We start from the raw sequence: 115,343 nt of genomic DNA on the forward strand, positions 1-115,343 counted from the left end.
GTTCGTGGTGGATGCCATGACCGGACAAGATGCGGTAAATACGGCCAAGGAATTTAACGATCGGTTGAATTTTAACGGTGTTGTCCTGACGAAATTGGATGGTGATACGCGCGGTGGTGCTGCATTGTCTATCCGTACGGTGGTGGATAAACCGATTAAATTTGTCGGAACGGGAGAAAAGTTGGAAGCTTTGGATGTATTCCATCCGGAACGTATGGCAGACCGAATCTTGGGAATGGGAGATATCGTTTCCTTGGTAGAGAAGGCTCAAGAACAATTTGATGCGGAAGAAGCCAAGAAATTGCAGAAAAAGATTGCCAAGAATCAATTCAATTTCAATGATTTCCTGAGTCAAATCCAGCAGATAAAAAAAATGGGAAATATAAAAGATTTAGCTTCTATGATTCCCGGTGTAGGGCGTGCTTTGAAAGATGTGGATATCGATGATGATGCTTTTAAAGGAGTGGAGGCTATTATTTTTTCCATGACACCCCAGGAGCGGGAAAACCCGGAATTGATCAACGGTTCTCGCCGTAAACGTATAGCTATGGGAAGCGGAACAACCATTCAGGATGTAAATCGTTTGCTGAAACAATTCGATGAGTCTAAAAAAATGATGCGGATGTTGTCCAAGGGCGGTAAGATGATGGGAAATGCCGCTATGAGAAGAAGATAGTAATTAATTGACGATTGACAATTGTAGATTTTGGATTAAGCGATTATGAGATTGAGTGAGTAACGATGGGGAGATTAGTAAGCTACGATTTACATTAAAAAGATCAGGCAATTGATAATGTACAATTTAAAAATAAAAGATGGAGATTATTGACGGAAAAAAAGTTTCGATGCGGATCAAAGAGGAGATCGCGGAAGAGGTAGTTCACTTGCTTGCCGAGGGAAAGAAGATCCCCCATTTGGCTGCCGTTTTGGTAGGCAATGACGGAGCGAGTGAAACCTATGTGGCCAGTAAAGTGAAAGCATGTCAAGCCGTGGGGATTAAAAGTACCGAACTAAGATACGGTAGTGATATTACCGAAGAACAATTATTGGAGGTAATCCGACAATTGAATGAAGATTCGGATATAGACGGTTTTATCGTGCAACTTCCTTTACCGAAACATATTTCCGAAGAGAGAGTATTAAATACGATTCATCCCGATAAAGATGTGGATGGATTTCACCCGTGCAACGTGGGTAAGATGGTGTTAGGGTTACCGACCTACCTTCCGGCGACTCCCGCCGGGATCATGGAGCTGTTGGCTCGTTACGATATCGATACGGAAGGAAAACATTGTGTCGTGGTGGGACGAAGTAACATCGTCGGGACCCCGATGGCCGTGCTGATGTCCCGTAAGGCAAAGCATGCGAATTGTACGGTGACTATGTGTCACAGCAGAACCTCCAATCTGAAAGAGATTACCCGGCAAGCCGATATTTTGATCGTTGCCATAGGCGTTCCTCATTTTATCACGAAAGATATGGTACGGGAAGGGTGTGTCGTCGTCGACGTGGGAATTCATCGTGTTCCTTCTGAAACGACTAAAAGCGGTTGGAAATTGGTAGGAGACGTCGATTTTGAGCAGGTAGCTCCCTTATGTTCTTACATAACTCCGGTTCCGGGAGGAGTAGGACCAATGACGATCGTTTCTCTTTTGCAGAATACGATCAAAGCCTGTAAAGCGAAACATTAATAATACGGATGAAGAGATTTTGTGATTAGGAGATGAGGGGGTGTTGTAATTCAACCCGATCTTCAATCACCTAATCACTCAATCACCTAATCACTCAATCTCCAATCGCCTATGGTTCTTAACTATATTTGGATTTTTTTCTTCGGGGTAGCTTTTATCGTGGCTCTTTTCAAATTATTGTTTGATGGGGATACGGAGGTTTTTGCGTCCATTGTTAAAGCTACCTTTGATATGTCCAAGACGGGTTTCGAGATATCGTTGGGATTGACGGGGGTATTGACCTTGTGGATGGGGATCATGAAAATCGGAGAGCGAGGTGGGGCGGTAAAGGTCATGTCGTGGATTATCAATCCTTTCTTCCGGCGTTTATTTCCGGAGTTGCCTCCGGATAGTCCGGCTTATGGTTCGATTATGATGAATATCGCTGCTAATATGTTGGGACTGGATAATGCGGCTACTCCGTTGGGACTAAGGGCAATGCAGCAGATGCAGGAGGTGAATTCTCGTAAAGATCGTGCTTCCGATGCTCAAATTATGTTTCTGGTATTAAATACCTCCGGGTTAACTATCATTCCTGTCTCTATCATGGTTTACCGGGCTCAGTTGGGAGCTGCTAATCCGGCGGATATTTTCATCCCGATTCTTTTGGCGACGTATGTTTCGACCTTAGTGGGACTTATAGCCGTTGCCTTGTATCAGCGTATTAATTTATTGGACCGGGTGATTATGGCCTACCTGATCGGTGGTAGTGCTTTGGTAGCAGGTATTATCTGGTATTTTTCAGGGTTGGATAAAGAGACGTTGACCGAAGTCTCTTCCTTGGCAAGTAATGTGATCTTGTTTTCCATTATTGTTGCTTTTATCGCTATGGGAGCCTGGAAACGTATCAATGTTTACGATGCTTTTATCGACGGGGCGAAAGAGGGTTTCTCTATTGCCGTAAAAATAATCCCTTATTTAATTGCTATTTTAGTCGCTATCGGTGTCTTCCGTGCTTCGGGTGCAATGGATGCCGTCATGGACGCCCTGAAATGGGGATGTGAGGCTTGCGGGTTCAATTCTGATTTTGTTCCGGCTTTACCTACGGCTTTGATGAAACCGTTGAGCGGGAGCGGGGCGAGGGGATTGATGATCGATACCATGAATACCTTTGGAGCGGATTCGTTTCCCGGACGATTGGCTTGTGCTTTTCAAGGAGCTACGGATACCACTTTCTATATTATTGCCGTCTATTTTGGGGCCGTCGGTATAAAAAATACCCGTTACGCCATTCCTTGCGGTTTAATTGCTGATTTGGCGGGAGTTATTGCGGCTATCGTAATGGCTTATATTTTCTTTACCTGATTTTTAGAATGTAATTCCGTATTTAAGCTCTGTTCTCTTGTTTTCAACGGGCAAATATTTCCCGTATAACTGATCGGATAACGTTTTTGATCGTTATAATAGAGATAGCAGGTTCCGTCATAACGAATGTCCATGTGCAAAAACAAGATATTGCCTTTGGTCAAAATACTGATCTGGTAAGCGATACTTTTTTTATTTCCGTGTGGAAGTATTTTTACTGTCCTCGAGAAAAGAATATAATTGAATCGAAGAGAGTCTTGCTCCGGCCCCGGAACCCAATGGCTGCCGTTACCGAAATAGGGTAATCGTCCGCTGACCAGCGAATCCTGAATCTCTAAATAGCATTGTTCCGGGTCAATGGCAACGTTAGGGCCTTCCGATGGGGTGGCAACAAAGGTTTGTCCCGTTGGAGTAGCTATAAAAAATCGTATCATGAACCGATCGCTGTTGACTAATTGTAATGTTTTCTGAAACTCCGCTTCAAATCGGGCACTCCTTTTTTGGCCCGAGGAAATGGATGGAAATGAGTAAAGTAGAATGGCGATAAAAATAAATGGTAAATAATTTCTCATGTGCTCTATTTTTGTCGAAATAAGTTGACTTTTTCGTGGTTATGACTATCTTTGAACGAGTTTACGTTTGTAGAAATAAAAAGTTTGATTCAGGATCGTTTTTCATAGCCCGTTCGAATCCTCTGCATATAATTGGCAGGTACTAATGAAAACGATTAGTTTGAGTCGGAACAGGTAACGATTTTGACGTGGCATTTTTGAAAAACGAATGAGAATGGAAAAAAGGATTTTCGGAAAAGGAATAACCGGGTATCTGTTTTTACTTCCGGTAGCTTTCTTGTTGATCTTGCCTGCCGACGTACAGGCCGCACTACATTTAAATAGTAGTTTTATAAGCGGTTTCGTAAACGATACGACGGGACAAATCGTGACAGGTAAAGTAGTGGATAAGAGAGGGAAACCCTTGGAGGGGGCCGTTGTACTGATTAAAGACAGGGGCATAGGGTGCCGGACGGATTTTAAGGGTCGGTTTTCTATCCAAGCAAATTCACATGATATATTGTTATTTTCTTATGTTGGAAAAGAGATACGGAGCATACCCGTTACTCGACGGGAGATCATGAAAGTTCGTTTGCATAATGCCATTTTAGTCCTGGAAGATTCTCATCCGATCTCTTGCTTGAAAGAGGATACGGAAGAGGTATTCGAGCCGATTGAGGTTATGCCGGAGTTTCCCGGTGATTTGTTTCAATGGGTTGCCGAACATATAAAATATCCTGAGAAGGCTTATGAAGAAAGGATAACAGGAGAGGTTCAGGTCTCTTTCGTTGTTGATCAAAAGGGAGAGGTAAAAAGGGTTAAAGTGGTTCAATCCGTAAATGCTCTATTGGACCGGGAGGCCATTCGGGTTGTGAAATCGATGCCCGCATGGAAGCCGGCAAAACAAAATGGGAAAGAGGTGGGGATCGAGTGCTTGATTCCTGTAAGTTTTCTGTTATAATAGGGAGAAAATATTTAAGAAGATATGATTCATTAAAAACGTTGCACGAAATGGCAACGTTTTTTTTTTCGGGCTTTGAATAGAGTATTGCTTGTTGAGGGTTATTCTGAATATAAGGAAAATCTTCACATTTTTTTTTGTCTCATCCCGTATCGTCTAAAATTTTTATTGTGTATTTTATTGGAATGGATGTATTTCTTTATTATGCTATTTGTATGATAATATGATGATATTAAGGTATATAATTGAATGTTTAATCAAAATATACAAAATAGATAATCTGACTATTAAATTTGTTGACTTTGAGTCAATAAAATGGTTTTGCAGGACAAGTAAATATATATGATAAACTATTGAATTATAGATGTATATGTATATATATAAAACCTTCGTTTAATGACATTTTTATAGGGAATACATCATGATTAGCTCATAAAGGCAACAGGTTGAGTACAAGAATCGAAGATTTATCAAAAAACATTTATTTTATTTGTATTTGTGATTTTTTTACTATATTTGTAATGATCAAAAAACGAAGGTTTTTTGATAGGTGTATTAAAAATAGTCGTGAGTATGGTCGGATACAAGCTACGATAATGGACGTAGATGGGATTTGTTTATATTCTAAAGTTAGGTGTCTGCATGCTCTGGGCCTTTAAGGGACGATAGGTTCAGTTTGATGAGAAGATAACTGGTGACTCCGGGGATAAAATCGATTATTCCGAAAAAGCAATAATTTCTTTTTAGGTACGTTACTTGTCGACATGAGTTGTCAATGGTATTTATCGTGGAAAAAAGTTTTTCTCTTTGAATCGGAAAGGCTTTATCGAAATCATTTTTACTATCTCCTCGATGCGTCAAGATCGTGTGGAATTATTGATAGATCCCGATAAGTAAGAGCTGTGCGTTATTGTATTGATTTTTCAATGCGATAATTATTGTTAACTACAAATGATGTCTAATTAAAAACAAGACTATGAAAAAGACGATTCAATTGATTGTTTTCCTGTTATTAACGGGAGTTCAATTAGGTTTGGCTCAAAAGCGGGAGGTCTCGGGTACGGTGACCGATGCTGCTGACGGATCTCCGTTGCCGGGGGTTACGGTTGTTGTAAAAGGAACGAATGCCGGGACATCGACCGATGTTAAGGGACATTACGTTCTAAAAAATGTTGAGAAGGATGCCGTTCTTGTCTTTTCTTTTGTGGGGATGAAAAAACAGGAAATTAATTCCGGAACGCGAAAAGTGATCGATGTGAAGATGGAGCAGGAGACGGAGCGCTTGGAGCAGGTGGTGGTAACCGCTTTAGGTATCAAACGCCAGAAAAGAGACTTGGGATATTCGACGGTAAACGTGAGTAACCGGGAATTGGTTAAGGCAAGGGCACTGAATGTAGCTGTCGGCTTACAGGGAAAAGTGCCCGGATTGAATATCACGGGATTGAACAGCAGCGTCTTCGAGGATGTGAAGATCAATTTGCGGGGAATACGCTCGTTGACCGGAGACAATAACCCGATGTTGTTGCTGGATGGAGTTCCGGTAGCTTTGAGTTTTCTCTCCTCTTTAAATCCGAACGATATAGAGAGTGTAAATGTATTGAAAGGGACCTCTGCAGCAGCTATTTACGGTCCGGATGCCCGTAACGGGGTAATTGTCGTGACCACAAAGGCAGGAATTGCTGTTACTGCAAAAGCGGCGAGCAAAGAAATCAAACCGGAGATTACGATCAGTAATTCGACTCAGTTTAGCAGGGTCGCCATGTTCCCTAAATTTCAAAACATGTTCGGAAGCGGGGGATACGGTGAATATATTCCTTACGAGAATTGGTCTTACGGACCGGCTTACGACGGTTCGGAAGTGGTGTTGGGTGAGGAATTACCGGACGGTAGCGTGCAGAAGGTAAAGTATGCTCCGATAAAAAATAATCGACGGAAATTTTTTAAGACGGGTATGACGATGCAAAACGATGTCTCTTATTTGGCCAAGGACTTTTTCTTGAGTATTCAGGATGCCGTGATTAAAGGTGTTGTACCGGACGACCGGAATCGCAGGACCGGCATCCGTCTGAATGCCTCTAAAGCGTATAAAATATTTACGGTAAACTTTAACTCGAATTACATCCAATCCAATTATGACGTGTTCGACGATCGGGCAATGAGCGATTATTATTCGGCCAATAACGTGGGATTGAATGACGGTTTGATGAACTTGATCTTTTCGACCCAGGCTCATGTTCCTCTAACCTCTTACAAAGATTATAAAAATAATCCGTTCGCTACTTACGATAACTATTACAATCGGTATGGGATTAATCCTTATATTGCCCTGGATACTTGGAGAAGAAAGGGGAAAAAGCAGGACTTGATTACCAGCATCGACTTTAAGTTATCGCCTGTTGGCTGGTGGGAGATCAACTACCGGGCGGCCATGACCTACCGGACGGAACAGTACAAGGTGCAGACTCGATTACGGACCGTGACGGAGTACGGAGAACACCGGGGATTATCGGACATCCCGCAACGGGTAGAGGATTACTCCTACGTTCAAAACAGGCTCTCCTCCGAGTTATATATGAATTTCCACAAAACATTCGGTGATTTCAAGGGAAACTTGTTGGTGGGAACTTACGTCCGCGACGTGGATACGAAAGAGATGCGGCTGACCGGGGATAAGCTGATCATTGAGGATTTGTTCAATGTTTCGGCGCGGCCGGGCGAGTTGGGCGGAGGGTCGAATAAATTCAGAATCCGTATGCTCTCTTTTTACGGTAGCCTCAGCTTGAACTACAAGAATTTCGTTAACTTGGAGGTTACGGGGCGTAATGATAAAACTTCCGTGTTGGATCCTCAAAACAATAGTTTTTTCTATCCGGGTGTTAATCTTTCGGTGGTATTGACCGATGCGATTCCCCTGTTGAAATCGGATATTTTGAACTTCCTGAAATTGAGAGGTTCCTGGAATAAAACCGGTAATGCCGATATAGATCCTTATTCGTTAAGTGCCACTGCGGTTCAGATATTGGGCTTCCCTTATGCCGGGCTTCCCGGGTACTCGATTAATGCCACCTCTTTCGACCCGCTGTTGAAGCCGGAGTTCGTAAAAAGTATTGAGGTGGGGTTTGAGGCCAGTTTTCTCGATAACCGGATTACGTTGGATGCAACTTACTACAATCAGAAGAACTCGAATCAAATCGTGAGAGTGAGGGTTCCCCGTTCTACCGGTTACTCTTTCGCGAATGTGAATGCCGCTTCTTTTAAAAATTTCGGTTTCGAGGCTCAGTTGAAATTGACGCCTCTCGTTCGGTTTCGAGGATGGGATTTTAACCTGGGAACGAATTTTACCTATAACGATAGCAAGGTAACCTCTATTTTCGGAGATCTCGAAGAGTTGGGAGTCGGGGGGTACTATATGGCCAGTAATCAGGCTGTAGTGGGGAAACCCGCTTTCGTCTTCAGTGCGAAAGATTACAAACGGGATCCCGAGGGAAGGGTGATCGTGGATGCGACTACCGGGTTGCCGCAGATCGACGAGACCAATAAAATATTCGGAAGAACGATGCCTAAATACATTTTGGGGCTAAACCCGACAATTACCTGGAGAGGGGTGACGATTGCCGCTACTTTCGAGTATAAAGGAGGGTATTGCGCTTTTAATATGATCGGTGCCGATATGGCGTGGACCGGAGTGTCCGAGCGGACTGCTGCAAACCACCGGGAACGCTTCGTCTTCCCGAATTCGGTATACGAGGATCCTAAGAACCCGGGAAAATATGTTCCGAACGAGAACATAACGATTACCAACGTGAACGATTTTTGGACGGGAGATAACTATCGGAACGTGGGAACAAATTTCCTGACGAGTGCCAATTCCTGGCGTTTCCGGGAGTTCTCGATCTCTTACGATCTGCCGCAGTCGCTTTTGAGGAGGCAAAAGGTGATTCAGGGAATCACGATCGGTTTCACGGGTAGGAACCTGGCTCTTTGGCTACCGAAGTCCAACGTGTACGGAGACCCTGATTTTCAGGGGGACGTGATGACTAACGACTATAATAACGTATCGGGAGTGGGAGATGCCACGGTGAATCCCCCGACCCGGAGTTTTGGCGGAACGATTACGGTTAAATTTTAAATCGAACGGATATGAAAAAGATACACATACTAACGGTAATTTCTTTGGCGATGCTCTTATTTGCGGGGTGTGGCGAGAGCTATTTCGATATCAATCAAAACCCGAACAGGGCGGTAGAGACGAATATGACACCCAACTTGATTTTACCCAGCGCCTTGCACCGGGTAGGAATTTTGACTGCCGCAACTCAGCCGGAGACAGATTTTACCCAAGGAAATGCGGCGAACGGTAATTACCAGCAATGGATGGGGTATTACGCTCGTTGTGCGGGGACCTACGGTCCGAATACGGATCTGGAGGCATTTCAGCTTTCAGCTTCTTTCAACCAGGGAGTGTGGCACGATTGGATGGATGTATTGAAGGATTTGGATGTGATGGAGAAAAGCGCCGTGGCCCGGAAGGAGACGGCTTACGAGGCCATCGCCAAGATTGTGAAAGCCATCGGTTTTATGACGTTGGTCGATCAGTACAACAATATTCCTTATTCCAAATGTTTTGATATAGTTAACTATATGTTGACTCCTTACGACAAGGGCGAGGATATCTATAAGGATTTGTTGGAGCAGCTCGCTAAGGCCGATGAACTGTTGAAGGAGGCGGATCCGGGAAATAATTACGATATTGAGCGGGCTGACGTGGTTTTTAGTGGAGATTTGGGGATGTGGCGGAAGTTAGGGAACACGCAACGTTTGCGGATGCTCATGCATGAGGCCGATTTTCTCGGGGCTGCCGCTTTGAAAACGGAGGTGGACAAAATCGTGGCCAACGGGGCGGGTTTTCTCGAAGAGGGAGAGACTGCGGCCGTTCATTTGACCTATTCGGCGGATAAGGGGAAACAAAATCCGTTCTGGAATACCTATAAAGTTAATGACCAGGGTGTTGCCGATGCTTATTTCCGGGCCAATAATTTTTTCCTGAATCTTTTGCGGGATAACGGAGACATTCGGTATACCTATTTCTATTCGAGAGCTAAAACTCCCACCGGGGGAGAGTATTATGTCGGTTTCGATTTCGGGGCGGTGGACAATACCCTGCCCGACGGAGCCCACTCTTCCATGGTTTCCGGTCCGGGTATCGCCAAATCGGTCGATATGCCGCAATGGTTTTTTCCTTCTTTCGAAAGTCTTTTTTTACAAGCGGAGGCCATTCAACGGGGAGCCCTTGCCGGGGATGCTCAGGCCGTTTACAAAAGGGCCGTGACCGAATCTTTCGTGTGGTTAGGAATAGAAGATGCCGCAGAAGTAGCCGATAAATATTTGCACCCTGCGGAACCGACCGATACCAAGTTTGCGGAGTGGGGCAGCCATCCTGATAAATTGAAATTGATCTATCTGCAAAAATACATTGCCATGTACGGGATCAACGGGGCGGAATCCTGGACGGATTACCGGAGAACAGGGGTTCCCGATATCCCTCGTTCCAAGCATCCGAGTGTGGGGAATAATCGTATTCCCTATCGTTTGATTTACCCGACTACCGAATACCAGTTCAATAACAAGAACGCGACTGCTCAGGGAACTATTAATCCCCAGTCAAACAAGATATTTTGGGATAATAATTAATGTTTAAATATTGGATTATGAAAAAAATACATGTATTGATATGGATGATGTCGGTAATTTCATTGGGATTGACCTCCTGCTTGAAAGACGACAGGATCGATGATCTGGAATATGGCATTAGGCCGGAGGATCTTTCCACGAAAAAGATTATCGAGATACCGGCCGATGCGGACCATACGAAATCTATAGCTATTTTGGCTGTAGGGGCCGAACAGGAGATTACGATCGGGGAAGTGAGATTAGCGGCCGAGAAGCCGGCCGGGGAAGATATCGAAGTGGTGTTGAAAAAATCCGTACAGGGAGATTTGATACCTGAGGGAGAAGAGCTGTTTCCGTTGGATAAGATCACTTTTCCGGCGTCGGTGGTGATTCCGAAAGGAGAACGAGCCGTTCCTCTGACGGCGAAAGTAAGGACGGATGCCTTGAAAGCTCACGGTAGTTATCTGGTTATCGGTGTGGAGTCCGTAAAGAACTCCGGTTATGTGATTAGCGGGAACTTCGGGAGTTTGCTGCTCGCGTTGAAGATTCGCAGCCCATACGAAGGTAAGTATAAATACGAGATGGTGGGTGATTTTGCTCCTCCCGCAAGTACTGAAGTTTATTTGGAGACGGTTAGTCCTACCCGGTTGGCGGCCGGAGGATTGTTCGGCGGTAAGTTCACCAATAGAGTGTTTTACGAGATCGATCCGATAACGAACAAGGTAATTCTTGACGTCGACGGACAGGCCACTTCCGTAATCTCGGGAACTTATGATCCGAACAAAAAGTCGTTCACGATCGAGTGGAATATTTTAGGAGGAAGGTACGTGAAAGAGACTTACACGTTGATACAATAGTAGCAACTTAGCCCCTGTTTGTTAGTAAGAGGCCGTTCCCGTTTGTAGGCGGGGCGGCCTCTTCGTTGTTTTCTCTTTACGGTTTTATCGTGATTGTTAACTTTTGCCCGCTTCGACGAAATACATCTCTTCCATGTTCAGATGTTTCTGCGCTGTTTGCAGGAGATCCTCCGGTGTGCACTCTTTCATACGGTCGATCATTTTCAGGTAAAAAGTGTTATCCGTATCGTAATTTAGTTTGTGTTTTAGGGCGTCGGATTGAGCGAAAACTCCGTCTAATTCCCTAAGCAGCTCACCGTGAAAAAAGCTTTTGACGAGATTCAGTTCTTCCGTTGGAATCGGCTCTTGTTGTAAACGGAGTATCTCTTTACGGATTTCGGAGATTGTGGCCTCCGCGTGATCGGCATTGACATCGGTAGCGATATTCCAGTAAGCGGCGTTTTTCATGCTGACATTGAAAGAACCGATACCGTAGGTAAAGCCTTTTTCTTCCCGGATATTCGACATCAGGCGGGAACCGAAGTACCCCCCTAAGACCATGTTGAGCAACTGAAAATCGGTATAATCTTCTTCCGTGAGCCTGACCCCTTTTTTGCCGACCCGGATACTGGTTTGTACGGCATCCGGTTTATGGATACGGTATAGTCCGGCTGGTTGCCGCTTGATATCATATGTCGGTTCTTCCTCTGGTACGGTAGATTGTAGTGCGGAGAATCGTTTCCCGACCTCTTGTAGGACGGATTCGTTCACATTGCCGGAAAGAAAAATGCGGCAGTTCGGGGCACTTACCCGTTTTTGATAAAAATCCAAGAGCCGGCGGCGGGTCACTTGGTCGAAATCTTCTCGGGTAAAATGATTAGCGTAAGGATGTTGTTCCCCGAAAAACAAGCGAAGAAACTCCATACGAGCCAGATAGGAGGTTTTTTCCAGGTTGACTAAGTATTGTTGCTTTTTGTTGCGAAGGTAGACTTCCAATTCGTGTTCCGGGAAGATACTGTCGGCAATCATCTCGGCTACCATCCCGATGGTCTTGTCCGCGTATTTGTTTAAGGAGATCAGACTGATTTCCGATTTATGCAATCCGCAGTTGTAATCTACGTAAGCCCCGTGATAGTCGAAAAATTCGGCTATCATTTCGGAAGAATGGGAGCGAGTTCCTTCGTTTAACAAATGAAGCATAGTGGAAGCGATGATCGGTCGGGGTTGGTAATAAGCCCCGACAGGAAGAACGACATCCATTTTGAATACCTCTTGTTGAGGGTCATTTATGTAAATGATTTCTATTCCGTTGGAGAGGATTCTTTTTTGATAATTCAGGACGGAAGGTTTGGTCAGAGCTTCCAGTTGGGGAGGTCGGTTGCGGTTCATATGAATTGAATTGTATAGATGATTGTTCTGTATTTTATTTCAGGTACCATAGGGTAGAGCTGTTTTCAGGCGTAAATAGTTGTTGCGCCGTATTTTTTATCATTTCCGGGGTTATTTTTATATACCGGTCGCACTCTGTATTGATCAGGTCGATATCTCCGAGGTACTCGAAAAATGCCAAGTTGGCAGACTTCCCCTGGTAGTTGATTTCGCTGTAAGAGATACGGGCATCGGTCTTATTGATGACTTTTTGAAGCTCTCTTTCCGATACGTTCTCCTGAATAAAACGATCGATCTCGTTTTGGATGGCCTGTTCTCCCTCTTCGATTTTCACGCCCTCCGATAGTTTTCCGGAAAAGATGAAGAGACCGGGGTCCATGTCGCCTGTCACGTAAGCATCTATTTCTGAAAAAAGCTTGCTGTTTTTTATTAAATTGACGTATAGACGGGAGGATTGTCCGTTGGACAGGATATCCGAAATAATATCACAGACGTAAAAATTATCCGAATAGCGGTCGCCCATGTGGAATACCTTATACAGTGCATCCGCGGGAACGTTGTTGTGCTCGCAGATCAATTGCCGGGCTTCCGTCTGTTCGGGTTCCGGAGATAACCTGTTTTTTGCGGTATGGGAGGGAGGGATATCTCCGAACCATTTCTTCACCAACTCCAAAGCTCGAGAGTCTTTTATATTTCCGCTGATACTGATAATGGCATTGTCCGGAGCGTAGAAACGATGGAAAAAATCTTCGACCTCTGCTAAAGTCGCCTCTTCGATGTGTTCGATTTTTTTGCCTATGGTAGGCCATCGGTAAGGATGGAATTTGTAAGCCAACGGTCTCAATTTTAGCCAAATGTCCCCGTAAGGGTTATTCAGGTAACGTTGTTTGAATTCTTCGATTACCACGTTTCGTTGTACGTCGAGGGATTTTTGGGAAAAGTTAAGACTGAGCATCCGGTCCGATTCCAGCCAAAGGGCTGTTTCTATGTTGGCTGCAGGGATGGTGATGTAATAATTGGTATAGTCGTTATTGGTGAATGCGTTACTGTCTCCTCCGGCTTTCTGCACATGATAGTCGTAATCGGGAACGTGAGCGGATCCGCCGAACATCAGGTGTTCGAAAAGATGGGCGAATCCGGTTCTGTTCGGATCTTCATCTTTTGCACCAACTTTATACAGTATGTTTACGGAAACGAAAGGAGTTCCGGTATCCGTGTTGCAGATAACCGTCAGTCCGTTGTCCAATATATGTCGGGAATAGTGAATCATCGTTTTTCTGTCGCGTATTAAATAGATAGTTTTTCTATATTTTTCAATGCTTGTTCGTAGGCGGTAACGATATCGGTAATAATGTTTTCCACACTCTCTTCCCGTTGTAGCATGGAAGAGATTTGACCTATTTCCAGTTCTCCTTCTTCCATATCTCCTTCGAAAATACCTTTTTTAGCCCGGCCTTTTCCTAAAACCGTTTTCAATGTTTCCGCATCGGCTCCTTTATCTTCCAGTTCTTTGATATGTTCGTAAAAAGCATTCTTTATCAGGCGGGTAGGAGCTAATTTTTTTAATGCCAGCATGGTATCGCCTTCTTCGAGTTCGTAAACTTTCTGTTTGAAATTCGCGTGGGCCGAAGATTCTGCAGCCACGGTAAAACGACTGCCTATTTGTACTCCTTCAGCACCTAAAACCATCGCGGCCAGCATAGACTCTCCGGAGGAGATGCCGCCTGCTGCAATGACCGGAAGAGAACAATGTTTAACCACGTTAGGTATTAGGGTCAAAGTGGTAGTCTCTTCCCGTCCGTTATGTCCTCCGGCCTCAAACCCTTCCGCCACGACTGCATCCACTCCGGCCTCTTCGCTTTTCCGGGCGAAAACGGCACTACTGACAACGTGGACAACCGTGATCCCGTGAGATTTCAATAAGGGAGTCCACTTTTTAGGACTTCCGGCAGAGGTAAAAATGATCTTTACCTCTTCCTTAATGATAAGATCGATGAGTTTCTCCATTTCCGGATAGAGTAAAGGGATATTGATACCCCAGGGTTTGTCCGTGGCCTGTTTCATTTTGCGGATGTGTTCCAAAAGAGTTTCCGGATGCATGGAACCCGCTCCGAGCAAACCTAATCCGCCATTGTTACTTACGGCGGAGGCCAGTTTCCATCCGCTGCACCATACCATACCGCCCTGAATGATCGGGTATTTTATATCGAAAAGAGTCGTTATTCTGTTTACCATGTTTTATTTTTAGTTTTATCTATTCATATCGTATGCATGCAAAAATAGTTTTTATTTTGCTATAATACTACCGTATAATACAAACGGGTGTTTCACTTTATCGAAACACCCGTTTGGCGATAATTTGATAAATGATTTTATTTTTCGATATTCGGTAATTCCAAACCGTATCCTTTTTTCTTGTCTTCGGCTTTTAACCATAATCCTAAGAGGAAAGCCAAAACACCCAGACTGGCGAAAATCAACATCGGAACGGTATAGTTATAGCTTACACCTTCGACTCCGGCTTTGATCTGTTCGGAAACACCCGGGTTACTTACTTTTAAAGACCATCCGATAAGGATAGGGAAAGACAACAGACCGATATTCTGAATCCAGAAAATAACGGAATAAGCTGATCCTAAGTATCTGTTTTCTACTAATTTGGGAACGGAGGGCCATAAGGCTGCCGGAACCAAAGAGAAAGAGATTCCTAAAATAACGATGGCCACGTAAGCGATAAAATGATTCAATGGTGCTAATGCGAAGATCAGGTGACAACCGCACATCAAGAGAGCTCCTATGATTAACATGGTTGCTCCTTTACCTTTATGATCCAGATAGGCACCTAACAGGGGAGTCAGAACCATGGCCCCGATCGGGAACCAGGAGAATACGGCTGCCGCATCGGTTGCGCTGAGTCCTAAACGGCTTTCCAACATACCCGTTGCGAATTTCTGGAACGGGAAGATAGCCGAGTAATAGAGCACGCATAAGAAAGCAACGATAAGGAATGTTTTGCTGGTGAATAATTTCCCGATGTCGCTGACATGGAAAGGATCTTCCGGTTCCGTGCTCATCTCACCGATTTGTTTATCCAGTTTTTTATCCATGAATACATAAACCAAGAAGGTCAGCAGACCGATACAAAGTAAGGTACAGCACACGGCAACCGGGGTCACGATGTCCGGATTGATACTTCCTGCCAATAGCGGGGAGATACGGAATACGGCAAATACCCCTAAACGGGCTATGGCCATTTCCAGACCCATGGCTAACGCCAATTCTTTTCCGCTAAACCATTTCACGATCGCTTTTGATACGGTGATACCGGCCATTTCCGTACCGCAACCGAATATGGCGAATCCGATGGAAGCGACCTTGGCACTGGCGGGAACGCTTGTCCAGAAAGAGTTGAAAAATTCATACCCGACACCGCCGTTGTTAAAATATTCGGTAATGGCGTATAGTTTTATGGATCCTCCGATAACCATTAAAGAAGCCGAGAGAAGTCCCGTAAAACGAACACCCATCTTATCGAGGATGATACCCGCGAAAATGAGGAAGAAGAAAAAAACGTTTAAGAAAAATTCGGAACCTTCTTCCATTCCGAATACGTCCGGACTCCATCCGCGTTCCGTCTCCAATAAGGTTTGTAATGGGGATAAAACATCTACAAACATGTACGCGAAAAACATGGTCGATGCAATAAGGATCAAGGCTGTCCATCTGGCAGCTTTGGAGTCCCTAAGGGTTTGTTGAATCTTTTCAGTCATGATATTTTATTTATAAATTAAAATTTGCACATACACCGTCCAAAAGTAGGATAAAATTTGGAATTTCTTTATATTTTTTTTTCTATTCTGTATACATTTCTGTCATTGGCGCTTCTGGAGATCAATTCGGCTAAAAATCCGGCTAAAAACAACTGGGTTCCGAGAATCATACAGGTCAGGGCGATATAAAAATAGGGATTATGGGTAACAAGAGGAGCTTTTATCTCTTTGCTTAATGCTATCAGCTTCTCTATCCCCAACCATCCGGCCGCAAAAAAGCCAATGATAAACAAAACAGTCCCCAATGCCCCGAAGAGGTGCATCGGTTTTTTGGCGAATCGCGTGATGAAGGTTACGGATAATAAGTCTAAGAAGCCGTTGATGAAGCGATTGAGACCGAATTTGGTAACTCCGTATTTTCGCGCCTGATGGTGGACCACTTTTTCTCCGATACGGGTGAAACCGGCTTGTTTCGCTAAAATGGGAATATAACGGTGCATTTCACCGTATACCTCTATGTTTTTTACCACGTTATTTTTATATGCCTTCAGTCCGCAATTGAAATCATGCAGATATATTCCTGAAAATTTTCGGGCTGTTGCATTGTATATCTTTGTCGGTATGGTTTTCGTGATCGGATCGTATCTTTTCTTTTTCCAGCCGGATACCAAATCGAAATCCTCTTCCGTGATCATGCGATAAAGCTCGGGTATTTCATCCGGACTATCCTGAAGATCGGCATCCATGGTAATGACCACATCTCCCCGGGCATCTTCGAAGCCGCAATGCAAAGCGGCGGACTTCCCGTAATTTCTCCTGAATTTGATTCCGTGTACGCGGGAATCTTTCCGGGATAGTTCTTCGATCACCTTCCAGGAACCATCGTTGCTGCCATCGTCGACTAAAATGATTTCATAGCTGAAATGATTCTCTTCCATGACCCGGTTGACCCATGTTATAAGTTCGGGTAATGATTCTTCTTCGTTATATAAAGGAATGACAACAGATAAATCCATGGTTATTGTATTAATGTTAATAGCGAGAAACGCGTTTGCGTAAAATCCCGGCTAAAAATAGCGTGAGAATGATACCGAAAAATAGTTTGTTCAGGAACTCTCCGACAGCGATACTGGCGGGATACAAAAAAGATTGAATACTTTTTTCAAACGTTTCGTAAAGGGGTGTGTTCCCGTATATTTGTTTTAGGATGGAGAGCATTACTTTTTTGAATTGTTCCATCAGATCGGGATCACTCGTGTAAAAAATAAAGATGTATAAGGCATAGAGAAAAGAGGCAATCGTTAGGATATATATTCCGGTCGAGAAGGATTTCCCGTAAGAGATGATTCCTTCTAAATGGTCGTCCCGGTATTTTTTTACTCCTAAAAAAATACCGGCAATCGTTAGCATTAAAATAATGTTGTTCAGTTGTGGGTTCAGTGAGATATTTTTCCCGCTCCAGAAAAACACTAAAGAAGCTACGATATAACTTCCGCCGACAAATAGACCGAAGATACTATTGTAGAGTAAAAATTCACTTGTTGTTTTTTTCATTATGACGATCAATAGAGTTGAGAATAACCTCTTAGGGATATCATTTCTCCGATTTGAGGTTGGCTTCCGTTTTCCATAAAATTATATCGAAGTAACCGACTCAATTTGATGCCGTATATTTGAGAAATCATATACATGCTATCTCCTTTTTTGACTTTATGAAAGGTATAGCCTTTAGGCGCTTTATTTCTCTTGTGCTTTAGAAATACATGCATGCCTGTTCGAATAGAAGTCTCCTTTTTGTCGTTGTAAGACAATAACCGTTTTAACGGGATTCCGAAATATCGGGCAATCGCTTCGAACGTGTCACCTTCCTTAATTTTGATACAGGGTCTGTTGTTGATGTAGACGACTCGTTGTTGATAGTCCGGTCCCCCGTTCAGGGTGTAGTTCATTTCGTGGGGAATCGGTTTTACTCGTTTCCCGGGGCGATCGTAGATGAATAATTTTTCTTCCTCGATGATTCTGATCAGTTTTTGAGCATAATCCGGAGCCGTGGCATATCCTGCTTTTTTCAATCCTTTTGCCCATCCTTTGTAGTCCGTTTTAGAAAGCTCGAAAAGAAAGGAGTATCTCGAGCGTGAAGTCAGGAAGTTACTGTGGTCTACCCATGACTGTTCCGGACTTTTGTATTTACGGAAACATTCGTTTTTCCGGTCATCGTCTTTTTTAAAACTGGGGCCGCTCCAGTCATGGCATTTGATACCGAAATGATTATTGGCATTTATAGAGAGCTCGGATCTGCCGCAACCCGATTCCAATATTCCTTGAGCTAATTTAATACTGGCGGGGATACCGGTACGGTCCATTTCCTGAATCGCGAGATCCTTGTATTTTTTGATATAGTGTTGTCTGCTATCCGGATTTGCCGCGGCTACTTGGCAACAAGCCAAGCAAAAAATGAAAAAAAAGTAAAATTTGTTCATCATCGGATATATTGTTTTATATTAGGCGGTAAAAATAATAAAAAAAACAGAATGGAAAAAGCGGAATTGAAGATAGAATACAAGGTATATAAAGAATCTTGCCCGGAAGAGTATGAGGAGTTATGTCATGCTGCCTCTGAAATGACGCGTAATGCTTATTGTAAATACTCCGAATTTGCGGTAGGAGCAGCTGTTTTGCTGAATAACGGGGAGATCGTGTGCGGTTCGAATCAGGAAAATGCGGCTTTCCCCTCGGGAATCTGCGCCGAGCGTACGGCTTTGTTTTATGCCTGTTCCTCCTTTCCAGAGGTGGGAGTAAAAGCCATGGCTGTTGCGGCCTGTAATAAAGGGGTCCCTTTGGAAGAGTTTATAACTCCCTGCGGAGCCTGCCGGCAAGTGATCTCCGAAGTGATAAAACGATACCGATCTGACTTCGACGTTATTTTAATAGGACGAAAAACGACGATCAGTGTTAAAGCCAGTCAATTACTGCCTTTTGCCTTTGATATGTAATTCCGGGAAGCCGTATTTCATGATGCCCTATTGATTAAACGGCGGAGCATGGAGGTATAAAAGGTGCGGGGTTCAGATTTTGAACGCTACCCGGTTGATGATGGAGCGTCCTAAAGTGAGTTCGTCGGTATATTCGAGATCGTTTCCCACGGCGATTCCTTTGGAAAGGGTGCTGATAATCAATTCTTCCCGTCGGGGTAGCTTTTTGTAGATATAGTAACCGGTCGTATCTCCTTCAATGGTGGCTCGCAAGGCGAAGATGATCTCTTTTACCGGAGAGGTTGATATCCGGGAAATTAACGTGTCAATGTGTAAATCGGCCGGTCCGACGCCGTCCATGGGTGAGATGATTCCTCCCAATACATGGTAAATGCCATGATATTGTCCTGTGGCTTCGATGGACATCAGGTCCTTAATGTCTTCCACGACACAAATCGTGCCGGTGTCCCGTTGCGGATCGGCACAAATCTCGCATGTTTCCTGATCCGTGATGTTATGACATTGGTTGCATTCCCGAATGGATTCTTTTAACTGTAAAATGCTGTTTGTGAACTGTTCGACCTCTTCCTTGTTTCGGTGTAGTATATGAAGGGCGAATCGGAGGGCCGTTTTACGTCCGATGCCCGGTAGGGTGGCAAATTGTTCTACCGCTTTTTCTACTAATTTGGAAGAGAACGATTGCATTTATCTATTATCTTCTTTGAATTTAATATCTCGAATCATCATTTGTATATCGATTTTTCCCATGAAAACGTTTTCTTGCAAGGTGTAACAGATGTCGAAATATTCTCCTTTACTGATGCGGTTAAAGTAATCCCCCATGCTGAAGGCGATGCCGCTCCGGTCATTACAGATACGGGTGTCGTCTACCACCACTAATTTGAGGTGTTCGTTATTACGTCCGACCTGCTTTGATCCGATAAAATTGGTTACGTTTTCCGTCATGAAAACGGGAATGTTGTTATTCGGTCCGAAAGGAGCGAATTTTTGAATCATGTTATAAAGTTCCGGAGTGATATCTCCCAATTTTATTTTAGCATCGATATTGATTTGCGGAATCAACATCTCGTCGGTGATCGTTTCACTGACGATTTGTTGGAATCTTTTACGGAAGGGTTCGATGTTTTCGAGTTTTAACGTTAACCCGGCAGCATATTTGTGTCCCCCGTAATTTTCTAAATATTCACTGCATTGGGAAATGGCGTAATAAAGGTCGAATCCCTCTACCGAACGTGCGGATCCCGTAGCTAAACCGTTAGACTCGGTCAGAATGACGGTCGGCCTGTAATAGTACTCCGTTAAGCGGGATGCCACGATTCCGATAACTCCTTTATGCCAGTTGGGATTAAACAAAACCGTGGCTTTCTGGGATTGATCGTATTGGGCCTGACCGATATACTCCAAGGCTTCTTCCGTGATGTTGTGATCCAGTTTTTTACGTTGGTCGTTAAAGTTATTGATACTTTCGGCAACCTCCATCGCCTTTTGGGCATCGTCTGCGATGAGTAGTTCGACCGATTTATTACCCGATTCGACCCGTCCGGCGGCATTGATCTTGGGACCGATACGGAAAACGATATCGTTGATCGTTAGGGGTTTATTGATGCCGGAAAATTTTAATATGGTGTTCAGCCCCAAGCTGGGGCGTTCGTTGAGTTGCTGTAGTCCGTAGTGAGCCAGTATTCGGTTTTCTCCCGTAATGGGAACGATATCGCTGGCGATGCTGACACATATCAGATCCAATAAACTGTAAAGTTCCGACATCGGAAGATCGTGTTTCAAACTATAAGCTTGGGCCAATTTGAAACTTACGCCGCAACCGCTGAGCCAACGATAGGGATAGTTGCAGTCGCTTCGTTGCGGATCCAATACGGCAACGGCTTCCGGTAGTTGCTCTCCGGGGGTATGATGATCACAAATAATTACATCTACCCCTTTGGTTTGAGCGTAACGGACTTTTTCTACGGCTTTTACTCCGCAATCGGTGACAATCATAAGAGTGATTCCGTGTTGGGCGGCATAATCGATGGCCCGAATAGAAACCCCGTAACCTTCCGTATAACGATCCGGTATATAATACTCCGGTTTTTCACATTTATTTTTAAGGTATTTATACAACAATGCTACGGCCGTTGTGCCGTCTACGTCATAATCTCCGTAGATCATGATTTTCTCTTCCGTTTGAATGGCTTTTTCTAATCGGGCAACCGCTTTGTCCATATCTTTCATCAGGAAGGGATCGTGCAGCATGTTTAAAGTCGGATTGAAGAAAGCGTGGGCCTCGTCTGCAGTTTCTACCCCTCTTTGTATTAAAAGGTTTGCAATGACATGACTGCAGTTAAGTTGTTTTGATAAAGTTTCTATTTTTTCCCACCCCGGTGGGGTATTGACTACCCATCTTTTTTTCATTATACACTTTCTCCTATTCAGCTACAAAGTAGTAGAATTTCCCCGTGATTTCAAAAGATTCGTAGTTATATTTTTTTAACCGATAGAGTATTTTATGCTATCGAATTGTAAATCAGAGTGGGCTAAAAGTTAAAAGATAGAGGATAAACCTAAAAGTTTGAAAAAAGAAGAGAGGTTGAAATAAGGGTGAATAAACTTTTTTCACTTTTCATTTTTCAATGATGGAATCGGTTTGTTATGAATTAGTAAATCTAAAATTATTACTATCTTTGCACTTTATTAAAACTTTCGTTTGCGCGAAGTATGTTCTAAAACCGCTAAAAGTTGATTGAAAATGAGCATAGAATTAAGTGAACAGGAAATAATTCGTCGGAACTCGTTGAATGAGTTGAATAAGATGGGGATAAATGCTTATCCGGCTCCGGAATTTAAGGTTACTCATCTCTCTAAAGAGATTCGGGATAAGTTTGAAACCTCTCCCGAAGAGTTACAGGAGGAGGTGGTGATTGCCGGCAGGATGATGAGTCGGCGAATCATGGGTAAAGCTTCGTTTTTTGAAATACAGGATGCTGCCGGTCGGATACAGGTATACGTGAGTCGAGATGATATTTCGGAGGGAGAGGATAGTACGATGTATAATGTGGTGTTTAAGAAACTGATGGATATCGGAGATATCGTCGGCGTGAAAGGCCATGTATTCCGTACTAATATGGGAGAGATTTCTGTACATGCCAAGGAACTGACCATGTTGTCCAAATCTTTGCGTCCGCTTCCGGTCGTGAAAGAAAAAGACGGAAAAGTATTCGACGCGTTTACGGATCCTGAAATGCGTTATCGTCAACGTTATTTGGATTTGATCGTGAATCCGCAAGTGAAAGAGGTATTCGTGAAGCGTACCAAGATGATCAATGCTATTCGTCAATTCTATAATGAAATGGGGTGTGTGGAAGTGGAGACGCCTGTTTTGCAAGCCATACCGGGAGGAGCTTCGGCCCGTCCTTTTATTACGCATCATAATGCATTGGATATCCCTCTCTATTTGAGGATTGCTAATGAATTGTATTTAAAGCGGTTAATTGTCGGAGGTTTTAACGGAGTTTACGAGTTTTCCCGGAATTTCAGGAACGAAGGAATGGATCGCACCCATAATCCGGAGTTCACTTGTATGGAGGTATACGTGGCTTATAAGGATTATAAGTGGATGATGGATTGTACGGAGCGTATGATAGAGGCGGCGGCATTGGCGGTAAACGGAACGACGAAAGCTCCGTTTGGCGAAAATGAGGTGGACTTTAAGCGTCCTTTTAAAAGAATAAGGATGGCGGATGCCATAAAAGAATATACCGGTTATGATATTACCGGAAAAAGTGAAGAGGAGATTCGGGCGTTTTGTTTATCCATTGGATTGAAGGTAGATGAAACCATGGGGAAAGGGAAACTGATAGACGAGTTGTTTGGAGAGAAGTGTGAAGGTCATTATATTCAACCGACATTTATTTACGATTATCCGGTCGAGATGTCCCCGTTGACCAAAATGCATCGGACGGATCCCGGCGTGACGGAACGTTTCGAATTGTTCGTGAACGGAAAGGAGGTGGCAAACGCTTACTCCGAGTTGAACGATCCGATAGATCAATTGAATCGGTTTAAGGATCAATTGGCTTTACAGGAGAGGGGGGATGATGAGGCTATGTTCATCGACTATGATTTCGTGCGGGCATTGGAGTACGGTATGCCTCCTACCTCAGGAATGGGAATAGGAATCGATCGTTTATGTATGTTTTTGACGAACAGTGCTTCGATCCAAGATGTTTTGCTTTTCCCTCAAATGAAACCGGAAAAGAAAATACCGGTAGATGGTGATGAGAAATTTTTAGAATTGGGGATTGCCGAAGAGTGGATTCCTGTGATTCGGAAGATCGGCCACCAAACCGTGGAGTCTTTGAAGGAAGTTGAGAATCCGAATAAGTTTCACCAGGAATTGTGCGGGATTAATAAAAAAGAAAAATTGGGATTGACGAACCCGACACAGGATGAGGTAAGGGTGTGGTTGAATAAATAAATTTAAAGTTTTATATTGCGATTTACGATTCACAAATGATATTCGTGAATCGTAAATCGTTCATTATTAATAAAAGTATCATGCAAATAAGTGATAAACCCAGGATCGGGATTGTCGGCGGAGGTAGTTGGGCTACTGCCATATCTAAGATGCTGACGGAAAACAATGGTCGTATTAATTGGTTTATGCGCAATATGGAGACCATAAAGGCTTTTAAAGGTTTGAATCACAATCCGCGGTATTTGTGTGAAGTTGAATTTGACCTGGAGAAAATTAATTTTACCGATGATTTGGATAAATTGGTTACTCAATCGGATATTATTGTTTTTGCCATTCCGAGTGCCTTTTTGAAAAATGTGGTATCTCGATTACGGGTTCCGTTGAAAGAGAAAATTGTCGTATCCGCCATAAAAGGATTGATTCCGGACGATAATTTGATTATCGGGGAGTTTTTTCATAAATGTTATGATGTACCTTTCGGGCAGATCGTAATTATTTCCGGCCCCTGCCATGCCGAAGAGATTGCTTTGGAGCGTCTCTCTTATCTTACTTTTTCATGTGAAGATTTGAAATTGGCCCGGGCGATAGCGCAATTGTTTGAGTGCCATTACGTGAAAACGGCGATATCGGATGATATTTACGGGACGGAATACGGAGCCGTATTGAAAAACGTCTTTGCCATTGCGGCCGGAATTTGTCATGGATTAAGATACGGAGATAATTTTCAGGCTGTTTTGATATCCAATGCGATTCAGGAGATGAAGCGTTTCGTGGATGCGGTACATCCGATAGAACGTGATATTAAAAATTCGGCTTATCTGGGAGACCTGTTGGTAACGGCTTATTCACAATTTAGTCGGAATCGGACTTTTGGAACCATGATCGGGAAAGGATATTCCGTGAAGTCGGCTCAATTAGAGATGTTGATGATCGCGGAAGGGTATTTTGGTGTGAAGGGAATTCATGAGATCAATGAACATTATAACGTACATATGCCTATTACCAATGCGGTTTATAATATTTTATACGAGAGAATAAGTCCGACGATGGAGATACGGCTTTTAACGGATGAGTTAAGGTAACATGTTTAAGGGTGATGGTGCCGAAAAAATGATTTTAATTTGGAATTGTAAATTAAGAGTGTGGTGAAAAAGATAGGGAAAAGGATGGGACATTGTGTAAGTAAGGCGTTGCCGGTTGCCTTGCGGACGTCGTTGTGGTTTTTGAAAATCATGTTACCCGTCTCTTTGTTCGTCACGTTGCTTTCTTATTTCGATATTCTGCCTTATATCTCCTCTTTTGCCGCTCCTTTATTTAAATGGGTCGGTTTGCCGGGCGATGCGGCATTGGTTTTTGTCACGAGTATTTTTACGAATATATACACGGTGATCGCTTTGCTTTCGACGCTGGATTTTACCGTACGGGAGTGTGTGATTATGGCGACCATGTGCCTGATTTCTCATAATTTTATCGTGGAGACTTTGGTGTTGCAGAAAACGGGTTCTTCTTTTATAGGTATGATCGTTTTAAGGATCGTTATGAGTTTTGTTGCTGCGTTCGGATTGAATATTTTATTGCCGGAGATGGGAGAAAAAATGATGAAGGAGACTTTAACGGTTTTACCGTTTTGGGCAACGATGCAACATTGGCTGGTTAATGCCCTATTTCTCTCTTTGAAAATCGTGGGGGTGATTTCGGGGTTAATGATTCTGCAACGGGTCTTGGAGGAGTTTGGTATATTAAAAGTATTGTCCGGTTTATTATCGCCCCTGATGCGTATTTTCGGGTTATCTCCCGAGGTCGCTTTTCTTTGGTTGGTAGGTAATACCGTGGGATTGGCATATGGTTCGGCCATCATGTTGGATTGTGCGAAATCGGGTAAGTTGAACCACCGGGAAGCGAATTTACTGAACCATCATTTGGCGATCTCCCATTCTCAATTGGAAGATCCTCTTCTGTTTTGGGTTATGGGTTTACCTTTTTGGTGGTTGATGTTACCGAGAATGGTGTTGGCTTTGATCGTCGTGTGGATAAAAAGAGGGGAGTATTTTATGCGCTCTCGTCATGATCATGAAAAGTGGTTTGCCAAATCTCAGGTATCCAATTCTTTAAATTAGTGTTATGGAATATACAATAGAAGAAGTTAAGAATCAACAGCAGGCAAGAGAGTTTTTATTGTTGCCTGTGACCCTTTATAAAAATGATAAAAATTGGGTACGTCCTTTAGACAATGATATCAATAATGTATTTGATCCTGATAAAAATCCTTATTTTAAACACGGAGAATGTACCCGTTGGTTACTGAGGGATGAAAACGGGGTTTGCGTGGGAAGGGTAGCTTCTTTTATCGATGAACATACTTGTCGTATGGATTCTTATGCTGTGGGGGGAATGGGGTTCTTTGAATGTATCGATGATCGAAAAGCGGCTTTTATGCTTTTTGATCGTTGCCGGGAGTGGTTGGAGGCCAGGGGAATGGAGGCGATGGAGGGACCCGTGAATTTTGGCGAACGCAATGAATGGTGGGGACTCTTGGTAGACGGTTTTGTGCAACCAAACTATGGAATGCCTTACACGCATAAATATTATATAAAATTTTTCGAGGAGTACGGTTTCCTGGATTATTTTAAGCAATATACCTATCGGACCCGGTTGGTTATGGAAAGTCTTTCGAAAGTAGTGGTATGGAAGTCGGATCGTTTATTGAAAAATCCGGATTATTCGATTGTATGTTACTCTCAAATAGATGCCCGGGAGGCGAAAAAAGCCTTTTTAGAGGTATATAATCATGCTTGGAACGAGAATGTACACGGTGTGGGAAAAATGCAAATGGAGCAGGTAGAAGCTCTGTTTAAGACTATTAAGCCGATTTTAGATCCGAATCTCTTGTATTTTGCCTATTATAAGGGACGACCGATTGGTTTTTTTATCATGTTTCCGGAATTGAATTATATTATCAAACACCTCAATGGGAAATTGAACGGAATAGGACTTTTAAAATTTTTATATTACCGTCATATCAAGAAGGGAAATGTGGCGTTGGGACAGATTTTTGGAGTGGTGTCCGAGTTTCAGGGAAAGGGTGTTGAAGCCGCTTTGATCCGGGTATTTTGTAGTAATATAATCGAAAGGCGTAAGAAATATGATTGGTTGGAGATGAACTGGATAGGTGATTTTAATCCGCAGATGATTCATTTGATGGAGTATATAGGGGCAAAGATATCCAAGACGCATATTACATATCGTAAATTGTTTCGGGAGGGTATCCGCTTCTGCCGTTCGATAGATAAAATGAAAGAACGTTCGGAAACGAATTCGTAATTATTAAATAACAGATATTGTATGGCTTGGTTAGACTCCTTATTTTTCGGGCAAGGTATAGCGCACTCCGTTTTGGTGTTCGCTATCGTTATCGCTATCGGAATTGTTTTGGGCAAAGTAAAGATAAAAGGGATTTCCCTGGGTATTACCTGGATACTTTTCGTGGGTATTATCTGTAGTCATTTCGGGATGAGGGTGGATGAACATACGTTGCATTTTGTAAAAGAGTTCGGGTTGATCCTTTTCGTGTATTCCGTGGGAATGCAGGTCGGGCCCGGTTTTTTTTCCTCCTTTAAGAAAGGGGGATTGACCTTGAACGTGTTGGCCTCAATGATTGTCTTTTTGGGTGTGATTACAGCCTACGTGATTCACTTGATAACCGGATTGCCGATAACGACTATGGTAGGAATCCTTTCGGGAGCCGTAACCAATACCCCGGGATTGGGAGCTGCCCAGCAAGCCTATACGGATATGACCGGGGTAGGTGATCCTACGATTCCTTTAGGATATGCGGTTGCCTATCCTTTGGGGGTTATCGGAATCATCGGGTCTATTTTATTGATACGTGTGATTTTCAGGATTAAATTTGAACGCGAGCATGAGGTGTTGGAAAAGCAGGATGAAGATAAGGCCACGAGTGCACAACAATTTTCCGTGAAAGTCACTAATCCGGCTCTGTTTGGCAAGGACGTGATGGAGGTAACCCGTCTTATCAACCGTAAGTTTGTTTTTTCCAGGGTTTGTCACGGAGATGACCGGATTGAAATCGGTTCTTCCGATACCCGATTGAAGGCGGGGGATAAACTATTGGTTGTGGCTGCATCGAAAGATATAGAGGCTATTACAGCCTTTTTGGGAGAACAGGTGGATGTTGCCTGGGAACAATTGGATAAACAGCTGGTTTCAAGACGGGTTGTCATTACCAAATCCGATATAAACGGAAAGTTATTGGGAGATATGAAGTTGCGGAACTGTTTCGGCGTAAACGTGACGCGGGTAAATCGCGCCGGTTTCGATTTGGTCGCTAAGCCGAATTTGCAACTGCAGATGGGAGACCGTTTGACTGTCGTGGGGCCGGAGGCTGCTGTTGATAATGTGGCGAAGGTGTTGGGTAATTCGTTGCGTAGGTTGAGAGAACCCAATCTGGTTCCTATATTCTTAGGTATATTTTTGGGCGTTTTTTTAGGAAGTATTCCTTTTACATTTCCGGGCATTCCTCAACCGGTGAAATTAGGATTGGCAGGAGGTCCTTTAATCGTTTCCATATTGATCAGTCGTTTTGGTCCTCATTATAAATTGGTGACCTATACCACGATGAGTGCGAATCTAATGTTGCGGGAGGTAGGAATTTCTCTGTTCCTGGCCGGTGTCGGGTTGGGAGCCGGAGAAGGATTCGTAGAGACGGTGATCGAAGGTGGCGGATTGAATTGGATCGGATACGGTGTCGTAATTACCGTTTTACCCTTATTGATCGTGGGGATCATTGCCCGGCTTTTCTATAAAATCAATTACTTTACTATGATGGGATTGATCGCCGGCAGCACGACAGACCCGCCCGCTTTAGCTTATTCGAATGGAGTGGTCGGAAACGATATGCCTTCGGTAAGTTATGCAACGGTTTATCCGTTAACCATGTTCCTGCGCGTATTGACAGCACAGCTTTTAATTTTGTTTGTAGCATGAGGGAAAGATGATTTTGTTAATTGTATCTGATTCGAAGAATGCGAAAAATAGTCGTCGGTCTTAGCGGAGGGGTAGATAGTTTTGTGACAGCCTTGTTGTTACGACAACAGGGGTATGAAGTTATAGGGGTAAATTTGGATTTATGGCCGGCGAATGGGCAGGTACACAATCGTGATTTGGAGGAATTTTGTAAACAAATAGAAATTCCCTTGTATCGTATTGAAGGGAGGGAACGTTTTGGACGTGACGTGGTTCGTCCTTTTCTTCAGGGGTATTTGGCGGGTATTACACCGAATCCGTGTGCCGTGTGTAACCGTTTTGTCAAATGGGAATTGTTGAAAGAGTTTGCGGATCGGCAAGGAGTTCAACATATAGCAACAGGACATTATGTGCGTATCGGTAAAGAGAACGGACACTATTACTTGTACAAAGGGGTGGATTCCAATAAAGATCAATCTTATTTTTTGTGGGGAGTGAACGAGATGATTTTGAGCAGGGCCTTGACTCCGTTAGGAATATACAGAAAAGAGGAGGTAAAAGAGATAGCCCGAATGAATGGTTTCCCGCTGCTTGCCAAGCAAAAGGAGAGCTCCGGAATCTGTTTTTTGCAAGGAACGGATTATCGTACGTTTATCTGTCAACATACCGGGTCGTCTTTTGTCTCCTCAACGGGTGAGATATGGGATGAGCAGGGTAATGTATTGGGAAGCCATCATGGAGTTTTGAATTACACGATCGGACAAAAGCGGGATATTCCTTTAAAGGACGGGAATCCTCAATATGTTTCCCGGATAGAGGTGGGTAGTAACCGGATTATCGTGAGTGATAAATCTGCGTTGTTCCGGAAGCGCATAGAGATAGAATCCGTTCATCTTATTGATCCCGAAGAGGTGAATGCTGCAGATATAGAGGTAAAAGTCAGGGGATTGGGGTTAAATCCGTCGGGGTATGTTCAGGTGGAGAAGTTACCCGGGAATCGGTTGATGTTGCATTTGTCCCATCCGGCCTGGGCGGTAGCTCCCGGGCAACCGGTAGTCTTGTATCGTGGCGAACGCCTGATCGGAGGAGGAATTGTTTGATTATAGAATGACGATTGTAAATTTTAGATTAAGAGATTTAGTGATTCGGTGATATAACGATTCTGTGATTAAAGAGATTTACGATTTCGGATTTTAGATTTATGATTTAAAGATGATCAGATCGATAATTGAATCGTAAATTACAATAACCCACAGGGACAGGTGCAATATGCTATTTGATTGCAGATTGATGATTGTAAATTAACAGATTCGATGATATAACGATTCCGTGATTGAGTGATTATTTTTTGATCTTAAGGAAATTATAAACCTACTTCACTTTAACCCACTTTACTGCATCGGCATTTAACACCTCGCCGAGCTGAAGCCCTTTGTCCTGAAGCACTACTTTTACATCGCCCGGGGAAAGTCCGTACTTCCCCGAAAAAACCCATCCTTTTGTAAATTCAGCATCCACATCCCCCTTTCCCAAATCGAATTTAATTTCTTCTTCTCCCTCACCTGCCCGATGTAATTTGACCGTGAATGCAGTTCCGTTTTTGGGTGGAGTAAAAAATATCTTATCTTCCACGCTATCGTGAAAAAAAGAGTATTCGACCGTCGGACCTCCATCCAATACAAATGACGTTCCTCCTGTAGTGACACACTTGATAAACAATTCATACGTACCCGCTTCTTTGATCGTGGCATTCCACTCTACCCGAGATTTACCACTGCCGCTACACTTACTGTAAAAACTTCTCATCACGTCACCGTAAGCGTGATTCGAAACAAAAAGCGTCCAACGCCACTCGGATTTATTCCGGGGATAAAGACTGTATTTTTTATCCTTACTTGATCTTTCAAAATAAGAGGACCGCTCTTCATGAATCACGAAGCCCTCGTCCTCGTTATCCACGATAATCTCATTAGCAGGAGGAGTAAAATACGTCGTGTCGATCTCCCGAATCGTATCCCGATCCACCCAAACCTTGCCCGGGTTCCGAACAACAAATTGCTCCGGTACATTTCTCGAAAAACCGGTACTGACCCAAAAACGACTCAAAGACCCTTTCAGCGGAGATACCAGAGCAACCTCCAGGCATGCTTGAGGAGCTATCGTGATGGACTTTAAAGTGCCCTCTTCCTCTGGCCCAAACAGCGGTGAATGTATGTAATTCACGGAAACGATACCCTCCAGGTTACTTTTATTCCAAACTTTAAAGTAAATCGTTGCTTGTTTTTTTTCCCGATCCTCGTTTATCTCGACATCCCGAACAACGAACGCCGGTACTCCCTTACTCGTGTACCACGCGTTCAATACCGGGTAGACGTTAATAGCAAAACGACGATTCAACTCGTCACAAAACACGTCGAAATCAACTTCTTGATAAGCATAGCGTTCTCTGAAATCATCGACAACCCGAAGCAAGGAGTCCCCTGTCAGATGCTGCAGACGCTTCCACAAATCTCTCCCTTTCACCGCCACGATATTTTTCATTTCAGGAATTTCCTTTCCCGGTTGAAAAGCTTGCTCCAAGCTATTCACCGAAAGATACTCGATAGCTTCTAACTCTTTTTCCATTTTATACCAGATACTACCTGTACCCGTCGATAATTTATCCGGCTTCATCACTTTAAAGATCGAGTTGATCATCGGGTATCGAGAGGAGCTCAACAATAGGGTCCCTTCCTTTCCCAGGAAAGAATATTCATATTTGTTCCATGAATCCTCCGTGGAAGAATTACGCTTCTTATCTTTTTTCACGAAGGGCAACCACGAGAAAAATTCACGCACCGGACCCACATAACGCATGTTAAAATTGGCTTCAATTATATTGGCTTCGACATCAGCCAATGGAGTACTTTTTATCATAGCAATCCGTTCATCTTTTCCAGACAGTTTAGCTATATTGCTCTGTATCATTTTCTCCAAAAGATCCTTAAAATCCGTCAATCTACTTGTTCGCCGTTCCGGCACCAAAAATACTTCCGGGTGAATATAATCAGTCCCTTCTTTCCATGGACGAATAAACGTGTGAAAAGAGACAGGTACTTCCACGAGAGCGACCTTCTTGTAGGGATAACCGTAATAAGTGATAAAACCAAACTTAATTTTTTCGACCGATTGCCTTTTCCCTTCCTCTGATGCCAGAAATGCTCCTTGGCAGGGAACTTCCCCTTCCGGGTAATAATATTCGCTTAAAAATTCAGAATCCCGAAACTGTTCTTTATCCATATCTCCAGCGACTAAAGTTATTCCAAAAAGTTTCTGCTCGTTATCGAAACAAGTCGTGTCCCCTTTCACGGACATCTCTCCCTGTGAAAGTATCGTTTTATGAGTCGGATTTACCATCTTTAACTTGTATGACGTGTAATCCCGACGGGAGATCCAGGGGAAACCAATGTTAACAACCGGAATGGTCGTGGGATACCACATCGACTCGGGGGTCAATAAACTAAAATCATCCGTCAAAAAGAAAAAACGATGCCCCAAACACAACATATTATTAAAATCCATGGTATTAAATTCCTTGTCCCCGATTTCCGGGTAACAAATATTCGCATATAGTTTCCCGGAATAACGCATTGTCACCAGCGAACTTCTACCCGGCTCCATCCTAAAGGGTACAATGATTACCTGGTCCTCTCTATCGAAAGAAAGTGCTTTACCGTCTATTATCAAACTGGAAAGCTCCAAACCCGGGTTCAGGTAAAACAATACCGTGTCTATCGCCGTCACGTTACGATTCTCTATTAAGAGCCTACTACTCGACGACAAACATTCCCCTGCCTGATGAAAGGTGATCTCATGTTCGACTGTGTTTACCTTAGCGGCATTATCGTGATTCCGGTAGACAGACCGATAGTGTTCCCTCAACTCGCTTTGACGTTCAAAGGGAAAAAGATAAATCAAACCGGTCAGTACACCCACCCCGAAACAAGCGGCTATAACCAAACCGGCATATTTCCACCTCGCTGAAAATCGCCTGAAACCGAGAACCGAAAATGCGAATAAGCCCCATGCGATACAAAAAAATACCAGACGCTGTAATAGGTAACTTCCCATCCCGGGATGTCCTGCCAGCGGCGAAAAGATATTCGGTACCCGCGATGCCGTGAAGTCCGCGATGCCGTGAGCGAAAAAAGGAATCAACGTTAAAGAGGCCCACCAGTAGAACAACAACAGTAACAAAGCTAAAACCTGTGAACGAACGAACATTTTCACGCAAATGATCAAGGCCGTGGTGAAAAGGATCGCCGGTAACGTCAAGGTAAAGAAATAAAAAAGATACAATAAAGGAGAGAATACTGCATCCGTCGCTAAGTAATGAAGCATACCGGTTAATATGATTAATACTACATCCAGCATTACTAGGCTTATAGCCATGGCTAAACCTTTCCCCAGCACATATTCCCTATTCCCCACGGGACGGGTCAGCAAGGCCTCGTTCGTGTTTTTTAGTGGTTCGCGTCGTATAAAATCTCCCGCCAGGAAAATAGCGATAAAAAACTGAAACACGCAAAACAAGTAAGCGTTCGTGTAAGGAATAGCCGAGGGGATATCCGACCTGAAAGCATAAGAGGTAATACGCCAATCACTATGAGCAAAAACGTGAAAACCCAAAATACCAGCAACTAACAGAAAAGCCAAGAGAATGAAAACGAAATTTCTCGTGATTATCTTTCGCTCGTATCGAACCACTAGATTTATATCCTTAAAATTCATATTGTGTATGATAATTAACAATTAAACTCCATTATGCTACTTTCAGTACTCGGACTTGGGTAATCCTACTTTTTATCATTTGCGTGAAAACTAGTATTTTAAACTATGCGACAAGATAATGATAATATATATAATACACTATATATTTATATTTTTAATAACAAATTAGACAATATTCTTTCATTATAGGATTATTTTATTTACTTTATTGGAGTTTTGTAGCTCAAAATCACTTAACTATGAAAAAGAAGATTGTATTCATCATAATGCTTATTATAGCTACCACGGGGAGCTATATTAGCATAACTAATGCGGCAAATGCAAGAGACGAAATGCCGAAATTTACCTCAGATCCAAGTTCTCAAGATGTAGAAGAAAGCGCAACACTTCAAATTGATGTAGTCGTTGTAGGAACCCCAACACCTGAAGTTCGTTGGTATAAAGGCGACCGTAGAATTTACGAAGACGAGAGAACTTCTATAAATGTCAACGGGCAGAGGCATACATTAACGATATTAGGTGTAAAGAGAAGTGATGCAGGAACTTATAACGTTATAGCAGAAAATACGATAGGCATGGCCAAGAAAAGTTGTTATATTTTTATTATCTCAAAGCCATACAGTCTCTAATTTACTTTATAGACTTTGTAGACTCATTGTATACAGGTGGAATTACTGGAAAAGTATCCGATTCGGCTTGTTTTTCTCGATAAAAATCCTTTATTTTGCAACGCTAAACACGGGAGTGGCTCAGTTGGTAGAGCATCGGTCTCCAAAACCGAGGGTCGGGAGTTCGAACCTCTCCTCCCGTGCAAAATATTCATCGTCTCGATCAATACAGTTGTGATATCATTTTCTAACCTGTGATCGTTAACATTAAATCTTCACTTGCAACATGAACCGATTAATCATATTCGATTTGGACGGAACGTTATTGAATTCGTTGGATGATTTGGCTATTAGTGCGAACTATGCTTTGCAAAAACACAATTATCCCGTGCACGAGTTGCGTAAATACAAAGAATTCGTGGGGAACGGTATTAATAAGTTGTTAGAACGGGCTTTACCGGAAGGAGAGCGAACGCCGGAAAATGTATTGAAGATTCGGGAAGACTTTATGGATTATTATGCCGTGCATAAAGCAGATTTTACGGCTCCTTATCCGGGGATAATGGATTTATTGAACGAATTAAAAAGGAGAGGTATTCTGTTAGCTGTTGCATCCAACAAGTATCATGCAGCTACACAAGCTTTGATTCCGCATTATTTCGGGGAAGACACTTTTCATTATGTTTACGGACAACGGGAAGGTGTTCCAATAAAACCGGATCCTACGGTTGTTTTTGATATACTAAAGGAGGCAGGCGTCAGTCGGGAAGAGACGCTTTACGTGGGCGATTCCGGTGTGGATATGCAGACGGCATTGAATAGCGGAGTCGTCTCTATCGGGGTAACATGGGGTTTTCGTTCGGCAAAAGAACTAGAGGATAACGGAGCGGTTCATATTGTCGATCATCCTTCGGATATGTTGAAATTGCTGCAATAGCAAAAAAACATAATAAATTCTGTGATAGCGTGATGCTATCCGTGGACATTGTAGATCGCAAATTAGAAAACGAATGTCCATAAGAAAAAAGTGAATTGAAAATGAATCACTTAATTACGGAATCCTTTAATCTAAAATCGTCAATCTGCAATTTGCAATTAAACAATGAGACAAAACCCCCGGCCCCCTGTCTCGTTGGGTCCATAGGGTCAAATAAAATCGCTTTCTAATCACAGAATCTCTTAATCGTCAATATTTGAATGAGCTGCCTCCGAGGAATTCGCGGATAATGGAAGTCGGGGGAATTTCTCTGGTAGGGACGGATTGTACATAGGAGAAGAACTTTAAAAGACGTAAAGCTTTGGAGTGTTCCGGGTATTTGGTCAGTACCTCTTCCAGTAAAGGAACGGCTTGTTGTTTGAGAGCTCCTAATTCGTATACCAATGCCGAATTGAAAATAATATCTGCTTCTTCTTGATAAGGTTCGATGTGTTTTTGTTCTCCAGATAGTACGCTTTCCCATCGTTTAAGGGTGTCCCAAGCCGAGTATCCCCGGTATTTATGATCGCGAACCATTCGTCGGATCAAACGATTGTCCTTAGGGTTTATGATATTGTGGTTGTCAATGGATATTGAAGTTAATGCCGAAATAAAGATTTTGAAAAGATTCTCTTGGGGCAGAAACTCCGTCAAACGAGGATTCAGACCATGTATGCCTTCCACTATAATCACGTTATTCTTTGAGATCCTAAGTTTTTCTCCATCGTAAAAACGTTGTCCCGTTTCAAAGGAGAATTTTGGTATCTCCACCTCATTTCCTTGTAGTAACTGCAGGATATTATCGTTGAACGTGTCGATATCAAGAGCGTCAATGGTTTCGAAATCATATTCTCCTTTTTCGTCTCTGGGGGTATTTTCCCGGTCGACGAAATAGTTGTCTAAGGATAAATTTACGGGCTTGATTCCATTGACCATAAGTTGCACGGCCAATCGTTTGCCGAACGTTGTTTTACCGGAAGATGAAGGACCGGCGATCAGGATTACCTTCACCTTTTTATGTTTCTTTTTGACTAAATCCGCTATTTGGGAGATTTTTTTCTCATGAAGAGCTTCACTTATTTTGATCATGGCTCCCACTTGTTTTTTTTCTATAATTTGGTTCAGATCTCCGATTTGAGAAACTTCCAGGATTTTTCCCCATCGCTTGTATTCACTGAAAATGTTGAACAATTTCTCTTGTGGGATAAAAGGAGAGATTTCCGTCGGATTGTTTCTGTCGGGTAACATCAACAACATACCGTCTTTATAGGAGATCAGATCGAATACTTTCAGACAACCTGTGGTTGGAGCAAGAGTTCCGTAGAAATAATCCGAGGTTCCGTTAATGGAATATACCGAAGTATACATCTTGCCGCGGGTGGAAAGCAGGAGTTTTTTGTCTTTCAATCCTTCCCGTTGAAAAAGTTTTATAGCTTCTTCCGTGGGGGTCTCCCGGCGTATTATCTCCGTGTTTTGTTCAATGATTCTGGTCATTTCTTCTTTCAGACTCAGGATCGTTTCGGGCGTAAGAACCAGGTCCTTATTTGCGATCCGGCAAAACAGACCGTTGGAGATCGAGTATTCGACAATCAACGTCTTTTTCGGGAAAAGCGTTTTTACGGCTTTATAGAGAACGAAAATAAGAGAACGGATATAGATACTATAACCGTCGAGAGAGGTAACGTCTATAAAGTTTATCCATTTGGGATTGTAAATCTCGTAATGTAAATCCTGTAATTCGTTATTGACTAACGCTCCGAGTATATTTTGATGGTTCTGGGGGAATACGGTTTGTTTGAGTTCTTTCAAACTGCATCCTGTGGGTATTATATATTCTTGTTTGTTATTTTCACAATAGATCGTTATTTTATTTTTTTCCATAGCATTGAATATTTTATTTTTTAGGAAACTCATACTTACGAAAACAGTAATGCAAATTGTGTGCCGCTTCGATTATCTGTATTTTTCAGGGTGACGGGGAATCGCGATATAATAACTTTTCTTTCCGGAAGCATGTAACGTGTTTGCCCTGAGCCAAGGATTAAAACGTTTTAAAGTTTTGTAAGATATTCCGCGAGTGTTGGCAAAGTGAGCCAGATCTTTGATGTTTTTATTGACTTTGACCTCTTCGCATTTTTCTACTTCATATTTCTCCGATACGTGAAAATCGTATAGATGGGGGTTCTCTATGATTTGCTTCATCGCCATGATCCGGAAGACATATCTTCCCGTCTCTTCTCCTAAAAGAAGGTCATAATAATTATTCTCTTTTTGAAGATTGATTTGTCTTGTTAACATGTTCATTCCGGCATTGTAGGAAGCAGCGGCCATTACCCAAGAACCGAATTTCTCTTTTGCTTTTTTCAGGTACGCGCACGCTGCCCGCGTTGATTTTTCAATATGATACCGTTCATCTACAATTTTGTTCACTTCCATTCCCAGTTCTTTGGCCGTACCGCTCATGAATTGCCATAAGCCGACGGCTCCGGCGGGAGAGACGGCCAAGGGATTCAGGCTACTTTCGATGACGGCGAGGTATTTGAAGTCATCCGGTATTCCCTCCTCTTCCAATATGGGTTCTATGATGGGAAAATACCGGGAGACATTCTTTAATATCTGAATCGTATGGGAGTGTAAATAGGTGTTGACGATTAGTTCCTTGCGGAATGCTTCTGCAATGTCGGTTCTTTTTAAAGGTACGTACTCGCCTGCTAAATCGAATGTTTCCGGACAATAAATATCCGATGGCTTTAACATAGGAACAACCTTGGATACGTGTTGTATCTCTAACGTGACAGGACGGTAAATAAGGTAAATGACAGCAGCCGTATCGAGTAGTACGATAAGGAACAGGATTTTTATGATGGTTTCTTTCTTCACTTCTTTTCTATTTTAAATTCTCGAATATAATATATTTATACCTATTTTCCTTGCAGATGTAGTCATTGACAGGTACTTTTTAGGTTAATATAAATTCCCTTAATTATAATTTGTGCTTTTGCCAGCGGAAATGTTTCATATAGAGTAACGAGATAAAGCCGATACACAAGCCGTAAGTGACTTCCACCGTCCATACAGATTCGACTGACGTTTGCAGTACGCTTGCCAAAAACCAAATCTGGGCAGTATACAGGATAAGTACGAAGGTCTCGAGGATGAGAGCGTGAGAGGTATTTCCCGTCCCGGAGATGGCTTCGAAAAAGGTGATGCCGAAACAAAGGGCGAGTGCGGCCAATCCAACGACATACAGGGAGTTAACGGATGCTCGTATCAGTTCGCTGCTATCTGAATAGATAGATAATATTTGTTGTGGAAATAGATAACAGATGACTAATACCGGGAGAACACTTAGCATGGAGAGGCGAATAACCTTTGTAAGCATGGGCATAACCTCTTTTTGTCTTTGTTCTCCGATCAGTCTGCTTGTCAATGTATTGGCTGTGGCTCCGAAACCAAATACCGGAATAACGATGAGCATATAGACGCTTCGGACTACGATGGTAATGGCGATGGGCCGTTCGCCCATATGCTCCACCAGGATGAAAAAAATAAACCAGGTCCCGAAAGAGAGAAGTTTTTGTAGCATGGTGGGAAGAGCTGTCTTTAAAATAGTTCCCATAAGCCATCCTTCTATTTTGTGAAAACTGAATAAGGCATATTGTTTGAGAGGGAGTTTAAGTAGGGTATACAGGGTGAAAAAAAGAAAGGCGGAAATTTCTGCCATAACGGAAGCGAGGGCTGCTCCACCGACTCCCAAGTTTGGAAAACCTAATTTTCCGAAGATCAGAAGGTAATTGAATATTACGTTTACGGTAGCCATAACGGCTGTCGAATACCCGATGATCTTGGTATTGGATAATCCGATATATAGGGCCCGGTACAGGAAATTAAAACAAACGAAAATTATACCGTAATGCCGGAATGACATATATTCCATGGCGGCAGCATATATATTGGGTGAGTGGATTGCTGTTTCCAACAGCTCTTTGGTAAAATAATGCTGTACAAGAAAAAGGGACGTACCTAAAAAAGCGACGAAAAATAACCCGTGTTCGAATACGACTCCGATTCGATTAAGTCTTCCTTCTCCGAGACGTCTTGCCACGATAATTTGGATACCGATAGAAAATCCCCAGGCTAAAGTCGAAAAGACGTAATAGTAGATTCCGGCTATGGCTGAAGCTCCGAGAGCTATCTCGCTGACTCTCCCCAGGAAGGCGGTATCAGTAAGTGTAATTAAAGTTTGTGCCAAACTTCCCAATATGATAGGATAGGCGATGTTCCATATGATTTTGTTGCTTATGCTTGTCTTCATTCATGTTTTATTTGAGATACGAAATTACACCTTGTTTACGAAAATTGAAAGCGGGAGATTGAAAATGCGAGAATTTAATAGTAACTTCGTAAATTCAAAATTAAAAAATATCAGATGACAATAGAAGAAAGAGTTAGCAAGGGCATCATGGAAGCCATGAAAGCTAAGAACACGGTACGTTTGGAAGTATTGAGAAATATAAAGAAAGTGTTTATTGAAGCTAAAGCCGTTCCGGGGGCGGGAGATTCGATTCCCGACAGCGAAAGTGTGAAGATTATACAGAAATTGGCCAAGCAAGGTAGGGACGCCGCAGATATTTATAAGCAGCAGGGTAGGGAGGATCTGTTTTCCCATGAAATGGCGCAGGTTGAAGTACTGAATGAGTTTTTGCCCCAACCGTTGACGGAGGAAGAGTTGATAGCTGCACTGAAAGGGATTATAGAGAAGACGGGAGCCACATCGGCTAAAGATATGGGCAAAGTAATGGGAATTGCTACCAAAGAGTTGGCTGGCGTGGCCGAGGGAAAAGTTATTTCGGCAAAAGTCAAAGAGTTGTTGGGTTGATCGCTTACGAGTAAAAAGGCATTGATTTTCTCTATCTCTCCATCGAAAATAAGAATAGGATAATACTGTAATAATATAAAATTAATGCTGATCTTTGTCAACAGAAAAAGAATCTGCGATTTATACTCGTGTGAATCGTAATATAAAAATATAGAGATGGACGTAAAAGATTGGACAAAAAATGTGATTAAACAGGCTGAAATCGATAAATACTTGGTCAATGGAAAAGATTTTATCGATGAAGTCGAGATATTTGAGGAGCTGGAACGCCAAAAAAATCCCGACAGGCAAAAGGTGCGTGATATTATAAAAAAGTCGTTGGAGATTAAGATTCTGACTCCTGCCGAAACGGCTACTTTGTTGAACGTGGAGGATCCGGAGTTATTGCTGGAGATGCAGGAAGCGGCCTTGGAAGTTAAAAGACGGGTATACGATAATCGTATCGTTTTTTTCGCTCCCCTGTATCTGTCGAATCTGTGTGTAAATAGTTGCGTGTATTGTGGTTTCCGTGCAGAGAATAAGGAGGAGAAACGGCATGTTTTGACTATGGATGAGGTACGCGAGGAGACGGCAGCCGTTATTGACGAGGGACATAAGAGGATGATAGCCGTTTACGGAGAACACCCGAAAAATAGTGCCGATTATATGGCTGATTCTATTTCAACGATCTATGCAACTAAACGGACGACTCCTACCGGGAACGGGTTTAATAATATTCGTCGGGTGAATGTGAATGCAGCGCCCATGGAGATAGCGGATTTAAAGAAGTTGTGGCGTGCCGGTATCGGTACCTATCAGGTATTTCAAGAAACTTACCACCGGGGACGTTATGCCGAACTACATCCGGCTCATACGATTAAAGGAAATTACGGGTGGAGGCTTTACGCGATGCACCGGGCTATGGAGGCCGGTATCGATGACGTTGCTATTGGAGCCTTGTTCGGTTTGTACGATTGGCGTTTTGAAGTGATGGGGTTATTGTATCATGCTTTGGATCTGGAACGGCAATTCGGTATAGGACCTCATACGGTTTCCTTCCCTCGAATGCAGCCTGCTCCTGGATCTTTTATCAGTGAGCATTCACCTTATTTGGTAACGGATGAGGCTACAAAGCGATTGGTAACTGTTATACGTTTGGCTATTCCTTACACGGGATTGATCGTGACGGCCAGGGAGAATCCCGAGTTCAGGAGAGAGTTGATTCATATGGGATGTACGCAGACTGATGCTTCATCTAAAATAGGTATTGGAGCCTATTCGAAGAAATTGCGTCAAGAGGAGAATTCGGATAAAGTCCAGTTTATGCTGGGAGACCAGCGAAGCTTGGATGAGGTGATTCGGGAATTGGCTCAGGATGGGATGATTACCTCTTTCTGCACGGCAGGTTATCGTTGCGGACGTACGGGAGACAAGATTATGAATTTGTTGGAAAAAGGTGTGGAGGGAAAATTTTGTAAGCTGAATGCCGTCTTGACGTTCCGGGAATATCTGAATGATTATGCTTCTCCTGAAACCAAAGCGGTCGGAGAACAATTGATTGAAAGGGAATTGCAGGAGATAGAGCACACCTCTTTCTTTACGGACAAGAAGTTATTGCCCACGTTCAAATCCTATTACGATCGTATAGCTAAAGGGGAACGTGACTTATACATGTAGTAAAGGACTCTTTACTATTGAAATTGCCTTTTTGATTCATTCAAAAAGGCAATTTCAATGTAATGCGTTCGGCTTCTTTTTGTCTTTTAATCTTCTCTTTTTCTCCTCGCCGGAAAACATATACTAAACCGTAATATTCACATTTCTTACGACGTTCCTCCTCGTCCTCTATTTCCATGTAATAGTTTTCTATTTCATTCCATAAAGTTAGAATATATTCGTCCGCTTCACTACGGAATTGAGCTACTTCTGCGCAGCAACGAGCCGAGTTCTGTTGGAATTGTTTTTGAGAAGCATATCCCTGTTTAAAGTTTTCATAATTGACTTTTACTAAAGCGATGGAAGGGCTATAGACAGGATTACCTCCTCCGTTACGGGTCCGTTCCTGTTCTCCGTTGATAATCTTGGCTCCCCATTCCAATAAATCCTGTTCGCTGATCAGGGGAGGGAGTTTCGAATTGTTTTCATCTAACCCGTAAAAGGTTCTGGCCGAGGATTTCAATTCTCCGCGGGCAATAGTGAAATTCAATACCTGTAAAAAATGGGATATGTATAATTTTGCTTTTCTGGTATATTCAGCGTATTTTCGGCTGTTAACGTTTTGTTTGTCTCTCGCGACCTGTGAATTGGTAATGGCCGTTTTGAATTTGGGTAAAAAGAACTCTATTTTTTGTTTCAACGAAAGGGAAAAAGGCAAATCGTTGAAATCCGAGGATGCCTCGTTCTTCAATGCTGTTTCCAAAGCGCGTATCCTGGCTGCATCCGTATTGGGTAATCTTCTGTAAGGCATGTTATTCCTATAATTATAAAAAGTATGACAAGTTCTAAATGCGAAGGTATGAAAAAAAGATGTGCGAATCAATAATTCGTACAATGAGTTTTGTTAAATTTGACTGAGTTTCAATTTTATTCCGGAATTGTGTTTTTGTAATGGGAATAATTTTCGAGGATATTATTTACAAAATCATAAGCTTGTTTGCCGTCACAATACCCATGCCGGATTAATGTGTCCCGGTAGAACTCGGGATTAGACTTGTGGAGTAGAAAGTAATCGACATTGTTATTCCATACATAGGGATCCTTATTGTACGCTTCGGCTAATTTCATCGCATCTATGACATGTCCGGGACCGGCATTGTAGGCTGCTAACGTGAATTTGATCAGGTCTTCTTTTTTCAACGGGTATTTGGAAAATATTTTTTCCAAGCGTTTGAGATAAGTTGTTCCTGCGCGGACATTATCCTTCGGATTGGTATAATCTTCGATACCGAGAGTGAGGGCTGTTTCCGGCATGACCTGCATTAGTCCTACAGCTCCTAACCATGAGACGGCTTCCGGATTAAATCCGGATTCTTGGAAAATAATAGCGGCCAATAATCGCCAATCCCATCCCATCGTTTGGGCTGCTTTTTTTATGATGGGATCAAAACTGGATATCTTACCGTTTTTTAATTTGTAGTATTTGGAATTGTGCAGGGAGGTCACGTAGCTACTATTGAAATATCGGTTGTATAGGACATTGAATTTGCCGCTTTTTTTAATGTTGTTTAACCATGCGTTTAGTTCGTCGGTGAGGAGAATGCCGTTTAATGCAGTCCCCCAGGCAATGGGAAATTCGTCAGATAAGCACAGGCTGTAATCCAGATAAGGCATGTAATGTGCGGCTATTTTGGCAATATTATGGTCTGTAACGGTGAATTCCGCTTCCATGTTTTCTATCATGACCAGAATGTCTTCATAGGTCGCCTCCGTTAAAGGAGAGATATTGAATTCCGAATGTAACGAGTCTTTCAACTGTTGTAAAAATTCTTCATAGAAAGTACCTTTTTGAATGTAAATGTCTTTACCCGACAGTTGCGATAGCGAATCGACATGTTCCTTTCGTTTTTTATTTTGTACAAGTACACTATGGGTTTTGAATAGGGGATTCGTGAAAAGGATTCTTTTCTTCCGGTTTTCGGTGACGGAGAGACTCATGGCAATCAGATCGTATTTCCCTTCGTTTAATTCTTGAATGCACTCTTCCATGTCCGAGTTTACCTCGACATGTAGCTTTACTCCGAGGTATTCGGCAAAATCTTTGACAAGTTCGTAATGAAAGCCTTTTGTGACGCCTTTGTAAACATAGTAATCGGTCGTGTTATAGTAAGTACAGACATTCAATACGCCTCGTTTCGTGATTTCTTCCAATAGACCCGACCGGGGAAATACAAAAGGCTCCTCTTGTTTTGCTTTGCAGGCGTTTAAGCAACATAAGAAAAACAAGATGTATGTAATCTTTTTTACAACGTACATACAACAAATATAGGAAATGATCTGTAAATTATCAAATTAGTCAAAGAAATTCCATCGTAAGCCAAATTTTACGGTTGCCGGGCCGATGGCGTAATTGGTGGCCGAAAGGTAATTCCGGTTGCCGAAGAATTCATTGAAATGATCGTATTTGACAAAGATATCCGCCCGTTTTATATTTAACGTGAGGAATACGTCCATCTTGGGATAATTGCCGATTTTCTCTTTCCTTTGGTTATAGAATTGCATAATGGAGGGCATATAGGCGTCTGCATAGAACTTGGTCGTGTAGAAGACATCGATACCGAATTGCAGGCCTAACACCCTTTTGAATAGACGATTTTGATAATAGTTGTGGGAATATAGGGCAATCTGGGGAAGTGCAAGTATATCCTCCTTGTTGCTGACCTGATAGTAGACTTTTTGATCGAAATAAAAATTGCCTAACCTGAAATTTTGTTTTACCCAAGCCGTGAATACCATTAAGTTCCCGTCGTATTGCCGGGGCATGGCAATCGTATCCAGATAGATGTATCCTTTGGTATTGTTTAAGGCGATGCCGACTTCTGTACGGCGACGAATATTCCGGTATTTTCCTTGTAGTTGGTAGGAATGAATTTTTCCGAAGTTATTTTTCCAGATGTTATGATTTCCCATGTAAAGCTCATAAAATGGGTTGGGGGTTTTATTTTCCAATGATGCATTGATCGTTACCGACGAATTTTTTCCCCGGTTCAGGTATTGTGTGATCTCTCCCTGTAAGTTGTAATCCGTATTGTAGTCGCCGAATAAACAGTAGGCGGCCCATATGTCGAAATTAAACAGGGAGTTGGTGTCTACGTTAAAGGTTCCGGCTGTCAAATAAGTCCCCGTGTATTTACTGCTTCCGAAATCGTTCGTTGTCGTATCCTGATCTATATTGATTCGTTGGTGATAATTCAGGTACTTGAAATTTAGTCCGGCGTATATACCCGGTAAGTATTTGTATTTGGGATGTTCATTCACGATGAGTTTGGTCGTGATCTCGAACCGTTTGTTGTTGACGATATCCGCATTGGACATGCTGTCGATATAAGTGTTCGGGAAAAAAGATGTCTCTACGGATTTCTCCTTGAATTTGTACTGGTTATCTTGAACATTAAAGGATAATACCGCTTTCATCGGATAGACGATGGTCGTGTCCGTACGGGCGGAGTCCCGTTGAGTAATGATCTCTTTTCCCTTGCCGATATTGTATTGGCCTAAAGCATAAAGATTGAAATTATAAAAATTGTTTCGAGGTTCACTGACGAGATTTGTCGGGATTAATTGCGAATCCAAGGTCGTATCCCGTAAAAAGTAGAGATCCTGAATTCCTCCGTTTTCAGTATAGTGGCCGACATTTTGGTTGATGAAAAAAGATATGGCTACCCGTTTTAGCTCGTAAGAAGAAAAGAACGAGAGATTATAGGTTTTGGACTTTTGGTAAGAGTAAGCCCCGAGTCCCGATATGATATTGTAGCGGAATCCGGCACTCCAATAAGGACGGATATTTTGGACGTGCCATACGTCTAACAGGTCTTCCGATTTGGTACGGCCTCCTCCGTTGAAGTAGTTGAGTTGGGTGAAAGGGGTTGTCGTGTTGTATTCCAAGGCGTCTTCCGGTTTGAAGATATAAGCTCTTACCCGGTTCAAAGGGAAAAAATCTTCGCTTTCGATCCGATTGATAAAGATATTGGATTCATAGGCCGAAGGTAAATTGCCCAAGTAGGTATTGGAGACGCTTTGTTTAAATATGGGATTGAAGTTTTGGATTCCATCCGTAAGAGTGTCCAAAGGAATGAATTTTTTATAAACACCGTTATGCATCCATCTCCAAGTCATACGATAATGTTTGACATCGGGTTTTTCTACGGAATCTTGTTCCATTCTTCTGTCCCGGGGATCTCTTTCCTCCTCGTTGTCATAGTCATAATCGCTCTGCGCCAGCGATATGATAGAACTCAGGCAAAATATGATGATGTAAAATAATTTTTTCATGGCCTGCAAATATACAGAAACTTTTAAAACTCTCATAAATTAATTACCTTTGCGACTCGTATGTTAAATAATTTTAGTATGGATAAGAATCATCTCGTATCGGAAGAAGAGAATGAAGTGAAATCATTGAATTTCATAGAACAGATCATAGAAGAGGAGCTGGCAGAGGGCAAGAACGGAGGACGGGTGCACACGCGTTTTCCGCCGGAACCTAACGGTTATTTACATATCGGCCACGCGACGTCGATTTGTCTGAACTTCGGTTTGGCGGCCAAATACAACGGGAAATGCAATTTGCGTTTCGATGATACCAACCCGTCGAAGGAGGATGTGGAGTATATTGATTCGATATTGGGGGATATCCGGTGGCTGGGATTTCAATGGGAAGGAGAACCTCATTACGCTTCTGATTATTTCCAACAATTGTATGATTGGGCGGAAAAGATGATTATGGGGGGAAAGGCTTACGTGGACGATCAACCGGCAGAACTAATCAGCGCCCAACGGATGACGCCTACCGAACCGGGAGTAAACAGTCCTTACCGGGACCGGACTCCGGAAGAAAATTTGGATTTGTTCCGGAGAATGAAAAGCGGAGAGTTTCAGGCCGGAGAGAAAGTGTTGCGGGCCAAAATAGATATGGCCTCTTCTAATATGTTGATGCGCGACCCGATCATGTATCGTATTATGCACGTGGCTCACCATCGTACCGGTAATCAATGGTGCATTTATCCCATGTATGATTTTACTCACGGACAAAGCGATTACCTGGAAGGGATCACTCATTCCATATGTACTTTGGAATTTGAAGTGCATCGACCGTTATACAATTGGTTTTTGGATCAGTTGATCGAAACCGAATATCGTCCCCGGCAGATCGAATTCGCTCGTCGCAATCTGAGTTATACGGTGATGAGTAAACGTCGTTTGTTGGAGCTGGTACAGAAGGGAATCGTGGCCGGATGGGACGATCCCCGCATGCCGACTATCTCCGGTTTGCGTCGGGCCGGGTATACTCCCGAATCCATTCGTAATTTTGCCGAAAAAGTGGGGGTCGCCCGCCGGGAAATAGTCGTGGATATGGCCTTGTTGGAGTTTTGTATACGGGAGCATTTGAATAAGGTGGCCCCCCGGGTAATGGCCGTGTTGGACCCCGTGAAGGTAGTTATCGATAATTATCCGCAAGGACAGACTGAATACGTGGAGATCGAAAATAACCCGGAAGACGAGAGTGCCGGAACACGGGCAGTCCCTTTCTCCGGAGAACTCTATATCGAGCGGGATGATTTCATGGAGAATGCTCCGAAGAAGTTTTTCCGTATGACGATCGGAAATGAGGTCCGTTTAAAGGGGGCTTATATCGTAAAATGCGAAAGCGTGGAAAAAGATGAGGAGGGAAACGTGACGACAATCCATTGTACGTATGACCCGGATACGCGGAGTGGTAGCGGGATCAATAGCAACCGGAAAGTAAAGGGGACTTTGCATTGGGTTTCCGCGGCGGACGCTATCGATGCGGAGGTGCGATTGTACGATCGTCTGTTCAAAGATCCGGATCCTGCCGGGCATAAAGATATTGATTTTAAGGAATTTTTGAATGAAAACTCTTTGAAGGTGCTTACTCGTTGCAAGCTGGAACCGAGTTTGAAAGAGGTGAAGGAGGGAGATCGTTTCCAATTCCAGCGACTGGGATATTTTTGTGTGGACAAGGATTCGCGGCCGGGGAAATTGGTGTTTAACCGTACCGTGGGATTGAAGGATACTTGGGCAAAACAGAATAGTTAATTACTTGATATTAATGAAATGTACGATTTGCAATGCCGGCTTTTTCCGGCGATTGTAAATCGTAATTTGTACTTTAAATTTAAACTAAATGTTGTCGAAAAAGAAAGTTGTATCAGAAGTCAGGGCATATGTATTGATTACGATAGGTCTGATGATGTATGCTTTTGCCGTGACCGCCTTTTTGGCTCCTCAAAAGATTGTAGGAGGCGGGGTGACGGGTATAGCTACGATTATTTATTTTTTATCGAATGAGTTGATTCCTATCGGTGTCAGCTATTTCGTCATCAATTTCTTGTTGGTGGCTATCGCCATGAAGATATTGGGTCCCAAGTTCGGAATTAAGACGATTTATGCGATATTCATGAGTTCTTTTCTATTGGGAATACTGCAGAGTTATATCCGGGAACCTCTGTTGGAAGACCGTTTCATGTGTGCCATTATCGCCGGTATTATGTGCGGTGCCGGAATCGGAATTTCTTTGGTAAACGGGGGAAGTACGGCAGGAACGGATATCATAGCCATGATCATAAATAAATACCGGAATATCAGTCCGGGTAAGATTATCATGTATATCGATGTGGTAATCATCGGTTGCAGTTATTTTATCGAAGGGAGTTTTCAGGATATTATGTACGGTTACGTGGTCATGGGAGTGGTTTCTTATACCATCGATATGGTATTTACCGGGCAGATGCAATCCGTGCAATTCCTTATTTTTTCGGATAAATACGAGGAGGTGGCTAATTCCATTACCCATGATCTGAAGCGGGGGGTGACTGTTTTGGATTGTTTGGGCTGGTACACGGGATCGGCTCGGAAAATGTTGGTAGTGGTGGTCCGTAAAAGCGAGATGCAAAATATCATGCGGGTGACCAAACTGGTCGATCCGGAGGCATTTTTAACCATGAACACGGTAATGGGGGTTTACGGTAAGGGATTCGATACATTAAGACCTTGACACTGAAGATTATTTAAAAAATCCTCCCCGGTTTGCAATAACAGATCGGGGAGGATTTTTATGACTGTTTATGTGTGCGGAAGTGGCTATTAGATGTAAAGATTAAAGTAAAAACAGTGTGATGAAATTACTTGTAATGGTTATTTTCTTTTTCCCTTTGCTTTTGCTGCAAAGTAAAGAGGAAGGAAGTATTCCGGTGTATGTTTTAATAGGAAAAGATTCTGAAAAAATACAATACATGAAAGAATGTAGGGAAAATTATGGCTACATAGTTTATAGTTTTACTTTTAGAGATGTATCTGATTTGGAATGTATTTTTATTAGGCATACCAATATGCGGGAAGATTATTTAAATGATACATTAATCAAATCCCGTTCTTTTTTGGATAGTATCTCTTATTATGATGAAAAATGGTTGTTGTCTTCCCCCAAAGTCGATATTTTAGATAATTGGAGGAATCGGATTTATGTGATTGATACAACCAGCTTAGGACGAGACTCGATTGTTTTGCGCCGATTTGATTTTTCGGCAGAAGAACCTACGGATGATGTCATCATGGAGGAAGAATTTAAATTTAATTAGATAATTTATTTTTTCTTTGGATCGTCCTTAGTTGTGCTTAAGCGATGCGGGAAGATTTTTGTTTTATGATTTTTTGATTTTCCTCAAGTCATCCTCCGTTATAAATCGTAAATCGTATTATCTTTGTAAGAGATATAAAATGGAGAGAGATGGAAATAAAGGTATTTGTAAATAATCCGTGGCAAGAGAACACGGTCGTATTGTATGATGAGACGGGTGAGGCCGTGGTAATAGATTGCGGATGTTTTTCGGAAGAAGAACGTCTGCGGGTGAAGGATTTTTTAGCGGATCATCATTTGAAACCGGTTGCGTTGCTGGATACCCACTTGCATATAGATCATATTTTCGGGAACGATTTTATGTTTAATGAATACGGTTTGTCGGCTCGAGCTCATCCCGCGGATGCTTTTTGGGTAGAGGATGCAGAAAAGTATGCGGCTATGTTGGGGGTACGGGGGATTACTCCGCCACCGGCTTTGGGTGATTTTTTGGAAGACGGCCAGATCGTTCGTTTCGGTCATTCGGCGTTGCGTGTAATTCATGTGCCGGGCCATTCCCCCGGTGGTGTTTGCTTTTATAGTGAACAGGATAAATTGTTGATTGCCGGAGATGTATTGTTTGAGGGAAGTGTCGGACGGGCGGATTTACCGGGTGGCAATATGGCGGAACTTTTGGATGGGATACGTGCTAAATTGTTTGTTTTACCCGATGATGTACGGGTTATTCCGGGACATGGAAGGGAGACAACGATCGGAGCGGAAAAGAGATATAACCCTTTTTTTCAGGTGTAATATGAAGACGATAGGAGTCATTGTGGCCATGAGTTCGGAATACGAGCTGGTCAGGTCGCTTTTAACGGGAAAGCAAGAGAAAGAGCATCATGGGATATGTTTTTTGGAAGGACAGGTAGAGGGGTGTCGGGTTGTTTTGGTGAAGTCGGGGATCGGTAAAGTATGCTCGGCCGTGGGAACGGTTCTGTTAATTCGGGATTATGTTCCGGATGTCATTATCAATACCGGGGTGGCCGGGGGAATCGATCCGCTTACTCGGGTGATGGATATTGTGGTCGGAAAGCAGATGGTATATCACGATGTTTGGTGCGGAGAAGGAAATGAATACGGGCAAGTACAAGGATTACCGTCCCGGTTTGTTTCGGATGAGGAGCTTTATCGGGTTGCGTTGGATATTCCTCATGAAGGACAGGTATATGGCGGGTTGATTTGTAGCGGGGATCAGTTTATTACGGATCAGGCGGCTTTAGCTAAAATAAAAAAGAGATTTCCGGAGGGTTTGGCCGTGGATATGGAATCCAGTTCCATCGCTCAGGTCTGTTATTTGATGGATATTCCTTTTTTAAGTTACCGTATCATTAGCGATACCCCGGGAGTAGAGAATCATTCCGGACAATATCGGAATTTTTGGGAAGAAGCTCCCAAGCGCTCTTTTTTGATACTGAAAGAGTTGATTGCGCGTGTCGGAAAAATGAAAGCAAGGATATAAAATGGAAGAATAATGGAAAAGATACCGAGTTTTACTATAGATCATATTCGCCTGTTAAGAGGAATATATGTTTCTCGGAAGGATGCAGTCGGAAACGAGCTGGTTACGACCTTCGATATCCGAATGAAAGAGCCGAACCGGGAACCGGTATTGGGGCAAGGAGAGTTGCATACCATCGAACATTTGGCAGCCACTTATTTGAGAAATGACCCGCAATGGAGAGATAAAATTATTTTCTGGGGTCCGATGGGTTGTTGTACCGGAAACTATTTTTTGGTGAAAGGGGATTTGGAGCCTCGGGATATTGTGGAATTGATGCGTGAGACTTTCCGGTTCATCCGGGATTTTGAGGGAGAGGTTCCGGGAGCGGCCCCTAAGGATTGCGGAAATTATTTGTTACATAATTTACCTATGGCCAAATATGAAGCGGCTAAATACCTGACGGAAGTCTTGGATGTGATTGAAGAAAAAAATATGGTATATCCGGAATAGTATGAAATGGATTTGGGGAATAGTGCTGGTGTTATGTATTGTCGCTTGCGGTACAAAGCAGGATAAATCCAAAAATATCAGTGTGAGCATATTGCCGCAAAAATATTTTGTAGAGCGTATCGCGGGGGATTTCGCACGAGTGAACGTGATGATTCCGCCCGGCGCCAATCCTGCTATAAGCGATTTGACATCCGAGCAGCTGAAAATGCTGAATAATAGTTCTCTCTATTTTGCAATCGGGTATTTGCCGTTCGAGCTTACTCATATTTACTCCTTGTTGAAAAACAGGAGGGATATTCAACTGATAAAACATACTGACGCTATCGAGCTTCCGGAAAAGGAGTTCCCGGCGCATAAACATGGAGACGTGGAAAGTCTGGACCTGCATATTTGGATGTCGCCAACTTACGCCAAACAGATGGCTCGAACCATACGGGACGTTTTGAGTGATAAGTTTCCGGAAAAAAAGAATCTTTTTTCGGAAAATTGCGATCGTTTTATGCAGGAGATAGATAGTGTGGATCGGGAAGCCCGTCGGATTGTTTTATCCAAACGGCATAAATTGTTTTTGATCTATCATCCGGCTTTAACTTACTTTGCCCGGGATTACGGAATGGAACAAATAGCGATAGAAGACGAGGGTAAAGAGCCTAATCCGGTTCATGTGAGGACGATTATTGATCGTAGCCGGGAAAAGGGAGTGCGGGTCGTTTTTATTCAGAGTCAGTTCGATGAGGCTAATGCGCATGCTATCGCCACGGAGATCGGGGGAGAGGTAATCTCTATAGATCCTTTGAATCCGGATTGGAAGGAAGAGATGAATGCTTTATTGAAGATTATTGATCTGAAAATGGATTGATATGGACGATATTATAGAATTGAGAGGAATAAGTGCCGGCTACGAAGGGCGTGTGGTTTTGCAAGGAGTGAATTTAGCCGTTCGTAAAAACGATTTTATCGGTATTATCGGTCCTAACGGAGGGGGTAAAACCACTTTGTTAAAAATTATTTTGGGTTTGATAAAGCCGTTTTCCGGGGAGATTATTTATTATACCTCCAAGCAATCGTTATTTGGTTATCTGCCGCAAAACAGTCGTTTTGACGCCCGTTTTCCCATTCATGTGGAGGAGGTGGTTTTGTCGGGGCTTATGTCGGAAAAAGGAATATGGAAATCTTATTCGAAAGAGGACCGTTTGAAAGTGGATGCATTATTGGAGACCTACGGTATGTCGGCTTACCGGAAAACTCCCATCGGCGATTTGTCGGGCGGACAGATGCAACGTGTTTTTTTATGCCGGGCCATTATTTCGTCACCTAAAATCCTGATATTGGATGAACCTTCAACCTATGTCGATACGAATTTCGAAAAGGAGTTTTACGGATTATTGGAGAAGTTGAATAAAAAGATGAGTATCGTGATGGTTTCCCATGATTTGGGGATGATATGTTCTTACGTGAAAACGATTGCCTGTGTGAATGGGGGCTTACATTATCATGAGTCGAATCTGATTTCTCAGGAACAGTTGAAGATGTATAATTGCCCGATAGAGTTGATCTCTCACGGGACGGTGCCTCATCGGGTGTTATTGAAACACGATAAGGGTGAAATGTAAAGGAGTTGGAAGTTAATATGAAAGATCGAGTGATGATGAAAACGGTGATAATAACAAAAACACTGAATTTTAAATCAACGAGCTGCAATCATAAATCTTAAATTAAATATGTTCGATTTATTGGAGTACGGATTTTTTCAGAATGCCTTAGTCGGAACGATATTAATCGGGATAAGCTGCGGTTTGATAGGAACTTATATCGTGGCTAAGCGAATGGTTTTTATTAGTGGGGGAATCACTCATGCTTCGTTCGGAGGTTTGGGATTAGCTTATTTTTTGGGTATCTCACCCCTTTTCGGCGCTGCTGTGTTTGCTTTAATTGCCGCTTTCTGCATTTTGTATTTATCCGATAACAAGCGTTTCAAAGAAGACTCTTTAATCGGCATATTTTGGTCGGCCGGGATGGCTATCGGGGTACTGTTTATCTACTTGACACCGGGCTATGCTCCGAATCTCCTTTCTTATCTTTTCGGTAATATATTGACTATTACCAGGGATCAACTTATGATGGCATTGTTGCTCTGTGTAATGATTTTTCTTTTTTTTATGAAGTTTTATCGTCCGCTTTTTTATATCGCTTTCGATAAAGAGTACAGTCGGACCCATTATATCGCTCTTTCTTCGATAGAGATCGGAATTACGGCCTTAATTGCTCTTTGTATCGTTCTCTGCATGAAGTTGGCGGGAATCATTCTTGTTATCTCTTACCTGACCATGCCTCAGGCTATCGGAGGTATGTTTTATAAAAATTTCCAACAACAATTGATACTCTCTACCTTAATTAGTTGTTTAGGATCTGTCGTGGGACTTTTTCTTTCCGCTTTTTTGGAGATCCCTTCCGGGGCTGCTATTGTCCTCTGCTTTTTAGTCGTTTTTCTGGTCTGTTATTTGATTAGACGCAAAAAGTGAATCCCGGGCACGGTTCTCAAGCGTACCCGGGGTATTGTTATTTACTTGATGTAGTTTTGTGCGAATTGGCGTCCGGCACGTAAGGCTTTTAGATTCATTTCCACGATGTCGGCTCCTTTCCGTTCGAAGATTGCTGCAATTCCTTTTTCGAGGTATTCGAAAGGAATCTCGATAAAAGGTGATGCGGCTCCTAACATGACAAAATTACTGGCTCTGACATTTCCGGCTGCTTCTTTTGCGATGGTATCGGCATCGATGATTACCTGGTGAGGTAATGCCTTTAATGTTTTCATCAGCTCTTCGGTATCCGGGTAGTTCGGAATATTGATGAATGGCGTGGAGTTGGTTACCACGTATCCGCCTTGTTTCAGGTAAGGCAAATAACGTAGAGCTTCCATGGGTTCAACCGAAAGAATGATGTCGGCTGAACCTTTGGCAATCAGATCGGAGAAGATCGGTTGATCCGATATCCTCATATAGGATTGAACATCCCCGCCTCGTTGGCTCATCCCATGGGTTTCGGCCTGTTTCATGTATAAGTTGTTGGTGAGGGCTGCTGAACCTAAAGCGGCAGCGATAGACAATATACCTTGTCCTCCTACACCGGCTAATATGATATCTGTCTTCATAATTTTTAATTTTAAAGTGGATTTCCAATTGATCCGTTATCTTTTATTTTTTCTTTTTCTTGGCGTCGCGGGAAGCTTTCTGGATACAAACTCTTCTCGGAATGATCACGGATACGCCCTTGTATTCTATCTCGTCGCGGATAATTTTACAAAGTTCATCGTGGTTTTTCGGAACAGGAAGCAAAACCCGGATATGTTCCGGCTCCACTCCAATACCGCGACAGATGGCTTCAAGATGTCCTAAGGCGGAAGATTCCTGTCCTCCTGTCATAGAGATGGATTCGTTATCCGAAATAATGATGGTAATGTTGGATTTTTCATTTACGGCGTCCAAAAGACCCGTCATCCCGGAGTGGGTAAAAGTAGAGTCTCCGATAACAGATACGGCAGGATATAATCCGGCATCCGCTGCACCTTTGGCCATAGTGATAGAGGCTCCCATATCTACGCAGGAGTTAATGGCTTGGAAAGGAGGAAGGGCACCTAAGGTATAACATCCGATGTCCGAGAATACCCGTGCGTTGGGATATTCGGCCACGACGGCATTTAACGCGTTATATACATCCCGATGGCTGCAACCTACGCATAAAGCGGGAGGGCGGGGGGCTACTATTTCCGGTACGGGAGCTCCTTCCGTTACGGATATTCCGAAAGCTTTGGCGATCCAATCCGGATTCAATTCTCCGTCGCGGGGAAGTGTACCGTCCAAGCGTCCGTGTACTTCTTCTTTTTCCAGGTATCCTTTTAACAATTCTTCCATGATGGGATATCCCTCTTCGATGACCAGAAGTTTTTCACAGCTTTCTGCCAATCGGGTAATCATTTTTCTGGGGAGGGGATACTGACTGACCTTAACTACCGGATAAGGGCATTTCCCTTTGAATACTTCCATCAGGTAATTGTAACCGATACCACAGGCAATAATCCCCATGGATTTGTCGGCCCCGTCGATGTAGCGATTGAACGCAGAACGGTCGGATTCTTCTTCAAAAGCAGTTTGTTTTTCTAATAATATCTTGTATCTTTTTTTTGCGATGGCAGGTAATAATACGAATTGGCGTTTGTCTTCCGGCAGGCGCAAGTCGTTTTCCTTGACGGCCTCTCGGATTTCGACTCCGGCACGGGAGTGAGCCAGGCGAGTGGTGATACGCATCATTACGGGGGTTCCCATTTTTTCGGAGAGTTCAAAACCGTAGCGGGTCATTTCGTAAGCTTCTTGTTGGTTGGAGGGTTCTAACATGGGAATGAGAGCGAACTTTCCGTAAGCGCGGGAGTCTTGCTCGTTTTGAGAAGAGTGCATGGACGGATCGTCGGCAGCCGTGACCACCATTCCGCCGTTTGCCCCGGTAATAGCCGAGTTCATGAAACAATCGGCAGCGACGTTCATTCCCACGTGTTTCATACAAACCAATACTCTTTTACCGGCATAAGACATACCCAAAGCAGCCTCCATTGCTGTTTTTTCGTTAGCGGACCACATTCTGTGAACGTTACGGGCGATAGCCTGTTTGGATTCTTGAATGTACTCAGTGATCTCTGTTGATGGGGTTCCGGGGTAAGCATATACTCCGGAGATTCCTCCGTCTATAGCACCTTGTGCAATAGCTTCAACACCTAATAATAGTTGTTTTTGCATAGTGATAAGATTATGATATTAAGTTTTTGTTGATTTTTATAATGGAAAAACGGTTTCACGATCTACAACCGTGAGACAACGGGACGTTCGGTTTATAGTCCTCCGAACAGTTTAAGAACGCCTACAATGTAAGCTAATACGAAATAATACTCTGACGGACGATACATCACGCGTTATTTAAGACGTTTTCAATACTCATTTCGGTGCTAATGTAGCATTATTATTTAACAAGAGCAAATTTTTATATCGTTTTACCTGATAACTCTATTTTAAGCATCCAACGAGTCTGAAAAATAAAAAAATAGAGTCAAATACCTGTTTTTCTTGAGGGAATTCGTTAATTTCGACCAATTAATCACTGAGATTATGTTTAAACGTATAGAGAGGTCATTTTCGGCTAAGTTGAGTTTTTATTTGATAGCCTCTATGACCGTTTGGGCGATTGTTATGTTTAGTGTTTTTTATCACTATGCCGTATTGAAGTTGGAGCGGGATGTAGACGAGCGTATATGGAATATTGCTGAAAAATCAGATTTGCGATTGACCACTCTTTTGCGCGGGGTGGAGAAAATTCCGAAAAATATGGCTTGGATGATATCCAACGGGTTCTTGGATGCGGATTCTATCTTCAGTGTAACTCGCCGGGTGGTGGAAAACAACGATGAAGTTTTTGGTTGTGCCATTGCTTTTGAGCCGAATTATTTCAAGTCTAAAGGATATTATTTTGCTCCTTATTCTTACATGAGCCGGGATTCGGTGATAACCGTTCAGTTGGGAGATGTCGCCTATAACTATTTTGAAAAGAGATGGTATGCCCGTTCCAAGAAATTCGGTATATCTCGATGGAGTCAGCCTTATAGGGAGTTTGGGGATCATGATATAATTACATCCACGTATTCCGTTCCGATGTACGATAAGAAGAGACGTTTTATCGGTATTTTCTCTGTCGATTTGTCGACTAATTGGTTGACCGATCTGGTGGATTCTATTAAGCCGTACCCGAGTAGTTATGCTATTGTTATTGATAGCTTGGGGAATTATATTGTTCATAAGAGGGAGAAAAATATGGTGGAACGGACCATTTTCGACGTGGCCGAGGCGATGTCCGATACGACGGCAATGTTGGTTGCCAAGCGGCTTGCGGCGGGTAAAAAAGGGAAGATGCGGATGTTGGATAACGATGAAGATGCCTATGTATATTATATGCCTTTGAATGCGACCGAATGGTATATGGCAATCGTTTGTCCCTACCAGGAGATCTATCGTGAATTTTTTCAGTTTAATGTTATCTTATGGGTGGCTTTTTTGATTATTATATTGATGCTTTACATCATAAGTTCCGGAACGATTAGGCGTCTGACTGCTCCGTTGAAAGATTTCGCTCAATCGGCCCGGACGATAGCCTTAGGAAGGTTTGATACGCCTTTGCCCGTCATCCATTCGAGGGATGAGATGGCAGAGTTGCGGGATTCGTTTGAATACATGCAGCAACAATTGACGATGTTTATCGAGCGCTTACAGCAGACCACTTCGGCAAAAGAAAAGATAGAGAGTGAATTGCGTATTGCTCACGATATTCAGATGGGGTTACTTCCTAAGCCGGCTGTTGCCTGTCCCAAATGGGAAGGGGTGGAACTTTATGCCGTTCTGAACCCCGCGCGACAGGTCGGGGGTGATTTTTATGATTACTTTGTAATTGGAGACGAACTTTGTTTTGCGATAGGGGATGTGTCGGGAAAAGGAGTTCCGGCTTCTTTATTGATGGCTACGACATTGAGTTTGATGCGTTCCATCTCTTTTTCGAATTTCGAACCTCAATATGTGACGAATTTTATCAATCAGGGGTTATTGCGTTCGGGACAGCCGGATCGGTTTGTCACTTTTTTCGTCGGAATGCTTCATTTGAAGAGCGGGAAGTTTAAATTTTGCAATGCAGGTCACTCTTTACCCGTTATGATCCAACCGGACCGTTCGGTTCGGATTATGGAGATGGAACCGAGTCTTCCTTTAGGCATATTGAAGGAGTACGAGTATAAGGAGTACAATTGTTCATGGGAGCCGGGAGCAAAGATGTTGCTCTATACGGACGGAATTACGGAAGCGGAGAATGTCGGACATAAGCTTTATTCGCGGGAACGACTGTTGGAAACGATTCGAAACCATGCTTCTTCCTCTTCGAAAGGAATGATCGAAGCCATTCTGATCGATGTCAATGAGTTTGTTTCGGGAGCCCTACAATCTGACGACCAGACCTTGTTAAGTATATCTTTTTACCCGGAAACAGAAAAATAGACGACCTTGTTCGTGCATGAATAAGGTCGTCTGTTCCATGTCATTTTTTTAACGCTACGGCCATTCTTTCGATCCCCCAAATCAGTAAGAACCCGAGGACGCACATGAGTATGGCTTGCCATGTATAAGGATCGCTTACCTGCATTTGTTCGAAGGTATGGGGCAGAACATTTTTTTCCGTTTCGAATATCTCTCCGTTGATGAATTCCGGATTGTCGATTTTCCAGGGCCATATTTTATTCAAAGATCCGATCATAAACCCGATCAATAACGCAACCGTCAGTCCGTGATAATTTTTTAATAACCAAGAAAGTAAATGAGAAAATGCGATTAATCCGGAAACGGCTCCTACTAAAAAAATAAGTAGTATACCGATATTGAAATTACTAACGGCGGTGATGATATATTCGTATTTCCCGAGTAAAAGGAGAATAAAAGCTCCGGATATTCCGGGTAGGATCATGGCACAAATGGCGATAGCTCCCGAGAGTAAGATAAACCACCAGGTCTCTGGTGTCGTGGTTGGGGTAAGTACCGTGATCGTATAGGCTATTACACCTCCTGCTAATAACGAAAGTACGGTAAAGGTATTCCAGTTTTTAACTTCTTTAAAAACTAAAAAGGCGGAGGCTATGATTAGTCCGAAGAAAAAAGACCAGACGTGAATAGGATATGTTTCTAACAGGAATTTCATTAGTTTGGCTAAGGAGAATATGGATATCGCTATTCCGGCAACCACGGAAAATAAGAAATTACCGTTTATGTGTTTCCATAATTCTTGCCATCTGAAAGTAAACAGAAGTCGTAAAGCTTGTAAATTAATGGAGCGAATGGAATTGATTAATTCTTCATATATTCCGGTAATAAAAGCAATGGTGCCTCCGGATACTCCCGGTATGACATCGGCCGCACCCATTGCACATCCCCTCAAGACAAGTAATAGATAGTTTCTTTTTTGCATATATTTAAATTAAAAAGTTTTTTCGCTTATGCGCTGAACACGTTGCGATGTTCAAAGCGCAGCAAGTCAAATACGGTTTTTACCGGGGTAAAAGTTGACAAGGGAACTTCGACGAAGAGCGTGTTCCAGTTTGCCATGGCTCCATTCCAAAGTCCGGGTAATTCCTGAACTTCGATTTCCTGGCCTTCATAAGATTTTTTGGAGATGAAACCTTGTGTCGCATCGATAAACTCCTTTAAATCGAATTTTTTTCCGCGATAATTATAAGTACTGCATACGATATCTACCGGGTTGAAATGAGTCGCTTTGGAAAATATTTTTTTCTGTTCCTTATCTTTTAGATCGATTTGGGCACTTTCCAAGATCATTAGGCGGCTTCCCGTATCGTCGCCGACCCAGAAAGGTCCTCCTCCGGGTTCTCCTTCATTTTTAACCATACCACATACGCGAATGGGGCGATCCAGCAAGTGTTTCAGGTATTTGATTCGCTCTTTGGCAGAGGGGAATGTAAATCCTTCCTTTAGTTTATACCCTAAATTCTCGCTTGTGAAGTTTTCGATCTCGTTCAATTTTTCTTCCGTTAGATTATTCCTGTTTTTAGTCAGAATCTTCAGGTAACCGAATACTTTTTCCTGGATATCGAGCAATAGTCCGGCTAAGATCTTTTTGTATTTGATCGTGTCGGCTTTGTTTCTGTCCGGGGTTACGTTGTCGATATTCTTGATAAAGATTAACTCTTCTTTCAAATCGTTCAGGTTGTGGATTAAGGCTCCGTGTCCTCCCGGCCGGAAAACGATGTTTCCTCGGGTATCGCGTAAAATATTTCCATCGGCATCCAGACTAATCGTATCTGTTGAGGGCTTTTGAATGGAAAAAGAGATTTTGTATTTTATGTTGTACTCTTTTTGGTAATCCTTTAGAATGTTTTTTAACAGTAGTTTGAATTTACCGAGGTGCTCTTCGGAAACTGTAAAGTGCAGATTGGCTGTTTTCCCGTTGTTACAATACAATGCAGCTTCCACGAGATGCTCTTCCAATGCGGTTCGGATATGATCCTGATAAATATGAAAATCAATAAGGCCCTTGGGAGTCGAATTGTAATTTAACCCTTTTTCTGTCAACAGATACTCTAAGATTTCAGAGAATTGATTTTTCCACAAAAGCTTATCGACATCTAACATGTCTCTATAAAGGGCTTCCTTCAGATGAGGATAGAAGGGGAATTCTTTTAGTTTCTCGAAGAAGGAGAATATGGTTCCCGGCTCTTTGTTTTGTCGGAAATTCAGGTAATCTTCGTCGCTTCCCGTGTAGGTATTATAGAATGTGTTTAAGGTTTTGAACATTCGCGAAGCGGAACCCGAAGCCGGAACCATTTTAACCATATCGAGAGCGTCTTTTTTATTTTCGAAGATTGAAATATAATTGTTCTCCTCTTCTTCTGTTAAACTTTTTATCCCGTTCCGAAGAGTGGCCGCATCTTGCAGTTTGACAAATCCGAAACCTTTCTTGAAATTTTCGATTTGTTTATCAATTTGTACGAGTTTGATGCCCCGGTGTCTAAATTGTTTAATATCGTTCTTTGTATACATAAATTTCAAATTTGAAAGGTTAGTAATAGTTCCGTAATGTACGAATGAATTGTGAAATAGTATGCGATTAATTGTTAAATTAAACAAAAAGCACGGCGGGGCCGCGCTTTTATTTAATTTTCATCTTCATCGTATAGGTCTTCTTGGTTGTCCAGCTCTTTTTCAAAGAAATCTTCTGCTTCTTCCAATAGACTTTCTACATCATCGATGCAAAGAGGCTCTTCGTCAATCCAGTAAATACGTTGATTACTGTAGAAGCCGTCCATATCGCATTGTATGATACAACGAGGTTTTTCTGTGTGTACAACATACAATAGATCAGATGCTTCCTGTGAATTGTCTGCGATGAGAAACTTCGGTAACATAATGTTTATTGTTTTAAAAATTCAAAGGCAAATATAAAGAATAATTGAAAATTGAAAATTGAAACCCGAAAATTATTTTCGGGTGAACAGGAAGTAGAGAAAAAAGCGTATCTTTAGGGCATAAAAAGAGATAGAATTTAAAGTTCAAGAAGAGAGGAACGGATGCTCTTTTGGGGTAACGTCATATATTCAAGGAGTTAACAATGATTGCATTAAAAATATTATCACAGGTTATTCCTGTATTGAACCGGGAAGATCGTTGTTCTCAAGCATTGGGGTGGATGGAAATTTTTAGAGTTTCTCATTTGCCTGTTGTTGAGGGAGATGAATATCTGGGGTTATTAGAGGATGAGACAATATATGCTCATGGAAATTTGGAAGACCCTATCGCATCTTTGGAGATTCGTAGGGAGTCGACGTTTGTATATGAGGATACTTATATTTATGATATTGTCGGAGTGGCTTCTGCCGGAATGTTGTCCGTTATCCCCGTACTGAGCCGGAGTGGAAAATACAGAGGAGTTATTTTGCCTGCTGATATCTTGTATCAGGTTGATCGCTTGTTAGGTGCTAATTTGCCCGGTGGGATTATTGTTTTGGAGGTAAATAATATTGATTATTCTTTAGCGGAGATCGCTCAAATTGTCGAGTATAATGAAGCGAAAGTCGTCAGTTGCTGTGTAACGGGAGGTGGGGATACCAACAAAGTGTATGTCGTTTTAAAAGTGAATACTTCTAATTTGGAACCTATACTGGAGACTTTCAACCGATACCAGTATTCGATAAAAATTACTTTTGTAAACGGCGAGGAATACGGCGAAGAGTTGAGGGAGCGTTATGGTCAATTGATGAGATACATGGAGATGTGAAGAAGCATCTGATTAAATTTTGTAAGTGATATGAAAATAGCAATATTTGGGAGGGTGGTGGAAACTCATTTTTTCCCTTTTTTGGAGAGCATGTTGAAAGATTTAAGAAGGAGAGGAGCCGTGTTGAGTTGTTACCGTCCTTTTTATTCTTTTTTGGAGCAGCGGAACGGGGATATGGTGAAGTATTTCGACTCCTCTTTCGACGGGGTTTTGTCTAAAGGGGAGGTCGATGTGTTATTTAGCGTGGGAGGAGACGGAACTTTCCTGAACTCCGTTATTTATGTAAGGGATAGCGGTATACCTATTTTAGGCATTAACAGCGGGCGATTGGGTTTTTTGGCCAATATCGCTCAGGAGGAGATTTCTCGGGCCGTGGCGATGCTTTGCGCTGGAGATTTTGAAATCGAGCGGCGGGATCTGATCCACTTGGATGTAGAAGAGAATCCGTTTTCAGATTTCGATTATGCGTTGAACGAGGTTAGCGTGTTGAAAACGGAACGTTCTTCTCTGTTGAAAGTACACGCTTATATTGAAGGTGAATATTTGACCACTTACTGGGCCGATGGTCTGATCGTGGCGACTCCGACCGGTTCTACCGCTTACTCTTTGAGTGGTGGAGGTCCCATCGTGTCTCCTGCCTGCGACAATTTAATTCTGACTCCGGTAAGTCCTCATAATCTGAGCATCCGTCCGTTGATTTTACCGGGAAACGTGAGGGTCAAGTTACAAGTGGAAAGCAGGTCTGCTGACTTCATGCTGAGTTTGGATTCCAGAATGCATAAGATATCGAATATTCGTGAATTGTATATATCTTCAGGGAATTTTAAATTGAATGTGGTTAAAATGCCGGATCACAGTTATTATGAAACACTGAGGAATAAATTACGGTGGGGTGAGGATTTGCGAAACGAAAAGTGAAAAATAGTAAAAAGTGTGAGAGGATATGGAGAACTCTTGTAAATTTGCAATCTCATCTGGTGAAAAATTATGATAGAAGAAATCAAACACAAAAGGAACATGCCGGATCATGTGGCCATTATCATGGATGGTAACGGAAGATGGGCCAAGAGTCGGGGGTTGGAACGATGGCAAGGACATAAAGAGGGGGTGGATACGGTAAAAAGAGTTGTGGAGGCAAGTGGGGAAATCGGACTGAAATACTTGACTCTTTATACCTTTTCGATAGAAAATTGGAATCGGCCTAAGGACGAGATAAGTATGTTGATGGGATTGATGGTTGATGCCATTCTTGCCGAGACGGATAACCTGATGAAGCAACAAGTACGGGTAATGGCTATCGGTAACCTGTCGGATTTGCCTGAAGCGGTATATCGGAAATTGAAAAATTTGATCGCCCTGACGTCGGAAAATACAGGGGTGACTCTGGTATTGGCATTGAGTTACGGAGCCCGATGGGAGCTTTTGGAGGCGGCGAAACAGTTGGCTAAGGATTACAAGAGCGGAAAGATATCTGATTTAGAGAGTGTTAATGATGATGACTTCGCGTCTTATTTGACAACGACCGGGATTCCGGATCCGGATTTGTTAATTCGGACAAGCGGTGAATGTCGGTTAAGTAATTTCCTTTTGTGGCAATTGGCGTACACGGAACTATATTTTATTGACAAATTTTGGCCTGATTTTGAAAAAGAAGATTTATATTTGGCCATTCGTAATTTTCAAAAACGAGAGAGACGCTTCGGAAAAACCGGAGAACAACTAAAAAAGTGAGTCAGATGATAGGAAAAACAGCGTTTGTACTGATATTTATATTTTGTTTTAATTGGGTCGAGGCCCAAGTTGCGGATTCTACAAAAAAAGAAATCGAGATTTATTATTCTGATCCTAAATCGTACGAGTTGGCTGGGGTAGAGATAACCGGTACCGGCGGAGGTTATGATAAGGATATTTTATTACAGATGTCCGGATTGACTGTCGGACATAGAATTACCATACCCGGAGATGCAATAACAAAAGCTATACGGAGATTATATGATCAGGGAATTTTTTCTGATATCTCTGTCTCCGTGGATCGGATCGAAGGAGATAAAGTGTATCTGAATTTATATATTCAAGGAAGTTATAGGCTTTCAAAAGTACTGTATGTCGGTTTAAAAAAATCGGAAGAGACAAAAGTACGGGAAAAATTAGCTCTTATGCCGGGTATTCAGGTAACAGAGAACACGAAAGTCAATATAAAAAGAGGTATTGAGAAATATTTAAAAGAGAAAGGGTATTACAATTCCTCGATCAAGATTATTCAAAGAGATGATCCTGCCGTGGAAGGGAGTGTGATATTGGATGTTATTGTCGAGAAGAATAGCAAAATTAAAATTTCCGATATTATTATTACGGGGAATAAAGAGATTAAAGCCGGGAAATTGAAAGCGGCGATGAAAAAAACAAAAGAAAAATCTTTTGTTAATTTCTTTAAATCTGCTAATTTTATAGAGAAAAATTATGACGAAGATAAATTTAATCTTCTGAGCAGATACAATGAAAAAGGGTATCGAGATGCCGTTATCCTGTCGGACTCGATCGTTCCGGTTTCGCCGAACCGGGTAAAGATTTATATTAATCTGGAAGAAGGGAATAAATATTATTTTAACGATATTACTTGGGTGGGCAATACCAAATACGAATCGTGGCGTTTATCTTCACTCTTGAATATCAAGAAGGGAGATGTATACAATAGCAAGTACCTCCAAGAACGGTTGTATATGGATGAAGATGCTGTAAGTAATATATACCAGAATAACGGTTATCTTTTTTCGAGGCTGGATCCTATTGAAACGATTGTCGGCAATGATTCGATTAACTTGGAAATTCGTGTGATTGAAGGACCTCAGGCCACTATTAACAAGTTAATGATAAGGGGTAATACCCGTACGCATGAACATGTGATTCGACGGGAATTATACACGTATCCGGGTGAGCTATACAGTCGTCAAGATGTTATTCGGAGTATTCGGGAATTGGCCAACATGGGACACTTCGACCCGGAAAAGATCGATCCTAAATTCGAACCGCATCCGGAAGCCGGAACAACGGATATTATTTACAATGTATCAGAAAAACCCAATGATAAGATCGAATTGTCCGGAGGTTGGGGGGCCGGAATGATCATCGGTTCGTTGGGATTGACATTCAACAACTTCTCTATCCGGAATATTTTTAATTGGGATTCCTATCGTCCTTTGCCGCAAGGAGATGGACAAACATTCAGTTTGAAAGCTCAGACGAACGGTAAGTATTATACCTCGTTCAGTATCTCGTTCCGGGAACCGTGGTTAGGAGGGAAGCGTCCGAATTCGCTGAGTGTTTCGGCCTATTTTTCCCGTCAGACAGGTTATTCCCGTAATTATTATAATTCTTATTACGTGAACTCCAATAAATCCAAGGATTTTTATAATTCGAGCGAGCTGATGTTGACTTACGGTATTAGTGTCGGACTGGGACGGAGAATTACCTGGCCGGACGACTGGTTTACAATGTATAACGAGATCTCTTATCAACGTTACGAATTGAAGAATTGGCCCTATTATATTTTTAGTGACGGAAATTCCAATAATCTATCTTTTGCAACCGTGTTGAAGCGGAGTTCTATAGATAACCCTTTGTACACGAAACAGGGGAGTGAATTTACCTTGTCCTTGGCTTTTACTCCTCCTTACTCTTGGTTCGATAATCGTGATTACGCGACGGAGAAGGACCGGATAAGGTATAAATGGATCGAATATCATAAATGGAAGTTTAGCGGGAAAGTTTATGTCCCGTTGACGGATGTGAACAAACCTCGTCCTTTGGTCCTTTATGCATCGGTTCAATACGGTTACCTGGGGCATTACGATAGTGATAAAAAATCCCCGTTCGAAGGATTCGAAATGGGTGGAGACGGAATGTCGGGATATAGCTTGTACGGTCGTGAATATATCGGGTTGAGAGGATACGAGAACGGTTCGTTGACGAATGCGGGGTCGAGCTTCATTGCACCGAACGCCGCGGACGCGAGTCTTTATTCCAAGATTACCATGGAGATCCGTTATCCTATTTCGTTAGCGCAATCGGCTACTATTTACGCGTTAGGATTTTTGGAAGCGGGAAACTCGTGGTATAAATTAAAGGATTTTGAGCCTTTTAACTTGTATCGTTCTGCCGGGGTCGGTTTACGCGTATTTTTGCCTATGTTCGGTTTGTTGGGCATAGACTGGGGGTATGGATTTGATGAAGTGCCCGGTCGATCGGGAGCTGCCGGATCGCAAATACACTTTGTACTCGGTCAGGAATTTTAGTTGACATAATCTTTTTTTTGTAATTTGTTAGGTTAGATTAATAAGATAAAAGAGTAAAAAAGCAATTAATTTATTACTTTTGTAAATCATCAAATAGACAAACATTATGAGGAATACAATGAAATTTTTTGTTTTTGTAGCATTTATTTTTGCTGCATTTACAGCTTCAGCTCAAACGAGTCCTATAAAGTTAGGACATTTAGATACGGATAAGCTGTTAAGTATAATGCCGGAATTTAAGGATGTACAGACGAAAATACAACAAAAATTTGAGGCGGCAAGGAAAGAGTCTGAGGATATGCGTGCGGAATTTGCCAAAAAGTATCAAGAGTATCAGCAAAATGCGAAAACGTGGACTGATATTATCAGAGAAACGAAAGAGCAGGAATTGCAACAAATGGATCAAAGAATACGGGATTTTGATACGAATGCAGGCGAAAGATTGGATAGAGAGAGAAACGAGTTGATGGCTCCGCTTCTTGAAAAGATTAAAAAAGCGATTACCGAAGTGGGAAAAGAGAACGGGTATACCTATATCTTTGCTGCCGGTGCATTGCTGTTTGCAGCTGATAATAGCGATGATGTATTGCCTTTGATTAAGAAGAAACTCGGGATTCTATAACATCGATCCGATATAAAAAGCCGCCGATGGCGGCTTTTTTTTTGTTTAATATCTCGAAAAAGATTATATTAGCACCTATATATAGGAAAGAAGTATGAGTTGTCCAATAGGGGTTTTTGATTCTGGTTATGGAGGGCTTACGATATTGAAAGATATTGTGAAAGAGATGCCTGGATACGATTATATTTATTTGGGCGATAATGCTCGGACACCGTACGGAACCCGTTCCTTTGATGTCGTTTATGAATATACCCGTCAGGCGGTTCTTAAATTATTCGAAATGAATTGCCGATTGGTCATACTTGCCTGTAATACCGCATCGGCCAAGGCTCTGCGTACGATTCAGCAGGTAGATCTACCTTTGATTGACCCGGAAAGAAGAGTGCTGGGGGTTATTCGTCCCAGTGTGGAGGCTGTTTCCCGTTTTACGACGAACGGACATATCGGGGTATTGGGAACCAAAGGAACCGTGGCTTCCGGTTCCTACCTTATGGAAATTGCCAAGATACATTCGGAAAAAGGACTCCGGGTTACGCAACAGGCGTGTCCCATGTGGGTTCCTCTGGTAGAGAATGACGAAATAGATACGCCGGGGACGAATTATTTTGTAAGAAAATATGTTCAGGAGCTGATGGGAAAAGACCCGATGATAGATACGATTATATTGGCCTGTACCCATTATCCGCTGTTAAGAGAGAAAATAGATGAGATTGTACCCGAGGGCGTGACTGTTGTTGAGCAGGGAGGCTTGGTGGCCCGGAGTTTAAAAGATTATTTGAGGCGTCATCCTGAAATTGACGGGCGACTTTCCAAAGAGGGGAAAATCATATATTATACGACTGAAAAAGGGGGTATGTTTGACCGGATGGCGGCTTTATTCCTGCAAGCGGACGTGACTTCCAGGCATATAGAGATATAACTGTGACCTAAATCATGATGGATATGACAGAGCAGGAAATAATAGAGGCAGCTTTCGAGGATTTATTGAATTCCATGCGGAAAGGGACCACTGAAGAGAATAAGAAGTTAATTCGGGTGGCGTTTGAGTTTGCCAACGAGGCGCATCAGGGGGTTCGGAGAAAATCCGGAGAACCTTATATTCTTCATCCGATTGCTGTGGCCAAAATCGCGACGAAAGAGATCGGTTTGGGAACGAAGTCGGTGATCGCCGCTTTGCTGCATGATGTCGTGGAAGATACGGATTACACGGTAGAAGATATATCCAATCTGTTTGGGCCTAAAATCGCTTCTCTCGTGGATGGATTGACGAAAATCAGTGAGGTGATGGGGTCGAATACCACGAAGCAGGCCGAGAGTTTTCGAAAAATGATCCTTACTTTGGCTGATGATGTTCGTGTGATTCTGATTAAGATCGCCGATCGTTTGCATAATATGCGCACGTTAGACTCCATGCCCGAACATAAGCAGGTGAAAATAGCGGGAGAGACGTTGTATATTTATGCTCCTTTGGCTCATCGTATGGGACTGCATGCGATAAAAACCGAGTTGGAGGATTTGAGTTTGAAATATGAGAATCCGGAAGAGTATAAAGCTTTAGAAAAACGGATTCAAGCTTATAAAACCGAAAATACGAATCTTTTTCAGCAGTTTATTATTCCTATACGGGAGCGTTTGGCGGAGAATGGTTATCAGTTTGAGATTACGGCACGTACCAAGAGCGTCTATTCTGTTTGGTCTAAGATGCAACGTCGGCATATCTCGTTTGAGGAGATATACGATTTGCTGGCGGTACGTATTGTTTTCGTTCCCAAAAGTAATCAGCCTGAGAAATGGCAGTGCTGGAACATATACTCCCTGATTACGGATTTGTACAGTCCCAAACCCGAGCGTATACGAGATTGGGTCAGTGTTCCGAAAGCGAATGGATATGAGGCATTGCATTTGACAGTAATGGGGCCGGGAGGACGATGGATTGAGGTTCAGATTCGTTCGGAACGTATGGACGAGATTGCGGAACGAGGATTAGCCGCTCATTGGAAATATAAGGGCGATACGGATGCTAATTCCGAATTGGATAAATGGCTGGCTGGGATCAAAGAGATGCTGGAGCAACCGGGGACGGATGCTTTAGAGTTTCTGGATGAATTCAAAATGAACTTATACGCGAAAGAGATCCGGGTATTTACTCCTAAGGGAGATATGAAAACTCTCCCCAAGGGAGCAACGGCTTTGGATTTTGCTTATGATATCCATACAGAAATCGGAAATTCTTGCATCGGGGCAAAGGTCAATCATAAGTTGGTTCCCATGAGTCATGTTTTACAAAGCGGAGATCAGGTGGAGGTTTTGACGAGTGATAGGCAAAAGCCTCAGAGCGACTGGCTTGATTTCGTGGTTACGGCCAAGGCGAAAACGAATATAAGTGCGGCTTGCAGGAAGGAAAAGAAGGAACAGATCCGGAATGGCGGAACGATTTTTGAGAAATTGCTGGATGATATGCGTCTACCCGATTCGCCTGAGACGATGAGAAAAGCACTCAACCATTTGAAATTGAATGCAAAAGAGGATTTGTTTATTAGCTTGGCTAAAGGGCATCTGGATGTGGAAGAGGTGAAGAGGGCGTTGAAAAGAAAATCGGAAAATAAATTTGTAAAATACTGGAAATTACAGTTTTTCAAAAACGATAAATCAGATGCAGTGAAAGAGGGGGGAGCGGGAGATAAAAAGAAAAAGGATGAAAAGGTCTTTAATGATGTCGTGGAGGATGCTTCCGATTTTATTATTGCCCCTTGCTGTAGTCCTATTCCGGGCGATGATGTCGTCGGAATGAAGATCGACGATAAGATTACCGTGCATAAACGTAAATGTCCCGAAGCCATTCGTTTAATGTCCCGTTACGGGGATCGTATTGTGCCTGTTAAGTGGGTTAGTCATAAGATTATGTCTTTTTTAGCCGTGATTAAATTGAACGGTATTGATAGTATGGGGATCGTGAGTGACATTACAATGATTATTTCTAAGGAGAATAACGTGAATATGCGCACGGTGCATTTTGAGACAAAAGACGGGATATTCGAAGGAATGATTCATTTATACGTACATAATACGGCGGATTTGAACAATCTGATGATGAAAATAGCTTCGTTAAAAGGAGTGGAAAACGTGTCTCGAGTGGAGAATATCGATCTTTAATTAAAATTCTTCTAAATTAGGTGAGCATGTTTTCGAGATTTGTTGTAATTTAGCAAAGTCATAAATCAAGTGCTTTGGATTCAATGGAAAAAATAAAGGAGACGGTAAAAGAGATTTTTACTACTTACCTGCAGCAAAAAGGACATCGTAAAACACCGGAACGATATGCTATTTTAGATGAGATCTATTCTCATACGGGACATTTCGATATCGAATCTTTGTATGTTTTTATGAAGAATAAAAATTACAGGGTAAGTCGGGCAACTTTGTATAATACGATCGATTTGCTGTTGGAGTGCAAACTGGTGATAAAACATCAGTTCGGAAATAATATTGCCCAGTTTGAAAAAGCTTACAACAACAGGAAACACGAGCATATTGTATGTAAAGTATGCGGAAAGGTGGAAGAGTTTGCAGATCCTCGATTGGAGGAGATCGTTGAGCACGTGGAGGATAAATATGATTTTTCGGTTCATCATCATATGCTTTATATATATGGTGTCTGTCACGACTGCAAGTTGGCTGCTTCGAAATAAATATTACCTTTGTACGTTTGTTTTTTTAGTAATTGTTTTATAATCCAAAATTGTTGCGCTTACGTGGCAATTATAATTAAAATAGTATCAAATGAAAGTAGATGTATTGCTGGGGTTACAGTGGGGAGATGAGGGAAAAGGAAAGGTCGTTGATGTTTTGACGCCTCATTACGATGTGATTGCTCGTTTCCAAGGAGGTCCTAACGCGGGACATACGCTGGAATTTAACGGTGAAAAATATATTCTTCGTTCTATCCCTTCCGGAATTTTTCAGGGAGATAAAATAAATATTATCGGGAATGGTGTCGTGTTGGATCCTGCTTTATTTAAAGCGGAAGCAGAGGCACTCGAGGCGTCCGGTCATGATTTGAAGAAGAGGTTGCATATATCTAAGAAAGCCCATTTGATCCTTCCTACACATCGTTTTTTGGATGCTGCCTATGAGGCGGCTAAAGGAGATGCCAAAGTGGGGACGACAGGGAAGGGAATCGGACCGACCTATACGGATAAGATCAGTCGTAATGGCGTTCGCGTAGGGGATATTTTACATGACTTCGATACTAAATACGCGAAAGCAAAGGTTCGTCACGAACAGATATTGAAGAGTTTGAATTTTTCATACGATTTATCTGCCGTAGAAAAAGAGTGGTTTGAGGGAATCGAATATTTGAAACAATTTCAATTGGTAGATAGCGAACAGGAGGTCAATCATTCGTTGAAAGCCGGAAAGTCTGTTTTGGCGGAAGGAGCACAGGGAACGATGTTGGATATCGATTTCGGTTCCTATCCTTTTGTGACCTCGTCCAATACCGTTTGTGCCGGCGCTTGTACCGGGTTGGGGGTGGCCCCGAGCCGTATAGGAGAGGTTTACGGTATTTTTAAAGCCTATTGTACCCGTGTCGGAAGCGGTCCTTTCCCCACGGAGCTGAAAGACGAGGTGGGGGATCGGTTGTGCGACTTGGGACATGAGTTCGGATCCGTTACTGGGAGACGTCGTCGTTGCGGTTGGATTGATTTGGTCGCGTTAAAATATGCCATTATGATAAATGGTGTCACGCAACTCATTATGATGAAAAGTGATGTGCTGGATTCTTTCGATACCGTCAAAGCTTGTGTGGCTTACGAGATTGACGGAAAAGAGGTAGAAGATTTCCCTTTCGAAATCAATGATAGGATCAAACCGGTTTATGTGGAACTTCCCGGTTGGAAAACCGATATGACCCGGGTGAGTTCGGAAGATGAATTTCCGGAAGAGTTTAATAACTATTTGACTTTTCTCGAAGAAGAGACGGGTGTGCCCGTCAAGATCGTCTCCGTCGGGCCGGATCGGGAACAAACGATTATCCGTTATCAGGAGTAATATAAATGGAGTGTCGGAAGACTCTCCATTTATATTTTCTGTAAGATATAAACGGCGATACCTCCGAGATAGCCGAGAAGGGCAATCCAAGTGATGTGTTTGAGGTACCATACGAAGTTGATGCGCTCCAGTCCCATGATAACAACTCCGGCGGCGGAGCCGATGATGAGGATGCTGCCCCCGACTCCCGCACAATAAGCCAGGAGTTCCCAAAAGGTACCGTTCGTGACGAAATTCATTAAATAGGGCGTGAGGGGTTGCGTTTCCGGGGTAACGAGAGGATACATGCCCATGGCGGCAGCCACTAAAGGAACGTTATCGATGATGGAAGACAGTAATCCGATGATACCGTCGATAAGGTAGACATTGTCCAGTTTTTCGTTCAGGAAGGTGGCCATATGATTTAATATTCCTACTGTTTCTATAGCGGCAACGGCCAAAAGGATGCCAAGGAAAAAGAGTAGGGTCGAGTAATCTACTTTGGGGAGTATGGCCGAGACTCGGTAAGGGAAAGTCGTAGCGGGTGTTTTTTTGCGGTTGTAAAGAGTCTCAAGGTATATCCATAACATGCCTAAAGCTAATAGGATGCCGACAAAAGGCGGTAAATGGGTTATGGATTTGAAAACGGGGACAAACAGCAAACCGACGATTCCCAGTAAAAGAATAATAGATTGCTCGCGATGGGAGACGGGTAAATTGTTGCCGGTAGTCGATGGAGCATTGGAAACGGTAGCCGTATCTCCTTTGATTTGAAAAGAGACGATGATCAGGGGTATCACGATAGAGATCAGGCTGGGAAGTAGAAGTTGTTTCATAATGCGAGCGGCGGTTATGTTGTCGTGTATCCAGAGCATAATAGTGGTGACGTCTCCTATGGGAGTCCAGGTTCCGCCCGCGTTAGCGGCGAGGATGACGATGCTTCCGAATATCCATCGTTCCGTTCGATCCGTAATCAGGCGACGTAACAACATGACCATCACCATGGCTGTCGTCAAATTGTCTAATACGGCCGACATGAAAAAAGTAAGAAAGGCGATAAGCCATAATAACTTTCTTTTACTTTTTGTTTTTATCTGTTGGGTAATGATGTCGAAGCCATGATGCGTATCTATGATCTCGACGATTGTCATGGCCCCGAGTAAATAAAATAAAATTTCGGCAATATTCCCTAAGTGGTCTATTATTTGCAGGTTAATAAGATACTGAATGGCTTGTTCCCGGGGAGAGAGAGAATGCAAAGAGGGATTTGCCGTTATGAATTCATGAAAAGAAGTGTTGTTGGCCGAGATAATGATATCCGGGCCTGCGAAGATACAAAGAGTCCAAAGTAGCATTCCTAACACTAAGGCCGTAGCGGTTTTATTAACCCCAATGGAGTGTTCGAGGGCAATAAGCGTATAACCTATGATGAATAGTAAGATAGCAATTGTGATCATATTCTTTTGTTTCTGATAAACATCATACGTTATTTTGCGTAAATTTGTTGGTATTCATAAATAGAAAAGAGAGGATATGATTTGGGATTTTATTTTTAGATTATTCGTCGCGGGTGTTTTAGGTGCGATTATCGGTTTGGATCGGGAATACCGGGCCAAAGAGGCTGGTTTTAGAACACATTTCTTGGTCGCTTGCGGTAGCGCTTTGTTTATGATTGTTTCAAAATATGGTTTTGAAGATGTTTTGGTAGATAAGGGTATAGGGTTGGATCCCAGTCGTATAGCTGCACAGGTGGTGAGCGGGATTGGTTTTCTGGGGGCCGGTACTATTATTATTCAAAAACAGTTTGTACGCGGCTTGACGACGGCGGCAGGGGTGTGGGCAACAGCGGCTATCGGACTTGCCGTGGGGGGCGGAATGTATTGGCTGGGTGTCGGGGCTATGGCTTTGACTTTACTGGGACTTGAAGGGTTGGGGTATTTGTTTAAGAGGATAGGGTTACGGAGTGTATTGTTGGTGTTCACGACAAGCGTACGTGAAAATATTAAATTGGTCACGGACGAGATCGAACGCAAAGGACATACTATCGCGAGTTATTCGACAGAAACCGGACAATTAGGTGATTCTTCGACTTACCGGGTGACTTTAATTATAAAAACGAGAAGGGCAGGGGATGAAAGTTTGTTATTTCAATATATGCAACATCTTCCGGATATGATGATAGACCGTATGGAATGAAAAAAACTGCCTTACAGGGCAGTTTTTTCTATTGGTTTAATTTCCATGTTTGGAATGGAATTTCAAACGCATCAACCTCAGGTCTTCTTCCGCGTAGTCCCCGTCGAATTCATCGTAAGCATCTCCGATATTGTCGCTCTTGGCTTCCATGAAATAGTCGAATATTTCCTGTTGCTGCTCTTCATCGAGGATTTTGTTAATATAGTAGTCGATGTTCAATTTGGTACCTGAAAATACGATAGCCTCCATCTCTTTGATTAATTCTTCAAAAGATAATCCTTCTGCGGATGCGATGTCTTCCAGATCGATTTGGCGGTCGATATTTTGTATGATGTATACCTTAAATTTGGATTTATTGGCGACCGTTTTTACTACCATATCTTGAGCCCGTTCGATTTCGTTGTCGTCCACGTATTGTTTGATCACCTCGACGAACTCCTTACCATATTTTTGAGCCTTTCCTGTTCCAACTCCTTGTATGTTAGCTAACTCTTCGAGGGTGATCGGATAGTTGATACACATGTCTTCCAGTGACGGGTCCTGGAAAATAACATAAGGGGGCAGATTGTTTTTCTTGGCTATCTTTTTTCTTAAATCTTTCAGTATGGCAAATAATGTGCTGTCTAACGCTGAAACACCCCCCTTTTCCTGAAGTTTCTCTTCAGATTCTTCAAAATTATGATCTTCCATCAGCATAAAATCTTTAGGTTCTTTTAAAAATTCGTGTCCTTTTTGAGTTAATTTAATGACACCGTATTGTTCAATATCTTTTTCTATATAACAGCTAACTAAGGCTCTTCTGAAAACCATATTCCAGAATTGGGGAGTTTTTTCAGAACCGATACCGAAAGATTCCAGTTCGTCGTGATGATACGATTTTATAGTAGAATCGGTTTCTCCCATCAGAATATTTACCAGATGCTCGACCTTGAATTTCTCTTTAACTTCCAAAATCGTATTTAAAGCGTCGATCAAATATTCTTTCCCTTCGAATTCTTTTTTGGGGAACAGGCAATTATCGCAGGAACCACAATTTTCTTCTTCGTAGGTTTCACCGAAATAGTGTAACAGGACTTTTCGTCTGCAAAGGGAAGATTCCGCGTAAGAGACGGTTTCCAACAAGAGCTGTTTACCTATCTCCTGCTCCGCAATGGGTTTCCCTTGCATGAATTTTTCTAATTTCTGAATATCTTTGTAACTGTAAAAAGTCAGGCAATAACCTTCCCCTCCGTCTCTTCCCGCGCGTCCGGTTTCCTGGTAGTATCCTTCCAGACTTTTGGGTATATCGTAGTGGATAACGAATCTGACATCCGGTTTGTCAATGCCCATGCCGAAAGCGATCGTTGCGACAATGACGTTTACCTCTTCCATTAAGAATTTGTCCTGATTCATACTTCGAGTCGCCGCATCCATCCCCGCGTGATAAGCGGCTGCTTTGATGCCGTTCACACATAAGACTTCTGTCAGTTCTTCTACTTTTTTTCGACTCAGACAATAAATAATGCCTGATTTGCCCTCGTTGTTTTTAATAAATTTGATGATGTCTTTTGTCGGATCGATCTTCGGTCGTACTTCGTAATATAGATTAGGACGGTTAAAAGAAGATTTGAATACTTGGGCATCCAGCATATCTAAGTTTTTCTGAATATCGTGTTGTACCTTCGGTGTTGCCGTTGCCGTTAAGGCGATTATAGGAGCTTTCCCTATTTGTTCCACGATAGGACGGATTTTCCGGTATTCCGTACGGAAGTCATGCCCCCATTCGGAGATACAATGCGCTTCGTCCACGGCAAAGAAAGAGATATTGATCTTACGAAGAAATTCGATATTGCTTTCTTTGGTTAATGACTCCGGAGCTACATACAATAATTTTGTTTTGCCGTTGAGTACGTCTTCTTTTACGCTTAATATGTCGTTCTTACTGAGAGAAGAGTTCATGAAATGAGCTACGCCTTCAGATTCGCTAAAGGAGCGCATTGCATCCACCTGGTTTTTCATTAAAGCAATCAGCGGAGAGATTACAATCGCTGTCCCTTCCAGAATGAGAGCGGGCAGTTGATAACATAAAGATTTTCCCCCTCCCGTGGGCATTAAAACAAAAGTATTGTTCCCTGCCAGTACATTCTTAATAATCTGCTCCTGATTCCCTTTAAAATTATCAAAACCGAAATACTCTTTTAATTTAGCATGTAAATCAATTTGCAATCCCATGATTTTATTAAAAATTTCTACACACCTCCATAGGAGGGAGTGCAAATTTATAACTTAATTTTTTTGTACAAACAAAATAGGCGATAATAAATCTATTCCTACACATTTTTGGGGCAATCGTAAAAAAATAATACTTTTGCCCTTAGTAAAGTTATAGACAAAAACCGAGTGTGCAATAAATTTTGATTTTTTTTTTTTGCTGAAACTCGCTTTTTTGAAATTAATAAACGAAAAGGAGCATGGTAGACATAAAATCAATCGCCTTGAATGTGATTCGGGATGAGGCCGAAGCTATTCAGAATCTGTCCCGATACATAGATAAAGACTTTGAGGCTGTCGTGAAATTGATTTACGAGAGCAAAGGACGCGTCATTGTTACCGGTATCGGTAAAAGTGCCATCATAGCGACGAAAATTGTAGCGACCCTAAACTCAACGGGAACTCAGGCTATATTTATGCATGCCGCTGATGCTATTCACGGTGATTTGGGAATGATCCGGGAGGAGGATGTGGTTATCTGCGTTTCAAAAAGTGGAAATACTCCGGAGATAAAAGTACTCGTCCCGTTGATACGGAATATAGGTAATCATAATATCATAGCCATGGTCTCTAATACCGATTCTTTTTTGGCGCAAAACGCTATGTATGTTTTGAAGGCAAAGGTGGAAAAAGAGGCCGGTCCTTTAAATTTAGCCCCGACAAATTCAACTACGGCACAATTAGTGTTAGGAGATGCATTAGCAATGTGTCTGATCGGTTGTAGAAGTTTTTCTAGTCGGGATTTTGCTAAATATCATCCGGGAGGTTCTTTGGGGAAACGTTTGTATTTAAGGGTCGCAGATGTTTTTGATAAAAATAATCGTCCTTGTATCAAGAAGGAAGCGGGGATTCGTCCGGTGATTTTGGCGATGTCGAAAGGAAGATTGGGAGCTGTTGCTATTGTGGACGAGAACGAGAAACTAATAGGGATTATTACAGACGGTGATTTACGGAGAATGATGGAGAAATATGAAGATGTCGACGGATTGACGGCAAACGATATTATGTCGAAGTTTCCGAAGACTGTTTTTGAAGAGGAGTTGGCTTATAACGCCTATCGGTTGATGGAAAAAAATAGTATTACTCAACTGGTCGTTGTTGACGAGAAGTTGCGTTATAAGGGAATCGTTCATTTACATGACATATTGCGCGAAGGGGTGGTTTGATGGGATCATGATTTTAAAGGTGGCAATGAAAAATTTAAAAGTGGGAGATTTTGAATATGATGAAACGCGCAAAATTCATTCTATTTTTATTTTTGTCTTTATGGATTACCGAATTATCGGCACAAACAACTAAAGTACGCGGACGGGTGACCGATGCCAAAACGGGAGAGCCTTTACCTTTGGTAAGTATCTCTTTTGTCGGAACTACGATCGGAATTACCACGGATTTTGACGGGTATTATACAATCGAAACCCGCGCTGAAGTGTCGGAGATTATGGCGGCTTATCTTTCTTACGAGCGGCAGGTGGTAAAGATAAAGCCTGGGGCATTCAATACGGTGGACTTTAAATTGGTACCGGTTGTTACGGATTTAGAAGAAGTGATGGTGACTCCAGGGGAGAATCCTGCTCATGCTATTTTGCGTAATATCTCTAAAAATAAGAGACGAAACAACCCGGCCGAGAAGGATTCTTATCATTGTTCCACTTATACCAAAATGGAACTGGACGTGGCCAATATAAAACCGGAATTTAAAAATAAAAAACTACAAAAGAATTTCGGCTTTATATTTCAGTATATCGATACCTCTGTTGTAACGGGTAAAGCTTATCTGCCCGTTATGATTTCGGAAGCTTCAGCTGACTATTATTATCGGAAAAATCCCCGCTTAAGCAGGGAAATTGTAAAAGCCAGCCGTATATCGGGCATAGAAGAAGATTATACCCTGGCCCAATTCACGGGGCATCTGCACGTGAATGTGAACCTGTATGATAATTATATTAATATTTTTGAAGTAAATTTTGCCAGTCCTTTAAGTGAACACGGATTGATGTATTATAAATATTTTTTGGTGGATAGCATCCAGAAGGAAGGGAGAAAAATATATAAGATTCGTTTCCATCCCAAGGGAAAATCGATTCCGGTGTTCGACGGAGAGATCAATATCGATTCTTTGACCTGGGCTTTGGAGTCTGCTACCTTGCGTATGGTAAAGGGGTTAAATGTAAATTGGATTCGAGATTTGGTGATTGAAAATACCAACGAGCTGGTGAATGATTCGACCTGGTTTTTGAAACAGGACAAAATCATGGCGGATTTTACCGTGCAAATGAAAGATTCCTCTAAGTTGATATCTTTTATGGGACACCGGCAAATCGACTATTCTGATGTAAGGATTAACGAGGATATTCCGCCGGAAATTGCCAGGTTGGATAATGATATGATATTGAGTGAGGATGTGTTGAAGAATGATGAAAGTTATTGGCAGTCGGTGCGTCCTTATCAGTTGAGCGAACGGGAACGGAACATCTATAATATGGTAGACTCGATAAAGAATGTGCCCTTGTATCAAAACATATATGATTTGATCAATACGGTGCTGTTCGGTTATTATCCGGTGAAAAAATTGGAGTTGGGACCTTATTATAAGTTATTCAGTTTTAATAAACTGGAAGGTGCGAGATTCCAACTGGGAGCCCGTACCACGAGTGAATTCAGCAAGAAAATACGCCTGAGCGGTTACGGTGCTTACAGTACGAAAGACAATGAATTTAAAGGAGGGGGGAGTGTGGAGATCGTATTCAATACGTTGCCGACTTCCAAAATGACGATCGGGGGTAAACATGATGTGCTTCAATTGGGTGCGAGCGAAAATGCTTTCACTACCGGAAATATTTTAAGTTCTATTTTCTCCCGGGGTAATAATGAAAAATTGACGCTTGTCAATCAATTTGATTTACGGTATGAAAAAGAGTGGTGGTCGTGGTTTACCAATACTTTTGCCTATGAATACAGACAGATGTTTCCTACCCCTTATGTGGATTTTTTCCGTCCGGATAGTATGGAGGTAAGCCAGATCCGTACCTCACAATTCCGCTTGGGATTGCGTTTTTCTAAAAATGAGGTCGTGGTACGCAAGACTTTCGACAAGATGTCTATGGGGTCTAAATACCCTATTGTCGGTATAGATTTGATTGGCGGTGTAAAAGGTGTTTTTAACAGCCAATACAATTATCAACGTTTGGAGCTCTCCGTTAAACATGATTTTACGATTGCTCCGATAGGTTACAGTGACGTTATGTTGTCCGGAGGAAAAATATTCGGAAAAGTTCCCTATCCTTTGTTGAAATTGCATGAAGGAAATGCAACCTATTTCTATGATCCTTATGCTTTTTCTTGTATGAATTTCTATGAGTTTGCCTCGGATTTATGGGGAGCTGTTTTTTGGGAACATCATTTCCGGGGATTTTTCTTGAGTAAAATTCCGTTGATGAAGCGGTTAAAGTGGCGCGAGGTGGCGACGATAAAAGCGTTGTGGGGATCTTTGTCCGATAAAAATAACGGAAGCCGACCCGACACGGAAGCTTTGTTGCTCTTTCCCCAAGGAATGTCTTCGGTTTCGAAACCTTATATAGAGGCTGGGTTCGGTGTCGAGAATATATTTCGATTTATTCGTATCGATGCCATGTGGAGAATAACTCATCGGAAGGATAAAGATAGGCAGGACGTGGATAATTTTGCCATTAATTTTTCCTTGCATTTGAATTTCTGACGGAGTGTTATCGTATAGGCAAATTGTCTCTTTTGATCATTTTTGGGTAACGGCTTTTACTTTTACGTCGAAAAGAATTATCTTAGCGCGATAAAACTGAATAATATGAAATTAAGGGCTGAGGATCTGGTGAAAAAATACAAAAGCAGAACCGTCGTAAAAGGAGTTTCGGTTAACGTGGAGCAAGGGGAGATCGTGGGATTGTTAGGGCCGAACGGGGCAGGAAAGACGACCTCTTTTTACATGATCGTAGGTTTGATCAAACCGAATGGCGGACGTATTTTTTTGGACGATACGGAAATTACGACGGAGCCGGTATACCGGAGAGCTCAATTGGGGGTCGGTTATCTGGCGCAGGAAGCCTCCGTATTCAGACAACTGAGCGTGGAAGATAATATCAAAGCCGTGCTGGAGATGAGTAAGTTCCCGAAAGATTATCAAAAGCAACGTTTGGAAGAGATGTTGGATGAGTTCGGGTTGCAACATATTCGAAAAAGCAAAGGTATCCAGCTGTCGGGGGGAGAACGTCGGCGTACGGAAATTGCGCGGGCTTTATCCATTTCTCCGAAATTTATTTTGTTGGATGAACCGTTTGCCGGTGTCGATCCCATTGCCGTGGAAGACATTCAGAGTATAGTACAGAAATTGAAAGAGAAGAATATCGGTATTTTGATTACGGACCATAATGTACAGGAGACCTTGTGTATTACCGACCGGGCTTACCTGTTATATGACGGACGTATATTGCAATCGGGTTCGGCGGAACAATTGGCGGAAGATCCGGAGGTGAGGCGCGTCTACTTGGGAAAGAATTTTGAACTTAGAAGGAAAAAATAAAAAAAGGTTTAAAAATTTTGGAACTGATAAAAAAGCACTATATTTGCACCGCAAATTAGCAAGCGGGCGTGGCGAAATTGGTAGACGCACTAGACTTAGGATCTAGTGCCGCAAGGCGTGGGGGTTCGAGTCCCTTCGCCCGCACTTGAGAAAGAGCTGGCCGCCTTCATTTAGGTGGCTTTTTTGTTTGTTTTATCATTATTATCATTTATCATAGAGAAGTATGAATATAACACAAACCCAGATCGATGACCTTAACGCAACTCTTAAGGTTCAATTAGATAAGGATGACTACGCTACCCGCGTGAACGATGCATTGAAGGAGTATCAGAAGAAAGCAGTAATTGACGGTTTTCGTAAGGGCAAGACTCCCTTTGGGATCATAAGGAAAATGTACGGTAAGGCCGTGTTGATAGAGGAGATCAATAAATTGATAGGAGAAGGGCTGACCAAATATATTCAAGACAATACACTGAATTTGCTTGGGGAACCGCTTCCTAACGAAACGGAAGGACAGGATTTGAATTTGGATCAGGAGAATTTCGAATTTACTTATGATATTGCATTGGCTCCCGTGATGAATGTGAAGTTGAGCAAGCGTGAGAAAGTACCTTATTATACGATAAAGATTGATGATGAAATGATAGACAAGCAGGTCGAGAGTATCTGTAAAAATAGCGGAAGTCTTGAGGTCGTTGATGTTGTTGAAGGGACAGAGTATTTGAAAGGTGAGCTGATCGAATTGGACGAAAACGGGAAACCGAAAGAGGGAGGAATTCGCAATGAGGATGCTTCTGTTTCCGTGTATCATATGAAGGACGAAGAGGCTCGTAAAGCTTTTATCGGGGCAAAAGCGGGAAGTGAAGTTATTTTCAATCCGGCAAAAGCTTATCCGAATAAGACTGATTTTGCCGCCATGTTGGGAGTAAGTAAGGAGGAGGCTGAGAAGGTTAAGTCTGATTTCTGTTTGATTGTCAGTGAGATAAAAAGATATATCGATGCGGAAGTTAATCAGGCTTTGTTTGATAAGTTATATGGAGAGGGTGCGGTAAAGAGTGTGGAGGAGTTTCGTGCTAAAGTAAAAGAAGATTTAGAAAACCAGTTTAAGGGACATAGTGAATATCGTTTCTCTGTGGATGCTCGCGATAAAATGCTGAAAAAGAATGAGGATGTTGTTTTGCCGGAAGCTTTTTTGAAACGTTGGATGGTAGCTACGAACAGGGAGATGACGCCCGAATCGGTAGAGAAGGATTTCGATTCTTATCGGGAGGAGTTCAAGTGGCAGTTGATTAAGACTGCTATGGTTAAGGAGTACGAAATAAAGGTAGAGGATGAGGATATGAAAGGAATGGCTCGTGAGATTGCAGCAGCTCAATTGCAACAATACGGATTGTACGGTCTGACCAATGAACAGTTGGACGGTTTTGCCGTTCGTTTGTTGGAAGATCAAAAGCAACGTGCCAATATGTACGAGAGAGCTTTGGAGAATAAAATCTTTGCTACGGTGAAAGAAGGTGTAAAATTAGAGGAGCAGTCGGTAACGATGGATGAATTCGGAAAATTGTTTGAAAAGTAATTTTTTTTCCAAAATAGAAGAAACTGCCGGAAATTTTTTTCCGGCAGTTTCTTTATGTTTTCTATTGTTTTTAACATGTTTTGTTTTTAAAATGGAACAGATTGCTCTATTTTTGCTGTATGAATAAAGTCTTGTATCTGATCTTGTTATTGCAATTTGTTTCGTGTTTTACTTTTGCTCAAGCTCGGCATCCCGCTAATATAAGGATAAGTGCAGATTTTAAAGATACCCCCATTTTAAAGGTATTGGAAGAGATAAAGCAAAAGAGCGGAATCAGTTTTTTATGTAATCACGAGCAAGTTCGGGAACTCCCTCCCGTTACCAAACGTTTCCGGTCGGAGACGATAGAAAATATATTGAAATTTTGCTTGAAAGATTCCGGACTTGATTTTCAGTTTGTCAATCGTGTTATTATTATTACTCCCCAAGAGCCTGGAATGATAAATAAAACGGAGATTTCCGGTCGGGTATATGATATCTCCGGACTTCCTTTGCCCGGGGTGACCGTGAAGTTGGATGGAACTGTTGTCGGGGTCTCCACGGACCGGGAGGGGCGATTTCGGTTGGATATTTACCCTCGTGAAGCGGGAGTTCTTCTTTTTTCTTTTGTCGGGATGAAATCGCAAAGGATTCCGATCATTCAGGGGCAGACAACGGGTATAAGTGTCTTTCTGGAAGATGATCCGGAATTGATAGATGAAGTGGTGATTACCGGTTATTCTAATTACGCGAAAGGTAGTTTTACCGGAAACTCGACAACTATTTCCGGAGATAAATTGCTGAGGGTTTCAAAAACCAATCTTTTGAGTGCCATTCAGACGTTTGAACCTTCTTTCCGAATCCATGGGAATAATGAATGGGGATCTGACCCGAATACCTTGCCGGAGCTTTACGTGAGGGGGCGGTCGGGTATAGGAGTGACGGAGTTAAGCAAGGAAGATTTGACGAAGTCTGCCTTAGAAAATAATTCCAATTTGCCGACATTTATTCTGGACGGTTTTCAGATTGATATTCAGAAAGTGTACGATATGGATATGGATCGGGTGGAGAGTATCACGATTTTGAAAGATGCGGCGGCAACGGCAATGTATGGTTCCAGGGCTGCCAATGGCGTTATCGTTATTACCACTCGGGGAATACAGCCGGGGAAATTGCATGTCGGCTATCGTATGAATGGGGAGGTTGCGTTTCCTGATTTGTCGGATTATAATCTGATGCATGCGACAGAAAAAATTGAAACCGAACGGTTGGCAGGTTTGTTCGAACCGAATAATGCCTCTTCTGAGGTAGCGGGACTTGCAGAGTACAATAATAAGTTGAAACAATTGGCTAAAGGAGTCGATACCTATTGGCTGTCGAAACCGGTACGTGCGGTTTTCAATCATAAACACTCGCTGGTTGTGGAGGGAGAGACCGGAAACCTGCGAGTGGGGGTGGACTTTCTTTATTACCGTCAGAACGGTGTTATGAAAGGTTCTTTCCGAAACCGGACCGGTGGAGGTTTAAACTTCGATTTTCGTTATCGTTCTTTACAACTTCGAAACAGGATATCTTATTATGCTGTCCGATCGGAGGATTCCCCTTATGGGGTATTTAGCGATTATACGAAACAGCTGCCTTACGACGAATATCGGGATGATAAAGGAGACGAACTGCCTTATTTACAGAATTGGCATTCCGGCCCCTTGAAACTGAATCCTCTTTATGAAGCCGGTTTAAAGAGTTTTACTTATTCGAATTACGATCAATGGATCAATAATTTCGATATAAACTGGTATGTGAATGATTACCTCTCTTTTAAAGGAGGAATCAGTGTGAGTCTCCGGACCTCGGAGCGGGAGGAGTTCACGGATCCGCGTTCCTTGAAACCGGTAAATCTGGAGAATACATTGAAAGGCTATCTGGACATAAAAAAGGGAAAAGCTCCGGAATGGAATACGAATGCTTTGGTAACCTACGACAGGTCGGTGGGAGTACATTATATTCATATGACGGTAGGAATAAATGTTCGTTCTTCCCGGACTGAGTATATATCTTCTGCTTACCGGGGATTTGCTTCAGGGGATTTACATTCTCCCAATTATGCCATGGAAGTCGTTGTAAAACCGACGTTGGGAGAGGTGACCAAAAGACTTTTGGGTGTATTCGGGAGTTTGAATTATGCTTATCGCTCGATCTATTTGTTTGATGTTGCCGGGCGTGTGGACGGTTCTTCCGAATTCGGAAAAAATAGGCGGTTCGCCCCTTTTTGGTCGTTGGGTGCGGGAATCAATCTGCATCATTGCTCTTTTATGAAAAAATGGTCTGCTGTGGATCGTCTGAAGGTAAGGATGAGTTACGGGCAGACGGGTAAAGTGGATTTTCCTGCCTATTGTGCCATCTCCACTTACGAGGTGACTTTGGATGACCTGTATAAAACGGGTTCCGGGGTTTTGATGAAGACTTTGGGAAACCCTAATTTGAAATGGGAACGGACCAATACGATGGATATCGGGATGGAACTGGAACTGTTTAAGGGGGTGTTGGCTTGTAATTTGAGTTATTACGATAGTCGCACGTGCGATTTGATTACGGATGTGACGATTGCTGCCTCTTCCGGTTTCCCCTCTTACAAAGATAATTTGGGAGAGGTACGGAATCGGGGAATCGAATTGTCATTGAGAGGAAACTTGATAAATAAATCCGATATTTATTTGAATGTGTATGGTAATTTGTCGCATAATCGGAATCGAATAATGAAGATTTCCGATGCCTTAAGAGAGTATAATCGAAAAGTTGACGGGTACTATGGAGACTATCACGAGGGACTGAGTGATTTAAAATATACCCGTCCTTTGTTGAAATACGTGGAGGGGGGATCTTTAACTGCCATTTGGGGAATGCGCTCTTTGGGAATCGATCCTTCCACGGGGAAGGAGCTGTTTCTTGGTCGACGAGGAACGATGACACAAGAGTGGAAGTCCGGAGAACAAGTTGTCATTGGAGATTACGAACCGGATGTTCGCGGAGCTTTCGGATTTAATGTGAAATACAAGGGATGGGCATTATTCGCCTCTTTTCTTTATGAGTTCGGAGGACAGCGATACAACGAGACCTTGGTTCGAAAGGTGGAAAATGTAGATATTGCCGAAGAGAATGCAGATCGTAGGGTTTTGTTGGAAAGATGGCGTAAACCGGGGGATAAAACGTTTTTAAAAGATATTCGGAATAGGGAGTTAACCCGGCCGACTTCCCGTTTCTGTCAGGATTATAATGTACTCTCTTGGGATGCGGTGTCGTTGGGATATGATTTGGATCGAATAGGGACGGAACGTTTGGGGATAGAAACCATGAGACTGGAATGGAGTATGAATGGTGTGTTTCGTTTCTCCTCCATAAAAGAAGAGAGAGGTATCTCTTATCCTTTTGCCCGGAATATGAGTCTTACTTTAAAAATGTCTTTTTAATGAAATCGATGTTGAGGATAATAGCTGTTTTGAGCGTATTTGCGTTTACCTCTTGTGAAAAATGGTTCGAGGTAACTCCGGCCGGAGAGGTGGCGGAGGATGATCTGTTTCGGAATGCAGAAGGATTTCGGAACTCTCTGAACGGAATATATCAGGGTATGAGCAGGGCTTCACTTTACGGCCAGGAGTTGTCCTGGGGTTTCATCGATGTGTTGGCACAGTATTATGACGTGAGAAATTGCGATGATATCGGTTATCGGGTAGTTATTGATGCGGATGATTACAATTATTCTCACGCGACCGTTCGGCCGAGATTGGATACGCTATGGATAAATGCCTTTCATTTGATAGCCAATTGCAATACCCTCCTAAAACGGGTAGAAAGGGCAGATTCATCTTTGTTCAGGGATGGACGCGGGGAGCTGGAGAGGCGATTGATAGAGGGAGAAGCATTGGCTATTCGGGCTTTTCTTCATTTCGATATATTACGGCTTTTTGCTCCGGCTCCTCTCGTTCATAGTGGAGAGAAGCGGGTGCCTTATTGTGATCAGGCCCCCTCTGTTAATTTCCCTCGCTTAACAACGGAGGAGGTGTTGGAGAAGGTCATCCGGGATTTGAAAAAAGCCAAAAGGTTGACAGCACCGTTTGATACCCTTTACCAAACTCAAATTATGTTGGTGGATTGTCGTTTAGGAGATTCGAAATTGGCCGGGGTAAGCGATTTCTTGTCTTTTAGGGGATATCGGTTAAATTATTATGCTATATGCGGTTTATTGGCCCGGGTGTATCTCTATCGGGGGGATAAGGAGTCGGCGATGAGAGAAGCGGAGAAAATAATTTACTCTTCTCTCTTTTATTTTACAGAACCGTCGGAAGCTAAAAAGGGGAATTTAAAACTATATGATGATGTTATTTTCGGACTGTATAATAATAAATTGGTTGATATATACGGAGCTTTGAATGCTGAAGGGCGTACCTCTTACTCCTATCTTTTTTTGAAAGATCGAGAAGAGCTCCGGGATAAGGATCCGAATGACGTGAGGGTGGACGAAAGTTTGGTGGTTAAACGAAAGGATAGGGACGTATGTGGTAAGTATTTTTACGTGGCTCCTCCGGCTTATCGCTTAAACAATAAATTGATACCCGTATTGCGTCTGAGTGAATTGTATCATATCTATATCGAATGTGTATATGATTTGGTCGGAGAAGAGAGAGCGAAGGCGGTGTTCGCCTATTTACGCTTTTGCCGGGGATCCCGACGGGAACTCTCCTTGGGGAGTAAGGAGCGGCTCTATCGTGAACTATTGCGGGATGCCCGCAAGGAGTATACGGCTGAAGGACAGTTGTTCTATATGTATAAAAGACTGAATCGGAATATTACGGTTGATGGTGAGACCTATGGAATGTCGAAGAATTTTGTATTTCCTCTTCCGGAAGTAGAGACTAATATATGATGAAAATGCGGAAAATAGGATGGATCGTTTTGTGGATTCTTGTTTCTTGTTCTTGTGGTAAGTCCGAAATGAAAATGTTCGGCGGAAAGAATTATGTCTATTTTGCCGGACGTTACGATCGGGATAGCGTCGAGGTATCCTTTTATTTTCATCCGAATACGAAAGTGTTGAGTATCCCGGTTCATTTGAAGGTCTCCGGAGATTTGCTGACTGAGGATAAAACATTCGTGATTGAAGCGGACGAGTCTTCGACGGCGGAAATTTCCGATTATACTTTGCCGGAGTGGAAATGGAAGGCGGGGAAAGTTGAAGATTCTTCTTTTCAGGTGATTTTGCACTATTCGCCCAAATTGGAGACCCGAGTTGTCCGTTTGGTTTTGAAAGTCGTGGAGAATGAAAACTTTTTACCGGGGGATATGCCTTACCGGAAAAAGATCATTCGATTTTCTGCTTTAAAATCCAGGCCGTTGTGGTGGAATGATAAGATTACGGACGAATATTTGGGACCTTATACGGAGAAAAAATTGGATGTTTTCATGGAAATTACCGGGGTAGGCGATTTGACAGGACTGGATGAAAACAGAATACGTTCTCTGGCGGTTCAGTTCAAGTATAAACTTATTGAAGAGGCAGAAAAGGGAAATATTATTCAAGATGAAAACGGTCCCATGTATAAAACGGTAAGTGTAAGCGTGTAATGAGAAAAATTGTTTTAGGAATAGGGATATGTTGTCTCTTGTATGGTTGTTACAGGGATAAAGGAAATGATGACTATGTTCCCGTCAACGAAATTGTCATTCGGGGAATCTCGGCCCTTTATCAAAAGAATGCGGGGGAAATATTGGAGATAAAACCGGAAGTTTATTATAGTTACGATACGATGGCTCCGAAACATTGGGCTTATCGATGGAAGATCCAAAGGGGTAAAATAATAGGTAATCAGCAGGATTTGCGTTATCTGGCTGATACGATCGGAGAGTTTGAATGCTATTTTAGCGTTAAGGACAGCGTCAATGGTATTGAGTATGTTAAGGAGTTTATGTTGCGGGTGACGTCCCGTTACAATAAAGGATGGATGATATTATCCGAAAAGGATCAGATTTCCCATCTTTCGTTTATTCAGGAGAGGTGTCGGGGAAAAGAGACGGAGTATACGGCCTATCCGGATGTGTATGAGGTCGAAAACGGAGAGGTGTTGGGAAGTTCCCCGGTAAAATTACGAGAACATTGGCCGGGGAGTGATTATTCGGAGGCCGCCGGGGAAGTGATGGTCATGCAGAAAGGCGGACAGGGGTGTGTGGAATTAAACGACGTCTCTTTCCGGAAGGTGATGCATACGCGGGATGAGTTTCTTGAAAAAAATTATCCGCCGGGTTTTGTCATTAAGGATGCGCTTCACGGGATTTGGTCGGGTTATTTGCTTAGTGAAGATGGCGGTTTGTATTTTCGGAAGTATTTGACAAATGAAATATTGCATAGTGGAGCTTTTATGCAATTTAAAGCGGCTTACGGGGGAGAAGAGCTTCAGGTCGAACGATTGGTGCTTACCGATTATCAAAAGGTCCCTTTCTTTTTGTTGTACGATGAACGGCATAGAAGATTTTTGTGGATTTCTGATGCTGAAAAAGATGCGACTCGTATTGAAAAATTATATTATAGGGAGGAAAGACCGACCGCATTTATGGATATCACGGGATTACCTTCCGGTGTAAACTTGTTGTATATAGGGTATTTGAGCGAGGAGTACAAGAGTTGTGGATTTTTAGTGCTGTTGCGACGGAATGATGAAGTGATTGTCCAAACTTTTTCTGTTACCCTTGATCGGGAAATTATAAATCCCTATGCGGTAAAATTCAAACGTCCGGATCTTTTGGATGGGAGAAACGTAATGGCCCTTTTGCCTAAGCGTGGGTATTTACTTTTTTCGGGTGGTATGGATCGGCGGGGGTTGTATTGTTATGATCCTGTTTCTAATGATATCAGGCAAGTATATCTATTCGATAGTCCGGTATGTTCGATAGCTTATAATTCGGACGTGACAGACCGGACGAATACCCGGATCGGAGTAGGACTGGAAAATGGGACCTTCATTGTTCTGGACGCCTCTTCCGGTTCTATTATGACAGGTCTTGTCCCGTTATATACTTCAGCTACTTCTTTTGGACGAATCGTCGATGTTGTTTATAAAATGCAACTTAAAAGTGCATTGTAAGCTGCTTTCGTCTCGAAAGTAGCACCCTTATTCTTTGGATTACGAGAATTGAAGCAGGATGATAAAGAGAGGAAAAACAGGGAATCGTTTTTAAGTAAATGAGGTATTATTTTTATCTTTGTTCAAAATTATTTGACAGGAGATGGATGAGAAAAATCGGGAAAAAGAGATCTATCGGGTAACAATCATAGGTTCTGTTGTAAATCTTTTATTATTGGCTTTTAAATTTATTGCCGGAATATGGGGGAAGAGTAGTGCTATGATAGCGGATGCCGTACACTCTTTATCTGATTTTGCGACGGATGTGGTTGTTCTCTTTTTCGTGAAGGTCTCCGCAAAACCGAAAGATGAGGGACATGATTACGGACATGGGAAATACGAAACGTTGGCGACAACGATTATCGGGTTGATATTGTTATTGGTCGGGACCGGTATCTTTTGGAACGGGTTGAATCGTATTTTAGCCGTGACGAGGGGAGAGGAGATTGGCAGTCCGGATAGGATCGCTTTAATAGCGGCTATTGTTTCGATTGTTTTAAAGGAGATTTTATATCGTTATACTCTTTCGGTGGGGAAAAAAGTAAATAGTCAGGCTGTCGTCGCTAATGCCTGGCATCATCGTTCGGATGCATTTTCCTCTGTCGGAACGGCTTTGGGCATTGGCGGAGCTATTTTTTTAGGAAAAGAGTGGCATGTTTTAGACCCGGTTGCAGCGGTTGTCGTGAGTATTTTTATAATAAAAGTTTCAATTCAGTTGATGACTCCCGCTTTGAACGATTTATTGGAACGCTCTCTCCCGGAAGAAGTGGAAAAAGAAATTTTGACCGTTATAAGTGAAGATGTGCAGATAAAGGACCCTCATAATTTGCGAACGCGTCGTATAGGAAATGATTTCGCCATAGAGATTCATGTACGTGTCAACGGTGAATTGACGGTGAGGGTGGCTCATATGATTGCAACGGGAATCGAAGAGCGTCTGCGAAAGAAATACGGTCCCCGCACGCATGTTGCGGTGCATGTAGAACCGGAAAAATAACGTGGTGTGATGCAGGTATACAGGTTGTTTATTTTAATGTGTTTCGTTTCGTGCGTGCTCGTTTCGTGCGGAGAGAAAAAAGCGAAAAGGCCTTTTGTATATTTTAGAAATTATTCCCGTACATTCAATGATTTGAATAATAGGCATATCGATGCTGCTAAGCGCTTGGGAATAGAGCCTCTTGCTTCTTCTGGTGAATTTAAAAGAGCAAGTAGAAAGTTGAAAAAGATCTCTTCCTGCGGATTGTATCATGTGGATGAGTTGACCCATTCGATTCCTTATTTGGTTCCGGAGGCTTATGATTTGCTGGAAAAAATTGCAGAGAATTTTAAAGATTCGCTTCGTGCCAAAGAGCTTCCGGGACATAAACTTATTGTTACGAGTGTATTGAGGACAGGAACAAGCGTTAACCGATTGAAGAAGAAGAATCTGAATGCCAGTTCTAATTCGGCTCATATATACGGGACTACCTTTGATATTGCTTATGCTCGTTACAAGCGAAAAGGGTCGAAATCGGAGACCAGGGATAAGTTGAAAACCGTATTGGCCGAAGTACTCCGGGATTTACGTAAGCAAAAAAGATGTTACGTCCGTTACGAGTATAAACAGGGCTGCTTTCATATAACGGTACGGTAAAGGTTTTAATTGTAAATTCAGCAATTCATACCCGTGTACAGACAAGACAGAAAGTATGGTAAGATGCTGCATTAGCTTAAAAATTGATTATCTTTGCGGACTCGCGCGAGCAGAAGGAGAGAAGGATCTTGTTATTGCTCGATAGCTTTAATTTGATGTATAATTAATTGATAATAATATATTATGAGTCTACAATGTGGAATCGTCGGTTTACCGAACGTGGGAAAATCGACCTTGTTCAATTGTTTAAGTAATGCGAAAGCCCAGTCTGCTAATTTCCCTTTCTGTACGATAGAACCGAATGTAGGGGTAATAACTGTGCCGGATAAGCGATTGAATAAATTGGTGGAATTGGTACAACCTCAAAATGTAGTACCAGCTGTGGTCGAGATCGTGGATATTGCCGGATTAGTAAAAGGGGCCAGCAAGGGAGAAGGTTTGGGTAATAAGTTTTTGTCTAATATTCGGGAAACGGATGCTATAATTCATGTATTGCGTTGTTTTGATGACGATAATATTGTCCATGTGGATGGAAGTGTTGATCCGGTAAGAGATAAAGAGATTATAGATACGGAGTTGCAGTTGAAGGATTTGGAGACGGTTGAAAATCGATTGTTGAAAGAGGAGAAAAGGGCGAAAACCGGAGGAGATGCCTACGCGAAAAGACTCGTGGAAGTATTGTATCTTTATAAAGAGGCACTGGAGAGAGGGGAGTCCGCCCGGTCTGTTAAGTTGACCGACTTACAGCAGGAGGTTGCTAAGGAGCTGATGTTATTGACGAATAAACCGATTTTATACGTTTGCAACGTGGATGAAGTATCTGTTGTAAAGGGTAATAAATACGTGGATGCGGTTCGAGAGGCCGTGAAGAACGAGGGTGCAGAGGTTTTGGTGATTGGAGCGGCCATTGAAGCGGATATAGCCGAATTGGAAACGTACGAGGAGAAACAGATGTTCCTTGAAGATTTGGGGTTGGAAGAGGCAGGAGTCAATAAATTGATCCGGACGGCTTATAAGCTGTTGAATCTGAGAACTTATTTTACGGCAGGACCGAAGGAAGTTAGGGCGTGGACGTTTAAGAATGGAATGAAAGCACCCCAAACCGCCGGCATTATTCATACTGATTTTGAAAAAGGATTTATTCGGGCGGAAGTTATTAAATACGAGGATTTTATTGCTTTCGGGTCGGAGGCTAAATGCAAGGAGGCGGGAAAAATGTCCGTGGAGGGAAAAGATTATGTCGTGCAGGATGGCGATATGATGAATTTCCGGTTTAATGTATAATAGGTGGAAGAACGATAATCAAAACGGTTTTGCTTTTTATAAGGCATAACCGTTTTTTAATTGTGCTTATGAAGACGTTGACTCGATTATTCGGTTTTGACCCGCGTACGATGCGTGTAAAGACAGAGGTAATGGCCGGAGTGACCACTTTTTTGACGATGTCGTATATTTTAGCAGTGAATCCAGATATGCTGTCTGCTGCTGCCATGGATAAAGGTGGGGTTTTTACGGCAACGGCATTAGCCGCGGCTGTCGCTACTTTGTTAATGGCCGTATTGGCCAAGTTGCCCTTTGCTTTGGCTCCCGGAATGGGGCTGAATGCTTTTTTTGCTTATACTCTGGTACAGGCCATGGGATTTTCTTGGGAACAAGCGTTAACTGCTGTATTTATCGAGGGGATAGTCTTTATTTTGTTGACTCTTTTTAATGTGCGTGAATGGATAGTGAATGCTATCCCTGCCTGTTTGCGTCAGGCCATTTCCGTGGGCATAGGTTTGTTTATTGCTTTTATCGGGTTAAAAAATGCAGGAATTGTAGTCTCTGATCCGGTTACTTTTCTTGCGTTGGGGAGGTTTACCCCGTCGGTCGTATTGGCCATGACGGGTATCGTTTTGGGAGGTGTATTGTTGGCCAGGCGTGTGAAAGGTGCTCTCTTTTACGTGATATTGGTCTGTACTTTGATCGGAATTCCTTTAGGTATTACTCAGATCCCGGAAAGCTTTTCGCCGGTTTCTTTACCGCATTCTCTTGAGCCCGTGTTTCTTAAGTTTGATTTTCATGCATTGTGGGATCCCGATATGTTGATTGCCATATTCTCTTTGATTTTTATGGATATATTTGATACATTGGGAACTCTTGTAGGGACGGCTAACAAGGTCGGAATGGTGGAACCCGACGGAAAAATTCCCCGGATAAAAAAAGCGTTGTTGGCTGATGCGATAGGAACGACGGCCGGAGCCGTTTTAGGGACATCTACGACGACAACCTATGCCGAGAGTACGGCAGGAATTGCGGAAGGAGGACGTTCCGGACTTGTGGCTTTTACGGTCACCTTGCTTTTTTTAGCCTCTCTCTTTTTTGCACCTCTTTTTTTGTTGGTTCCCAGTGTGGCGACGGCCGGAGTTTTGGTAATAGTAGGCGTATTTATGTTCGATGCCGTGGGAAAGATTAATTTCGAAGATATGACAGAAGTACTTCCTGCTTTTGTAACGATACTTATGATGCCTTTGACTTATTCCATTGCCGAGGGGATCGTTCTGGGAATGTTGTCTTATACTTTTTTGAAAGTGTTGAGCGGAAGGTATCGTGACCTGAATCCGGTCATGTATGTTTTATCCTTATTGTTTATATTGAAATATATATTTGTTTAACAGCGCTTGAGAGAAGGAATACTACTCTTCCGGCTCTCTGTTTATAACGTAGTTTCTCCATTTGGAGATGAGTTGTTGCATGTCGTCCGGAATTTCCGAATCAAAGGCCATGTATTTTTCCGTCGTCGGGTGAATGAACCCCAAGGTTTTGGCATGTAAAGCCTGACGAGGGCAAATGGCAAAACAGTTTTGTACGAATTGTTTGTATTTGCTGAAAGTCGTTCCTTTCAGTATTTCATTGCCGCCGTATTCCGGATCGTTGAATAACGGATGTCTGATATGTTTGAAATGAGCCCGGATTTGATGGGTCCTTCCGGTTTCAAGTACGCATTCAATGACATTTACATATCCGAGACGTTCCAGTACACGGTAGTGGGTGACGGCATGTTTGCCGTATTCACTGCCTTCGGGAAAAACGCCCATGACTTTCCGGTTGGAAAGATTCCTGCCGATATTGCCGATGATCGTACCGTTATCTTCTTCTAAATTGCCCCAACAGACGGCAACGTATTTCCGGTCGGAAGTTTTATTGAAAAACTGTAAAGCAAGTTTTGTTTTGGCTTCTTCTGTCTTGGCAATGACCAATAGTCCGGAAGTATCTTTGTCTATCCGATGAACAAGTCCCGGTCGGGGGTCATTTTCTTTAAAAAGAGGATTGTCTTTTAAATGCCAGGCTAAGGCATTGACCAACGTACCCGTGTAGTGGCCGAAAGAGGGGTGTACCACCATACCGGGCGCTTTATTTATGATTAGCAGGTCATCGTCCTCGTAAACAATATGGAGTGGAATGTTTTCGGGAATGATCGTGATCTCTCTTTTCGGATGAGACATCATCACCGAAACCACCTCTTTGGGTTTTATCTTGTAGTTGGGTTTTACAGGTTTCCCGTTTACCAATATATTACCCGCTTCGGCGGCATCTTGTATTTTAGTACGTGAGGCGTTGGGAATCCGGTCTACCAAGAATTTGTCGATTCGTAAAAGAGCCTGTCCGGAATCCGCTTCCAGACGAAAATGTTCGAATAACCCTTGTGCTTGTTCTTCCTCTTCGTTCAGTTCGTCTATATCTTCTATTTCTTCGATCATTCTTCTTGTGTTTCAATGGAAAGAGAATCCTGTACAGCTAATTTTTCCTGATCTTTTGTCAAATAAACCGTTAGGTAACTTCCTAATGTAGTCTTAGGATGTTCTTCGATATCCGGCGTTTGTTGGTAGATAAAAGCTTCAAGTCGATCTTGTGGAGTACGGATGGTTTCATCTGTAATAACCTCTCCTAAATTTAAGAAAGAGAACAGGATAAGAGTTTTGGCCTCTTCTAAGGTTTTGCCCCGTAAATTCGGGATGAAAATCTGGTTATTACTTGTATTCCCATCCCCTAATACGATATCGATACTCTCTCCTTTTTGGATAATATCTCCGGGTTCGATAGGTTCCTCCTTGTACATGAAACCCAATACCAGATTCTTAAAATTGGAGGAGGTATATTTTAGTCGGCCGATATTAAAACCGATATTTTTTAACTTTTGTATGGTCTGTCTGAATGCCGTGTTTTTTAGATTCGGAAAAATCAACTTTTCCGGAGCGTTGGCATTGATGGTGAGTTGAATGGTCCGGCTGTTTTTTACCTTGGATTCGGGAGACGGAAATTGCTCGACGACAGTTCCCGCTTTCGCGTGATCGTCGTAGATAGAGTCGATAACGACGGCGAATAAATTTTTTTCTTGAAGAAACGGAGTAGCCTCCGAAGGCGTGAGTCCTCGTAGATCAGGTACGGAAATGTATTGACCGTGCAGAGTATAGCTATCTAAACGTTGGAGAACAACGTAACCGATGAGAAAAAGAAGTAACACGGCTACCAGCAGGTTGATGCCCCAGAATATGATTTTTTTTGTATTGAATACACTCATAAAATTTTACGTGTTTGAATATTTCATCTTTCCGATTTTTTTTATTCAGAATGATGGATTGATCTCTTTCCCTGGCAAAAATAGCAGAGATTTTTCAATTATCTATTACTATTTTACTATTTTTGCTATGAAAAGGGATTTTGGTATTTTGTAAAACGAGGATTCCCTTTATGAAATGGATTGTTTATTGTAAATGAAAAATAATATGATCAGAATTGTATTGTTGCTTGTTTTTCTTGGGTGGATAGGAGGTATAAAAGCGCAAGACGTAAAGATTGAGCGCTCTAAAGAGATGGTCGTATGGAAAGGAAAAACATATTACCTGCATACGGTGGAACCCGGCCAGACTTTGTTTTCCATTTGCAAGGCTTATGGGGTTAGCGTGGAAGAAGTAATGGTGCTGAATGAGAAAAAAGACAATAATTTGACTATTCATGAAATATTAAAGATTCCTTACGTGGAGCCTTTTAAACGTTTGGATAACCAATTTTATTATCATAAGATCAAACCCAAAGAGACCCTGTACTCTTTGTCCCGGAAATTTGGGATCCGTTTGAAACGTATACTGAAAGATAATCCGGAATATAACGAAAAAGATCCTATCCCGACGGGTTCAGTCGTTCGTTTGACTTTAAAACAGATAGATAAGGATGTTTTGAATGCTGAATTGGCATGGGAGGACAGGCAGGTCAGGGAGGAAGCGGAGGTGGAAGCCTTACGGGTTGCTGCTCAAACCGTGAAAGATGAGGTCGATCGGGAGATAAAGAGGATAGAAGAGGAGGTACAGCACCCGATATCGACTTATGCGGAACGTCCGGTCTTTTCCTATCGGGTAAGAGTGGCTTTGCTTTTGCCTTTCTATTTGAATAATAATCAATATCCTGAAGAGAAACCTGTTGTATTGGACTCTCTGACGGTCGACCAGCAAGAAGAGAAATGGAATTTATATTCGAAGTCGGAACCTTTTGTACAGTTTTATGAAGGGATATTAATGGCTGTCGATAGTTTAAAAAAAGCGGGATATTCGGTTGATCTTCAGGTGTTCGATACGGAACGGGATCCGGGTAGGGCACGGATGATAGCTAACGAGTTGAATCGGTTCAATCCCCAATTGATATTAGGGCCTGTGTATGCCAATACTTTTCAAGTCGTGGCGGATCAGTTGTATGATAAGACCATACCCATGGTATATCCTTTATCTGCCCGTACGGAGGAATTGGGGCGCTTCCCGAATTTTATTCAGGTGAATACCTCTGCAACGACATTGCTCGAAAATATGGCTGATTGGGTCGTGAAAAATAGTATCGGGGCTAATCTTGTGGTTATTCGTCCGTCCGGGGTTTCCGCCAATTCGGAGGAGAGTCAATTGCCGTATTTGGTAAGATATCGGCTGCAACCGGATATGGAGATGAAAACGATAAATTGGAGTTCGAGTATAACGGTAGATTCGTTGAAAATGCTTTTGAAACCGCATACGGAGAATATTATTTTGTTTCCTACGGTTAATGAAGCTGCGGCGAGCCGGGTATTACCGGTATTATCGGCTTTGCCCGATAGCTATAAGATAACGGTTGTGGGTTTTCCGGATTGGTTGAAATTTACGACATTGGGAGATGACGTGTTCTTTAAACTGAATGTGAAGTTGTTTATGAATAGTTATGTCGATTATCAGTCGGAAGCAGCCCGGAAGTTTGCAGAACAACACCGGAAATATTTTTACTCGGAACCTACCCCGATTGCGAATCGAGCTTTTGATATCGGATTGTTTTTTATGAAACAGGTCGCTGATTACGGCAGGCAGGTATTAGGTCATCTGGGAACGGAGGATGAGGAGGCTTTATTCACGAGGTTTAAGTTCAAAATGTTACCTGGAGGCGGGATGGAGAATTGTGGATTGTATTTGGTCCATTTCCGTTCTAATTACGAGATAAAAATAACACCGGTGAATTAAAAGTTTCTTTAAGAGCATGTTATTATTTTTCTGTGCTTGCCGTAGAAAAATAGTTATGTATCGATGACACGGTCGTCGTGATTATTGTCGTTCGTCAATTGGCTTCCCCTAAATCATGTTAATTGAAAATGGACGGCACTCTTTTTGCAGCGATTAATCAGTTCGTATAAATCACTAAAATTTCGCAGTATGGCAGAAGATATAGCCAAGGAGATTATTTTAAAAAAGTACAGGTTACTTTTGAAATCATGTAAGAATTTGATCTCTAAAGAGGATATTCGTTTGGTCCGTAAGGCATTTAATATGGCTACGAGAGGGAGTAAAAATATGCCCGGGGCAGATAGAGAAGAGATGTTTCGTATGTTGGAAGTGGGGCTTATCATTACTTCCGAAATAGGATTGGGAAGGACCTCGATTATTTGTGCCATGTTACATAAGGTAGCGGAGAGTGACGGTTTGTCAGAGCTGGAGATTCGGGAGTTGTTCGGTGAGAAGGTAGCCCAAATTCTGTCCGGTTTACGCGATATCAGTCGTATCTATGCAACGCATGCGATTGTGGATTCGGATAATTTTCGTAAGCTATTGCTTAGCTTTGCGGAGGATGTACGCGTGCAGTTGATTTTTTTGGCCGAAAAAATTTATGATTTGCGTCGGGCGGATTCGTTTCCCCGTGAAGAACAATTGAGGTTGGCTCGGGAAACGAGGTTTATTTATATACCGTTTGCGCATCGTTTGGGATTGTATAACGTAAAGTCGGAAATGGAGGATCGGGCTTTACGTTACGAGGAGCCTGAGATATACGAGGATATCTCTCGTAAATTGGAGGATTCGAAAGATACCCGTGAGAAATATATCGCGGAATTTATAGCTCCCGTCGTGGAAGAATTGGATCGACGAGGTATAAAGTATAAGGTAAAGTATCGTACGAAAACGATTGCTTCCATTTTGAATAAGATGCGCAAGAAACAGGTAGAGTTCGAGGAGATATACGATATTTTTGCCGTTCGCTTTATTTTGGATAGCCGGGGAGCGGAAGAGAAAGCCGATTGCTGGCGGGTATACTCTATCGTGGCCGATAAATATACTCCTAACCCGCAACGTTTACGAGACTGGCTCTCTGTGCCAAAATCGAACGGATACGAGTCATTGCAGACAACTGTTTTGGGTCCGAACAATCGTTGGGTAGAGGTGCAGATCCGGACCGAACGAATGGACGAAATAGCCGAGCGAGGATTTGCAGCCCATTGGAAATATAAAGGAGGAACGGCAGATAAGGCGATTGAAAACTGGTTAGCCGAGTTGAGGGATATTTTGGAAAGTCCGGAGGTCGGGGCTGTCGACTTGTTGGGGGATATAAAAATTAATTTGCAGGATAAGGAGGTACATGTGTTTACTCCGGCCGGAGATTTGAAAACCTTATCGGCAGGTGCTACTTTGTTGGATTTTGCTTATGCCATTCATACGGATGTCGGATCAAAGTGCGTGGGAGGAAAGGTGAATCAAAGGAATGAAACCCTGCGCTATGTTTTAAAGAACGGGGATCAGGTTTCTATCTTAACATCTAATAATCAGCAACCGAGTGCCGACTGGTTGAATATCGCGGTAACTTCTAAGGCCCGGAATAAGATCCGGCAATACCTGACCGAGCAATCGAGAGCGCAAGCGGAGTTAGGTAAAGAGATGCTGATGCGCCGTTTTAAAAACTGGAAGTTGGAATTGACGGATGAGGTGATAAGACGTTTGCAACAGCATTATAAGTATAAATTTGCCATTGATCTGTATCAGGGAATTGCGGAAGGGAAACACACGATGACCGAAATTAAGGAGTGGGTCACGAAACCGAAAGAGGAAGAAAAACTTGTTGTGCCAGCGAAAGAGGTACAGATCATTCATCCTAAAAAGGTGGATGAAGATGTTTTGTTGATTGACCGGAATGTGGACAATGTCGTTTATAAGTTTGCCCAGTGTTGTAATCCTGTTTTCGGAGATGAGATTTTGGGGTTCGTTTCGATCGGAGAGGGAATTAAAATTCACAGGAAGCAGTGTAAAAATGCCATGGATTTGGAAAAGCGTTATCCTTATCGGATCGTAAAGGCGCAATGGACGAACGGGGGTGCTACTTCTTATCAGACGATCTTAAACATTGTCGGACGGGAAGATGCGGGGATGGTGAATAAAATCACAGAGGTGATTTCGAAAGACCCGCGTGTTACCTTGAAAGGGTTATCCATTAATTCCAGCGAGGGATTATTCGATGGAAAAATTACGGTATTGGTAGGAAATACGGAACATCTTTCCCAATTGATTTCCCGATTGAAACGGATTCAGGGCGTGATGAGAGTCGCCCGGCATGATTCGGTTATTGAAAATTAAAAGAAACTGATTAACAGCATAATATTTAACAGGGTAACAATTCCGCCGATTGCGTAAAGTAAATATTTCGTATAGGTGGAATTTTTATATTTTCCCATGACCTTTTCGGAAGAGGTGAGATGTACTTGTAGAAAAATAGTGATGGGAAGTTGTATGCTAAGTGCCATTTGAGAGTAGATAAGTCCTTGAAATGGGTTGGAAACAATTAAAATCAGTCCGAAAGCCACGATCAAAGAGATGAGTACGCCCCACCGGGAATGGTTGTCTTTGATGTCGTAAGGTTCCTTGAACATACCGGCGAAAATGGAGCCTGCAGCCATGCCTGAGGTAATGGTAGAGGCTACCCCCGCGAAGAGTAGAGCGACAGCGAAGATGATAGCTGCATTGTTTCCCAAAAGAGGCTGGAGCAGGGTATTGGCTTGTTCTAATTCCGTAACGGGAGTTCCGTGTTTAAAAAAGCTGGCCGCGGCTAAAAGAATCATGGCGCTGTTGATCGCCCAACCGATGAACATCGAGAGGATGGTGTCCGCGTATTCGTAACGTAATTGTTTTTTGATCACTTTATCGTCTTGAATATTCCATTGCCTGCTTTGAATGATTTCCGAGTGTAAAAACAGATTGTGCGGCATGACGACAGCTCCCAATACGCTCATGATAATGACCATGGAGCCCTGAGGAAATGAGGGAGTTATCCAGGCTACGGTAGCGGTGTTCCAATCGATATCGACTAAGGATAATTCGTAAATGAAAGATAAGCCGATAATGGACACGAAAGCGATAATCCATTTTTCAATGATCCGGTAGGTATTGGTGAAAAGCATAATCGTAACGAAGAGTAGAACCAACAAGGAACCGGCCTTTATCGGAATATGAAAAAGCATTTCCAGGGCGATAGCTCCGCCTAAGATCTCGGCCAGTGAGGTCGAAACGGAAGCTAATACCGCGGATCCGAGGATTAAGTTGGCCTGTTTAGGTTTGAGGTGGGTTGCCGCTGCCTCCGACAAACAAAGACCGGTGGCTATACCCAAGTGAGCCACGTTATGTTGTAGAATAATTAACATGAGGGTAGACAGGGTAACCATCCAGAGGAGGGTGTAGCCGTATTCGGCACCAGCCGCCAAATTGGAGGCCCAATTTCCCGGATCTATAAAACCGACCGTTACCAGTAAACCGGGACCGATGTATTTCAATATTTCAAGCCCGCCGAAATTCGGATGATGTTTTGCTGTACTGAATGATTGCTTTAAATGTTTAAGCATAAGTTCTTTTGTAAAAATAGATTTATTTTTGAGTGTATAGACTAAATTAGTTTATAATTTTGAAACTTCAAATATATTCTTTACGATTGTAAGAGGAAAAGAGTTTATATAATAGATGAATATGGTACTGAGTGTAGTTTTAGTTGTATTATCCCTGGCGATTCTTTATTTCGGGGCGGATTTTTTAGTAAAAGGAAGTTCATCCATGGCTGTTCGGGCGGGAATCTCCCCTTTGGTGGTCGGCCTGACGGTTGTTGCCCTGGGTACGAGTGCTCCCGAATTGGTGGTTAGTATAAAATCGGCCTTGGAGGGTATCGGTAGTATCGCTGTGGGAAACGTGATCGGTTCCAATATTTTTAATATTTGTGTGATTTTAGGGATTTCCGCCATGATCTGTCCTTTGCAGGTCGATAGACGGTTGATTCGAATCGATGCCCCGATCATGCTTATAGCTTCTCTTCTTTTTGTGCTGTTGTTTAGCGATGGGCATTTCGGACGACTCTCTGGAATTCTGTTTTTGGTGGGGATTGCGGGATATATGTTATTTTGCGTATATAAGGCTAAAAAAGGAGAGGCTATCGAAGGGGAACAGGAGATAAAGCCGACGAAAAGTTGGTTGTTGGATGTAATTCTGGTGATAGGCGGATTGTTGTTATTGGTTTGGGGATCGGATATGTTGGTGAAATATGCCGTGATCATTGCCAAAGCTTTGGGATGGAGTGAAGCCGTAATCGGATTGACCATCGTTGCTGCCGGAACGAGTATGCCGGAATTAGCGACTTCCGTCGTTGCCGCCTTAAAAAAACGGACGGACATAGCTATCGGGAATGTAATAGGTTCCAACATATTTAATTTATTTGCCGTGCTGGGAGCTACGGCAACCATTGCTCCCATCCGGACAGATCAGATTAATGTATTGGATATGGCTGTCATGCTGGGGGCGGCTATCATTGTACTTCCTTTTATGCGTACGGGATTTCGAATTGAACGTTGGGAAGGAATAGTACTATTTATTATTTATTTGGTTTATACGCTCTATTTATTGATATAATTTTCAGTGCCTTCGGATTTCTAAAGCGCCAAAGTGACCTTGATTGACAGGATGGTATCATCACGAGTACTCGTGGCCGATGCGGTGAAATGGGTAAAAGTCAAAGAGTAATGATAAACGTTTTCGCATATGAATGTTACGTGTATTTAATTTGAGATTATTCTTATAAAATATAATCTATCGATAATCTACTGTTTTATAATGCGGTACGAGTGCTCATCGTGTTGTAAAGATCGAATACGATCAATAATTTAATTGTTATTATTGTTGGCGTGTGCAATTATTTTATCTATTTTAGTAAAATATATTAATTAAATCACATAACCATGAAGAAGAAATTGTTATTTGTTTTGGTATTATTTATGAGTTTTACCGGGTTTAAAAACGGAGAGGTAAAGGTATCGGAGGGTTTATATATGACGAAGGGAATCCTTCGGGGTACGGCGATTCAACCCGTAATAACCGAGAAAGTTCCTAAAACTCTTGTTGTTAAGGGTTTTGAAGGCCAGATTATTTCGTTTTATATTGTATATACCTCGCAACCAGAGGCTACCTGCGAGGTGTATAAGGATGGTAATCTGTATAATGGGGATATCGAAGTGCAAAAGAAAAAAGTAACTGTTACTATAAAAGAGGCAAAGACGAGTGATTCTGGCAAATATAAAATAGTACTTAGAAATACGGCAGGAACGACCGATGTATCATTTGATGTGACGATATTGGCTGATCAGTGAAGATAAATTTATAACCTTATTGGGAATGATTGTTCCGAGAAAGGGTTTTGACCGTTTCCGGAACTTTTTTTAGTTGTAATTTTATTTTCCTGACCTGACGATTCTGCTTCTCTCGGTTATGGCGGAACAAGGAGATGTGTAAAGAGTGAGAACGGGTGGGTGTGGTATCGTAATCCTTCAGTCTTGAAGCTTGTGAAGTACGAGTTTAGATGTATTTGTAGAAATATCTTTTTTGCTATATTTACGATTTTATCTCTTGTCGGACTTGTTATTTATCAATTTACCCCGACAGAGGCAAACTCGGTACATGACCTGTTTCATTTTTCAATGGATCGGATTTCGCAAGTGTTTCCTTCCTCCCTCACTTATAAAACGGTTTATTTTTTTTAATTGTTTTTTATTGTCGGCTTCGTTGTTGTCGGTTCAAATATAAACCGGTTGAGAGTAATAGAATCTCTGCATGTACGCCCCTTGGGTAACGTGGAGATCGTGATCGTGAGTTTCTTGGGAAGGTTCTTTTTTTTCATGTTAGTGAATTTTATCGTGTTTTCCGTTTCTATTTTGCTCAATGTTCGTTTTTTCTCGCTCTTTTGATATGTCGGTTTATCTCTTTTACTGAATCACGTTGATTTTGCCGACAGCGGTTTATTTTCTCGGACTTTGTTACCTCGTGGCGGATGCGGTGAAATGGGTGAATATAAAGGAGTGATAAAACAAACGCTATAACGAGGTTCGGTCTATTTTATCCTTTTTAATAATTCGCTTTTTTTATCTGAATCTTTCAATTGATTTACGAAATAAAGGGCATCGTTTCGGTTGGATACTGTTTTGTCGGATTCGTATTTCCTGACATAATGGGTGGCGTGATGCAGTAAAAATTTTCGGCAATCGATGTTTAGCATGAGTCCGTTGTTATCATCCGCGTAGGATAGTCCGCTAACGGTATTTCCCGAGATGATTGATGTGATATGCTGCTTTTGCAAGTGATCCAGCTTAACGGTAATGGAGGGGTAGTAAAAATGGGCTTTGGAGGGTAGCACAACGGTTAATTTCAACGTGTTGCCGATGATTTGTTTTCGAATGATGCTATGGATGCGGTTGTAATTATACTCGTAGTACTCTTCCAGGCTGGGAGACCATACGGAATCGTCTCCGTCTTTTCCGTAAGTATTGTTAAGCCAAAGAAGAAATTGTGCCCAGGCGGGATCGGTTTTGTGAACCCCGATCTGGACGGCGGCTCTCTCCTCTTTGCTTTTTTGTAATTCGGACCGGATATTTTCTTTGGCTTGTTCGGGAGTGTAAAAGTATCTGTTCAGTAGTTGTTTATGTAAGTCATTTGTTGTTTTAAACGGGTACAAGGTGGAGGCTTCGCTTTGTGCCGCCATGATCTGGATCGGGTCATACGCCAATGCCGCTTCCACGTAAGTTTTATTGCCGTTGGGCTCCGTTAAAACCTTGCATACCCGTCCCGATAGTTTGTCTGTAATAATCCTTTGGGATAAAGTATAATGTACTTTTATGCTATCCCGGTTATGGATCATGGACGTTTTTACATCATGGAAGGCTATGCCCACGCCGTAATTGACCATCTCGATAACATTATTCCAAATAAGACCGGATTTCATATAAAAACGATAGTAGTTTTTAGTGAAACCGACTTGTACGGAAGGTTTGGCGTTCATCCACTCCCATTCGGGAGCAAGTGTTGTCGTGAAAGAGAAACGTACCTCGTTGCCGCTCCCGTCTGTGCAGCCTAATGTTTTACCGAGATTGTAATTGTCCGGGGGTAAGTCTCCGGCTTTTAAATGGGCCGCATCGTAATAATATTTCGAGGATAACGGTTTGCCGTGAATGGCAGCCCATGTATTGCAATAGGCTGTTTGACTGCAGTCGTCTTGAGTTAAAAGGAATAGCCAGGATTTGTTATATTTCAAAGGAGGAATTTCTGCTTGGACGGTTTTTAAATCGATTTGACCGTTTGTTTTAAACACGAGTTCGATAATGATGTCGCAAGCTTCATCTTTGAAAGGGTATGTATAAGCAACTTCTTCTTTTTCTTCCTGTTCTTCTTCTTTCTTTTTGGAAAAATCGGTTTTTTTGATACATGAGAGGAATAGGATGGTGATTAAGAGATAGAGTGTTGAGTTGATGGTATATCGATTCATCTAATGAACTATTTGAATTGGAGTATGTGTTGCAAATATAGAAATAATAAATATATTGACAATACAATAAAGTTCTATTTTGTCTTATTATGGGTATAATATTGTATTGTTTCGTTCGAAGATATGAATCGGAATACAGGAGATGATTTTTAATAACGGGCTGCTTTTTAGAGAGTAGATACAAAATTGATCGTTGAGTGGTCGGATGATACGGCCTTGTTTTTGAAAGAAGAGCGATAGATAATTCGCGGGATAGTGAAATTTGAAGGTGTAGATTTTCTAATGCGATAGAATCGACGGTAAATTGTTTGCGATATAAATGAGTTTTACGTTTTTCTATAAAAATATCTCCCGGTTACTCTAATCCGGGAGATATTTTTATTGGTACAAATAACGTTTGATACTACGTTTTGGGGTTTTTTCAAACTCTTCATTGTAGATTTTCATTTTCGTTATTTGGCTGTAAGCCGGAAGTGTTTTATTGACCTCCAGACGATTTTCTTCCATGATTGTGGTAAGACTCTCTTCTGATTCCTTATGGTCTGCGGTTGCGGCTTCAAAATCCGGATAAATCAAAGCGATTAGTTTGCCTTCTTTTTCTATTACGATGGATTCTGCAACGTATGGTAGGTTATTGATTTGATCTTCTATCTCTTCGGGGTATATGTTTTGACCATTCGGGCCCAAGATCATATTTTTGCTGCGTCCCTTGATATAGAGGTAACCGTCGGAGTCTATCAGGCCTAAATCTCCCGTGTGCAACCATCCGTCGGGTGTAAAAGCCGCTTTGGTTGCCGCTTCGTTTTTATAATAGCCGTACATCAGGTTATCCCCTTTGGCTAATATTTCACCTACGATGTGGGCCGGATCGGGAGAGTCGATTTTTAACTGCATGCGCGGGACCGCTTTTCCGCAAGAGCCTTTTTTGAACGTTTCCCACCCGTCGTAAGAAAGAATAGGACCGCATTCTGTCATTCCGTATCCGACTGTATAAGGGAAGTCGATAGAACGTAAAAATTCTTCGACTTCTTTATTTAGAGCTGCTCCTCCGATAATAAGTTCCTTAAAATTGCCCCCAAAAGCGTCAATAACTTTTTGTCGGATGGATTGTTTTACCTTTTTATCTATAAGAGGAAGATTTAATAATAACTTCATAATCGGCTTCTCCAATGTAGGAAAAACCTTTTTGCGAATGATCTTTTCAATAATAAGCGGTACTGAAATAATTAAATTCGGCTTTATCGTGGCGAAAGCTTCCGCGATGATTTTCGGTGAGGGAGTTCGAGTTAAAAAGAAAACATGCGCACCGCTGGCGAATTCGTAAATGAATTCGAAAGCCAAACCGTACATATGAGCCATAGGTAACATGGAGATGACCCGTTCTTCCGGAAGTTTGCCGAAAACACCGAAAGCAAATTTCAAGTTCGACCATAGGCTTCGATACGGAAGCATCACTCCCTTCGAGAAACTGGTTGTCCCAGAGGTATAATTGATGACAGCCAGATCTTTCAAGTTGTCGTATTGATAATTAACGTTCTCCGGTTTAAAGCGTTCCGGATACTTTTTTCCGAAAAATTCGTTCAGTCGATTGCGGGCCTCCGTAAGAGAACGACTGCGAGAAATAAGTAAAGAGTAATCTTCCATGCTGATAATCCCTTCTAAAAGCTCCATGGAATTTTCATTTAATCCTTCCCAAACGACACTTCCCACGAACAATAACTTAGCTTCGGAATGGTTCACGATATTGTGAATGTTATCCGTTTTGAACTCATTTAAAATGGGGACTGCTACCGCTCCATAAGACAGAGTGGCCAAAAAAGCTATTCCCCAATTGGTCGAATTACGACCGCATAAGGCAATTTTATCTCCTCTTTTGATGTCGGCATTTTCAAAAAGAATATGTAGTTTTTCGATTTTTCGAGCTACGTCTTTGTAACTGCAATTTATCCCTTTGTAGTCTGTTAAAGCCGGGCGATCCCAATTTTCTTTGATACTTTGTTCTATATAGAATAAAAAACTTTCTTCCATTGCATTATATGATGATATAAAATTCAAATTTAGGAAATTATTTTCAGATAACGCAAGAGATGAGTTTTTTTAAGAATTGAGAAGAGGGCCTTTAAGCCCTATTCTTATTTCATATAAATAGCCTTTTTATCTTCTGGAATAGAAGATACTTTCCCGCTATAAGAGATCGAAGCTCGCTTGTTACTATTGACTTTTACGCTACAACGCCCGTTGGAATAAATCTCCACGTAAAAGGAGAAGATATCGTTTCGGTTTCTAACCTGAAAAGAGTACATTATAAATTGTTTTTTCCGTTTTTGAATAACCTTTAATGATTCGTTTAGCAACTTTGCCTCTTCGAATTCGATGCCACCCCCCTCACCGTATGGGACAGAGTAGGCTCTGCCAAAGAACGGAAGCTTTCCGGTAGCGATCGTGTCCATTAAAAAGATCTCTCCTTGATTCATTGCTAAAGAAACATGACCATCTCCGCCGATTGTTTTTTTCCCGTATTTGGAATCTATTACGATACTGCTGTTTCCACTCGGGAACGCATCGTCAAGAGTGATGTAAAAAATTTTACTTTTCACGAGTTCCACGATGCGGTTAAAAGCGGCTGTATCCACTTTGGCTTTTTTCTCTCTTGCCGTTACTACAAAAGAGGAAAAAATAAGTATCCCGATAATTAAAATGCTTTTTCTTGTTTTCATAGTTTTTAATTTTAGTTGTTTTTCCCGTTTTTATAACAGACAAATTCTATACCGAAATGAAAAGAACCTGTCATTACGGCAAGATAATAAAAAATAGGTAATTCTCCGTATCTTTGAAATGTATAAATTTTGCAGACGGACTTTTTACTGATACAGGTAACGCTTGATACTTCTTTTCGGTGTTTTTTCGAATTCTTCGTTATGAATCATGATACGGACTATCTGACTATATGACGGAAGCTGTTGATTCACTTGTTTCCGGCTTTCCTCCAAAATCCGGGATAGGTTCTCCTCCGATATTTTATTTTGTTTCATAGCCTCGAAATCCGGGTATATTAATCCGATTAGTTTTCCTTCTCTTTCGATCACTAAAGATTCTGCGATATAAGGCATGACGTTCAGGTAATCTTCAATCTCTTCCGGATAAATATTTTGGCCGCTCGGTCCCAGGATCATGTTTTTGCTACGTCCTTTGATATAGAGATAACCGTCTTTATCTATGATGCCGAGATCGCCCGTATGCAGCCACTTGTCCGAGTCCAATACGGCATTTGTGGCTTCAGGGTTCTCGTAGTAACCGTCCATTACGTTCATTCCGCGGGTAAGAATCTCTCCCACGACGTGTTCAGGATCGGAAGAGGCGATTTTCAATTCCATTCGATCTACGACCTTCCCGCAAGAGGTAGGACGGAAGGTATCCCAATGGTCGAAAGCGATGGCCGGTCCGCATTCGGTCATGCCGTAGCCTACCGTGTAGGGGAATTTGACAGAATGCAAAAAGGCTTCCACTTCTTTGTTTAGGGCGGCTCCTCCGATAGCAAGTAGTTTGAATCGACCTCCGAAGGCATCTAATATTTTTTGTTTGATTTTGTGACGTATCTTTCCGTTTAGAACCGGAATTTTTAGCATGAGTTTAATATGAAATTTATCCAATTGCGATAGGACTCTTTTTTTGATTATCTTTTCAATGATAAGAGGAACGGCCACGATAAGGTGAGGACGTATTTCGGTAAACACTTCGTTGAGTATTTTAGGGGATGGCATTTTCTGCAAAAAATAGATGTGCGTGCCACTGGTAAACGGATAGATGAACTCGAACGCCAGTCCGTACATATGAGCCATGGTTAGGATAGATACCAATTTCTCACCCGGATTATATCCCATCTGATCCAAAGCATACCTTAAATTCGACCACATGCTTCGATACGGGAGCATGACTCCTTTCGGGGAGCTGGTTGTTCCTGACGTGTAATTGATCATGGCTAACTCTTCCGGAGCGTCTACGCGATACAAGACGTCCTCGGCTGTAAAACGTTCCGGATATTTTTGTCCGAATAGTTCGTTTAAACGAGTATTGGTCTCTTCCAGTTTATTATTTCTGGAAAAAATTACCGAATAATCGGACATGGCTAATATACCGTCCAGGTCAGGCATATCTTCGTGATCTATTTCGTCCCATACCGATTTCCCGACAAAAAGTAGACGTGCTCCGGAATGGTTGATGATGTGATGGATGGTATCCGGTTTGAATTCGTTTAAAATGGGGACGGCAACAGCTCCATAAGTTAATGCGGCTAAGAAAGCAATACCCCAATTGGCTGTATTCCGACTGCATAGAGCAATTCTGTCTCCCGGATGGATATCGCTTTCTTTAAACAAGATATGTAATTTCTCCACTCTTCTGGCAACATCTTTATACGTGTGGTTTGCCCCCTGGTAATCGGAAAGAGAGGGTAAATTCCAATGTTCTTTTATACTGTATTCGATGAGCTTTAAAAAACTTTCTTCCATAAAAATGTTTTTTATTTCATTTAGACGATTTCTATGTTTATACTGAAAATCAGGTGGGAAGGTTCCGAAAATACAAAAGTGATCCGTTCCCAGAATTCAGGTTCCTTTTCTCCAAAAGTAAGGCAAGGTTTCTTTAAGCCATTTTTTATTAAAAAAGCATGAGGTAACAAAGCAAAGTGCAAGTGTAGTTAAATATTGTGAGGAGCCGAAACTTTCGATAGGATAACCCGTAACTATTAACGAGCGTCAAGAAATGCCACTCGTTAATTCATTATGTTACATTATATTAAAAACAATTAGTTATGAAAACAGAAAATCCAAACACGCCTATTTTTGGAACATCGGAAGAAGCTCGTGTTGCTCCGAAATACGAGATGCCTAAAACTTCTATGCCCGGAGAGGTCGCTTATCAAATCGTTCACGATGAAGCCATGTTAGACGGGAATTCCCGTTTGAATCTGGCAACCTTCGTTTCTACTTGGATGGATGATTATGCTCGTAGGGTTATGACCGAGAACATGGATAAAAATATGATCGATAAAACGGAATATCCTCAAACGGCAGAGATTGAGCGTCGCTGCGTGAATATTATTGCCAAATTGTGGAATTCACCGGAAAAACCATATTGCACGGGAACCAGTACCGTCGGGTCATCTGAGGCATGTATGTTGGGAGGTATCGCGGCTTTGAAGCGTTGGCAAAAACGTCGGAAAGCGAAAGGGCTTCCTATCGATAAACCGAATTTCATTATCTCAACTTGTATGCAGGTCGTATGGGAGAAATTTGCTATCTATTGGGATGTTGAAATGCGTATGGTACCGGTTACGATGGATAAGATCACGCTTGACCCGCAGGAGGTAGTGAAAATGTGTGATGAGAATACCATCTGTGTGGTTCCCATACAAGGAGTTACGATTACGGGCTTGAACGATAACGTGAAGGAAATCAACGATGCACTTGATAAATTGAATGCAGAAAAAGGTTGGGAGATTTGTATCCATGTGGATGCGGCGACCGGTGGGTTTATACATCCTTTTATCGACCCGGAAACGGTTTGGGATTTCAGATTGAAATGGGTACTTTCTATTAGTGTGTCAGGTCATAAATTTGGTCTGGTATATCCGGGTGTAGGTTGGGTTGTTTGGAAGGATAAGCAATATCTGCCTCAGGAGATGAATTTTGCAGTGAATTATTTGGGTGCTGATATCCCGAGTATTTCAATCAACTTCTCTCGTCCCGGAAATCAAGTATTGGCTCAATATTATCAATTCTTGCGTTTGGGATGGGAAGGTTATCGACAAATACAACAGAATTGTTTGGATGTATGCTTTTATTTGAAAAAACGATTGCAAGATATGGGGATATTCGAATTCTTCAGCAATGAAATGCCGAATCCTCTGTTTATTTGGAGGTTGAAAGATGATCCCAAACGAAAATGGACCTTGTATGATTTGTCCGATGCCCTGCATGTGGAAGGTTGGCAGGTTCCGGCCTATACTATGCCTAAGGATATGGAGGATGTCGTTATCATGCGCGTTGTTGTTCGTCAGGGAACAGGTTTCGATTTGGCGGATTTGTTGATGGAAGATATGAAACGTTGCGTGGATCAGTTGAATAAACTGGAAGAACCCACGAACAGTGCTATTCTCTGGAATAAGAAGATGCCCCAAAAACCAAGAGGCTTTAACCATAGTAGATAAGACCAAATAATTATTCTGCTCTGAAAATGCCCCATCAAGAATCTTTCTCTTCGATGGGGTTTTTACTTTTTATACCCCGGGAACGGTTCTTGGGAGTCAGAATAAACACCGAGAACCGTCCCTATGGGTTATTTGTTAAAACTACAGGTTGCTCGAACAAAATGTTTGCTTGTCCGTTATATATATAAAAAACTAAATACGAAGATTATGGCTAAAGAAAGTGTAAAAATCCTTCAAGGAAAGCTGGATGTAGAATGCTTGATTGCTCAATTGAACGCGGCATTGTCTGAAGAGTGGTTGGCATACTACCAGTATTGGGTAGGTGCGTTAGTTGTAGAAGGTACTATGCGTGCCAATGTGCAGGGGGAGTTTGAAGAGCACGCTGAGGAAGAACGTAAACACGCTCAAATGATAGCTAAACGCATCATGGAGTTGGAAGGAGAGCCTGTTTTAAATCCTGAAAATTGGTTTAAACTGGCAAAATGTAAATATGTTACTCCAAAAGACTTTGATTCTGTCAGTCTGTTAAAAGACAATGTCGCTTCCGAGCGTTGCGCAATTTTGAGGTATCAGGAAATTGCCGAGTTTACGGACGGTAAAGATTTTACAACCTGCGATATCGTGAAAAAAATTCTGGCCGAAGAGGAAGAGCACGAACAGGATCTTCAAGATTACCTGACCGATATTGTCAGAATGAAAAAATCACTCCTTGCGAAGTGATTTGTTAATCGGTAGGGGAGACGGTTCTCGAGGTTTGAAAATGTACCTGGAGAACCGTTTCTGTTTAGTTGGTTAATTATTTTCCACTCCTTTTCGTTTAGCTTGAAACTTAGTAGTGACGTAAGCGGTAAAGATGGGGAAGAAAATCATGCCGGCAGCGGCTAAAATGACGGCGAGAGATTGTCCTATTTTCGTGACACCGAAAATGTTGGAGCCTACGGTAGTGACATTCATAAGCGCCCAGTTGAATGCATCCCAATAGTTTTTAACCATAGGATTGACTCCGTGTTCCATGAAGAAAAAAAGAATGCTGCTGAAATAGATCGTCGTAAATAGGATCGTCAGGTAGGTTGCGAATAAATTGGTGACCTTACTGCGGCTCATCCATCCCACGATAAGCGATACTCCATATATCCCTCTGGCCAACGGTATCAGTCTTAGTGTTAACCACAAGCCGTGAGAGATCGTTGTCGTCAGGGAATGGACAATGTTTAGATAAGGGATGGAAACCAATAAGAAAAACAGGTTGTTGAAAAAGAAACGTTGGCTCCATCCGTCTGTATACCAGCGAACAAAGAAGTCTGCTAAGAATATGGAACAGACCAATAGATGAAAATGAAGTATAAATCGTTCACTTAATACGTTTTGAGTAGATAGCAATTCGATCGAAATCACTACAATAATAGCGATGCTTCCGATTAGGACAAGTGCATTTAGAAACTTCTCTAATGCTTTGCTTTTAGGTATCATGTATAAGATAAGATTTATGGATCAGCTTTGCGACAAGAAAATGAATTCTTACCGCAAAGCTGGTAAATTAATTATTCCGTAATTTCTATACTGTTTCCATTGAATACATTTACTTTTAGTTTTTGAGCGATGTATTTAATGGCAGCCTGAGCTTTTACTGAATTTCCGGCTTCGTCCAATGGCGGGGCAAAAGCGGCAATACCGAATGCACCGGGAAGAACTCCCATAACCCCTCCGCCTACACCGGTCTTGGCTGGGATTCCGCTGGTGTATAGCCAGTCTCCCGTATGCTCGTAGAAGCCGACTGTTGCGATTAGGGAGATAATTTGCGGGGCCAGATTCTCATCGAATACCTGTTTGCCCGTTACCGGATTTTTGCCTTTATTGGCAATGGTGCATCCCGAAATAGCCAATTGTTTGGCCGTTACGCCCATAGAGCACTGACGGGTATAGAGATCAAGAGCCATATCCGGATCGTCATATATTCTATCGTAATTTTTGAGTAACCAGGCAATGGAGCGGTTGTTGAAATTGGTGGCTGTTTCCGATTTGTATAGTTCATCCTGCAGAATGGGTTCGCTGCCGCAAAGATCAGTCATGTTATCGATGATGGCAGACCATTTGGAATTACTGTCTCCTACGGGTTTAACCATGCTATCGGCAGCAATGGCCCCGGAGTTTACCAGGGGAGTGCTCGGATGATCTTTTTCGAGTAGGATTGCCATGATTGAATTAAAAGGTAGTCCGGTGGCATCGGCTCCGATTTTTTCCAATAGGGCTTCAGCTCCGTATTGGCGTAATACCAGAATGGCCGTGTGCACTTTCGAAATGGATTCGATACCGAAAACATAATTGGTATCTCCGGCTTCAATGATTTCTCCGGAGGGGAGAGATATGGCTATTCCGAACAGATTAGGATCGATTTTTGCCAAGAACGGGATGTAGTCTGCGTTGGCTCCTCCCTTCATTCCCTTTAGTTTTTCATGAGCCTCGGCGACAACCGCCTTAAGGTCTGACAATTTGATAGTCTGTTTCATGTGCTTGTTTTTAGTTTGATTTAATTTTTGTCTGTGCTTGGTGTCGTACTATTTGTTTGTGTACTTTGGCTTGTGGTCGGTTGGGGTGAAGTCGCCGCTACGGCAGGAGCTTCTTCCCAATGGAAAGGTTCGATGTCTGCATTCGGATCTTTCCATGACGGTTTTCGTGCCGCGTAAATAATGAACGGGGTCGCAACCACAACAATACACCCGATGATTAGAACGGAGAACCAAACGGTGTTACTACCGGTATTGATCTGGGAAGGCGGAATAAAGCTTAATATAAATGCAAGTAAAGCTCCACAGAATCCGAGTCCGGCGATAATCCATATCAAACCGTTGCTTTTTCTACCGATAGCAAAAGGACGTTCTGCTTTTTTCATTTTGTAGCGCAGTACAATGGCTCCCGAAAACATTAACAGGTACATGATTAGATATAAAAGTACCGTTAATTGGGAAAGGATCTGATAAAAGGATTGAACGGATGGCATAACGACGAATAGTAGGGCCAAGATGGTTACAACTCCTCCCTGTACGAATAGGATGTTTTTCTGTACGCCTATTTTGTTTGTTTTTTGAAAGAAAGGAGGTAGGTATCCGGCTTTACCCACGGTAAAAATACCTTTTGACGGACCGGCAACCCAAGTTAATACTCCTGCTAACACACCGAACATTAAGGCAATGGCGATAATGGGAGAAGCCCAGCTCAAATGAAGGTATCTCAAGTAATTATCAAATCCCACCAATAAACTTTGTGTCAGGTTAATATCTTTTGCTGGAATGATTAGACCCAAAGAGAAGGTTCCTAAAACGAAGATTAAAACGGTAATACCGGCACCGATGAAGATGGCTTTCGGATAATTCTTGGCAGCAGGAGGAGTGACGTCCATGACGTGAATACCCATCATCTCCATACCGGCGTAAAAAAGGAAAATGCCCGAGGCTAATACCAAATTGTCGAAATTTGCCAAATCCGGAAAAAAGCCTTGACTCATATCCATGTAATTATGCCCCCCTGTTGAGAGGTAGATGATTCCGAAAATAATCAATAGGGCGGCAGGAATGATTGTTCCGACCATGGCGCCTATTTTGGAAACTTTACCGACCCATCCTAATCCTTTTAGCGAGATAAAAGTGGCGACCCAATAGATAATTAACACGGTAACCAGGGTGAAAACTTTATTAGAAGCT

General features: G+C 42.3%; 91 protein-coding genes and 2 tRNA genes (2 of these 93 only partly in view). 58 read left to right on the forward strand and 35 right to left on the reverse strand.

Translation table 11 applies throughout. The features are described 5' to 3' along the window. From ffh to NVS78_RS05705, 3 genes are all read left to right on the forward strand, one after another. Positions 1 to 676: the 3' portion of a signal recognition particle protein gene (gene ffh / locus NVS78_RS05695; protein ID WP_286358292.1), read on the forward strand. The gene continues 650 nt to the left of window position 1, outside the view; only the last 676 of its 1,326 coding nucleotides appear in the window; its start codon lies off the left edge, out of view; its stop codon occupies positions 674 to 676. A 139-nt stretch (positions 677 to 815) separates the two neighbouring features. After that, positions 816 to 1,691: a bifunctional methylenetetrahydrofolate dehydrogenase/methenyltetrahydrofolate cyclohydrolase FolD gene (gene folD, locus NVS78_RS05700; RefSeq protein ID WP_286358293.1), complete on the forward strand. Its 876-nt coding sequence runs from the start codon at positions 816 to 818 to the stop codon at positions 1,689 to 1,691. A gap of 111 nt (positions 1,692 to 1,802) precedes the next feature. Continuing rightward, complete coding sequence (locus tag NVS78_RS05705; protein ID WP_286358294.1) at positions 1,803 to 3,035, forward strand: nucleoside recognition domain-containing protein; 1,233 nt, start codon at positions 1,803 to 1,805, stop codon at positions 3,033 to 3,035. On the opposite strand, the gene NVS78_RS05710 is transcribed toward NVS78_RS05705, so the two are convergent. After that, complete coding sequence (locus NVS78_RS05710) at positions 3,017 to 3,607, reverse strand: DUF4251 domain-containing protein (RefSeq protein ID WP_286358295.1); 591 nt, start codon at positions 3,605 to 3,607, stop codon at positions 3,017 to 3,019. The genes NVS78_RS05705 and NVS78_RS05710 overlap by 19 nt on opposite strands. Positions 3,608 to 3,821: 214 nt before the next feature. Here NVS78_RS05710 and NVS78_RS05715 point away from each other — a divergent pair, with 214 nt between their 5' ends. From NVS78_RS05715 to NVS78_RS05730, 4 genes are all read left to right on the forward strand, one after another. Beyond that, positions 3,822 to 4,547, forward strand: coding sequence for an energy transducer TonB (locus tag NVS78_RS05715; RefSeq protein ID WP_286358296.1), 726 nt, complete (start codon positions 3,822 to 3,824; stop codon positions 4,545 to 4,547). A gap of 976 nt (positions 4,548 to 5,523) precedes the next feature. After that, complete coding sequence (locus NVS78_RS05720; RefSeq protein ID WP_286358297.1) at positions 5,524 to 8,676, forward strand: SusC/RagA family TonB-linked outer membrane protein; 3,153 nt, start codon at positions 5,524 to 5,526, stop codon at positions 8,674 to 8,676. 11 nt (positions 8,677 to 8,687) lie between these two features. Next, a complete protein-coding gene (locus tag NVS78_RS05725) occupies positions 8,688 to 10,238 on the forward strand; it encodes a SusD/RagB family nutrient-binding outer membrane lipoprotein (RefSeq protein ID WP_286358298.1) in 1,551 nt (516 codons plus the stop codon). A gap of 17 nt (positions 10,239 to 10,255) precedes the next feature. Next, positions 10,256 to 11,074: a DUF7015 domain-containing protein gene (locus tag NVS78_RS05730; protein WP_286358299.1), complete on the forward strand. Its 819-nt coding sequence runs from the start codon at positions 10,256 to 10,258 to the stop codon at positions 11,072 to 11,074. A gap of 96 nt (positions 11,075 to 11,170) precedes the next feature. Here the strand turns inward: NVS78_RS05730 and NVS78_RS05735 are convergent, their stop codons facing one another. The 7 genes from NVS78_RS05735 to NVS78_RS05765 form a co-directional block, all read right to left on the reverse strand. Beyond that, positions 11,171 to 12,442: a M16 family metallopeptidase gene (locus NVS78_RS05735; protein ID WP_286358300.1), complete on the reverse strand. Its 1,272-nt coding sequence runs from the start codon at positions 12,440 to 12,442 to the stop codon at positions 11,171 to 11,173. A gap of 34 nt (positions 12,443 to 12,476) precedes the next feature. Further along, positions 12,477 to 13,712, reverse strand: a complete 1,236-nt coding sequence (locus NVS78_RS05740; protein WP_289623345.1) for a M16 family metallopeptidase — start codon at positions 13,710 to 13,712, stop codon at positions 12,477 to 12,479. Between the two features lie 17 nt (positions 13,713 to 13,729). Beyond that, positions 13,730 to 14,677, reverse strand: coding sequence for an NAD(P)H-dependent flavin oxidoreductase (locus NVS78_RS05745; RefSeq protein ID WP_286358301.1), 948 nt, complete (start codon positions 14,675 to 14,677; stop codon positions 13,730 to 13,732). Between the two features lie 137 nt (positions 14,678 to 14,814). Beyond that, complete coding sequence (locus NVS78_RS05750; RefSeq protein ID WP_286358302.1) at positions 14,815 to 16,212, reverse strand: MFS transporter; 1,398 nt, start codon at positions 16,210 to 16,212, stop codon at positions 14,815 to 14,817. 68 nt (positions 16,213 to 16,280) lie between these two features. After that, on the reverse strand, positions 16,281 to 17,228 hold the full coding sequence (locus tag NVS78_RS05755) for a glycosyltransferase family 2 protein (RefSeq protein WP_041504301.1): 948 nt from the start codon (positions 17,226 to 17,228) through the stop codon (positions 16,281 to 16,283). A 16-nt stretch (positions 17,229 to 17,244) separates the two neighbouring features. Next, positions 17,245 to 17,766, reverse strand: a complete 522-nt coding sequence (locus tag NVS78_RS05760; protein WP_286358303.1) for a DUF4199 domain-containing protein — start codon at positions 17,764 to 17,766, stop codon at positions 17,245 to 17,247. Positions 17,767 to 17,774: 8 nt separating this feature from the next. Beyond that, on the reverse strand, positions 17,775 to 18,695 hold the full coding sequence (locus NVS78_RS05765; RefSeq protein ID WP_286358304.1) for a glucosaminidase domain-containing protein: 921 nt from the start codon (positions 18,693 to 18,695) through the stop codon (positions 17,775 to 17,777). Positions 18,696 to 18,743: 48 nt separating this feature from the next. Here NVS78_RS05765 and cdd point away from each other — a divergent pair, with 48 nt between their 5' ends. After that, positions 18,744 to 19,205 (forward strand): cytidine deaminase, encoded by a 462-nt coding sequence (gene cdd / locus NVS78_RS05770; RefSeq protein WP_286358305.1) that lies wholly within the window; start codon positions 18,744 to 18,746, stop codon positions 19,203 to 19,205. A 72-nt stretch (positions 19,206 to 19,277) separates the two neighbouring features. Here cdd and recR read toward each other — a convergent pair whose 3' ends face one another. Both recR and recJ read right to left on the reverse strand, forming a co-directional pair. Further along, positions 19,278 to 19,889, reverse strand: a complete 612-nt coding sequence (gene recR / locus NVS78_RS05775) for a recombination mediator RecR (protein ID WP_286358306.1) — start codon at positions 19,887 to 19,889, stop codon at positions 19,278 to 19,280. Beyond that, positions 19,890 to 21,614 (reverse strand): single-stranded-DNA-specific exonuclease RecJ, encoded by a 1,725-nt coding sequence (gene recJ / locus NVS78_RS05780; RefSeq protein WP_286358307.1) that lies wholly within the window; start codon positions 21,612 to 21,614, stop codon positions 19,890 to 19,892. A gap of 334 nt (positions 21,615 to 21,948) precedes the next feature. Between recJ and lysS the strand changes: the two genes are divergently transcribed. From lysS to mnmA, 6 genes are all read left to right on the forward strand, one after another. Next, complete coding sequence (gene lysS / locus NVS78_RS05785) at positions 21,949 to 23,676, forward strand: lysine--tRNA ligase (RefSeq protein ID WP_059026375.1); 1,728 nt, start codon at positions 21,949 to 21,951, stop codon at positions 23,674 to 23,676. 80 nt (positions 23,677 to 23,756) lie between these two features. Beyond that, positions 23,757 to 24,758 carry an NAD(P)H-dependent glycerol-3-phosphate dehydrogenase gene (locus tag NVS78_RS05790; protein WP_286358308.1) on the forward strand — a complete coding sequence of 334 codons (1,002 nt, stop codon included), beginning with the start codon at positions 23,757 to 23,759 and terminating at the stop codon, positions 24,756 to 24,758. A 63-nt stretch (positions 24,759 to 24,821) separates the two neighbouring features. After that, entirely contained in the window at positions 24,822 to 25,793 is a 972-nt protein-coding gene (locus NVS78_RS05795) for a nucleoside recognition domain-containing protein (protein WP_286358309.1), read from the forward strand. 4 nt (positions 25,794 to 25,797) lie between these two features. Then, entirely contained in the window at positions 25,798 to 26,997 is a 1,200-nt protein-coding gene (locus NVS78_RS05800) for a hypothetical protein (protein ID WP_286358310.1), read from the forward strand. A gap of 21 nt (positions 26,998 to 27,018) precedes the next feature. Next, entirely contained in the window at positions 27,019 to 28,680 is a 1,662-nt protein-coding gene (locus tag NVS78_RS05805) for a putative transporter (protein WP_286358311.1), read from the forward strand. Between the two features lie 38 nt (positions 28,681 to 28,718). Beyond that, positions 28,719 to 29,759: a tRNA 2-thiouridine(34) synthase MnmA gene (gene mnmA / locus NVS78_RS05810; protein ID WP_286358312.1), complete on the forward strand. Its 1,041-nt coding sequence runs from the start codon at positions 28,719 to 28,721 to the stop codon at positions 29,757 to 29,759. Between the two features lie 271 nt (positions 29,760 to 30,030). Here the strand turns inward: mnmA and NVS78_RS05815 are convergent, their stop codons facing one another. Further along, entirely contained in the window at positions 30,031 to 33,429 is a 3,399-nt protein-coding gene (locus tag NVS78_RS05815; protein WP_286358313.1) for an ABC transporter permease/M1 family aminopeptidase, read from the reverse strand. Between the two features lie 239 nt (positions 33,430 to 33,668). Here NVS78_RS05815 and NVS78_RS05820 point away from each other — a divergent pair, with 239 nt between their 5' ends. The 3 genes from NVS78_RS05820 (at position 33,669) to NVS78_RS05830 (ending at position 34,974) form a co-directional block, all read left to right on the forward strand. Further along, positions 33,669 to 34,058, forward strand: coding sequence for an immunoglobulin domain-containing protein (locus NVS78_RS05820; RefSeq protein ID WP_286358314.1), 390 nt, complete (start codon positions 33,669 to 33,671; stop codon positions 34,056 to 34,058). Between the two features lie 109 nt (positions 34,059 to 34,167). Beyond that, a tRNA-Trp gene (locus NVS78_RS05825) sits at positions 34,168 to 34,240 on the forward strand. Between the two features lie 83 nt (positions 34,241 to 34,323). Next, positions 34,324 to 34,974 carry an HAD family hydrolase gene (locus NVS78_RS05830; protein ID WP_286358315.1) on the forward strand — a complete coding sequence of 217 codons (651 nt, stop codon included), beginning with the start codon at positions 34,324 to 34,326 and terminating at the stop codon, positions 34,972 to 34,974. Positions 34,975 to 35,223: 249 nt separating this feature from the next. Here NVS78_RS05830 and NVS78_RS05835 read toward each other — a convergent pair whose 3' ends face one another. From NVS78_RS05835 to NVS78_RS05845, 3 genes are all read right to left on the reverse strand, one after another. After that, on the reverse strand, positions 35,224 to 36,894 hold the full coding sequence (locus NVS78_RS05835) for a nucleoside kinase (RefSeq protein WP_286358316.1): 1,671 nt from the start codon (positions 36,892 to 36,894) through the stop codon (positions 35,224 to 35,226). A gap of 72 nt (positions 36,895 to 36,966) precedes the next feature. Beyond that, positions 36,967 to 37,893 (reverse strand): lytic transglycosylase domain-containing protein, encoded by a 927-nt coding sequence (locus NVS78_RS05840; RefSeq protein WP_286358317.1) that lies wholly within the window; start codon positions 37,891 to 37,893, stop codon positions 36,967 to 36,969. A 103-nt stretch (positions 37,894 to 37,996) separates the two neighbouring features. Then, positions 37,997 to 39,328, reverse strand: a complete 1,332-nt coding sequence (locus tag NVS78_RS05845) for an MATE family efflux transporter (RefSeq protein WP_286358318.1) — start codon at positions 39,326 to 39,328, stop codon at positions 37,997 to 37,999. 114 nt (positions 39,329 to 39,442) lie between these two features. Here NVS78_RS05845 and NVS78_RS05850 point away from each other — a divergent pair, with 114 nt between their 5' ends. Both NVS78_RS05850 and hydG read left to right on the forward strand, forming a co-directional pair. Then, on the forward strand, positions 39,443 to 39,892 hold the full coding sequence (locus NVS78_RS05850; RefSeq protein WP_286358319.1) for a GatB/YqeY domain-containing protein: 450 nt from the start codon (positions 39,443 to 39,445) through the stop codon (positions 39,890 to 39,892). Positions 39,893 to 40,048: 156 nt separating this feature from the next. Continuing rightward, entirely contained in the window at positions 40,049 to 41,548 is a 1,500-nt protein-coding gene (hydG, locus tag NVS78_RS05855; RefSeq protein WP_286358320.1) for a [FeFe] hydrogenase H-cluster radical SAM maturase HydG, read from the forward strand. A gap of 40 nt (positions 41,549 to 41,588) precedes the next feature. Here hydG and NVS78_RS05860 read toward each other — a convergent pair whose 3' ends face one another. The 3 genes from NVS78_RS05860 to NVS78_RS05870 form a co-directional block, all read right to left on the reverse strand. Beyond that, a complete protein-coding gene (locus NVS78_RS05860) occupies positions 41,589 to 42,338 on the reverse strand; it encodes a hypothetical protein (RefSeq protein ID WP_286358321.1) in 750 nt (249 codons plus the stop codon). 116 nt (positions 42,339 to 42,454) lie between these two features. Continuing rightward, positions 42,455 to 43,843, reverse strand: coding sequence for an MltF family protein (locus tag NVS78_RS05865; RefSeq protein ID WP_286358322.1), 1,389 nt, complete (start codon positions 43,841 to 43,843; stop codon positions 42,455 to 42,457). A gap of 36 nt (positions 43,844 to 43,879) precedes the next feature. Next, positions 43,880 to 45,859, reverse strand: a complete 1,980-nt coding sequence (locus NVS78_RS05870; RefSeq protein ID WP_286358323.1) for a putative porin — start codon at positions 45,857 to 45,859, stop codon at positions 43,880 to 43,882. A gap of 78 nt (positions 45,860 to 45,937) precedes the next feature. Here NVS78_RS05870 and NVS78_RS05875 point away from each other — a divergent pair, with 78 nt between their 5' ends. From NVS78_RS05875 to NVS78_RS05915, 9 genes are all read left to right on the forward strand, one after another. Next, positions 45,938 to 47,644 (forward strand): glutamine--tRNA ligase/YqeY domain fusion protein, encoded by a 1,707-nt coding sequence (locus tag NVS78_RS05875; RefSeq protein ID WP_286358324.1) that lies wholly within the window; start codon positions 45,938 to 45,940, stop codon positions 47,642 to 47,644. Between the two features lie 88 nt (positions 47,645 to 47,732). Then, positions 47,733 to 48,602: a YitT family protein gene (locus NVS78_RS05880; protein ID WP_041504321.1), complete on the forward strand. Its 870-nt coding sequence runs from the start codon at positions 47,733 to 47,735 to the stop codon at positions 48,600 to 48,602. A 121-nt stretch (positions 48,603 to 48,723) separates the two neighbouring features. Continuing rightward, on the forward strand, positions 48,724 to 49,185 hold the full coding sequence (locus tag NVS78_RS05885) for a hypothetical protein (RefSeq protein WP_286358325.1): 462 nt from the start codon (positions 48,724 to 48,726) through the stop codon (positions 49,183 to 49,185). Positions 49,186 to 49,334: 149 nt separating this feature from the next. Then, positions 49,335 to 49,976: an MBL fold metallo-hydrolase gene (locus tag NVS78_RS05890; protein ID WP_286358326.1), complete on the forward strand. Its 642-nt coding sequence runs from the start codon at positions 49,335 to 49,337 to the stop codon at positions 49,974 to 49,976. A gap of 1 nt (position 49,977) precedes the next feature. After that, a complete protein-coding gene (locus NVS78_RS05895; RefSeq protein WP_286358327.1) occupies positions 49,978 to 50,685 on the forward strand; it encodes a 5'-methylthioadenosine/adenosylhomocysteine nucleosidase in 708 nt (235 codons plus the stop codon). 12 nt (positions 50,686 to 50,697) lie between these two features. Then, positions 50,698 to 51,177 (forward strand): S-ribosylhomocysteine lyase, encoded by a 480-nt coding sequence (locus NVS78_RS05900; RefSeq protein WP_286358328.1) that lies wholly within the window; start codon positions 50,698 to 50,700, stop codon positions 51,175 to 51,177. Between the two features lies 1 nt (position 51,178). Continuing rightward, positions 51,179 to 52,036, forward strand: a complete 858-nt coding sequence (locus NVS78_RS05905) for a metal ABC transporter solute-binding protein, Zn/Mn family (RefSeq protein ID WP_286358329.1) — start codon at positions 51,179 to 51,181, stop codon at positions 52,034 to 52,036. A gap of 1 nt (position 52,037) precedes the next feature. Next, complete coding sequence (locus NVS78_RS05910) at positions 52,038 to 52,790, forward strand: metal ABC transporter ATP-binding protein (protein WP_286358330.1); 753 nt, start codon at positions 52,038 to 52,040, stop codon at positions 52,788 to 52,790. Between the two features lie 108 nt (positions 52,791 to 52,898). Further along, positions 52,899 to 53,699 (forward strand): metal ABC transporter permease, encoded by an 801-nt coding sequence (locus NVS78_RS05915; protein WP_286358331.1) that lies wholly within the window; start codon positions 52,899 to 52,901, stop codon positions 53,697 to 53,699. Between the two features lie 41 nt (positions 53,700 to 53,740). Here NVS78_RS05915 and NVS78_RS05920 read toward each other — a convergent pair whose 3' ends face one another. Together NVS78_RS05920 and NVS78_RS05925 are read right to left on the reverse strand one after the other, a co-directional pair. Further along, the gene (locus NVS78_RS05920; RefSeq protein WP_041504329.1) at positions 53,741 to 54,328 is read right to left on the reverse strand and encodes an indolepyruvate oxidoreductase subunit beta; all 588 of its coding nucleotides are present in this window, start codon (positions 54,326 to 54,328) and stop codon (positions 53,741 to 53,743) included. A gap of 43 nt (positions 54,329 to 54,371) precedes the next feature. Beyond that, positions 54,372 to 55,964, reverse strand: a complete 1,593-nt coding sequence (locus NVS78_RS05925) for a thiamine pyrophosphate-dependent enzyme (RefSeq protein WP_286358332.1) — start codon at positions 55,962 to 55,964, stop codon at positions 54,372 to 54,374. A gap of 366 nt (positions 55,965 to 56,330) precedes the next feature. Here NVS78_RS05925 and NVS78_RS05930 point away from each other — a divergent pair, with 366 nt between their 5' ends. Further along, positions 56,331 to 58,256 carry a SpoIIE family protein phosphatase gene (locus tag NVS78_RS05930; RefSeq protein ID WP_286358333.1) on the forward strand — a complete coding sequence of 642 codons (1,926 nt, stop codon included), beginning with the start codon at positions 56,331 to 56,333 and terminating at the stop codon, positions 58,254 to 58,256. Positions 58,257 to 58,296: 40 nt separating this feature from the next. Here NVS78_RS05930 and NVS78_RS05935 read toward each other — a convergent pair whose 3' ends face one another. The 3 genes from NVS78_RS05935 to NVS78_RS05945 all read right to left on the reverse strand — a co-directional run bounded on the left by NVS78_RS05935 (position 58,297) and on the right by NVS78_RS05945 (position 61,171). Further along, positions 58,297 to 59,217: a DUF368 domain-containing protein gene (locus NVS78_RS05935; RefSeq protein WP_286358334.1), complete on the reverse strand. Its 921-nt coding sequence runs from the start codon at positions 59,215 to 59,217 to the stop codon at positions 58,297 to 58,299. Positions 59,218 to 59,243: 26 nt separating this feature from the next. After that, positions 59,244 to 60,806, reverse strand: coding sequence for a DUF4301 family protein (locus NVS78_RS05940; RefSeq protein WP_286358335.1), 1,563 nt, complete (start codon positions 60,804 to 60,806; stop codon positions 59,244 to 59,246). Between the two features lie 113 nt (positions 60,807 to 60,919). After that, complete coding sequence (locus tag NVS78_RS05945) at positions 60,920 to 61,171, reverse strand: DUF8828 family protein (RefSeq protein ID WP_041504334.1); 252 nt, start codon at positions 61,169 to 61,171, stop codon at positions 60,920 to 60,922. Between the two features lie 203 nt (positions 61,172 to 61,374). Between NVS78_RS05945 and NVS78_RS05950 the strand changes: the two genes are divergently transcribed. The 9 genes from NVS78_RS05950 (at position 61,375) to NVS78_RS05990 (ending at position 72,003) form a co-directional block, all read left to right on the forward strand. Further along, positions 61,375 to 62,040: a CBS domain-containing protein gene (locus NVS78_RS05950; protein ID WP_059026355.1), complete on the forward strand. Its 666-nt coding sequence runs from the start codon at positions 61,375 to 61,377 to the stop codon at positions 62,038 to 62,040. Between the two features lie 30 nt (positions 62,041 to 62,070). Continuing rightward, a complete protein-coding gene (locus NVS78_RS05955; RefSeq protein ID WP_286358336.1) occupies positions 62,071 to 62,958 on the forward strand; it encodes an NAD kinase in 888 nt (295 codons plus the stop codon). A gap of 69 nt (positions 62,959 to 63,027) precedes the next feature. Next, on the forward strand, positions 63,028 to 63,771 hold the full coding sequence (uppS, locus tag NVS78_RS05960; protein WP_286358337.1) for an undecaprenyl pyrophosphate synthase: 744 nt from the start codon (positions 63,028 to 63,030) through the stop codon (positions 63,769 to 63,771). A 5-nt stretch (positions 63,772 to 63,776) separates the two neighbouring features. Continuing rightward, the gene (locus NVS78_RS05965) at positions 63,777 to 66,332 is read left to right on the forward strand and encodes a BamA/OMP85 family outer membrane protein (RefSeq protein ID WP_286358338.1); all 2,556 of its coding nucleotides are present in this window, start codon (positions 63,777 to 63,779) and stop codon (positions 66,330 to 66,332) included. Between the two features lie 106 nt (positions 66,333 to 66,438). Next, entirely contained in the window at positions 66,439 to 66,954 is a 516-nt protein-coding gene (locus tag NVS78_RS05970; protein WP_286358339.1) for an OmpH/Skp family outer membrane protein, read from the forward strand. A 94-nt stretch (positions 66,955 to 67,048) separates the two neighbouring features. Next, positions 67,049 to 67,873, forward strand: a complete 825-nt coding sequence (gene murI / locus NVS78_RS05975) for a glutamate racemase (protein ID WP_286358340.1) — start codon at positions 67,049 to 67,051, stop codon at positions 67,871 to 67,873. A gap of 23 nt (positions 67,874 to 67,896) precedes the next feature. Next, positions 67,897 to 70,107 (forward strand): RelA/SpoT family protein, encoded by a 2,211-nt coding sequence (locus NVS78_RS05980; protein WP_286358341.1) that lies wholly within the window; start codon positions 67,897 to 67,899, stop codon positions 70,105 to 70,107. 83 nt (positions 70,108 to 70,190) lie between these two features. Further along, positions 70,191 to 70,643, forward strand: coding sequence for a Fur family transcriptional regulator (locus NVS78_RS05985; protein ID WP_041504341.1), 453 nt, complete (start codon positions 70,191 to 70,193; stop codon positions 70,641 to 70,643). Between the two features lie 91 nt (positions 70,644 to 70,734). Continuing rightward, positions 70,735 to 72,003 (forward strand): adenylosuccinate synthase, encoded by a 1,269-nt coding sequence (locus tag NVS78_RS05990; protein ID WP_286358342.1) that lies wholly within the window; start codon positions 70,735 to 70,737, stop codon positions 72,001 to 72,003. 29 nt (positions 72,004 to 72,032) lie between these two features. On the opposite strand, the gene nhaD is transcribed toward NVS78_RS05990, so the two are convergent. Further along, on the reverse strand, positions 72,033 to 73,439 hold the full coding sequence (gene nhaD, locus NVS78_RS05995; RefSeq protein WP_286358343.1) for a sodium:proton antiporter NhaD: 1,407 nt from the start codon (positions 73,437 to 73,439) through the stop codon (positions 72,033 to 72,035). Between the two features lie 76 nt (positions 73,440 to 73,515). On the opposite strand from nhaD, the gene NVS78_RS06000 reads away from it, so the two are divergent. Further along, positions 73,516 to 74,178, forward strand: coding sequence for an MgtC/SapB family protein (locus NVS78_RS06000; RefSeq protein ID WP_286358344.1), 663 nt, complete (start codon positions 73,516 to 73,518; stop codon positions 74,176 to 74,178). A 36-nt stretch (positions 74,179 to 74,214) separates the two neighbouring features. Here NVS78_RS06000 and recQ read toward each other — a convergent pair whose 3' ends face one another. After that, on the reverse strand, positions 74,215 to 76,389 hold the full coding sequence (gene recQ, locus NVS78_RS06005; protein ID WP_286358345.1) for a DNA helicase RecQ: 2,175 nt from the start codon (positions 76,387 to 76,389) through the stop codon (positions 74,215 to 74,217). Positions 76,390 to 76,628: 239 nt separating this feature from the next. Between recQ and NVS78_RS06010 the strand changes: the two genes are divergently transcribed. The 13 genes from NVS78_RS06010 to NVS78_RS06070 all read left to right on the forward strand — a co-directional run bounded on the left by NVS78_RS06010 (position 76,629) and on the right by NVS78_RS06070 (position 93,997). After that, positions 76,629 to 77,594, forward strand: a complete 966-nt coding sequence (locus NVS78_RS06010; RefSeq protein ID WP_286358346.1) for a KpsF/GutQ family sugar-phosphate isomerase — start codon at positions 76,629 to 76,631, stop codon at positions 77,592 to 77,594. A gap of 56 nt (positions 77,595 to 77,650) precedes the next feature. After that, positions 77,651 to 80,146 (forward strand): DUF5686 and carboxypeptidase-like regulatory domain-containing protein, encoded by a 2,496-nt coding sequence (locus NVS78_RS06015; protein WP_286358470.1) that lies wholly within the window; start codon positions 77,651 to 77,653, stop codon positions 80,144 to 80,146. A gap of 105 nt (positions 80,147 to 80,251) precedes the next feature. Beyond that, positions 80,252 to 80,983, forward strand: a complete 732-nt coding sequence (lptB, locus tag NVS78_RS06020) for an LPS export ABC transporter ATP-binding protein (RefSeq protein WP_041504347.1) — start codon at positions 80,252 to 80,254, stop codon at positions 80,981 to 80,983. Between the two features lie 62 nt (positions 80,984 to 81,045). Further along, positions 81,046 to 81,127, forward strand: a tRNA-Leu gene (locus tag NVS78_RS06025). A 79-nt stretch (positions 81,128 to 81,206) separates the two neighbouring features. Then, positions 81,207 to 82,559, forward strand: coding sequence for a trigger factor (gene tig / locus NVS78_RS06030; protein ID WP_286358347.1), 1,353 nt, complete (start codon positions 81,207 to 81,209; stop codon positions 82,557 to 82,559). A 119-nt stretch (positions 82,560 to 82,678) separates the two neighbouring features. After that, entirely contained in the window at positions 82,679 to 86,005 is a 3,327-nt protein-coding gene (locus NVS78_RS06035; protein WP_286358348.1) for a SusC/RagA family TonB-linked outer membrane protein, read from the forward strand. Further along, positions 86,005 to 87,459, forward strand: coding sequence for a RagB/SusD family nutrient uptake outer membrane protein (locus tag NVS78_RS06040; protein WP_286358349.1), 1,455 nt, complete (start codon positions 86,005 to 86,007; stop codon positions 87,457 to 87,459). The genes NVS78_RS06035 and NVS78_RS06040 overlap by 1 nt, the downstream gene beginning before the upstream one ends. Positions 87,460 to 87,464: 5 nt before the next feature. Continuing rightward, a complete protein-coding gene (locus NVS78_RS06045) occupies positions 87,465 to 88,157 on the forward strand; it encodes a DUF4843 domain-containing protein (protein WP_286358350.1) in 693 nt (230 codons plus the stop codon). Continuing rightward, positions 88,157 to 89,671 (forward strand): PKD-like family lipoprotein, encoded by a 1,515-nt coding sequence (locus NVS78_RS06050; protein WP_286358351.1) that lies wholly within the window; start codon positions 88,157 to 88,159, stop codon positions 89,669 to 89,671. Before NVS78_RS06045 ends, NVS78_RS06050 begins: the two co-directional genes overlap by 1 nt. 142 nt (positions 89,672 to 89,813) lie before the next feature. Continuing rightward, on the forward strand, positions 89,814 to 90,707 hold the full coding sequence (locus NVS78_RS06055) for a cation diffusion facilitator family transporter (protein ID WP_286358352.1): 894 nt from the start codon (positions 89,814 to 89,816) through the stop codon (positions 90,705 to 90,707). Between the two features lie 9 nt (positions 90,708 to 90,716). After that, positions 90,717 to 91,343: a DUF5715 family protein gene (locus tag NVS78_RS06060; RefSeq protein WP_286358471.1), complete on the forward strand. Its 627-nt coding sequence runs from the start codon at positions 90,717 to 90,719 to the stop codon at positions 91,341 to 91,343. Positions 91,344 to 91,526: 183 nt separating this feature from the next. Next, positions 91,527 to 92,627 (forward strand): redox-regulated ATPase YchF, encoded by a 1,101-nt coding sequence (gene ychF / locus NVS78_RS06065; RefSeq protein ID WP_041504355.1) that lies wholly within the window; start codon positions 91,527 to 91,529, stop codon positions 92,625 to 92,627. A 68-nt stretch (positions 92,628 to 92,695) separates the two neighbouring features. Beyond that, positions 92,696 to 93,997: an NCS2 family permease gene (locus NVS78_RS06070; protein WP_286358353.1), complete on the forward strand. Its 1,302-nt coding sequence runs from the start codon at positions 92,696 to 92,698 to the stop codon at positions 93,995 to 93,997. 21 nt (positions 93,998 to 94,018) lie between these two features. On the opposite strand, the gene NVS78_RS06075 is transcribed toward NVS78_RS06070, so the two are convergent. Together NVS78_RS06075 and NVS78_RS06080 are read right to left on the reverse strand one after the other, a co-directional pair. Continuing rightward, on the reverse strand, positions 94,019 to 95,083 hold the full coding sequence (locus tag NVS78_RS06075; RefSeq protein ID WP_286358354.1) for an RluA family pseudouridine synthase: 1,065 nt from the start codon (positions 95,081 to 95,083) through the stop codon (positions 94,019 to 94,021). Continuing rightward, positions 95,080 to 95,904: a PASTA domain-containing protein gene (locus tag NVS78_RS06080; protein ID WP_286358355.1), complete on the reverse strand. Its 825-nt coding sequence runs from the start codon at positions 95,902 to 95,904 to the stop codon at positions 95,080 to 95,082. The genes NVS78_RS06075 and NVS78_RS06080 overlap by 4 nt, the downstream gene beginning before the upstream one ends. Positions 95,905 to 96,109: 205 nt before the next feature. On the opposite strand from NVS78_RS06080, the gene NVS78_RS06085 reads away from it, so the two are divergent. Both NVS78_RS06085 and NVS78_RS06090 read left to right on the forward strand, forming a co-directional pair. Beyond that, positions 96,110 to 97,855 (forward strand): LysM peptidoglycan-binding domain-containing protein, encoded by a 1,746-nt coding sequence (locus NVS78_RS06085; RefSeq protein ID WP_286358356.1) that lies wholly within the window; start codon positions 96,110 to 96,112, stop codon positions 97,853 to 97,855. A 189-nt stretch (positions 97,856 to 98,044) separates the two neighbouring features. Next, positions 98,045 to 100,228 carry a RelA/SpoT family protein gene (locus tag NVS78_RS06090; RefSeq protein WP_286358357.1) on the forward strand — a complete coding sequence of 728 codons (2,184 nt, stop codon included), beginning with the start codon at positions 98,045 to 98,047 and terminating at the stop codon, positions 100,226 to 100,228. Here the strand turns inward: NVS78_RS06090 and NVS78_RS06095 are convergent. After that, on the reverse strand, positions 100,225 to 101,487 hold the full coding sequence (locus NVS78_RS06095) for an Nramp family divalent metal transporter (protein ID WP_286358358.1): 1,263 nt from the start codon (positions 101,485 to 101,487) through the stop codon (positions 100,225 to 100,227). The two genes, NVS78_RS06090 and NVS78_RS06095, sit on opposite strands and share 4 nt — an antisense overlap. A gap of 121 nt (positions 101,488 to 101,608) precedes the next feature. Here NVS78_RS06095 and NVS78_RS06100 point away from each other — a divergent pair, with 121 nt between their 5' ends. Both NVS78_RS06100 and NVS78_RS06105 read left to right on the forward strand, forming a co-directional pair. Beyond that, positions 101,609 to 102,538: a calcium/sodium antiporter gene (locus tag NVS78_RS06100; protein WP_286358359.1), complete on the forward strand. Its 930-nt coding sequence runs from the start codon at positions 101,609 to 101,611 to the stop codon at positions 102,536 to 102,538. A 326-nt stretch (positions 102,539 to 102,864) separates the two neighbouring features. After that, positions 102,865 to 103,272 carry an immunoglobulin domain-containing protein gene (locus NVS78_RS06105; protein WP_286358360.1) on the forward strand — a complete coding sequence of 136 codons (408 nt, stop codon included), beginning with the start codon at positions 102,865 to 102,867 and terminating at the stop codon, positions 103,270 to 103,272. A 386-nt stretch (positions 103,273 to 103,658) separates the two neighbouring features. Here NVS78_RS06105 and NVS78_RS06110 read toward each other — a convergent pair whose 3' ends face one another. The 5 genes from NVS78_RS06110 to NVS78_RS06130 form a co-directional block, all read right to left on the reverse strand. Next, positions 103,659 to 103,799, reverse strand: coding sequence for a hypothetical protein (locus NVS78_RS06110; RefSeq protein ID WP_286358361.1), 141 nt, complete (start codon positions 103,797 to 103,799; stop codon positions 103,659 to 103,661). 210 nt (positions 103,800 to 104,009) lie between these two features. Further along, positions 104,010 to 105,437, reverse strand: a complete 1,428-nt coding sequence (locus NVS78_RS06115; protein WP_286358362.1) for a polysaccharide deacetylase family protein — start codon at positions 105,435 to 105,437, stop codon at positions 104,010 to 104,012. A gap of 378 nt (positions 105,438 to 105,815) precedes the next feature. Next, the gene (locus tag NVS78_RS06120) at positions 105,816 to 107,465 is read right to left on the reverse strand and encodes an AMP-binding protein (RefSeq protein ID WP_286358363.1); all 1,650 of its coding nucleotides are present in this window, start codon (positions 107,463 to 107,465) and stop codon (positions 105,816 to 105,818) included. 104 nt (positions 107,466 to 107,569) lie between these two features. Next, entirely contained in the window at positions 107,570 to 108,154 is a 585-nt protein-coding gene (locus NVS78_RS06125; protein WP_286358364.1) for a DUF4251 domain-containing protein, read from the reverse strand. A gap of 144 nt (positions 108,155 to 108,298) precedes the next feature. Next, positions 108,299 to 109,945 carry an AMP-binding protein gene (locus NVS78_RS06130; RefSeq protein ID WP_286358365.1) on the reverse strand — a complete coding sequence of 549 codons (1,647 nt, stop codon included), beginning with the start codon at positions 109,943 to 109,945 and terminating at the stop codon, positions 108,299 to 108,301. 302 nt (positions 109,946 to 110,247) lie between these two features. Here NVS78_RS06130 and gad point away from each other — a divergent pair, with 302 nt between their 5' ends. Further along, the gene (gad, locus tag NVS78_RS06135; RefSeq protein ID WP_286358366.1) at positions 110,248 to 111,645 is read left to right on the forward strand and encodes a glutamate decarboxylase; all 1,398 of its coding nucleotides are present in this window, start codon (positions 110,248 to 110,250) and stop codon (positions 111,643 to 111,645) included. Between the two features lie 207 nt (positions 111,646 to 111,852). Beyond that, entirely contained in the window at positions 111,853 to 112,365 is a 513-nt protein-coding gene (locus NVS78_RS06140) for a ferritin-like domain-containing protein (protein WP_286358367.1), read from the forward strand. A gap of 72 nt (positions 112,366 to 112,437) precedes the next feature. Here NVS78_RS06140 and NVS78_RS06145 read toward each other — a convergent pair whose 3' ends face one another. From NVS78_RS06145 to gadC, 3 genes are all read right to left on the reverse strand, one after another. Further along, the gene (locus tag NVS78_RS06145) at positions 112,438 to 113,115 is read right to left on the reverse strand and encodes an ion channel (RefSeq protein ID WP_059026314.1); all 678 of its coding nucleotides are present in this window, start codon (positions 113,113 to 113,115) and stop codon (positions 112,438 to 112,440) included. A 71-nt stretch (positions 113,116 to 113,186) separates the two neighbouring features. Continuing rightward, the gene (gene glsA / locus NVS78_RS06150; protein WP_059026313.1) at positions 113,187 to 114,152 is read right to left on the reverse strand and encodes a glutaminase A; all 966 of its coding nucleotides are present in this window, start codon (positions 114,150 to 114,152) and stop codon (positions 113,187 to 113,189) included. Between the two features lie 20 nt (positions 114,153 to 114,172). Further along, positions 114,173 to 115,343, reverse strand: the 3' portion of a protein-coding gene (gene gadC / locus NVS78_RS06155; protein ID WP_286358368.1) for a glutamine/gamma-aminobutyrate antiporter GadC. 383 nt of this gene lie beyond the right edge of the window; 1,171 of the gene's 1,554 nt are visible here — the last part of the coding sequence; the start codon falls outside the window, past its right edge — the gene reads right to left on this strand; it ends in the stop codon at positions 114,173 to 114,175.

The sequence above is a fragment of the Gabonibacter chumensis genome, from assembly GCF_024741215.1.
Classification (GTDB): Bacteria; Bacteroidota; Bacteroidia; order Bacteroidales; family Marinifilaceae; genus Gabonibacter; species Gabonibacter massiliensis.

What these genes read in the sequence shown, in the direction of transcription:
- NVS78_RS05745 (WP_286358301.1), bottom strand. Translation starts at nt 14,677, where the DNA reads ATGGTAAACAGAATAACGACTCTTTTCGATATAAAATACCCGATCATT.
- NVS78_RS05815 (WP_286358313.1), bottom strand. Translation starts at nt 33,429, where the DNA reads ATGAATTTTAAGGATATAAATCTAGTGGTTCGATACGAGCGAAAGATA.
- NVS78_RS06145 (WP_059026314.1), bottom strand. Translation starts at nt 113,115, where the DNA reads ATGATACCTAAAAGCAAAGCATTAGAGAAGTTTCTAAATGCACTTGTC.
- NVS78_RS05980 (WP_286358341.1), top strand. Translation starts at nt 67,897, where the DNA reads ATGACAGAGCAGGAAATAATAGAGGCAGCTTTCGAGGATTTATTGAAT.
- NVS78_RS06125 (WP_286358364.1), bottom strand. Translation starts at nt 108,154, where the DNA reads ATGAAAACAAGAAAAAGCATTTTAATTATCGGGATACTTATTTTTTCC.
- gad (WP_286358366.1), top strand. Translation starts at nt 110,248, where the DNA reads ATGAAAACAGAAAATCCAAACACGCCTATTTTTGGAACATCGGAAGAA.
- tig (WP_286358347.1), top strand. Translation starts at nt 81,207, where the DNA reads ATGAATATAACACAAACCCAGATCGATGACCTTAACGCAACTCTTAAG.
- NVS78_RS06085 (WP_286358356.1), top strand. Translation starts at nt 96,110, where the DNA reads ATGATCAGAATTGTATTGTTGCTTGTTTTTCTTGGGTGGATAGGAGGT.
- NVS78_RS05845 (WP_286358318.1), bottom strand. Translation starts at nt 39,328, where the DNA reads ATGAAGACAAGCATAAGCAACAAAATCATATGGAACATCGCCTATCCT.
- NVS78_RS05715 (WP_286358296.1), top strand. Translation starts at nt 3,822, where the DNA reads ATGGAAAAAAGGATTTTCGGAAAAGGAATAACCGGGTATCTGTTTTTA.
- NVS78_RS05790 (WP_286358308.1), top strand. Translation starts at nt 23,757, where the DNA reads ATGCAAATAAGTGATAAACCCAGGATCGGGATTGTCGGCGGAGGTAGT.
- NVS78_RS05895 (WP_286358327.1), top strand. Translation starts at nt 49,978, where the DNA reads ATGAAGACGATAGGAGTCATTGTGGCCATGAGTTCGGAATACGAGCTG.
- NVS78_RS06000 (WP_286358344.1), top strand. Translation starts at nt 73,516, where the DNA reads ATGATTTGGGATTTTATTTTTAGATTATTCGTCGCGGGTGTTTTAGGT.
- NVS78_RS05820 (WP_286358314.1), top strand. Translation starts at nt 33,669, where the DNA reads ATGAAAAAGAAGATTGTATTCATCATAATGCTTATTATAGCTACCACG.
- NVS78_RS06100 (WP_286358359.1), top strand. Translation starts at nt 101,609, where the DNA reads ATGGTACTGAGTGTAGTTTTAGTTGTATTATCCCTGGCGATTCTTTAT.
- cdd (WP_286358305.1), top strand. Translation starts at nt 18,744, where the DNA reads ATGGAAAAAGCGGAATTGAAGATAGAATACAAGGTATATAAAGAATCT.
- NVS78_RS06105 (WP_286358360.1), top strand. Translation starts at nt 102,865, where the DNA reads ATGAAGAAGAAATTGTTATTTGTTTTGGTATTATTTATGAGTTTTACC.
- NVS78_RS06010 (WP_286358346.1), top strand. Translation starts at nt 76,629, where the DNA reads ATGGTAGACATAAAATCAATCGCCTTGAATGTGATTCGGGATGAGGCC.
- NVS78_RS06040 (WP_286358349.1), top strand. Translation starts at nt 86,005, where the DNA reads ATGAAATCGATGTTGAGGATAATAGCTGTTTTGAGCGTATTTGCGTTT.
- NVS78_RS06110 (WP_286358361.1), bottom strand. Translation starts at nt 103,799, where the DNA reads ATGAAAAAAAAGAACCTTCCCAAGAAACTCACGATCACGATCTCCACG.
- NVS78_RS05800 (WP_286358310.1), top strand. Translation starts at nt 25,798, where the DNA reads ATGGAATATACAATAGAAGAAGTTAAGAATCAACAGCAGGCAAGAGAG.
- NVS78_RS05760 (WP_286358303.1), bottom strand. Translation starts at nt 17,766, where the DNA reads ATGAAAAAAACAACAAGTGAATTTTTACTCTACAATAGTATCTTCGGT.
- ychF (WP_041504355.1), top strand. Translation starts at nt 91,527, where the DNA reads ATGAGTCTACAATGTGGAATCGTCGGTTTACCGAACGTGGGAAAATCG.
- NVS78_RS05705 (WP_286358294.1), top strand. Translation starts at nt 1,803, where the DNA reads ATGGTTCTTAACTATATTTGGATTTTTTTCTTCGGGGTAGCTTTTATC.
- NVS78_RS05990 (WP_286358342.1), top strand. Translation starts at nt 70,735, where the DNA reads ATGAAAGTAGATGTATTGCTGGGGTTACAGTGGGGAGATGAGGGAAAA.
- glsA (WP_059026313.1), bottom strand. Translation starts at nt 114,152, where the DNA reads ATGAAACAGACTATCAAATTGTCAGACCTTAAGGCGGTTGTCGCCGAG.
- NVS78_RS06035 (WP_286358348.1), top strand. Translation starts at nt 82,679, where the DNA reads ATGAATAAAGTCTTGTATCTGATCTTGTTATTGCAATTTGTTTCGTGT.
- NVS78_RS06075 (WP_286358354.1), bottom strand. Translation starts at nt 95,083, where the DNA reads ATGATCGAAGAAATAGAAGATATAGACGAACTGAACGAAGAGGAAGAA.
- NVS78_RS05910 (WP_286358330.1), top strand. Translation starts at nt 52,038, where the DNA reads ATGGACGATATTATAGAATTGAGAGGAATAAGTGCCGGCTACGAAGGG.
- NVS78_RS06115 (WP_286358362.1), bottom strand. Translation starts at nt 105,437, where the DNA reads ATGAATCGATATACCATCAACTCAACACTCTATCTCTTAATCACCATC.
- NVS78_RS05710 (WP_286358295.1), bottom strand. Translation starts at nt 3,607, where the DNA reads ATGAGAAATTATTTACCATTTATTTTTATCGCCATTCTACTTTACTCA.
- NVS78_RS06095 (WP_286358358.1), bottom strand. Translation starts at nt 101,487, where the DNA reads ATGCTTAAACATTTAAAGCAATCATTCAGTACAGCAAAACATCATCCG.
- NVS78_RS05870 (WP_286358323.1), bottom strand. Translation starts at nt 45,859, where the DNA reads ATGAAAAAATTATTTTACATCATCATATTTTGCCTGAGTTCTATCATA.
- NVS78_RS06055 (WP_286358352.1), top strand. Translation starts at nt 89,814, where the DNA reads ATGGATGAGAAAAATCGGGAAAAAGAGATCTATCGGGTAACAATCATA.
- murI (WP_286358340.1), top strand. Translation starts at nt 67,049, where the DNA reads ATGAGTTGTCCAATAGGGGTTTTTGATTCTGGTTATGGAGGGCTTACG.
- lptB (WP_041504347.1), top strand. Translation starts at nt 80,252, where the DNA reads ATGAAATTAAGGGCTGAGGATCTGGTGAAAAAATACAAAAGCAGAACC.
- NVS78_RS05750 (WP_286358302.1), bottom strand. Translation starts at nt 16,212, where the DNA reads ATGACTGAAAAGATTCAACAAACCCTTAGGGACTCCAAAGCTGCCAGA.
- NVS78_RS05935 (WP_286358334.1), bottom strand. Translation starts at nt 59,217, where the DNA reads ATGCAAAAAAGAAACTATCTATTACTTGTCTTGAGGGGATGTGCAATG.
- NVS78_RS05890 (WP_286358326.1), top strand. Translation starts at nt 49,335, where the DNA reads ATGGAAATAAAGGTATTTGTAAATAATCCGTGGCAAGAGAACACGGTC.
- uppS (WP_286358337.1), top strand. Translation starts at nt 63,028, where the DNA reads ATGATAGAAGAAATCAAACACAAAAGGAACATGCCGGATCATGTGGCC.
- NVS78_RS06080 (WP_286358355.1), bottom strand. Translation starts at nt 95,904, where the DNA reads ATGAGTGTATTCAATACAAAAAAAATCATATTCTGGGGCATCAACCTG.
- NVS78_RS05955 (WP_286358336.1), top strand. Translation starts at nt 62,071, where the DNA reads ATGAAAATAGCAATATTTGGGAGGGTGGTGGAAACTCATTTTTTCCCT.
- NVS78_RS05940 (WP_286358335.1), bottom strand. Translation starts at nt 60,806, where the DNA reads ATGTATACAAAGAACGATATTAAACAATTTAGACACCGGGGCATCAAA.
- hydG (WP_286358320.1), top strand. Translation starts at nt 40,049, where the DNA reads ATGGACGTAAAAGATTGGACAAAAAATGTGATTAAACAGGCTGAAATC.
- NVS78_RS05885 (WP_286358325.1), top strand. Translation starts at nt 48,724, where the DNA reads ATGAAATTACTTGTAATGGTTATTTTCTTTTTCCCTTTGCTTTTGCTG.
- NVS78_RS05905 (WP_286358329.1), top strand. Translation starts at nt 51,179, where the DNA reads ATGAAATGGATTTGGGGAATAGTGCTGGTGTTATGTATTGTCGCTTGC.
- NVS78_RS06015 (WP_286358470.1), top strand. Translation starts at nt 77,651, where the DNA reads ATGATGAAACGCGCAAAATTCATTCTATTTTTATTTTTGTCTTTATGG.
- NVS78_RS05915 (WP_286358331.1), top strand. Translation starts at nt 52,899, where the DNA reads ATGTTCGATTTATTGGAGTACGGATTTTTTCAGAATGCCTTAGTCGGA.
- NVS78_RS06045 (WP_286358350.1), top strand. Translation starts at nt 87,465, where the DNA reads ATGCGGAAAATAGGATGGATCGTTTTGTGGATTCTTGTTTCTTGTTCT.
- mnmA (WP_286358312.1), top strand. Translation starts at nt 28,719, where the DNA reads ATGCGAAAAATAGTCGTCGGTCTTAGCGGAGGGGTAGATAGTTTTGTG.
- NVS78_RS05830 (WP_286358315.1), top strand. Translation starts at nt 34,324, where the DNA reads ATGAACCGATTAATCATATTCGATTTGGACGGAACGTTATTGAATTCG.
- NVS78_RS05720 (WP_286358297.1), top strand. Translation starts at nt 5,524, where the DNA reads ATGAAAAAGACGATTCAATTGATTGTTTTCCTGTTATTAACGGGAGTT.
- NVS78_RS06130 (WP_286358365.1), bottom strand. Translation starts at nt 109,945, where the DNA reads ATGGAAGAAAGTTTTTTAAAGCTCATCGAATACAGTATAAAAGAACAT.
- NVS78_RS05865 (WP_286358322.1), bottom strand. Translation starts at nt 43,843, where the DNA reads ATGTACGTTGTAAAAAAGATTACATACATCTTGTTTTTCTTATGTTGC.
- folD (WP_286358293.1), top strand. Translation starts at nt 816, where the DNA reads ATGGAGATTATTGACGGAAAAAAAGTTTCGATGCGGATCAAAGAGGAG.
- NVS78_RS05735 (WP_286358300.1), bottom strand. Translation starts at nt 12,442, where the DNA reads ATGAACCGCAACCGACCTCCCCAACTGGAAGCTCTGACCAAACCTTCC.
- NVS78_RS05945 (WP_041504334.1), bottom strand. Translation starts at nt 61,171, where the DNA reads ATGTTACCGAAGTTTCTCATCGCAGACAATTCACAGGAAGCATCTGAT.
- NVS78_RS06090 (WP_286358357.1), top strand. Translation starts at nt 98,045, where the DNA reads ATGGCAGAAGATATAGCCAAGGAGATTATTTTAAAAAAGTACAGGTTA.
- NVS78_RS06140 (WP_286358367.1), top strand. Translation starts at nt 111,853, where the DNA reads ATGGCTAAAGAAAGTGTAAAAATCCTTCAAGGAAAGCTGGATGTAGAA.
- NVS78_RS05730 (WP_286358299.1), top strand. Translation starts at nt 10,256, where the DNA reads ATGAAAAAAATACATGTATTGATATGGATGATGTCGGTAATTTCATTG.
- lysS (WP_059026375.1), top strand. Translation starts at nt 21,949, where the DNA reads ATGAGCATAGAATTAAGTGAACAGGAAATAATTCGTCGGAACTCGTTG.
- NVS78_RS05880 (WP_041504321.1), top strand. Translation starts at nt 47,733, where the DNA reads ATGTTGTCGAAAAAGAAAGTTGTATCAGAAGTCAGGGCATATGTATTG.
- NVS78_RS05950 (WP_059026355.1), top strand. Translation starts at nt 61,375, where the DNA reads ATGATTGCATTAAAAATATTATCACAGGTTATTCCTGTATTGAACCGG.
- recJ (WP_286358307.1), bottom strand. Translation starts at nt 21,614, where the DNA reads ATGAAAAAAAGATGGGTAGTCAATACCCCACCGGGGTGGGAAAAAATA.
- NVS78_RS05920 (WP_041504329.1), bottom strand. Translation starts at nt 54,328, where the DNA reads ATGAAGACAGATATCATATTAGCCGGTGTAGGAGGACAAGGTATATTG.
- NVS78_RS05900 (WP_286358328.1), top strand. Translation starts at nt 50,698, where the DNA reads ATGGAAAAGATACCGAGTTTTACTATAGATCATATTCGCCTGTTAAGA.
- NVS78_RS05755 (WP_041504301.1), bottom strand. Translation starts at nt 17,228, where the DNA reads ATGGATTTATCTGTTGTCATTCCTTTATATAACGAAGAAGAATCATTA.
- NVS78_RS05850 (WP_286358319.1), top strand. Translation starts at nt 39,443, where the DNA reads ATGACAATAGAAGAAAGAGTTAGCAAGGGCATCATGGAAGCCATGAAA.
- NVS78_RS05860 (WP_286358321.1), bottom strand. Translation starts at nt 42,338, where the DNA reads ATGCCTTACAGAAGATTACCCAATACGGATGCAGCCAGGATACGCGCT.
- NVS78_RS06120 (WP_286358363.1), bottom strand. Translation starts at nt 107,465, where the DNA reads ATGGAAGAAAGTTTTTTATTCTATATAGAACAAAGTATCAAAGAAAAT.
- NVS78_RS05725 (WP_286358298.1), top strand. Translation starts at nt 8,688, where the DNA reads ATGAAAAAGATACACATACTAACGGTAATTTCTTTGGCGATGCTCTTA.
- NVS78_RS05835 (WP_286358316.1), bottom strand. Translation starts at nt 36,894, where the DNA reads ATGGAAAAAAATAAAATAACGATCTATTGTGAAAATAACAAACAAGAA.
- recR (WP_286358306.1), bottom strand. Translation starts at nt 19,889, where the DNA reads ATGCAATCGTTCTCTTCCAAATTAGTAGAAAAAGCGGTAGAACAATTT.
- NVS78_RS05970 (WP_286358339.1), top strand. Translation starts at nt 66,439, where the DNA reads ATGAGGAATACAATGAAATTTTTTGTTTTTGTAGCATTTATTTTTGCT.
- NVS78_RS06050 (WP_286358351.1), top strand. Translation starts at nt 88,157, where the DNA reads ATGAGAAAAATTGTTTTAGGAATAGGGATATGTTGTCTCTTGTATGGT.
- NVS78_RS05930 (WP_286358333.1), top strand. Translation starts at nt 56,331, where the DNA reads ATGTTTAAACGTATAGAGAGGTCATTTTCGGCTAAGTTGAGTTTTTAT.
- NVS78_RS05985 (WP_041504341.1), top strand. Translation starts at nt 70,191, where the DNA reads ATGGAAAAAATAAAGGAGACGGTAAAAGAGATTTTTACTACTTACCTG.
- NVS78_RS05765 (WP_286358304.1), bottom strand. Translation starts at nt 18,695, where the DNA reads ATGATGAACAAATTTTACTTTTTTTTCATTTTTTGCTTGGCTTGTTGC.
- NVS78_RS06060 (WP_286358471.1), top strand. Translation starts at nt 90,717, where the DNA reads ATGCAGGTATACAGGTTGTTTATTTTAATGTGTTTCGTTTCGTGCGTG.
- nhaD (WP_286358343.1), bottom strand. Translation starts at nt 73,439, where the DNA reads ATGATCACAATTGCTATCTTACTATTCATCATAGGTTATACGCTTATT.
- recQ (WP_286358345.1), bottom strand. Translation starts at nt 76,389, where the DNA reads ATGGGATTGCAAATTGATTTACATGCTAAATTAAAAGAGTATTTCGGT.
- NVS78_RS05740 (WP_289623345.1), bottom strand. Translation starts at nt 13,712, where the DNA reads ATGATTCACTATTCCCGACATATATTGGACAACGGACTGACGGTTATC.
- NVS78_RS05925 (WP_286358332.1), bottom strand. Translation starts at nt 55,964, where the DNA reads ATGCAAAAACAACTATTATTAGGTGTTGAAGCTATTGCACAAGGTGCT.
- NVS78_RS05805 (WP_286358311.1), top strand. Translation starts at nt 27,019, where the DNA reads ATGGCTTGGTTAGACTCCTTATTTTTCGGGCAAGGTATAGCGCACTCC.
- NVS78_RS05875 (WP_286358324.1), top strand. Translation starts at nt 45,938, where the DNA reads ATGGATAAGAATCATCTCGTATCGGAAGAAGAGAATGAAGTGAAATCA.
- NVS78_RS05965 (WP_286358338.1), top strand. Translation starts at nt 63,777, where the DNA reads ATGATAGGAAAAACAGCGTTTGTACTGATATTTATATTTTGTTTTAAT.
- NVS78_RS06070 (WP_286358353.1), top strand. Translation starts at nt 92,696, where the DNA reads ATGAAGACGTTGACTCGATTATTCGGTTTTGACCCGCGTACGATGCGT.